The organism is Candidatus Pantoea symbiotica, assembly GCF_056491525.1.
The window spans coordinates 222971-338077 of the sequence record NZ_JBSZHR010000003.1; the positions used below are offsets into that span (position 1 = coordinate 222971).

The 115107-nt window shown below is 54.0% G+C and carries 108 protein-coding genes (2 of these 108 only partly in view); 49 read left to right on the forward strand and 59 right to left on the reverse strand.

Annotation, left to right across the window (positions count from 1 at the left end; genetic code table 11):
- Positions 1-9, reverse strand: partial view of a hypothetical protein gene (locus ACXIZX_RS21820; RefSeq protein WP_179453046.1) — the beginning only. Its footprint begins 213 nt before the window's first position; 9 of the gene's 222 nt are visible here — the first part of the coding sequence; it begins with the start codon at positions 7-9; its stop codon lies beyond the left edge, outside the window.
- A gap of 313 nt (positions 10-322) precedes the next feature.
- Here ACXIZX_RS21820 and ACXIZX_RS21825 point away from each other — a divergent pair, with 313 nt between their 5' ends.
- Positions 323-580 (forward strand): hypothetical protein, encoded by a 258-nt coding sequence (locus ACXIZX_RS21825; RefSeq protein ID WP_479405002.1) that lies wholly within the window; start codon positions 323-325, stop codon positions 578-580.
- A 12-nt stretch (positions 581-592) separates the two neighbouring features.
- Here the strand turns inward: ACXIZX_RS21825 and ACXIZX_RS21830 are convergent, their stop codons facing one another.
- A complete protein-coding gene (locus tag ACXIZX_RS21830; protein ID WP_061719283.1) occupies positions 593-799 on the reverse strand; it encodes a hypothetical protein in 207 nt (68 codons plus the stop codon).
- A gap of 68 nt (positions 800-867) precedes the next feature.
- Positions 868-1350: a MarR family winged helix-turn-helix transcriptional regulator gene (locus tag ACXIZX_RS21835; RefSeq protein ID WP_179453049.1), complete on the reverse strand. Its 483-nt coding sequence runs from the start codon at positions 1348-1350 to the stop codon at positions 868-870.
- Between the two features lie 183 nt (positions 1351-1533).
- Here ACXIZX_RS21835 and ACXIZX_RS21840 point away from each other — a divergent pair, with 183 nt between their 5' ends.
- Complete coding sequence (locus ACXIZX_RS21840; protein WP_479405003.1) at positions 1534-2109, forward strand: nucleotidyltransferase family protein; 576 nt, start codon at positions 1534-1536, stop codon at positions 2107-2109.
- Here the strand turns inward: ACXIZX_RS21840 and ACXIZX_RS21845 are convergent.
- The 7 genes from ACXIZX_RS21845 to ACXIZX_RS21875 all read right to left on the reverse strand — a co-directional run bounded on the left by ACXIZX_RS21845 (position 2096) and on the right by ACXIZX_RS21875 (position 9460).
- A complete protein-coding gene (locus ACXIZX_RS21845) occupies positions 2096-3019 on the reverse strand; it encodes an XdhC family protein (RefSeq protein WP_479405004.1) in 924 nt (307 codons plus the stop codon). The two genes, ACXIZX_RS21840 and ACXIZX_RS21845, sit on opposite strands and share 14 nt — an antisense overlap.
- A 17-nt stretch (positions 3020-3036) precedes the next feature.
- Positions 3037-5235, reverse strand: coding sequence for an aldehyde oxidoreductase molybdenum-binding subunit PaoC (paoC, locus tag ACXIZX_RS21850; RefSeq protein ID WP_479405005.1), 2199 nt, complete (start codon positions 5233-5235; stop codon positions 3037-3039).
- A gap of 3 nt (positions 5236-5238) precedes the next feature.
- Positions 5239-6189: an FAD binding domain-containing protein gene (locus tag ACXIZX_RS21855; protein WP_479405006.1), complete on the reverse strand. Its 951-nt coding sequence runs from the start codon at positions 6187-6189 to the stop codon at positions 5239-5241.
- The gene (paoA, locus tag ACXIZX_RS21860; RefSeq protein WP_479405007.1) at positions 6186-6734 is read right to left on the reverse strand and encodes an aldehyde dehydrogenase iron-sulfur subunit PaoA; all 549 of its coding nucleotides are present in this window, start codon (positions 6732-6734) and stop codon (positions 6186-6188) included. Before paoA ends, ACXIZX_RS21855 begins: the two co-directional genes overlap by 4 nt.
- Positions 6735-6918: 184 nt before the next feature.
- On the reverse strand, positions 6919-8184 hold the full coding sequence (locus ACXIZX_RS21865) for a type II toxin-antitoxin system HipA family toxin (RefSeq protein ID WP_479405008.1): 1266 nt from the start codon (positions 8182-8184) through the stop codon (positions 6919-6921).
- Positions 8174-8494, reverse strand: coding sequence for a helix-turn-helix domain-containing protein (locus tag ACXIZX_RS21870; protein WP_479405009.1), 321 nt, complete (start codon positions 8492-8494; stop codon positions 8174-8176). The genes ACXIZX_RS21865 and ACXIZX_RS21870 overlap by 11 nt, the downstream gene beginning before the upstream one ends.
- 57 nt (positions 8495-8551) lie before the next feature.
- Complete coding sequence (locus ACXIZX_RS21875; RefSeq protein ID WP_479405010.1) at positions 8552-9460, reverse strand: LysR family transcriptional regulator; 909 nt, start codon at positions 9458-9460, stop codon at positions 8552-8554.
- A gap of 128 nt (positions 9461-9588) precedes the next feature.
- On the opposite strand from ACXIZX_RS21875, the gene ACXIZX_RS21880 reads away from it, so the two are divergent.
- On the forward strand, positions 9589-9852 hold the full coding sequence (locus ACXIZX_RS21880; RefSeq protein WP_479405011.1) for a DUF2798 domain-containing protein: 264 nt from the start codon (positions 9589-9591) through the stop codon (positions 9850-9852).
- Between the two features lie 28 nt (positions 9853-9880).
- On the opposite strand, the gene ACXIZX_RS21885 is transcribed toward ACXIZX_RS21880, so the two are convergent.
- Positions 9881-10786 carry a LysR family transcriptional regulator gene (locus ACXIZX_RS21885; RefSeq protein WP_479405012.1) on the reverse strand — a complete coding sequence of 302 codons (906 nt, stop codon included), beginning with the start codon at positions 10784-10786 and terminating at the stop codon, positions 9881-9883.
- 125 nt (positions 10787-10911) lie between these two features.
- Between ACXIZX_RS21885 and ACXIZX_RS21890 the strand changes: the two genes are divergently transcribed.
- The 4 genes from ACXIZX_RS21890 to ACXIZX_RS21905 all read left to right on the forward strand — a co-directional run bounded on the left by ACXIZX_RS21890 (position 10912) and on the right by ACXIZX_RS21905 (position 13767).
- Positions 10912-12291, forward strand: coding sequence for an MFS transporter (locus tag ACXIZX_RS21890; protein ID WP_479405013.1), 1380 nt, complete (start codon positions 10912-10914; stop codon positions 12289-12291).
- Complete coding sequence (locus ACXIZX_RS21895; protein ID WP_179453060.1) at positions 12288-12683, forward strand: DUF4440 domain-containing protein; 396 nt, start codon at positions 12288-12290, stop codon at positions 12681-12683. Before ACXIZX_RS21890 ends, ACXIZX_RS21895 begins: the two co-directional genes overlap by 4 nt.
- A 117-nt stretch (positions 12684-12800) precedes the next feature.
- Positions 12801-13322 (forward strand): VOC family protein, encoded by a 522-nt coding sequence (locus ACXIZX_RS21900; protein ID WP_353621012.1) that lies wholly within the window; start codon positions 12801-12803, stop codon positions 13320-13322.
- Complete coding sequence (locus ACXIZX_RS21905) at positions 13309-13767, forward strand: NUDIX hydrolase (protein ID WP_179453062.1); 459 nt, start codon at positions 13309-13311, stop codon at positions 13765-13767. Before ACXIZX_RS21900 ends, ACXIZX_RS21905 begins: the two co-directional genes overlap by 14 nt.
- A gap of 177 nt (positions 13768-13944) precedes the next feature.
- Here ACXIZX_RS21905 and ACXIZX_RS21910 read toward each other — a convergent pair whose 3' ends face one another.
- The 16 genes from ACXIZX_RS21910 to ACXIZX_RS21985 form a co-directional block, all read right to left on the reverse strand.
- Positions 13945-15285 (reverse strand): ISNCY family transposase, encoded by a 1341-nt coding sequence (locus tag ACXIZX_RS21910; protein ID WP_479404860.1) that lies wholly within the window; start codon positions 15283-15285, stop codon positions 13945-13947.
- Between the two features lie 356 nt (positions 15286-15641).
- Positions 15642-15998: a helix-turn-helix domain-containing protein gene (locus ACXIZX_RS21915; protein WP_479405014.1), complete on the reverse strand. Its 357-nt coding sequence runs from the start codon at positions 15996-15998 to the stop codon at positions 15642-15644.
- A 1-nt stretch (position 15999) separates the two neighbouring features.
- Positions 16000-16305 (reverse strand): type II toxin-antitoxin system HigB family toxin, encoded by a 306-nt coding sequence (locus tag ACXIZX_RS21920; RefSeq protein WP_479405015.1) that lies wholly within the window; start codon positions 16303-16305, stop codon positions 16000-16002.
- An 86-nt stretch (positions 16306-16391) separates the two neighbouring features.
- Positions 16392-16835 carry a VOC family protein gene (locus ACXIZX_RS21925; protein ID WP_312181978.1) on the reverse strand — a complete coding sequence of 148 codons (444 nt, stop codon included), beginning with the start codon at positions 16833-16835 and terminating at the stop codon, positions 16392-16394.
- A 70-nt stretch (positions 16836-16905) separates the two neighbouring features.
- The gene (locus tag ACXIZX_RS21930; protein WP_008106186.1) at positions 16906-17409 is read right to left on the reverse strand and encodes a GNAT family N-acetyltransferase; all 504 of its coding nucleotides are present in this window, start codon (positions 17407-17409) and stop codon (positions 16906-16908) included.
- Positions 17409-18107 (reverse strand): GntR family transcriptional regulator, encoded by a 699-nt coding sequence (locus ACXIZX_RS21935; protein WP_008106189.1) that lies wholly within the window; start codon positions 18105-18107, stop codon positions 17409-17411. The genes ACXIZX_RS21930 and ACXIZX_RS21935 overlap by 1 nt, the downstream gene beginning before the upstream one ends.
- Before the next feature lie 46 nt (positions 18108-18153).
- Positions 18154-19377 (reverse strand): amidohydrolase, encoded by a 1224-nt coding sequence (locus ACXIZX_RS21940; protein WP_479405016.1) that lies wholly within the window; start codon positions 19375-19377, stop codon positions 18154-18156.
- A complete protein-coding gene (locus tag ACXIZX_RS21945; protein WP_479405017.1) occupies positions 19370-20860 on the reverse strand; it encodes a chlorohydrolase family protein in 1491 nt (496 codons plus the stop codon). Before ACXIZX_RS21945 ends, ACXIZX_RS21940 begins: the two co-directional genes overlap by 8 nt.
- Positions 20860-22050 carry an amidohydrolase family protein gene (locus ACXIZX_RS21950; RefSeq protein ID WP_479405018.1) on the reverse strand — a complete coding sequence of 397 codons (1191 nt, stop codon included), beginning with the start codon at positions 22048-22050 and terminating at the stop codon, positions 20860-20862. The genes ACXIZX_RS21945 and ACXIZX_RS21950 overlap by 1 nt, the downstream gene beginning before the upstream one ends.
- A 20-nt stretch (positions 22051-22070) precedes the next feature.
- Entirely contained in the window at positions 22071-23075 is a 1005-nt protein-coding gene (locus tag ACXIZX_RS21955) for an ABC transporter ATP-binding protein (protein WP_479405019.1), read from the reverse strand.
- Positions 23072-24055 carry an ABC transporter ATP-binding protein gene (locus ACXIZX_RS21960; RefSeq protein WP_479405020.1) on the reverse strand — a complete coding sequence of 328 codons (984 nt, stop codon included), beginning with the start codon at positions 24053-24055 and terminating at the stop codon, positions 23072-23074. The genes ACXIZX_RS21955 and ACXIZX_RS21960 overlap by 4 nt, the downstream gene beginning before the upstream one ends.
- Before the next feature lie 10 nt (positions 24056-24065).
- Positions 24066-25019 carry an ABC transporter permease gene (locus ACXIZX_RS21965; RefSeq protein WP_312666586.1) on the reverse strand — a complete coding sequence of 318 codons (954 nt, stop codon included), beginning with the start codon at positions 25017-25019 and terminating at the stop codon, positions 24066-24068.
- Positions 25020-25028: 9 nt separating this feature from the next.
- Entirely contained in the window at positions 25029-25991 is a 963-nt protein-coding gene (locus ACXIZX_RS21970) for an ABC transporter permease (RefSeq protein WP_479405021.1), read from the reverse strand.
- A 71-nt stretch (positions 25992-26062) separates the two neighbouring features.
- On the reverse strand, positions 26063-27649 hold the full coding sequence (locus ACXIZX_RS21975) for an ABC transporter substrate-binding protein (protein WP_479405385.1): 1587 nt from the start codon (positions 27647-27649) through the stop codon (positions 26063-26065).
- Positions 27650-27725: 76 nt separating this feature from the next.
- Positions 27726-28133 (reverse strand): nuclear transport factor 2 family protein, encoded by a 408-nt coding sequence (locus ACXIZX_RS21980; RefSeq protein ID WP_154183526.1) that lies wholly within the window; start codon positions 28131-28133, stop codon positions 27726-27728.
- A 17-nt stretch (positions 28134-28150) separates the two neighbouring features.
- Positions 28151-29059, reverse strand: coding sequence for a polysaccharide deacetylase family protein (locus ACXIZX_RS21985; protein ID WP_479405022.1), 909 nt, complete (start codon positions 29057-29059; stop codon positions 28151-28153).
- Positions 29060-29376: 317 nt separating this feature from the next.
- On the opposite strand from ACXIZX_RS21985, the gene ACXIZX_RS21990 reads away from it, so the two are divergent.
- Complete coding sequence (locus ACXIZX_RS21990; RefSeq protein ID WP_479405023.1) at positions 29377-29979, forward strand: helix-turn-helix transcriptional regulator; 603 nt, start codon at positions 29377-29379, stop codon at positions 29977-29979.
- A 135-nt stretch (positions 29980-30114) separates the two neighbouring features.
- Positions 30115-31302, forward strand: coding sequence for an IS4 family transposase (locus ACXIZX_RS21995; RefSeq protein WP_479403451.1), 1188 nt, complete (start codon positions 30115-30117; stop codon positions 31300-31302).
- A gap of 38 nt (positions 31303-31340) precedes the next feature.
- Here the strand turns inward: ACXIZX_RS21995 and ACXIZX_RS22000 are convergent, their stop codons facing one another.
- The 3 genes from ACXIZX_RS22000 to ACXIZX_RS22010 form a co-directional block, all read right to left on the reverse strand.
- A complete protein-coding gene (locus ACXIZX_RS22000) occupies positions 31341-34946 on the reverse strand; it encodes a transporter substrate-binding domain-containing protein (RefSeq protein ID WP_479405024.1) in 3606 nt (1201 codons plus the stop codon).
- 9 nt (positions 34947-34955) lie between these two features.
- Positions 34956-35606, reverse strand: a complete 651-nt coding sequence (locus tag ACXIZX_RS22005; RefSeq protein ID WP_479405025.1) for a response regulator — start codon at positions 35604-35606, stop codon at positions 34956-34958.
- Positions 35607-35760: 154 nt separating this feature from the next.
- A complete protein-coding gene (locus ACXIZX_RS22010) occupies positions 35761-38949 on the reverse strand; it encodes an autotransporter outer membrane beta-barrel domain-containing protein (RefSeq protein WP_479405026.1) in 3189 nt (1062 codons plus the stop codon).
- Between the two features lie 176 nt (positions 38950-39125).
- Between ACXIZX_RS22010 and ACXIZX_RS22015 the strand changes: the two genes are divergently transcribed.
- Both ACXIZX_RS22015 and ACXIZX_RS22020 read left to right on the forward strand, forming a co-directional pair.
- Positions 39126-39626, forward strand: a complete 501-nt coding sequence (locus ACXIZX_RS22015) for an N-acetyltransferase family protein (RefSeq protein ID WP_479405027.1) — start codon at positions 39126-39128, stop codon at positions 39624-39626.
- Between the two features lie 215 nt (positions 39627-39841).
- Complete coding sequence (locus ACXIZX_RS22020; protein ID WP_179452610.1) at positions 39842-40834, forward strand: sugar phosphate isomerase/epimerase family protein; 993 nt, start codon at positions 39842-39844, stop codon at positions 40832-40834.
- 45 nt (positions 40835-40879) lie between these two features.
- Here ACXIZX_RS22020 and ACXIZX_RS22025 read toward each other — a convergent pair whose 3' ends face one another.
- Positions 40880-41263, reverse strand: a complete 384-nt coding sequence (locus tag ACXIZX_RS22025; protein WP_008106220.1) for a VOC family protein — start codon at positions 41261-41263, stop codon at positions 40880-40882.
- Positions 41260-42423, reverse strand: a complete 1164-nt coding sequence (locus tag ACXIZX_RS22030) for an MFS transporter (protein WP_479405028.1) — start codon at positions 42421-42423, stop codon at positions 41260-41262. Before ACXIZX_RS22030 ends, ACXIZX_RS22025 begins: the two co-directional genes overlap by 4 nt.
- A gap of 124 nt (positions 42424-42547) precedes the next feature.
- Here ACXIZX_RS22030 and ACXIZX_RS22035 point away from each other — a divergent pair, with 124 nt between their 5' ends.
- The gene (locus tag ACXIZX_RS22035; protein ID WP_479405029.1) at positions 42548-43318 is read left to right on the forward strand and encodes a DeoR/GlpR family DNA-binding transcription regulator; all 771 of its coding nucleotides are present in this window, start codon (positions 42548-42550) and stop codon (positions 43316-43318) included.
- Positions 43319-43327: 9 nt separating this feature from the next.
- Here ACXIZX_RS22035 and ACXIZX_RS22040 read toward each other — a convergent pair whose 3' ends face one another.
- Positions 43328-44326, reverse strand: a complete 999-nt coding sequence (locus tag ACXIZX_RS22040) for a LacI family DNA-binding transcriptional regulator (RefSeq protein WP_479405030.1) — start codon at positions 44324-44326, stop codon at positions 43328-43330.
- A 310-nt stretch (positions 44327-44636) separates the two neighbouring features.
- On the opposite strand from ACXIZX_RS22040, the gene ACXIZX_RS22045 reads away from it, so the two are divergent.
- Both ACXIZX_RS22045 and ACXIZX_RS22050 read left to right on the forward strand, forming a co-directional pair.
- Positions 44637-45560 (forward strand): substrate-binding domain-containing protein, encoded by a 924-nt coding sequence (locus ACXIZX_RS22045; protein WP_258145844.1) that lies wholly within the window; start codon positions 44637-44639, stop codon positions 45558-45560.
- Between the two features lie 133 nt (positions 45561-45693).
- The gene (locus ACXIZX_RS22050; protein WP_479405031.1) at positions 45694-46509 is read left to right on the forward strand and encodes a creatininase family protein; all 816 of its coding nucleotides are present in this window, start codon (positions 45694-45696) and stop codon (positions 46507-46509) included.
- A 151-nt stretch (positions 46510-46660) separates the two neighbouring features.
- Here ACXIZX_RS22050 and ACXIZX_RS22055 read toward each other — a convergent pair whose 3' ends face one another.
- Positions 46661-47560: a LysR family transcriptional regulator gene (locus ACXIZX_RS22055; protein ID WP_479405032.1), complete on the reverse strand. Its 900-nt coding sequence runs from the start codon at positions 47558-47560 to the stop codon at positions 46661-46663.
- Positions 47561-47665: 105 nt separating this feature from the next.
- Between ACXIZX_RS22055 and ACXIZX_RS22060 the strand changes: the two genes are divergently transcribed.
- From ACXIZX_RS22060 to ACXIZX_RS22100, 9 genes are all read left to right on the forward strand, one after another.
- Positions 47666-48676, forward strand: coding sequence for a BMP family protein (locus ACXIZX_RS22060; RefSeq protein WP_479405033.1), 1011 nt, complete (start codon positions 47666-47668; stop codon positions 48674-48676).
- A gap of 5 nt (positions 48677-48681) precedes the next feature.
- Positions 48682-50235 (forward strand): ABC transporter ATP-binding protein, encoded by a 1554-nt coding sequence (locus ACXIZX_RS22065; protein WP_479405034.1) that lies wholly within the window; start codon positions 48682-48684, stop codon positions 50233-50235.
- Entirely contained in the window at positions 50219-51334 is a 1116-nt protein-coding gene (locus ACXIZX_RS22070) for an ABC transporter permease (RefSeq protein ID WP_479405035.1), read from the forward strand. Before ACXIZX_RS22065 ends, ACXIZX_RS22070 begins: the two co-directional genes overlap by 17 nt.
- On the forward strand, positions 51331-52269 hold the full coding sequence (locus tag ACXIZX_RS22075; protein WP_008106238.1) for an ABC transporter permease: 939 nt from the start codon (positions 51331-51333) through the stop codon (positions 52267-52269). Before ACXIZX_RS22070 ends, ACXIZX_RS22075 begins: the two co-directional genes overlap by 4 nt.
- Before the next feature lie 3 nt (positions 52270-52272).
- Entirely contained in the window at positions 52273-52695 is a 423-nt protein-coding gene (locus ACXIZX_RS22080; protein ID WP_154191349.1) for a cupin domain-containing protein, read from the forward strand.
- Position 52696: 1 nt separating this feature from the next.
- Positions 52697-53470, forward strand: coding sequence for a cysteine hydrolase family protein (locus tag ACXIZX_RS22085; RefSeq protein WP_479405036.1), 774 nt, complete (start codon positions 52697-52699; stop codon positions 53468-53470).
- Complete coding sequence (locus tag ACXIZX_RS22090; RefSeq protein ID WP_479405037.1) at positions 53467-54852, forward strand: amidohydrolase family protein; 1386 nt, start codon at positions 53467-53469, stop codon at positions 54850-54852. The genes ACXIZX_RS22085 and ACXIZX_RS22090 overlap by 4 nt, the downstream gene beginning before the upstream one ends.
- 127 nt (positions 54853-54979) lie before the next feature.
- A complete protein-coding gene (locus ACXIZX_RS22095) occupies positions 54980-55819 on the forward strand; it encodes a glycosyltransferase family 17 protein (protein WP_479405038.1) in 840 nt (279 codons plus the stop codon).
- Between the two features lie 141 nt (positions 55820-55960).
- Complete coding sequence (locus tag ACXIZX_RS22100; protein ID WP_479405039.1) at positions 55961-57064, forward strand: NADH:flavin oxidoreductase/NADH oxidase; 1104 nt, start codon at positions 55961-55963, stop codon at positions 57062-57064.
- 68 nt (positions 57065-57132) lie between these two features.
- Here ACXIZX_RS22100 and ACXIZX_RS22105 read toward each other — a convergent pair whose 3' ends face one another.
- The 4 genes from ACXIZX_RS22105 to ACXIZX_RS22120 form a co-directional block, all read right to left on the reverse strand.
- Positions 57133-58350, reverse strand: coding sequence for an aromatic amino acid transporter (locus ACXIZX_RS22105; protein ID WP_479405040.1), 1218 nt, complete (start codon positions 58348-58350; stop codon positions 57133-57135).
- Between the two features lie 228 nt (positions 58351-58578).
- Entirely contained in the window at positions 58579-59589 is a 1011-nt protein-coding gene (gene iolG / locus ACXIZX_RS22110) for a bifunctional inositol 2-dehydrogenase/D-chiro-inositol 1-dehydrogenase (RefSeq protein WP_479405041.1), read from the reverse strand.
- A 10-nt stretch (positions 59590-59599) separates the two neighbouring features.
- A complete protein-coding gene (locus ACXIZX_RS22115) occupies positions 59600-60421 on the reverse strand; it encodes a TIM barrel protein (RefSeq protein WP_479405042.1) in 822 nt (273 codons plus the stop codon).
- A gap of 131 nt (positions 60422-60552) precedes the next feature.
- On the reverse strand, positions 60553-61989 hold the full coding sequence (locus ACXIZX_RS22120) for a sugar porter family MFS transporter (RefSeq protein ID WP_479405043.1): 1437 nt from the start codon (positions 61987-61989) through the stop codon (positions 60553-60555).
- Between the two features lie 391 nt (positions 61990-62380).
- On the opposite strand from ACXIZX_RS22120, the gene ACXIZX_RS22125 reads away from it, so the two are divergent.
- Positions 62381-63538 (forward strand): alpha-hydroxy acid oxidase, encoded by a 1158-nt coding sequence (locus ACXIZX_RS22125; protein ID WP_479405044.1) that lies wholly within the window; start codon positions 62381-62383, stop codon positions 63536-63538.
- A 31-nt stretch (positions 63539-63569) separates the two neighbouring features.
- Here ACXIZX_RS22125 and arnF read toward each other — a convergent pair whose 3' ends face one another.
- From arnF to arnB, 7 genes are read right to left on the reverse strand one after another with little or no spacing between them, the layout of a single operon-like run.
- Positions 63570-63935, reverse strand: coding sequence for a 4-amino-4-deoxy-L-arabinose-phosphoundecaprenol flippase subunit ArnF (arnF, locus tag ACXIZX_RS22130; RefSeq protein WP_479405046.1), 366 nt, complete (start codon positions 63933-63935; stop codon positions 63570-63572).
- Positions 63932-64252: a 4-amino-4-deoxy-L-arabinose-phosphoundecaprenol flippase subunit ArnE gene (gene arnE / locus ACXIZX_RS22135; RefSeq protein WP_008107425.1), complete on the reverse strand. Its 321-nt coding sequence runs from the start codon at positions 64250-64252 to the stop codon at positions 63932-63934. The genes arnF and arnE overlap by 4 nt, the downstream gene beginning before the upstream one ends.
- A complete protein-coding gene (gene arnT, locus ACXIZX_RS22140) occupies positions 64249-65910 on the reverse strand; it encodes a lipid IV(A) 4-amino-4-deoxy-L-arabinosyltransferase (protein WP_479405047.1) in 1662 nt (553 codons plus the stop codon). Before arnT ends, arnE begins: the two co-directional genes overlap by 4 nt.
- An 18-nt stretch (positions 65911-65928) precedes the next feature.
- Positions 65929-66813, reverse strand: a complete 885-nt coding sequence (arnD, locus tag ACXIZX_RS22145) for a 4-deoxy-4-formamido-L-arabinose-phosphoundecaprenol deformylase (RefSeq protein ID WP_479405048.1) — start codon at positions 66811-66813, stop codon at positions 65929-65931.
- Entirely contained in the window at positions 66810-68789 is a 1980-nt protein-coding gene (gene arnA, locus ACXIZX_RS22150; RefSeq protein WP_479405049.1) for a bifunctional UDP-4-amino-4-deoxy-L-arabinose formyltransferase/UDP-glucuronic acid oxidase ArnA, read from the reverse strand. The genes arnD and arnA overlap by 4 nt, the downstream gene beginning before the upstream one ends.
- Positions 68786-69772 carry an undecaprenyl-phosphate 4-deoxy-4-formamido-L-arabinose transferase gene (gene arnC / locus ACXIZX_RS22155; protein WP_008107434.1) on the reverse strand — a complete coding sequence of 329 codons (987 nt, stop codon included), beginning with the start codon at positions 69770-69772 and terminating at the stop codon, positions 68786-68788. Before arnC ends, arnA begins: the two co-directional genes overlap by 4 nt.
- A gap of 1 nt (position 69773) precedes the next feature.
- Positions 69774-70910 carry a UDP-4-amino-4-deoxy-L-arabinose aminotransferase gene (gene arnB / locus ACXIZX_RS22160; RefSeq protein WP_179452641.1) on the reverse strand — a complete coding sequence of 379 codons (1137 nt, stop codon included), beginning with the start codon at positions 70908-70910 and terminating at the stop codon, positions 69774-69776.
- 403 nt (positions 70911-71313) lie between these two features.
- On the opposite strand from arnB, the gene ACXIZX_RS22165 reads away from it, so the two are divergent.
- The 4 genes from ACXIZX_RS22165 (at position 71314) to ACXIZX_RS22180 (ending at position 75500) form a co-directional block, all read left to right on the forward strand.
- Positions 71314-71523: a hypothetical protein gene (locus tag ACXIZX_RS22165; RefSeq protein WP_008107438.1), complete on the forward strand. Its 210-nt coding sequence runs from the start codon at positions 71314-71316 to the stop codon at positions 71521-71523.
- 138 nt (positions 71524-71661) lie between these two features.
- Positions 71662-72429: a prepilin peptidase gene (locus ACXIZX_RS22170; protein WP_479405050.1), complete on the forward strand. Its 768-nt coding sequence runs from the start codon at positions 71662-71664 to the stop codon at positions 72427-72429.
- 206 nt (positions 72430-72635) lie between these two features.
- Positions 72636-74021 (forward strand): diaminobutyrate--2-oxoglutarate transaminase, encoded by a 1386-nt coding sequence (locus tag ACXIZX_RS22175; protein ID WP_036649212.1) that lies wholly within the window; start codon positions 72636-72638, stop codon positions 74019-74021.
- A 12-nt stretch (positions 74022-74033) separates the two neighbouring features.
- Positions 74034-75500: a pyridoxal phosphate-dependent decarboxylase family protein gene (locus tag ACXIZX_RS22180; protein WP_479405051.1), complete on the forward strand. Its 1467-nt coding sequence runs from the start codon at positions 74034-74036 to the stop codon at positions 75498-75500.
- Positions 75501-75568: 68 nt separating this feature from the next.
- Here ACXIZX_RS22180 and ACXIZX_RS22185 read toward each other — a convergent pair whose 3' ends face one another.
- The 4 genes from ACXIZX_RS22185 to ACXIZX_RS22200 all read right to left on the reverse strand — a co-directional run bounded on the left by ACXIZX_RS22185 (position 75569) and on the right by ACXIZX_RS22200 (position 79972).
- Positions 75569-76579 carry an HAD family hydrolase gene (locus ACXIZX_RS22185; protein ID WP_479405386.1) on the reverse strand — a complete coding sequence of 337 codons (1011 nt, stop codon included), beginning with the start codon at positions 76577-76579 and terminating at the stop codon, positions 75569-75571.
- Entirely contained in the window at positions 76579-77871 is a 1293-nt protein-coding gene (locus ACXIZX_RS22190; RefSeq protein ID WP_479405052.1) for an anaerobic sulfatase maturase, read from the reverse strand. The genes ACXIZX_RS22185 and ACXIZX_RS22190 overlap by 1 nt, the downstream gene beginning before the upstream one ends.
- A 54-nt stretch (positions 77872-77925) precedes the next feature.
- Positions 77926-79512 (reverse strand): arylsulfatase, encoded by a 1587-nt coding sequence (locus tag ACXIZX_RS22195; protein ID WP_479405053.1) that lies wholly within the window; start codon positions 79510-79512, stop codon positions 77926-77928.
- Positions 79513-79675: 163 nt separating this feature from the next.
- The gene (locus tag ACXIZX_RS22200) at positions 79676-79972 is read right to left on the reverse strand and encodes a YicS family protein (protein ID WP_179452644.1); all 297 of its coding nucleotides are present in this window, start codon (positions 79970-79972) and stop codon (positions 79676-79678) included.
- 618 nt (positions 79973-80590) lie between these two features.
- Here ACXIZX_RS22200 and ACXIZX_RS22205 point away from each other — a divergent pair.
- The 4 genes from ACXIZX_RS22205 (at position 80591) to ACXIZX_RS22220 (ending at position 85655) form a co-directional block, all read left to right on the forward strand.
- Entirely contained in the window at positions 80591-82084 is a 1494-nt protein-coding gene (locus ACXIZX_RS22205) for a purine-cytosine permease family protein (RefSeq protein WP_479405054.1), read from the forward strand.
- Positions 82084-83787: a nitrilase-related carbon-nitrogen hydrolase gene (locus ACXIZX_RS22210; RefSeq protein ID WP_479405055.1), complete on the forward strand. Its 1704-nt coding sequence runs from the start codon at positions 82084-82086 to the stop codon at positions 83785-83787. Before ACXIZX_RS22205 ends, ACXIZX_RS22210 begins: the two co-directional genes overlap by 1 nt.
- A gap of 96 nt (positions 83788-83883) precedes the next feature.
- Positions 83884-85035 (forward strand): transporter substrate-binding domain-containing protein, encoded by a 1152-nt coding sequence (locus tag ACXIZX_RS22215; RefSeq protein ID WP_479405056.1) that lies wholly within the window; start codon positions 83884-83886, stop codon positions 85033-85035.
- Positions 85032-85655 (forward strand): ANTAR domain-containing response regulator, encoded by a 624-nt coding sequence (locus ACXIZX_RS22220; protein WP_479405057.1) that lies wholly within the window; start codon positions 85032-85034, stop codon positions 85653-85655. The genes ACXIZX_RS22215 and ACXIZX_RS22220 overlap by 4 nt, the downstream gene beginning before the upstream one ends.
- Before the next feature lie 24 nt (positions 85656-85679).
- Here ACXIZX_RS22220 and ACXIZX_RS22225 read toward each other — a convergent pair whose 3' ends face one another.
- A complete protein-coding gene (locus tag ACXIZX_RS22225; RefSeq protein ID WP_479405058.1) occupies positions 85680-86594 on the reverse strand; it encodes a LysR family transcriptional regulator in 915 nt (304 codons plus the stop codon).
- A 97-nt stretch (positions 86595-86691) separates the two neighbouring features.
- Here ACXIZX_RS22225 and ACXIZX_RS22230 point away from each other — a divergent pair, with 97 nt between their 5' ends.
- Complete coding sequence (locus ACXIZX_RS22230) at positions 86692-87555, forward strand: aldo/keto reductase family oxidoreductase (protein WP_479405059.1); 864 nt, start codon at positions 86692-86694, stop codon at positions 87553-87555.
- 79 nt (positions 87556-87634) lie between these two features.
- Here the strand turns inward: ACXIZX_RS22230 and ACXIZX_RS22235 are convergent, their stop codons facing one another.
- A complete protein-coding gene (locus ACXIZX_RS22235; RefSeq protein WP_479403451.1) occupies positions 87635-88822 on the reverse strand; it encodes an IS4 family transposase in 1188 nt (395 codons plus the stop codon).
- A 115-nt stretch (positions 88823-88937) separates the two neighbouring features.
- Positions 88938-90422 (reverse strand): MocR-like pyridoxine biosynthesis transcription factor PdxR, encoded by a 1485-nt coding sequence (gene pdxR / locus ACXIZX_RS22240; RefSeq protein ID WP_479405060.1) that lies wholly within the window; start codon positions 90420-90422, stop codon positions 88938-88940.
- Positions 90423-90531: 109 nt separating this feature from the next.
- On the opposite strand from pdxR, the gene gabT reads away from it, so the two are divergent.
- Both gabT and gabP read left to right on the forward strand, forming a co-directional pair.
- Positions 90532-91794: a 4-aminobutyrate--2-oxoglutarate transaminase gene (gene gabT / locus ACXIZX_RS22245; protein WP_479405061.1), complete on the forward strand. Its 1263-nt coding sequence runs from the start codon at positions 90532-90534 to the stop codon at positions 91792-91794.
- Between the two features lie 94 nt (positions 91795-91888).
- Positions 91889-93283 (forward strand): GABA permease, encoded by a 1395-nt coding sequence (gene gabP / locus ACXIZX_RS22250; protein ID WP_479405062.1) that lies wholly within the window; start codon positions 91889-91891, stop codon positions 93281-93283.
- Positions 93284-93315: 32 nt separating this feature from the next.
- Here gabP and ACXIZX_RS22255 read toward each other — a convergent pair whose 3' ends face one another.
- On the reverse strand, positions 93316-93642 hold the full coding sequence (locus ACXIZX_RS22255) for a hypothetical protein (RefSeq protein ID WP_265298415.1): 327 nt from the start codon (positions 93640-93642) through the stop codon (positions 93316-93318).
- Between the two features lie 165 nt (positions 93643-93807).
- On the opposite strand from ACXIZX_RS22255, the gene ACXIZX_RS22260 reads away from it, so the two are divergent.
- Complete coding sequence (locus tag ACXIZX_RS22260; protein WP_323271799.1) at positions 93808-95142, forward strand: glycoside hydrolase family 10-like protein; 1335 nt, start codon at positions 93808-93810, stop codon at positions 95140-95142.
- Between the two features lie 33 nt (positions 95143-95175).
- Here ACXIZX_RS22260 and ACXIZX_RS22265 read toward each other — a convergent pair whose 3' ends face one another.
- Positions 95176-96096 (reverse strand): LysR family transcriptional regulator, encoded by a 921-nt coding sequence (locus ACXIZX_RS22265; protein WP_008109635.1) that lies wholly within the window; start codon positions 96094-96096, stop codon positions 95176-95178.
- Positions 96097-96239: 143 nt separating this feature from the next.
- Between ACXIZX_RS22265 and ACXIZX_RS22270 the strand changes: the two genes are divergently transcribed.
- The 8 genes from ACXIZX_RS22270 (at position 96240) to ACXIZX_RS22305 (ending at position 103808) form a co-directional block, all read left to right on the forward strand.
- The gene (locus ACXIZX_RS22270) at positions 96240-97187 is read left to right on the forward strand and encodes a PDR/VanB family oxidoreductase (RefSeq protein WP_479405063.1); all 948 of its coding nucleotides are present in this window, start codon (positions 96240-96242) and stop codon (positions 97185-97187) included.
- Positions 97184-98383: an amidohydrolase family protein gene (locus tag ACXIZX_RS22275; RefSeq protein WP_179452655.1), complete on the forward strand. Its 1200-nt coding sequence runs from the start codon at positions 97184-97186 to the stop codon at positions 98381-98383. Before ACXIZX_RS22270 ends, ACXIZX_RS22275 begins: the two co-directional genes overlap by 4 nt.
- Positions 98373-98828, forward strand: a complete 456-nt coding sequence (locus tag ACXIZX_RS22280) for a RidA family protein (protein ID WP_061719502.1) — start codon at positions 98373-98375, stop codon at positions 98826-98828. The genes ACXIZX_RS22275 and ACXIZX_RS22280 overlap by 11 nt, the downstream gene beginning before the upstream one ends.
- A gap of 14 nt (positions 98829-98842) precedes the next feature.
- Positions 98843-99721, forward strand: coding sequence for a creatininase family protein (locus ACXIZX_RS22285; RefSeq protein ID WP_179452656.1), 879 nt, complete (start codon positions 98843-98845; stop codon positions 99719-99721).
- Positions 99722-99730: 9 nt separating this feature from the next.
- Positions 99731-100702 carry an ABC transporter substrate-binding protein gene (locus tag ACXIZX_RS22290; RefSeq protein WP_479405064.1) on the forward strand — a complete coding sequence of 324 codons (972 nt, stop codon included), beginning with the start codon at positions 99731-99733 and terminating at the stop codon, positions 100700-100702.
- Entirely contained in the window at positions 100699-101532 is an 834-nt protein-coding gene (locus tag ACXIZX_RS22295) for an ABC transporter ATP-binding protein (RefSeq protein ID WP_479405065.1), read from the forward strand. Before ACXIZX_RS22290 ends, ACXIZX_RS22295 begins: the two co-directional genes overlap by 4 nt.
- Entirely contained in the window at positions 101529-102329 is an 801-nt protein-coding gene (locus ACXIZX_RS22300; protein ID WP_479405066.1) for an ABC transporter permease, read from the forward strand. Before ACXIZX_RS22295 ends, ACXIZX_RS22300 begins: the two co-directional genes overlap by 4 nt.
- A 90-nt stretch (positions 102330-102419) precedes the next feature.
- Positions 102420-103808, forward strand: a complete 1389-nt coding sequence (locus tag ACXIZX_RS22305; protein WP_479405067.1) for an FAD-binding oxidoreductase — start codon at positions 102420-102422, stop codon at positions 103806-103808.
- A 39-nt stretch (positions 103809-103847) separates the two neighbouring features.
- On the opposite strand, the gene ACXIZX_RS22310 is transcribed toward ACXIZX_RS22305, so the two are convergent.
- Together ACXIZX_RS22310 and ACXIZX_RS22315 are read right to left on the reverse strand one after the other, a co-directional pair.
- Entirely contained in the window at positions 103848-105701 is a 1854-nt protein-coding gene (locus ACXIZX_RS22310; protein ID WP_479405068.1) for a hypothetical protein, read from the reverse strand.
- Between the two features lie 308 nt (positions 105702-106009).
- Entirely contained in the window at positions 106010-107989 is a 1980-nt protein-coding gene (locus ACXIZX_RS22315; RefSeq protein ID WP_479405387.1) for an autotransporter outer membrane beta-barrel domain-containing protein, read from the reverse strand.
- Positions 107990-108439: 450 nt separating this feature from the next.
- Here ACXIZX_RS22315 and ACXIZX_RS22320 point away from each other — a divergent pair, with 450 nt between their 5' ends.
- Entirely contained in the window at positions 108440-109726 is a 1287-nt protein-coding gene (locus ACXIZX_RS22320; RefSeq protein ID WP_061719508.1) for a methyl-accepting chemotaxis protein, read from the forward strand.
- A gap of 96 nt (positions 109727-109822) precedes the next feature.
- Here the strand turns inward: ACXIZX_RS22320 and ACXIZX_RS22325 are convergent, their stop codons facing one another.
- The 3 genes from ACXIZX_RS22325 to ACXIZX_RS22335 all read right to left on the reverse strand — a co-directional run bounded on the left by ACXIZX_RS22325 (position 109823) and on the right by ACXIZX_RS22335 (position 112670).
- Positions 109823-111151 (reverse strand): NAD(P)/FAD-dependent oxidoreductase, encoded by a 1329-nt coding sequence (locus ACXIZX_RS22325; protein ID WP_179452664.1) that lies wholly within the window; start codon positions 111149-111151, stop codon positions 109823-109825.
- Positions 111152-111186: 35 nt separating this feature from the next.
- On the reverse strand, positions 111187-111792 hold the full coding sequence (locus tag ACXIZX_RS22330) for a cupin domain-containing protein (RefSeq protein ID WP_061719510.1): 606 nt from the start codon (positions 111790-111792) through the stop codon (positions 111187-111189).
- A 128-nt stretch (positions 111793-111920) separates the two neighbouring features.
- Entirely contained in the window at positions 111921-112670 is a 750-nt protein-coding gene (locus tag ACXIZX_RS22335) for an ABC transporter substrate-binding protein (RefSeq protein WP_061719511.1), read from the reverse strand.
- 264 nt (positions 112671-112934) lie between these two features.
- Between ACXIZX_RS22335 and ACXIZX_RS22340 the strand changes: the two genes are divergently transcribed.
- The 4 genes from ACXIZX_RS22340 to ACXIZX_RS22355 form a co-directional block, all read left to right on the forward strand.
- Positions 112935-113585 (forward strand): amino acid ABC transporter permease, encoded by a 651-nt coding sequence (locus ACXIZX_RS22340; RefSeq protein WP_479405069.1) that lies wholly within the window; start codon positions 112935-112937, stop codon positions 113583-113585.
- Between the two features lies 1 nt (position 113586).
- Positions 113587-114372: an amino acid ABC transporter ATP-binding protein gene (locus ACXIZX_RS22345; RefSeq protein WP_479405070.1), complete on the forward strand. Its 786-nt coding sequence runs from the start codon at positions 113587-113589 to the stop codon at positions 114370-114372.
- Positions 114373-114405: 33 nt separating this feature from the next.
- A complete protein-coding gene (locus ACXIZX_RS22350; RefSeq protein WP_479405071.1) occupies positions 114406-114762 on the forward strand; it encodes a cupin domain-containing protein in 357 nt (118 codons plus the stop codon).
- A 193-nt stretch (positions 114763-114955) separates the two neighbouring features.
- Positions 114956-115107: the 5' portion of a metal ABC transporter substrate-binding protein gene (locus ACXIZX_RS22355; protein WP_479405072.1), read on the forward strand. The gene runs 751 nt beyond the window's last position; 152 of the gene's 903 nt are visible here — the first part of the coding sequence; its start codon is at positions 114956-114958; its stop codon lies off the right edge, out of view.

The following is a 115107-nucleotide window of genomic DNA, read 5'->3' on the forward strand; positions in this document are numbered from 1 at the left end:
TTTACGCACTGGAGTTTTTCCTTTTAAAGTTAATAAAGTGCAACTAACACGTTTCCAGTGTAGTGAGCTGAATAAAATTAGCCGTTATAAACTGTAAAGAAAGATGTCTTATGCGAATGAAATAAAAGGATTTTTTAGGTGGATTCCTAAAGCATCAATTATCTAAGAGGATTTTTCAAGCGACAAGGCGTGATGACTTTGAGATGGATTCAGTTTTACAAAACTACCGTTTTCTCTTAACCTGACCAACGCTTTTTATTTCGCGCTACACCATTTTTAAGCGCTTTTATGCCCAGGTAACAATCATCACACAGAGAGTTAGATGAATAGCAGTCACGACGAACAAATGAAGGACAGAATGATAGGTGAGGCGCTGCTTGCTCTTTTAGAGGATCAAGTTGCGGTATCCGCTGCGGCGCTGATTGCCAGGCTCGAAGAGATGGCGGAAACAGAAGAAGAAACTTACAGAAAAATAGCCTGCCAACGCGCGCTGGCGGATGTCAAGAGCCATAGCATCCGGACAAACAGTTCTGCGAATTACAAACAACCGCGTTTAGTCCCGGATGAACAAAAGCACTGATTCACGTTGTGGCTAAGAAGCTAAACACTTCTCCTCAATTTTGCTAAGAGCGTCGACATAATCCTTCTTTATCTCTGGCGGCGCGATTTCTTTATGCTGTTTCAGTAGCGCGGTAATCAGATCCAGTTGCAAAGGTTGATCGGATTTAAGCAGGCATGACACGGCATGGCCGATCACTGCATGAATGTCATCCATATTTTCCGCTTTATCAACTGACATGACCCTTTCCTTAATTCCGTTGCTAATCAACATTTTTCCAGTAGGTTCCTAAACATCCCCGCATGCTTTCAGGGCAGGGCCTTGATCAGTTTCTGGCGCAGCGTGGCAACGCGTGCAGTGAGATCAGCCAATTCTTCATAAGGCGTATCCATCACTGAAACCATGTCAGCGGGAACGCCGGCAGCCGCTATCTTTAATGTTTGTCCCTGCTCAGTGACGGAGATCAGCACTCTGCGCTCATCGCCACCGACATCTCGTTTTCGACTGATAATGCCAGCCTGCTCCAGTCGCTTTAAAAGTTGGCTCAGCGTGCCTGAATCCAGCTGCACGCGCGCGCCCAATTCTGAAACAGTGACATTGTCTTTTTCCCACAGCGCCAGCAGCACCAGATACTGCGGATAGGTCAAACCCAGTGGTTTCAATCGTGACTGATAAAGTTTGGTCATCGCAAGGGACGCCGAATAGAGCGCAAAGCAGAGAAACTGATCAACAGTCACCGGCGCTTCACTCTCTGGACCTAAACAGCAAACTTCATCGTCTAACTCTTTCATATCACCACTATTTTTAAGACAGAGTTGCAGTCGTTAAGACTGAAAAACGCGAGTATATTGACATAAATTAGATTGAAGTCAATTTAATTAAGATGGGCTGTTTTGACACAATATTCATTGTAAATCATAGGATTAACTATAATTTCATTAACAATTGATGGTAACGCAAGGTTTAAAACATCTATGGATTCAGCAACGCCCGGCATTCTCATCCTCGCGGCAGGTAAAGGTTCGCGCTATATCGCCAGCGGCGGCAGCGGTAATAAATTGCTTGCCAGCATAGGCGATGAGGCGAAGTCGGTGATTGAAACCGTCATCGAACAGGCGAAGCTGAGCGAGTTGCCGGTGGCGCTGGTGACGCGTCCAGAGTATCTGGCGGTACGCGAGCATGCTGAACGCGCGGGCGTGCAACTGGTGCTGTGTGAAAGCGGCGGCAGCGGTGAATCCATTGCGGCGGGCGTGGCGATGACCGATCGCTGGAATGGATGGATCATTACGCTGGGAGATATGCCGTGGCTAACGGCGGCGCATTATCGGCGAGTCAATGAGGCGCTGGAGCAGGGTGCGGCGCAGGCACGTCTTACTCATCAAGGAAAACCCGGCCATCCGGTCGGGTTTGAACGGCGCTACGCTGAGGCGTTACGTAATTTGCACGGCGACGAAGGCGCCAGAGCGCTGCTGGATACGCGCTTACTGATCACCCTTGAAGCGGATGCCAATGTGCATCGTGATATTGATGTGGTGGCTAAACCACGTTGAGCCGGGCCGCAGCGACATCGGCAACAATTGATAATGCCAGCGTACGAGCATCGCGCGCCTGCGCAAAGATGCCAATCGGCGCTTTGATGCGCGCAATCTCACCTTCACTAAATCCTAGCGACAGCAGTTTCTCAACGCGCGTTGCATGCGTGCGTTGGCTGCCTAATGCACCGATATAGAAGGGCGCAGAACGCAGCGCTGCCAGCAGCACCGGCAGTTCACGATCCAGATCGTGATACAGCAGGATCACCGCCGTGAAGGGATCGATAGTCTGCGCCTGCACATCCTCACCGGATAGCACCTCGTAACCGGCGGCCTGCGCAATTGATGCGGTCGCCAGCGCTTCGACCGAACGTCCATATACCGCGACACGCGTTTTTGGCAGATAGCCGATGATAAAGGCATCATCCTGCCAGCCGATTATCTCAGCGCAAGCGGTGCTAGCCAGCCGCTGAAACTTCGGCAAATAGCGCAACGCAGCGGGTTGTCGCTTTGCCAGCAGATCCAGCACGTTTTTCAACGGCTGTGCATCACGTAACCGATGGAAAGCCAGCGCAATCCCGCCGCCACAGGGCAGTACGATGTCCAGATAAGGCGATCCTTCTCCATAGCGCACAACGCGATCTTTTCCGCTGGCGATAACCTGCAACGCTTCGTAAGCCGCCGCCGCTTCCACACAGCCGCCGGAGACATAGCCGCAATAGCGGCCATCTTCCCGCACCACCATTTGCGCACCTAATGCGCGCGCCGCGCCACCGCGGATTTCTACCAGCGTGATCAACACGGCAGCGAAATCCGCCTTCATTGCTTCTAATGCGAAGCGCAAAATAGTTTCGCTGTCATCGGTCTGCAAAGCCTGCTGCGGCTTGATCTGCGGTTGCAGATCTTCATCAATCAGTAGCTGCTGCACTGCTCTTCTCCTCAGCGTTAGACAAGGGCGGGCAAGCCTTTGAGTAACTTATCCAGTGTGACCGGATAGTCACGCACGCGCACGCCGGTAGCGTTATAAATGGCATTGACGATTGCCGCACTGACGCCGCACAAGCCCAGTTCACCGACGCCTTTTGCTTTCATCGGTGAAGAGATGGGATCGGTGTCATCGAGGAAAATCACTTCCTGCTGCGGGATATCAGCGTGAACCGGCACTTCGTAGCCCGCCATATCGTGATTGACGAAATACCCGAGACGCTCATCGACGAACAGTTCCTCCATCAACGCGCCACCAAGGCCCATCGTCATGGCGCCAATCACCTGACTGCGCGCAGTTTTGGGATTGAGAATGCGTCCTGCGGCACAAACCGCCAGCATGCGACGCACGCGCACTTCGCCGGTGGCGACATCCACGCCGACTTCGATGAAGTGTCCGGCGAAGGTGGATTGCTGATATTGCTCATCAAGGTCGCCAAACTCGATGGTGTCTTCCACGGTGAGGGTGGCTTCGGCTGCGGCCTGGGCGAGCGGTGCGCTCTGGCTTCCGTCATGCACCTGACCCTCGCTGAAGGTTGCGCGTTGCGCCTCAAAGCCCAGTTTGCTGGCTACCGCTTCACGTAGTTTGACGCAGGCGGCGTAAACGCCGGAGGTTGAAGTGTTCGCGCCCCATTGGCCGCCGGAACCGGCAGAAACGGGGAAGTCTGAATCGCCTAAGCGAACCACCACACGCTCAATCGGCACGCCCATCATCTCTGCAGCGGTTTGCGCGAGGATGGTGTAGCTGCCGGTGCCGATGTCGGTCATATCGGTTTCAACGGTGATGATGCCTTTGCTGTCCAGATGCACGCGTGCGCCGGAGGGCGTCACCATGTTGTTACGAAATCCCGCCGCAACGCCCATACCGACCAACCAGCGTCCATCCTTAACCATCGCCGGTTTGGCGTTGCGGCGTGACCAGCCAAAACGTTCGGCACCGGTATTCAGACACTCAACCAGCTGACGACGGGAGAAAGGGCGCTCGGGTTTGGCCGGATCGACCTGCGTATCATTGAGGATGCGAAAGGCGATGGGATCAATACCCACTTTTTCTGCGATTTCATCGATGGCAATCTCCAGCGCCATCAATCCCGGCGCTTCGCCCGGTGCGCGCATGGCATTACCTTCAGGCAGATCCAGCGTGGCCAGTCGTAATCCGGTAAAACGGTTGGCACCGGCGTAAAGCAGTTCCGTCTGCTGCACGGCAGTTTCCGGTGTGCCATCCGGCAAATTACCGGACCAGCTTTCATGCGCGATAGCCTGAATCTTGCCGGCTTTATCTGTGCCGATGCGGATGTGCTGAATGGTGGCCGGTCGATGCGTGGTGTTATTGGCGATAAGTGGTCGAGGCAGCATCACTTTGACAGGACGCTGAACGGCGCGCGCGCCCAACGCGGCTAACACCGCATCGCTGCGCAGGAACAACTTGCCGCCAAATCCGCCGCCGATATAGGGCGACACGATGCGGATCTTTTCCATCGGCATGTTGAGGGTGGCGGCCAGATCGGTGCGGCACCAGTCAATCATCTGATTCGAGGTCCAGACGGTAAGTTTGTCACCTTGCCATGTAGCCATCGAGGCGTGCGGTTCCATCGCGGTATGACTTTGGTCCGGCGTGGTGTAGTGCGCATCCAGCTTGACCTCAGACGCAGCAAACGCACCGGCGAAATCACCTACGGCTTTATCGGGCGTGTCTTCGGGTGCGGAAGTGACGCCCGGCTTTTGCTGCGCGAGATCATAAGCACCGCGCTCGCGCTGATAATCGACTTTCACTAAACTCGCCGCTGCACGCGCCTGCTCAAACGTATCGGCTACGACCAATGCGACGGCCTGGTGATAGTGTTCGATGGTGTCGCCAGCCAACAGATTGGCAGTATTTTTATCGCCTTTGCCCAGTGCTCCTGCGTTTTTAGCCGTGACCACCGCTAACACGCCCGGCGCATTTTGCGCGGCCTGCACATCAATGGCGGTGATTTTCCCTTTGGCGATCGGCGCGCCGACCACATAGCCGTATGCCGCATCGGGCGCTTCGCCATGCCATTCGTAGGCGTAAGGCGCCAGGCCGGAGGTTTTCAGCGGTCCGTCGATACGATTAAGTGGCTGACCGACCACTTTGAGCTGATCAATCGGGTTATTGCCTGCAGGTTTTTCGAATTTCATCTGTTATCCCCTCGCTTCTGCCAATACGGAAGCGAGCGTTCGCTGCGCCAGAATGATCTTGAACTCGTTTTCAGCGGTGGGTTGCGCCGTGGCAAACAAACGATCGCTCACCGCCTTAGCGCCCTGAATCACCGCGTTATCCGCTTCTTCCAGCCGCCACGGCTGATGCGCCACGCCACCGAGCGCCACGCGACCGGAGTTATCCGGCTGAATGATGGCAGCGACCGAGACCAGCGCAAAGGCATAGGACGCGCGATCGCGCACCTTGCGGTAAATGTGCGTGCCGCCCAGCGGGGCCGGCAGTGAAACCGCAACAATCAACTCGCCGGGATCGAGCACGGTTTCCAGATGTGGCGTGTTGCCGGGCGCGCGATAGAATTCAGCAATCGGGATGTTGCGCTGACTGCCATCCGGGCTAACTGTTTCTACCACCGCATCCAGCAAACGCATTGCTACTGCCATATCGCTCGGATGGGTGGCGATACAGTCTTGACTAGTGCCGACCACCGCATGCTGACGACTAAAGCCATCCAGCGCCGCGCAGCCGCTGCCGGGTAGACGTTTGTTGCACGGTTGGTTGGTGTCGTAGAAGTAGGGACAACGCGTACGCTGCAGCAAATTTCCTGCGGTGGTCGCCTGATTACGCAGCTGGCCGGAAGCGCCAGCCACTAACGCGCGCGACAGCACGCCATAATCACGGCGAACGCGCGCATCGGCCGCCAGGTCGGTGTTACGCACCAACGCTCCGATGCGTAATCCGCCATCCGCCATGGCTTCGATTTTGTCCAGCTCAAGGCCATTCACATCAATAAGATGCGCGGGCGTTTCAATCTCCAGCTTCATCAGGTCGAGCAAATTGGTGCCGCCAGCGATGAATTTGGCATTGGTATGTTGCAGGGCGCTGGCAGCCGCTTCAGCCGGAGTTTTTACCCGCTGGTATGTGAAGGCTTTCATGATTCCAGGCCCTCCGCGTACTCTTCAATCGCCGCAAGAATGTTGGAATAGGCACCGCAACGACAGATATTGCCGCTCATGCGCTCGCGGATTTCATCCGCAGTGAGTTGCGGTGCGGAGACCAAGTCGTGCGTAACGTGGCTGGGAATGCCCGCTTTGATCTCTTCCAGCACCGCCATCGAGGAACAGATTTGCCCTGGCGTGCAGTAGCCGCACTGATAGCCATCATGTTTGATGAACGCCGCCTGCAAGGGATGCAGTTGGTCAGGATTTCCTAAGCCTTCAATGGTGGTGATTTCCGCATCCTGCTGCATCACGGCGAGCGTCAGGCACGAATTAATACGACGTCCGTTGACCATTACCGTACAGGCGCCGCATTGGCCGTGATCGCAGCCTTTTTTGGTGCCGTTCAGATGCAGATGCTCACGCAATGCATCCAGCAGCGTGGTGCGGGTATCAACCTCTAATTGCTGCTGTATGCCGTTGACTTTGAAGCTGATTGGCATCATTGCAGGCGCGGGTGTTGTTAAGTGTTGGCTGCTCATGCCAAACCTCCAGTAAAAGGGTGAAATGTTGAGGTACAACTTATTTTTGTATGGTTTTAGAAGGGTAAGCATAGTCGGCATCTGCAAAAGCATTATCCGCAATCACTGAATGGGTTTATGAGCGAGAGTAATAAAAGCAGGTTAGGGCGGTGATTGGCCCCTTTTCTGGGGCCACAATTAATAACTATTTCGTCAGGTTTTTGATGTTTTCATCAATGCGCGCCTGCAGAAAGCGCAGCGTTTCCGCAGTGATTTGCTCCGGGAATATATCGGCCGCTTTGCTGGCAAAGCCAGACGCAACAGAACAATAGTGATCGATGATGTCGCCTGCCTGTGAGGGCGTGAGATTGGTTTCCTGTTGTCCCAGAGCTAAAAGATGTGTGCGTTTAATATCCAGCGCTTCACCCATCACATCCATTTGATGATAGCCACCCGGACCTTCGCAATAGGTGACGTCATAGGCCGGTGCTAACTGCCATTGCCCGCTGGCTGACATGATCCAGGCAAAGTTTTTAGGATGATCGTCTCGATTATTGAAAACAACGTTGAACACCACTCTTTCAAATGCGCGCGCTTTTTCCCTGACATCATTGGTGCAGAGCTGGGTGGCGCGCAGAAAGTTGGTGCAATCCAGTGCGCCGGGTGACTGGTAGTTTGCGCCGGTAAACGCCGCCAGACTCTGCATGGGAACGCGCATCCCGTCTTTTCGATCAAAACGCCGTGAAGCGAAAGCCGCCTGACCATTGGGCAAGGCAAAATAAGCGGTATCTGGCGTGCTGATGTTGCATTCATGCAGACACTGCGCATAAGCAGCCTCAATGGCACATACCTCAGGATGTTCCTGCCGCGCCGGAAACTTTATCAACCAGGCTTCTAACTCTGCTGAAGCCGCCGTGGTGAAACCACCGCTGATAGGATCGCGATAAAGCAGGGCTTTAGGTCTTGCACCCTGTGGCGAGCCGCCCATTTGTAGCAATCGCTGCAGAAATTCTCCGCCTTCGCCGTCCAACACCTGCTGTACTTCAGCCGAGAGTTGGTCCAGCGCAATGTCATCAGCTCGTTCATCAGCTTCAGGTTGCGACGGTTCAAATGACATCGCGCCCATCGCGTTGTTGCCTACATAAGTTAACCGCTCTAACGGGCCGATACGTGCGGCATTAAGCCCACGCTGGCGGAACAGGCGATCCATCAGCAACATACCCCAACCATCGGGTAATGCATCATAGACCGGGCCGGGCAGGCCCAACTGATGAGCAGGAAAGTCTCTGCGCAATCGCGGACCTTTCAGAGGCAAAGTAAAGGAAGCGAGTTCCAGACCGCGACGAGCTGCCGCTTCACTGTATTCAAACATAATCACCGGACGACCGGTAAGGGCGGTCGAAGAGACCAGCGTTCCCCAGTGAAAGTGTTCGCCCCAGCCGTCGTACCAGACATCGACTTTACTCACCATCAGCGTTGCTCCTTTTCACCCGCTTGCGGCCGGTGTTTTTTTCGTAGCGAAGCAGGTCATCGAGGCTATCGATCTGCGGGGCAAACAGCGCTTCCAGCTCGTTAACGCGACCGAGCACCATCGCCACTTTCACCAGGTTTTCAAAGCCGACGTTACGACCCGCTTCCAGATTGGAGACCGTATTCACGCCAATTCCCGCTCTGGCCGCGACATCCGCTTGGGTCATCCGCTGTGCGAGACGATCTTTACGTAACCGTCCACATAACAGCTTGACGATTTCTTCGGGTTTAGTGAGGGTTAAATCCAGCATATTGTGGCTTATCGTCCAAAAATGACTTTAACACCCAATATTATAGAGTTAATAATCTCAATGGGCGAGCTGTTGTTCCAAAAAGGCGATGAACGCTCTTACCTTTGAATTTAGCGCCGAACGCTCGTTAACACAGGCATAAATATTCATTGGCAAGGCCGCAACCTCGCTTTTCTCTCCTTGATCTGAGTGGAACAAAGCTATGAGTTGGCCACGCTCAATCAACGGTTGAGCGATAAAACTGGCCAGCCGGGCGATGCCTCCACCGTTTTCGGCGATTTTCGCAATGATATCAATATCATCACTGACGAACTCTGGGTTTAGCTTTGCGCTCACCGGCTGGCCGTTAACCATAAACGTCCACGGAAGAAAGCGTCCGTCGGTCGGATAGCGGAAAACCAAACAAGCGTGCTGGCTCAGCTCTTCAGGCGTTTTAGGAATACCCGCGCGCGCCAGATAAGCGGGTGCCGCACAGAAGATAAAGGGTAGCGAGGCAATTTTGCGGGCGATCAGTTGATCGTTTAGTTGCGCCTCAATACGAATACTGACGTCGACGCCTTCTAAACGGTGATCAACATTGCGGTCGGTACTGATCAGTTCGATATCAATATCCGGGTAAGTTTGTTTAAAAGCGGGCATCAGCGGGGCAAGAACGTGTCTGCCAAAAGCAGCTGTAGTGGCGATGCAAAGTGAGCCCTGCGGTTTGGTTTCAATCGCCGCAGCCTGCGAGGCAAGGTCAATGTCCTGGGGAATATGTCGGACTTTTTCAAAGTAGCGTTTACCGCTCTCGGTTAACGTCATACTGCGGGTGGTGCGTGATAACAACCGCACTCCTAGATGTGTCTCCAGACGTGAAACGCTCTGGCTGACCGCCGCTGGACTCATTCCTTTCGCGCGCGCGGCGGCGGCAATGCTTCCGTTCTCCACTACGCGGATAAAAGTGTTAATCAGTCCCAATAAGTCCATATATCCCTCAATGCATGATTCGTAATCTTTATTTAATAATGATTAAAGCAACAGTGTTCTACCCGCATCATGATTCGCTTGATAAGTTAGCGGCTGTTTTGCTTAAACTTACTGAATAGGATAGCGCTATGACAGCAGAAACCGGTAAGAATACCGCACGTATACGCCTGCCAAAGCACGTTTCACCTTATATCTTTGCGCTTTACATGGCGACCATCATGGCGTTTTTAATGAGCTTAGTCATCACCTTCGCCGAATTTGGTATCGGCCCGCATTATATGGAAAATGTGATGAATGCATATCAAGTTGCAATGCCAGCAGCTTTTGTTTGCATACTGGTAGTGCGCCCGATTGTGGTCCGGTTAGTTGGGTTGACGGTGCATGGTCATTGAGGGGGTTGTAGCTCGCTCGCGTCACTCCTCATTGAGCGCATACAACTCTGTTTTGCAAAAAGTCGATGAACGCTCGTACTTTTTCCGGCACATGGCGAGTGTTGGGGTAGATCGCATAAATCCCCTGGCGGGGAAAATGATGATCTGGCAGTAATTGGATTAAATTCCCCTGGCGCAACTCTTCCTTAACAAGCCAGTCAGGTAAGAGGGCAACTCCAGCCCCTCCAAGAGCAAAAGCCAGGAGTGATGCAGCATTGTCGGCCATGATTGTGGCAGGACTATGCACGTTGAAAATCACGCTTTTACCTGATGGAGTTGTAACTTGCCAGCTCAACGGTGCTGACAGACGGCTATGTGCAATCCATTTCGCATCAGCAAGTTGCTCCAGAGTGGTAATGGGATGTACTTCCATCGTGTTGAGATAGTCTGGGGAAGCCACGGGATAAATATCGAAGCGATCGATGAGCCGTGCATGGTGACTTGAATCGGCAAGTTGGCCAAGCCGGATTGCCACATCAAAACGTCCAGAAATAAGGTCGTCATTCTTTGATGACGAGACTTGTTGAATACGCAGTTGTGGATGTCTGGATGAAAATTCTGCCAGTGCGGGCACAACCACTCGCGGTCCATACTCGGGTGTGGTGGTGATGCGTAGTAGACCAATTAATCCGGAATGATCGCTGCGGACTTCATCAAGGACGCGCTCAGCATCCTGCAGGAGTTGCCGGCAACGCTGATAAAATCGTTCTCCGCTATCCGTAACAGACACTCGTCGCGTGCTACGAGTCAGCAATGAGACACCCAGCTCTCCTTCAAGCTGTTTTATATTGAAGCTGACCACCGCTTTAGTCAGCCCCAGCGTATCTGCTGCTCTGGTGAAACTACCGGCTTCTGCCACTGCAACAAACATCTCAAGACGCTGCAGATTAATCATCAATTACTCCCATTAGAGAATCTGACTGTCAAAATATCTTTGACAGTGTAACAACGGAATACGCATTTATCCTGATAATTAATGCTCCTATAATTCGCGCATTATGCTGTTTTGATGAGAAAAAGATGACTTATCGTGTGCGTGTGGGCTGTGTGTATTTGCTAGGGTTTTTTATCGACCTGGTAAACATGTTTATCGCCAATGTTGCTTATCCTGAAATTGGTCGTGAGTTTGACTCGCCGGTGAATCAACTGGCGTGGATAAGTAACAGCTATATTCTGGCGATTACGCTGGTAATACCGCTCAGCAGTTGGCTGTCTAAACGTTTTGGCACTAAGCGCCTGTTTATGGTTTCCCTGATGATTTTCATTATTGGGAGTTGTGGCGTGGGGTCGTCTTCATCGCTAGTACAGTTGATTACCTGGCGAGGGATACAGGGAATGGGCGGTGGAATGTTGATTCCTCTGGGGCAGACAATGACCTATGCGTTGTTTAAAAGTCATGAACGCGCACGATTATCTTCTGCTGTGATGTTAGTAGCATTACTTGCGCCAGCACTTTCGCCAGCTATCGGAGGGATATTGGTTGAAAGCATCAGCTGGCGCTGGGTATTTTTTGCAAGTGTACCGCTGTCAGTGATCGCACTTGCATTAGCCGCATGCTGGCTTAAATCAGAACAACGTAGCGAAAATCATGAGAGCCTGGATGTAGGAGGTTTGATCGGCGGTTGTACAGGATTGACCTTGATACTACTTGGACTGACGTATCTTGGTGAATCTCAGCATTTCCAGCAAGGTGGTCTACTGCTACTGATGGGCACATTCATCATGGCGGGATACGTATGGAATGCCATGCATAAAACCCATCCTCTCCTAAACCTGCGTCTGGTAAAAGATCCTCTCTTACAGACAGCGATCCTGATTTATCAGTTCATACCGGGTTTATTCATGGGAGTGAGTATGATCGCCATGCTCTACCTGCAAAACCAGCTTGGCATGCATGCCTCATTAGTCGGAGCCATGATGCTACCATGGTCACTGGCATCGTTTGCGGCGATCTCGTTGACCGGCAAAAAATTCAATACATTGGGGCCACGCCCGTTATTTATTTCGGGTTGTCTGGTTCAGGCGACAGGCATTGGGCTGCTGGCCATGTCAGGGCATGATGCTGATGTCGTGATATGTATATCGGCCTTCACACTGATGGGATTCGGTGGGAGTTTATGCAGTAGCACGGCTCAAAGTTCTGCTTTCATTCAAATAGCAGAGAATGAACTTGCTGATGCAAGTGCCATTTGGAATATCAATCGTCAGCTCAGCTTCTGTCTGGGTGTTACCCTCATTAGTCTGTTATTTAACGTTATAGCCGACACCGGGGTACCAATATACCAAGCCTATCATCTGTGTTTTGTCATAGCAGCATGCAGTGTAGTTGTACCCATAGTATGTTGTTTTCGCATAGCTAACCAGGACGTTATATTTATTTTAAAACAGGAGCATAAATGAATCGTTATTTTAAGGAAGTAATGGATGCGCATGAACTGATCCGCAATTGGCTGGGGAATTCAGCAGCGGATGATAAGGTTTGCGAGAATTTACTCGCTCGATTTAGTCCAGCGTATTCGATGATGACGACGGGTGGGGCATTACTCAACATCAACCAATTGAATAGTTTCTTTCGCACTCAGCGTGGCGCACGACCGGGCCTTAATATTGAAATCACTGATTTGCAGATTGTTGCTGAGAGTGAAGGTGGGGCAATCGTAACCTATAAAGAACGGCAGAAAATTTGCGAGCAGGCAGCCACACTTCGTTTTTCGACAGTAATATTTGAACTAAATCAGGATGGCTCGGTTATCTGGCGGCATCTACACGAAACATCGATGCATCTCGATTAAGTCCTATTTTCATTAGGTTAGTGCTGTCATTTTAGATGATGGATTCAAGAGTCTGTGATGGCCTGTTTTCCTTAAAAACTTCTCGCTCGAAATTTATGTTAAATGATGTGCTAGTCAGTGCTGAGTTATTTGCAAGATGAAAGGGCATATCCGATTCTTATTGCCTGTAATGATGCCAACGAGGTAATCGTGTCTATATTAAGAATCGATCATGTGCATATCTATGTAAATGACATCGCGGAGGCAGAGGTCTGGTATAAGGATGTACTGGGATTCATACGCGATGAGTCATTGCTTTTCTGGTTTACTCAGGGCGGTCCGTTAGTACTCAAAAATAACGAAGCAGCGCTTTCACTTTTTGAGAAAAAGGATCGTTCACCGGGCCACACCGTGGCCTTCAGCATAAAACCGAGCTATTTTTCTGAGCTGATGAAATTACTTTCATTACGGTTGATCCCTTTCACCGTTAGCGATCATCAGATCTCAATGTCTGTTTATTTTGAAGATGTCGACGGAAATAAAATTGAAATGACCTCCTATGAATATCTTGAAGCTAAAGAGAATATACAGTCCTATTCGGCTACCTTATGCTTACTTACCGTGAAAATGAAAAAGGAATTATCCAGTGCGTACCCGTGATTCGGCTCGTTTGCTTATTATCAATTCTCTCAATCAGGTTTTATTATTCAGATTCAGGCATGAAAATGATGCGCTGGTAGGTAAAGCATACTGGGCCACCCCCGGTGGAGGCGTGAAATCAGGAGAGACTTTTGAGCAGGCAGCAATCAGGGAGCTTAGTGAAGAAACAGGTATCTATGTTGATGATGTGGGGCGGCCGTTAACGGAGAGAACTTTTGAAATGGCTCTACCCAGCGGTGAGGTGGTTCTGGCAAATGAGCGATTTTATTTAATTAAAGTCGCTGATGAAGAAATCAGTACCAGCGGATGGACTGAAAATGAAAAAACAGTCATTGATGATTATCACTGGTGGAATCTGGTTGAACTGCGGAATACTGAAGACGTAGTTTACCCCTCAAATATTCCTGATATCTGCTCAATGCCGGATCAGCTAGCTATCAAGTGACATTATCAAATAATACCAAATATCGGGTTTAGGTTGGTTTTAAACATCCGCATCTCCCAGGCGGACAACTATTGGGGTTCTACATATTGTCTATCCATATTGATAATGTCACCCTGATTTCCCATTTTTAAATGTCACTTTTTGTTGTTTGCCAATGAAGAGAAAAGGGCAGCGAGCTCATTTTTTCAGGCTGGATTTGAAAAGTGACGGATCAGCCAGAACCGGATTGATTGCCCTAAGTTGTTCCTGAACCTGCGCCCGTCTTTTAGGCATATGACGGCTGCGTTTTCTTTTTCCTGCTGCTTCCAGTTCATCCTGCTTTTCCTGCGCCAGCTTCAGCACTGCGCCGAGCCTTTTATTGTCAACGATGCGCCCCTGGCTGATGCACTCCAGCTTATCGAACATCTGATATTCCAGAATTCTGCTGCCGTGGCGGAATGCGAGCGTACCGTCCGGGTAATCAAAAGCAATGATTTTTTCCCCGGCAATACGTGAGTTTTCCTCCGTAGGTTCAACCAGATATAAAATTTTATCGTACTGAAAAGTCAGTGATTTTGAGAGCGTACGCAGCGTCTGCCAGGCGAAGATATCGTCCAGCTCCTGACCGCTCTCCGAGACGGTGCGGTGCAGGTTTTTCGGATATGTTGCCGGCCTGCCGAAGCGGCGGTTGAAGTCACTGATGAATGTCTCAAGCCAGGCATTCGCGTTATCAATGCCGGAAATGTTCTCGAGCCGCATCTCCTTAACAAGCCGATCCTGAAGCGTAAGATTGGCGCGTTCGACGCGGCCTTTAGCCTGCGAGCTGTTGGCACAGATAAGGTCGATGTTCAGGTCGTGCAAAGCACGTCCGAACTGCGTCATGCCGGTACGGCGTGTTTCTGCCTGGCTAACGCGAAATACCGCGTGCTTATCACTGTAAAACGCCACCGGCTTGCCGTGCTTGTCGATGTAATTGCGCGTGGCCATCATGTAATCAAAGGCCGATTCACTCTGGCAGAAGCGCAGGTGCATCAGACGACCGGTCGCGTCATCGATGTAAACCAGCAGACAGCATTTTGGTGCGCGGCCTTCGAACCAGTCATGGTGAGAGCCGTCGATCTGGATAAGTTCGCCAAGACAATCCCGCCGCTGGCGTGGCTGATAAATCCGGGGCTGACGGCGAGCGTGCGGGATCCAGAGTCCGTCAGCAATCATCCAGCATCGCAGCGTCTCAACGGAGACAGCGATCCCGTGACGCTCCTGAAGCTTTTCTACGGCAAGTGTGGGCCCGAAACCTACGTAATTTTCACGTAGCAGCGTCAGTATCTGGCAGTGCAATGCATCATCAATCCGGTGAGTGCCTGGTTGACCGCGACGCGCGTTAGTCAGCCCGACAGCGCCGGACTCGCGATAGCGGTTCATGAGCCGCTGAACCTGACGCTCGGTAAGATCAAGCTGGGAGGCCGCATCACGACGGCGCAGACGCTTTTCGATGACAGCCTGAATGACGGGAAGGCGGTGAAGTTCTTTGTTCGACATGGTCACCAGCATCAGCAGAGATCTCCCAGAAAAGGTGGCAAAAGCGCCATATCTGGGTGACATTATGAACTAGCTAAAAAGTGACATTATCAAATAGCACTCACATAAGTAGTACGCATAATCATGATTATGTTAAATGAAGTATTTAAGCGCGCACTCAAATCACTATCAGCCCATCACCTGCCTTCAAACACCTCATTCACCAACAATCCGTAACCAGCGATAATTCTGGCAACGGACTGTTGAACTAATTCCCTGCCGGTTTTGCAGCTTCGCCGATGGCGGCGCTACATGAATTCTTAGCAATTTGCAGCACTGCGACTGCGGTAACCGGTTTTCTGTCATTGCCTGCCGATTCAGCCAACAAGGCTCTCTAACGGAATATGGAACTGTTTATGCAGATTACGAATCATAGGTAGCGTTAGCTCGCGTTTACGGTTTAACACTTCATAGACGCGATTCTGACGACCAATTGCCGGAGCCAAATCTTTTGCTGTCAGCCCCATCTGATCCATACGGAATTTAATAGCTTCAATTGGGTCAGGTGGTGCAATTGAGTAATGCTTTGATTCATAGTTTTCAATAAGCAGACACATTACCTCAAAGAGATCGCTTTCAGGTGAGCCCAGCACGGGCTCATTATCAAACATAGGCTCTACGATGCGGAGCGCCTCTTGATAATCCTGCTCGGTTTTAATCGGTTTAATATTCATGTCAGGGCTCCAGTGTTACTGTATTGGCGTCTATCCTGTCGTATTCTTTATGCGTACCGATAAACTTAACGAACAACCTTTTATGAGCATAAGCAACGGCAACAATTAAACGGTAGTCGTTACCTTTTATGTTAAATACAACGCGACTGTTTTTTAATATACTCGCTGTTCCGTACTGCGTCTTTATATCTGCCGGGGTATGCCAGTCGGCCTTTTTAACTTCATCTACCCAAGCGCGTAACGGTTGTTCTGAATCAGGATGAACCGTCCAAAAATCCTTTAATGGTGCGAGTGCAATGATGTTCATGCAAACATAGTAGTCCCAGCGCGGGATATTTGCAACAAAAAAATCCCGCACTGGGACTACCATCACCCTTTCAAGTGACGCTCTGATCAAACACCCGCATTAAGGCGGCTGGTAATAATCTCAAGGCCAATCTGCTGGCCGTATGAAAGCTCAAGCGTATTGCCATCAGGATCGGCGAAGAATGCCCAATAACCCACAGGTGCAGATGATTGCTGCGCGGGTCGGCGTAACACGCCTTCGCGTTCTGCCAAAATAACTTTGGCATCAATCTCTTCTTTGCTGTCACACGCAACGCCAATGTGACCAAACGGCCCCAAAGGCGTATCCACCGTGGTTTGAGATTGCACCAGCACCAGTGCAAACGGACGTGTTAAATCAGAAAGCCATGCGACTTTTTGCGCTTCTGCAATGCCTGGTTCACGCTCATGGATCACCTGCATCCCTGCGTAACGTTGATAGAAGTCGATGCTGCGTTCTAAATCTCTGACTTGCAGCGCTATGTGGCTAAAACCAATATCGTGCTGTTCCATATTCCATTCCTGTGAAATCATCAGAACTGGAATATGTCATAAATTGTTGATGGCACTTGTTCATGAATGCCTAAATATGCAGCTCATACACCACGCAAGGCACATCGTAGTGTTGCTCAATCGCTTTGTAGGTCATGCCCAGCCGCTGCATCACCTTTTGCGATGCGGCATTTTCAGGATCGGCTACCGCGACCAGATATTTAACGCCGACATGTTCAACCGCAAACTTAACCATCGCCTGCGCTGCTTCTGTGGCAAAACCTTTACCGTGATAATTAGCATTAAGACGCCAGCCAATTTCCAAAGGCGCACCATCCTGATTAGCTAAATGTTGCAGGCAACACGCACCAACGATTTCGCCAGACTCTTTTTCCCGCATCGCCCACCAGGAAAAACCATATTGCTGCCAGCGCGATTGAACGCGTTCAATACTCGCCAGGGTTTCTTCTGGCGTTTTAACCACGCCATTACTGATATAACGCATAATTTCCGGGTCGTTTTCCATCGCCCGCAGTCCGTCAAAATGCGCGAGTTCAAAGGGTTCCAGCCGCAGTCGGGTTGTTTCTAATTCCATTATTCCTCCGCTTTATGAAGAGCTTGCACTAGCGTCATGGCATACGGTGACGCTTCAGAAATATCCAGCTGCTGCTCCAGCTCAATAAGATGATCGCGCATCAGTTGCTGCGCCTTAGCGGTATTTCCGGCGATCAGTTCATCAATGATGTGCTGATGCTCGTCACACTGACAAACCGGCATCTCGTTACGCTGATACAGCATCACAATCAACGAACTTAACACCATCAAATTGTTGAGAATATCTTCCAGTACTTTGTTATCAGCGATTTTGCCTAACAGCAGATGAAACGCGCCAAGCTGATACACCACGCGTTGACGCTCCTGGCTGTGAATCGCTTCATGTTCTTCTTTTTGTTGCTGCTGCAATTGCACGGCAAACGCCGTCATTTTTTGCGGTGTAATGCAGGCAATTATGGCCGATTCAATGGCATGGCGGGCGGTGAAGATCTCACGCGCGGTGGTGGCTGACGGCTGCGCGACAATCGCGCCGACATTAGGTTCGATGGTGACGATGTGCTGCAACGCCATGCGCTGCAGTGCCGCCTGCACATGGTTGCGATTGGCTTTCAGCGCATCGACAATCTGCGCCTCAATTAAACGCGTGCCGGGGCGCAGCTTGTGCTGGGCAATCGCCATGGTAAGCGACTCATAGATGCGAGCGATCTCTTTTTGTCTGGGGGTTTGCTTCGCGCCCATACTCAATCCTGTATCGGTCATATTAGTCCCCCGAAATATACATCATTTATGCGCGATAAACCTGCTGGCCACGGAAGTAACTGGCTGAAATTGCTGGCTGACGCGCCACCACTTCAGCGGAACAACTGGCGCTGATCAGGATAAAATCAGCCTCGTCGCCAGCCAGCGGCCAGATACGCGCGCCCTGCTCATCCAGCGGCAAAATATCGCCGGTGGCAATCGCCAACGCTCGATTGAGTGAAAATTCGCTGCCGCGTCCATACAGCTGCGCCCATAAATTGGCTTTCTCCAGCATGCTACCGGTGCCGAAGGGTGACCAGTGATCGATGACGCTGTCGGTGCCGGTCATTAGTTTTACGCCACACTGTTTTAGCCGCGGAAGCGGCATCACATTTTTGCCCAGCGGCAAACCAGACGCCAGGCTCACGCCCAGCGCGGCCATGCGTTCACCCAGCGCCTGCACCTCAATATCACTGATTTGCGCCAGACAATAAGCGTGGCTGAGTGTCACTCGGCCTTGCAGTTCAGGCGCATGTTCCAGCGCGTTCAACAGATAATCAATACACGGAATGCCAGTGCTGGCGTCTTCATGCAGATGAATATCCACGCCGGTGCCGCTCTCATGCGCCAGACTCAGCATGGTGTCGAGTGAACGCGCCATATCGCCATCCACCTTCGAAGGATCGAGTCCGCCGGTCCACTGGCAGCCGAGCGCCAGCGCCTCGCGCATCAGTGAAGTCACGCCAGAACGCAGTAAACCGTGTTGCGGAAACGCCACGATTTCGCACGCAATCTGCCCGTTAAACGTGTTTAACGCCTGCAACAGATGCTCCAGGCTGCGCAGCCCGCTGACCGGATCGATATTGCAGTGGCTGCGAATCACCGTGGTGCCTTTACTCATCAGCAAGGCGATTAACTGCTGCGCATGCTCGACCGAATCGGCAAGCAGCGTCGGCAGCAGCTGTTGTTCCAGCGCGATCATCTGGAAAATATCCTGCTCGTTATTCGGTTTTGCCGCTCGCCATGCGCGGCCGTAGAAGGTTTTATCGAGATGGATATGCATATCGCGCAGAGTTGGCAGCATCAGCATGCCGCCAGCATCACGCTGTGGCAGCGCGCTTTGCACCTCGCTCTGCCCGTGAATCGCCATTATCTGCCCGCGTTTGATTTCTATGGTGAAGAGATCGCATTGGGTGCCCTGAATATGGCCGTTAATTTCGATAAACCCGGTTTCAAGCCTGACGTTGGTGAGCAAATAGTGATCAGTCATGGTTTACCCCTCTGTTCACGCGAGGAAATGAGGAGCTAACGATTTCTTCAACCGGTGGGTGCCCAACGGTTCGTTCGGGATAAGTTGAGATAATGTGCGAAAACACCTGTTGCGATGCGGCGTGTAACGCTTCCGCACCCTGCCCGCTGTTGTCCAGTTCGCGATCCCACACCACTTTGCGTCCAGCCACAATCACGCCGGTGACATCGCGGCCATTGCCATTTAATACCAGCGTGGTAATCGGATCGAACACTTGTCCCAGCGCGGGTTGATCAAGATTGACCATCATCATATCGGCCTGACATCCAGCCGCCAGTCGGCCAAGATCATCGCGTCCCAACGCTTGTGCGCCACCCAAGGTTGCCATGCGGTAATAATCGGCGGCGCTGGCCGCTGAGATATCGCCGGTGACCACGCGCGTCAATACCACGCCCATCTGCATATTGGTGAACATATCGGCGGGAAACGTATCGGTGCCAAGCGCCAAATTAACGCCAGCGGCTTTAAGCGCCGGATAATGTTCGAGATATTTGCCGTGGCGACCGGATACCAGCGGACAAGCCACGATTGAAGCACCTGACTGCGCCAGCCGCGCGATGTCCTCTGCTACACGCGCTGCGTCGGCGTTCAATCCACCGAGAAACTGGCCGTGTGGCAAAAACATGTGGCGGTTGAGTAAACCATTGTCAGCCAGTACTTGCAGCGAACTGCGCCCCTGATAGCGACGGGCGATTTCCCGCACTTCCAGCTCGCTTTGACAACAATGCAGCCGCGTTGGACACGCGAGTGATGTGACAATGTCACCTAAATCTTTCAGCCAAACGGCATCGCCGCCCTCAATACGGTCGGGAGCCAGCATGCCGCTTAAGGTTGAAACGCCGCGCTGCTGTAGGCGCTGATAGAACTTCACCGCATCGTCCAGCCCCTTTTTCGCGCGATCGCGGTTGCCTATCCACGAAAATTGTCCCTGCTCATCACTGGCGTAGTAGCCCGCCATAAAAGCCGGTCCCAGCCATGCTCGCGCGCCTAATGATTCGGCCACATCTGCGGCATACAGGTATTCATCAACATCTTCGGCCCATTCACGATAGAGAATCGAGGTGATGGGCGCAAAGCTGGTGATGCCGTTAAGCAGCAAATGGCTGTAGGCATAATGCTTGGCGAAGTTAAGCTGCTCGCGGCTGTAGAGGTCGCGGCGCTGCCAGTCGGCGGCGACAATGCGCCCTTTTTTCCAGCCAGGCTGGTTGTCGAAGGCCAGCACGGTGGTATCGAGATCGCCGAGTGCATCAAGGTCAATAAATCCCGGCCCCACCAGACAATTCCCGGCATTGATCTCTTCATTCACCTCGCCGGGATAATCAAAACCCACAAACAGAATGCGTTCGCCCTGCCACACCACTTCGCCATCCGCCAGCAGGCAATGATCGCCATCGCGATAGCCCACCACCCACGCGGCGCGCAGTCGGATTACTTTTTCGCTCATCAGAACAGGCACTCCCCGTCAGCAGCGATCAGTTTGCCGCCTTTGATCACCTTACGGTCGCGCGGCAACTCTACCAGCGCTTCCACCATACTGCGGCCGGGAATCAACACTAAATCGGCGCGATTACCAGGCTGCAAACCATAATTGTCCAGCGCCATCACGCGTGCGCCGCCAAAAGTAATGGTGTGCGCCGCGCGCATAATCTCCCGATCCTGACGCCAGCGATAGCGCAGTCCCATGGTGACCGCGCGTTGCAGCATATCGCCGCTGCCGTACGGGCTCCAGGTATCGCGCACGCCGTCATTACCAGCGCAAAACGCCACGCCAGCATCGGTGAGCAATTCATAAGGCGGAACCGCGATATCCGCCGGTGCGGTTGTTGCAACCGACATTCCCAGCTCCGCCATCTCTTCGGCAAACTGCTGTTGGCGCGCCGGTTCGACCATGCCGAGACAGAAGCCGTGGCTGAGTGTGACGCGATTATGCATCTGATAGCGGCGGGTAAAATCAATCAGCAGCTCAAGGCTAAACGCCCCCAGTTCACCGCGTTCGTGCAGATGAATATCCACTTTTTTGCCGTGACGAACCGCCAGCTCGAAGATGATCTCCAGATGGCGTACCGGATCTTTATCGTATGAACAGGGATCTAAGCCGCCCACCAGCTCAGCGCCCATCTGCAGCGCGCGATCCAGCAGCGCTTCGGTGCCGGGACTTTGCAGGATGCCGCTTTGCGGAAACGCCACTATCTCAATATCCACCTGTTCGGCCAGACGACGACGTGTCTCCAGCACGCCTTCCAGATTCGCCAGACCGATTTCGTTATCAATATCGACATGGGTGCGAATAAATGAGGTACCTGCCGCGATAGCGCGACGCGTGATACGTTCTGATTGCACTTGCGGATCGGGCTGCTGCTTGCGGCGATAGTCGCGCTCATTAGCGATGATCGCCGCCAGATTGCGCGGCACTTCGTTGCGATACCAGTCACGTCCCAGCAAGGTTTTATCGAGATGAGCATGGCCATCAACCAGGCCAGGAAATGCCTGCATACCGCTGGCATCGATCACTTTAGCGCCTGCTGGCTCAGGCAAATGGTGGCCACGCGCCGCGATAACGCCATTTTCGAGCAATAGATCAACGGGCTGGCTCTCATCAAACGGCATGACATTTTGAATTAACACACTTTCCATCTGCGATCTCCTTGTGATGATTAAGCTGCGGCGACGGCCGCAGGGAAATGACACTCAATATGATGCTCATCAGACAGATCATGCACCGGCGGCATCGCTTGCTGACACAGCGGCTGGGCGTGGCTGCAGCGGGCGGCAAAGGCACAACCGAGCGGCGGCGACATCGGATTAGGCGCTTCGCCGACGATCGGTTCACGTTCAGTCGAGGGATTATCGAACTGTGGAATCGCGGCAATCAGCAGACGCGTGTACGGGTGCGCGGGACGAGAAAAAATCTCCTCCACCGTGCCTTGCTCGACGATCCGGCCAAGGTACATCACGCCAACTCGGTCGGAGATGTGGGAAATCACCGCCATGTTATGGCTGATGAAAAAGTAGGTCAGCACGTGCTGTTGCTGCAAACGGCGCATCAGATTTAACACCTGCGCCTGCACCGAAACGTCGAGCGCCGACGTCGGTTCGTCACAAATTAGGAAGCCTGGCTGCGTGGCCAGCGCACGGGCAATCGAGATGCGTTGGCGCTGCCCGCCGGAGAACTCATGCGGAAACTTATCCAGATCGTTAGCAGAAAGCCCAACCTGCTCCAGCAGTTGTCCACAATAGCTTCTTGCCTGCCGCGTGCTGCCGACCCTTTTACTCAGCACTAACGGCTCGGCCAGCGAACGTCCGATACGCCAGCGCGGATTGAGGCTGGCATAGGGATCCTGAAAGATCATCTGGGTGCCATTTTGCGCGCTGTGGCTATCACTCACCTCGCCTTGCCAGGCAAATTTTATCGAGCCTTCCGAAGGCGTATAAAGCCCGGCCAGCGCCCGCGCAATGGTGGATTTGCCGCAGCCGGATTCGCCGACGATGCTAAAGGTTTCGCCCTGGCGGATAGAGATATTGATGCCGCGCACCGCATGCAGTTCACGCTTCGCTCCGCGCCGAAACAGCGAAGTCCGCTTTTCGCGTCCGAGCTGAAAACGAATGTGCAGATCGCGCACGCTTAATACTTCCGGCGGCAGCGCTTTTTCACTTTTCATGGCGTCTCTCCATACGGATAAAAGCAGGCGATTTGTGACAAATGGCTGAACTGCATCTCCGGTTGTTGTCGTTGGCAGCGCTCAGTGACATGCGGACAGCGAGGATGAAAGGCGCAGCCGCCCGGCAGCGTATTAAGGCGCGGCATTGCGCCGTCGATCTGAGCCAGAAACTCATGGCGTTCGCGCATGGAAGGAATCGAGCTAATCAGGCCGCGCGTATACGGATGTTTGGGCGAACGAATTACCTCTTCCACTGGCCCCATCTCGACGATGCGACCGGCATAAAGTACCGCCACTCGCGAGCACACTTCCGCTACCACGCCCATATCATGGGTGATAAACATTACTGCGGTGCCATGTTGCTGACATAGACGCTTGAGCACGCGTAATACCTGCGCCTGGACCGACACATCCAGCGCGGTGGTTGGCTCATCGGCGATCACCAACTGCGGATCAACGCACAGTGCCAGCGCAATCACCACACGTTGCCGCATGCCGCCGGAAAGCTGATGCGGATATTGATGCATACGCTGCGCCGGGCTGCTCATCCCCACTTCGGTGAGCAGGTTGATGGCGCGTTCGCTGGCTTGCGCCGCCGAGAGCGGTAAATGAGTGCGGATGGTTTCAGTCAGTTGCTGGCCGATGGTCAGCACCGGATTGAGGCTGGTGAGCGGATCCTGAAAAATACAGCTGATGGCTTTGCCGCGCAGCTGGCGACGCGCATCGTCATCCAGGTTATCAATCCGCTGGCCCTGAAACCAAATCTCACCGTTCTTAACGCGGCCGGGCTCCTGCAACAGGCCGCTGATAGCCGCGCCGGTCAGCGATTTCCCCGCGCCGGATTCGCCGACCATGCCGAGCACTTCTCCCGGCTGCATGCTGAGCGACAGATGGTGTATCGCCTGCAAATTGCCCTTGCGATGGAGAAACTCAATGCTGAGATCTCTGACGTCCAGTAACGTCTCGTTGGCTGGCTGCATCCTGAGGCTCCTAACGTAATTTCGGGTTAAGGGCGTCCAGCAACCAATCGCCCAGCATGTTGAATGAGAGAGACAGGATCACCAGCAGCGCGGCAGGGAAAGCCACAATCCACCACTGTCCGGAGAACAGATACTGATTGCCTTCATTGATTAAGGTGCCTAGCGAAGGTTGATCCGGCGGCATGCCAACGCCGAGAAATGAGAGCGTCGCTTCGGTCAGAATCGCCACGCCCAGATGCAGCGTTGCCATCACCAGCACCGGACGCAGCACGTTCGGCACGATGTGGCGCAGCATAATGTGCAGATGATTGGCGCCGCTGATGCGGGAAGCCATCACGTATTCGCGCCCTTTCTCCAGCATGGTCAAGCCGCGCACCGTGCGGGCGTATTGCATCCAGCCGGTTAGCGCAATCGCGCCGGTGAGAATAGCCGGTGCAAAGTGCCCCATCAGCTCTTTTGGGATCACCACGCGCGCCACACCGCTGACCAGCAGCGTGAACATAATGGTGGGAATGCTCAGCATCGCATCGGCAAAACGCATGATCAGCGTGTCCACTAAGCCGCCGAAATAGCCGCTTAACACGCCCAGCGCCACGCCGAGCACCACCGATAACAGCACGCTGATCCCGCCAATAATCAGCGAGATATTCAGGCCGTAGAGCATCAGCGACAGAATATCGCGCCCCTGCACATCGGTTCCCAGCCAGAAACGCGCGTCTCCACCGCTCATCCACGATGGCGGCAATTCCGAATCCATCAGGTCAAACGTGGTGGTATCGAACACGTTGTGTGGCGCAATCCAGTGGCTGGTCAGCGAACAGAGCAAAATCAGCAGGCAGCAAGTGAAGGCCACCACCGTGCTTTTGCTGCGCCAGAACAGCCACAGCAGATCGCTATCGGTAAAGGCGCGCCACTGCTGAGCCAGGCGGGTACGACGGCGTAACGGGACATTATCGTTAATCATGGCAACTCCTTACTGAGCCCGCATGCGCGGGTCGATCAGGTAATACAACAGATCAACCAGCGTGTTGATCACGATAAAAATCAGGGCGGTAAACAGCAGATAGCCGGAAAGAACCGGTACATCGACGAAATTGATCGACTGAATCAGCAGCAAGCCCATGCCCGGCCACTGGAAGACGGTTTCAATCACAATGGCGAAGGCAATCAAACCGCCAATCTGTAAACCAATTACCGTTACCACCGGCAGCAGCGCGTTCTTCAGCGCATGACGAAACCAGATGCGATAGTTTTCAATGCCGCGCGCGCGGGCAAATTTGACGTAATCGGACTTCATCACTTCCAGCATCTCGGTGCGAATCAGACGCATGATGATGGTTACCATCGACAAACCGAGCGAAAGCGCCGGCAGCACGATCGAGTGCCAACCAGATGCGGTGAGAAAGCCGGTGCTCCAGAAGCCGATTTTCACCACTTCACCGCGACCGCTGGAGGGAAACCAGCCGAGCCACACCGAAAACACGATAATCAGGATGATGCCTGTGAGGAACCACGGCAGCGAAACGCCAATTAGTGAAAGGATTTGCACGCCCTCTTTCAGCAGTTTGTTGCGGCTGATGGCCGACCAAACCCCGAGCGGAAAGCCGATGACCATCGCCATCACCACCGACACAAACACCAGTTCCAGCGTGGCCGGCAGGCGCTCCATGATCAGCTGAAACACCGAAACCTGGTTGTAATAGGAGATGCCAAAGTTGCCGTGCAGCAGGCGCGTGATGTAGTGCCAGAACTGCACAATCACCGGATCGTTGAGGCCAAGACTGGTGCGTAGCGCGGCACGCTCCACCTCTGTGGCGCTCTCCGGCAGCATGCTGGCCACCGGATCGCCAAGATACTGAAACAGAATAAAAGAGAGCAGCGCCACACCCGCCAGCAACATAAATGCCTGCAGTAACTTGCGCACAAAAAACACCATAACGGCCTCCGGAAGGGTCGCCATTTATGGCGACCGATTTACGCTTAACTGAGGTGCATGACCAGGCAGATTTAGTTGCTGACCTTGCCGTACCACAGGCGCTGAACATTATCTGGCGTCTGTTTCAGCGTCAGTTTTTTGCTCATCGCCCAAACGGTGGGTTCAAAGTGCATCGGCAGATAAGGCAGATCTTTATTCGCCAGCGCGACGGCCTGGCTCAGCATGGCAATGCGCTTGGTGTTATCCAGCTCGCCGACCGAGTCGTCGATCAGCTTATCCGCCGCCGGATTGCTGTAGCGCGGGATGTTAAAGGTGCCGAGGCTTTTCCCGTTACTGGTGTGCAGCAGCTGTACCGCCACGCTATAAGGATCCATGATCGGCAGGTTGGCCCAGCCGAGCACGCCGACATCCGTGCGGCCATTGACCAGAATCGGGTCATAGACGCTGGCCGGATGCACATTCAGCGCGGCTTTCACGCCAATCTTCGACCAGTAACTCTGCACCGCCTGGCACCATTGCGCGGCGTTAATGTAAGTGCCTTCCGGGCAATCAAAGTTGAGGTTGAAGCCTTGCGGATAACCGGCTTCCGTCAGCAGCGCTTTGGCCTTAGCCGGATCGTACGGAAAATCCACGCCCGCCTTAGCGTCATAACCCGGAATATCCGGCGCCAGATAGTTGTTGGTCGGTTTAGTCAGACCGCGCATCACTTTTTGCGTGATCGCCTCGCGATTGATCGCCATGTATAGCGCCTGACGCACACGAATATCTTTCAGCGGGTTCTCCGCTTTGGCGTTTTTGGCATTCAGGGTGTCGCGCATATTAAGCGCCAGATAATCAACGCGTAATGACGGGCTCACCTGCAGCTGCACGGCAGGATTGTTTTGCAGACGCTGAATATCCTGCAACGGCACCGAGGTCACCAAATCGTATTCACCCGCCAGCAGGCCAGAGAGGCGCGTGGCATCGGATGAGATTGGTTTGAAAATGATTTTGTCGATATTGGTGGTGCCGGCAGCGGCATTCCACCAGTTGGGATTGCGAACCAGCACCATCTGCGTATCACGCTGGCGGCTCTGCAAAATAAACGGCCCGGTACCGTTGGTATTGTTGGTGGCGTAACCTTCCGTGCCCTGGCTGATATCGGTAGGCTTCAGCGCGTTATGCTCGCTGAGCCACTTCTTATCCATGATCATCACGCCGGTCAGCTCGTTGATGGCGATGCCGGTTTTCTTCACCAGATGAATATCCACGGTGTATTTGTCGACCGCCACCGCGTCTTTAATGGTTGAGGCGTTGGCGCGAATACCCGAAGCCGGATCCGTAACCCTCGCTACCGACGCCACCACATCTTCTGACGTCAGCTCGTCGCCATTATGAAATTTCACCCCTTCGCGCAGTTTGAAGCGCAGCGTGGTGTCATCGATCTGCTGCCAGCTCAGCGCCAGCCACGGCTGGATTTTCAGATCGTTATCGCGCTGCACCAGCGATTCATAAATGTGATTCTGAAAGGTCAGCGCTTTGGTGGATGCGTAGGCATCCGGATCCAGCGTCGGGATATCGGCATCGGTTGCCCAGCGCACCACGTTCTCCGCCAGCGCCGCGTGACTGACCACACCTAACGAACCTGCTACTAACAACGACAGAAAAAGTTGCTTCATCATTGATCTCTCATTAGTTTGCTAAGGTTATTGCTAGCAATGCATGCAAAGCCAATGCCAGTTGATTTGTTTGTTATTAACGTGGTGACTGATTCAGCTCTGGCGTCAGAATCCACTCGGCGCTATCGTTCCACACATCCATTTTTGTAATGCGCCCTGCAATCACTTCATAACGATCGAGATAGCGATTACCGGCGAATTCACGTCCATCCGGCCAAACGCCATAAAGAAAGCCGGTGCAGTACACCACCACATGACCGGGACTTTTCTCCATCCAGTCAAACTCGCCCAACTGCTTTTTCACCCATTGATAGCGCCCGGCGTTAAACGCGGTGACGCCATGCACGGTGGGCATTACGCGCTTGCCGGTAAAAGTGATGACCACATCCGCTGCCATCAGCGCTGCGGCTCGGTCTGGATCCGGCGCCATCGACGCCGCCAGAAACTCTTTCACGATCTCTACTGCTGTTAGTGCTGCGGTCATGCTGTTCTCCAGTGATATCAGGCGACTTTGTTGGTTACGTTCAGTGAATGCGCGGCGATCTCGCCTGGCGTGGTAATCCATACGTCTTCGCACTGCGCGATAATGTTCTTTAGCGTCTGGCGTAAATGATGAAGCCGGAACGGCTGACCGACGATGTAAGGATGCAACGCGATGCCCATCACCTGCGGGCGCTGTTCGGCGCGCAGTTTCATCTCGGCGAACTGGCTTTCGATCATGCTGCAGAAGTTTTCAATCGAGGTGCCGTTAGGAATGATGGTGGGAATGTCGTTGATCTCCTGTGGATACGGCACCGACAGCAGATCGCCGTGCGAAGTTTGCAATGCAACCGGACGATCGTCATGCGCCCAGTTCAGCGTGTAGCTGAAGCCGTTTTGGCGCAGTAAGTCGGGCGTGTCGTGGCTTTCGGAGATCCACGGCGACAGCCAACCCGCTACCGGACGTTGCTGGTATTCGGTGAGTCGCTGCTGGCAGCGGGCGATCAGCGCAAACTCATCTTCACGACTCAGTTCGCCCTGACGCTGCGAGTTGGTATGACCGTGACCGATCAGTTCGCTACCGGGCAGGCTTATCCAGCGATCCAGCAACTGTGGGCAATAATCGATGATCGCTGTGTTGGCGATCACCGCTGGCGGAATAGCCAGTTCGGCAAACAGATCGGCCAGATACCAACCGCCCACCCGATTTCCATAGTCGCGCCACGCATAGTTCAGCACGTCGAGGCGATTCGCCCCTTGCGACAGCTTGGCGCCTTCCGGCAAGCCAAACGCGAAATGCTCCAGATTCATGGCGATATACAGCGCCAGACCTTTGCCTTTGGGCCAGACGGGCAATACCTGATGTTCGATTGAGCTGTAGGCGTAACGCTGGTGGCTGGCGATATCCCACAAAACCTGCGGCGATGACATAACGGCCTCCTGAATGAACACATCTTGCGATGTCAGAAGTAAAGCAAGGGATATGCCACTCTAGCTTTATTGCTAGCAATATTTCTTAACGCGAGGAATTCGTGGGTTTTTCATCGGAATTTTCTTTCTTTGGTTTGAGACTTGCGGGGTCAGGTACGTAGGAAAAAGAGTAAAAGGTGAGCTGTTGGTGCAGCATCTGCCCTAAAAATGCGCAAAAAAGAATTTAGGAAATTTCATACAAACCTCCCTTCCCCTGTCCGATATTTATCGCGCCGCCATCGCGCTTTAATAGCAGCATAATAAGGATGGGGATAACTATGTTGTCATTAACGCTGATAGACAATAACAGATGGATTACCGAAGGGATTTCACGTTACTTTGCCGGGAAATTCATTCAGATTAAAAATATTGATAGTGACGATGTGGACGTAGCGTTAAGCAAAGTGACAGGAACCGATGTGCTTATTAGCGAATTAACCGCTTATGGCCGCGATGTGCAGTACTTCACCGAGCTGCTACTCAAAGTGCAGCGTTCATCTCCGGCAACGCGAATTATCGTGCTGACCGATCTGCATGAGAAAGCGGTAATCAGCTATGTGGTTGGCGTGCTGCCTGGCGTTACCTTTCTGCCGAAAAAGTGCAGCCTCAAGCAACTTTCAGATGCTGTATTAGGTTTGCCGTCGTCTGCGGAATTTGCGGTGGGAGTTCGCCGCACCAAACAAACCCTTTCACCGCGTGAATTTGGCTTATTGCGCATGCTAGGACAAACCAGCAATCTCACCGATATCGGGCATAAACTGCATCTCAGCTGTAAAACCATTAGCCATCACCGGCAAAGTATTATTCGCAAGCTCAATTGCGCCAATAATAAAGAGTTATTCAGCCGGTTAAGCCGTATGGGTTATCAAGCGAAATTATAATTTCATGTGTATGAAGGTGCGCATGAATGCGCACCCTACGAAAACCTGTAGGGCTGATGAATCCCCACAAAAACGAAGCAGGCACAGTGGAAAAATGATCTAATTATTGCGCCAACAAAAAATAAGATCGCCACTATGCCTGCTTCCGCATTTTGCCATAAATTTTTACGGGAATCTTTAGCCAGCACCCATCAGTATCGTCGTAACGCCCTCACTGATATGACGATTTCCCTGACCCGCGGTGCTTCCCTCAATCTGACCAGCATTGGTCGCTCTCTTGCGGGCGATGCCCGCGTTAAGCACAAAATCAAACGCGTTGACCGCCTTATGGGGAATGCTGCCCTCCACCGGGAGGTGCCCGCGCTGTCACGCGACATTATCTGCTGGCTTATCCGGGACATGAAGGAGTGCGTCATTGCCGTGGACTGGAGCGCCTGGCCGACTCAGTCCTTCAGCCTTTTGCGTGCCAGCCTGCTGGCGGACGGACGCGCTATCCCGCTGCTGAGCCTCATCGCAGAAGGCGATAAGCTGGGAAATCCCGACCTTCAGAACCGCTTTCTGGACGAACTGGCCGGGTGTATGGGAGACAGGAAAGTGACCATCGTCACCGATGCCGGGTTCCGCCGCGAGTGGTTTAACCGCGTTCAGTCGCACGGATGGCACTTCATCGGCCGGCTCAGGGGCAACGGCGTTCTGAAGCTGGCCGGAACGGATGAGTGGGTAACGCCGGGTCAGCTAAAAGCCGGCACAACGCCGCGCTGTGCTGGTGCGGCCCGGCTGACGCGATATAAAAAATCACCGGCTTACGGCTTCGTGCACGTTCATAAGAGAGCGCCCAAAAATCGTCACGGAAAGAAAAGCCGGGATCGTTTTTTTTACACGCGCGAAGAGGCAAACCAGAGTCGCCTGGCCCGTGAGCCGTGGGTGCTGTTTACCAGCGATGCGGAGCTGAAGCCACGGACGGTAATGAAGCTTTACAGCCGGAGAATGCAGATAGAACAGAACTTCCGGGATGAAAAGAGTGAACGTTACGGTATGGGGCTGAGAAGCAGCTTCAGCCGGAGTGTGGAAAGGATGTCAGTGCTGAACCTGCTGTCGACGCTGTGCAGCATCTTACTGTGGCTGATGGGCTACGCGCTTGAAAGCAAAGGCGAGCACCGGTTTTATCAGGCGAACACGGTGCAACACCGGCGAGTACTGTCATACCTTACGCTGGCAAGAAATGCGATAAGGCACAACCCGGCAGGGATCAGTCAGCTGGATATAGAAACGGTGCGAGCCGAACTATCAGCGAGTTACAGGAATATCGTATATGTGTATTAACGATATTCCTGGGGATCCCTCAGCCTGTAGGGTCGCCATTAATGGCGACCACCGTTCTTCGCGATCTCCAGCCGAATTTCCGCTAGCAGTTCGCGCCCTGATGCGGACAAAACGGCACGCGAAATCGATTCATCCTCGCAGTTCTCTTCTAGCGCAACGCATTTCGCTACCAGCGCGCTCGCACCGGTAATGCCAGCGCTGCCTTTAATCTTATGCGCCAGTTCACGCAGTTGCTCGCGATCGTCGCTACTCAGCGCGACCGTCAATGCCACGATATCCTGCTGATAGCTTTCGATTAATTCCGCCCGTAATTGCGCGCTCCACTGTTCATCGCCCGCCGCCAGCTGTAATACTCCCTCATTCGCGCTTTGCAGCACGCCCTTACCGAGCCAGTTTTGCAGATCCTGCAAGGTGCTGGGTTTAAACAGGCAGCCATCCATGCCGGCTTCACGGCAGCGATCGCGCTCTTCCGGCAAGGCGTTGGCGGTAAAACCTAAAACCATGCAACGTGACCGATCCCGCTGCTGCTCTTCACGACGAATCGCCTGTGCGAGTCGATAACCATCCATCACCGGCATGCGGCAATCGGTGATCACCACGTCAAAGGGTTGCTGGTGCCATGCCGCCAGCGCCTGCGCGCCCTCTTCCGCTTCAATCACCTGATGACCGAGGAAATGCAGCTGACGAGTTAACAGCAGACGGTTAACGCTGGAATCATCAACAATAAGGATGCGTAGCGGAACGCTGCTATGCTCGGCGGGCAGCTCAGCAATCGGCGTGGCCTCAGCGATGTCATCCGGTAGCGCATCCGCCATCACGCGCACCACAATTTCGCTGCCTTTACCCAGTTCGCTGTGCAGCTGAATATCGCCATCCATCTTTTCACAGAGTGTCTTACAGATGGTCAAACCCAAACCGGTGCCACGTTTTACCTGCTCACCGTTTTGTCCCACCTGACTAAACGGCGTAAACAGTTTTTGCTGATCGGCCAGAGAAATGCCTTTTCCGGTGTCGCGTACGGTGGCGGTAATCTGCCAACGTTCATGATGTGTCAGCCTGACATCCACACTCACGCTGCCGCTGGCGGTGAACTTGATCGCGTTGCCAATCAGATTGGAGAGGATCTGCTTAAAACGCAGCGGATCGAGCCACAGCGCAGGCCCGGTTTGCGGATCGACAGATAGGTGCAGATCGAGGTTTTTCTGCGCCGCCATGCCGGAAAACACGCGCACCACCGACTGACAAAGTGCCTGCACGTTGCAACGCTCTGGCTGCAGCGTTAATTTGCCGGCTTCAATGCGCGCGATGTCGAGAATATCGCCGAGCAGCTCCACCAGCTCATTCGCCGAACTAAAAGCGACGTCTAACGCCTGATGATCAACCCGATTTTTATCTGCTGATTTCCGCGCCATTTCCAGCATGCCGATTACCGCATTGAGCGGCGTACGAATCTCATGACTCATGGTTGAGAGGAACTGAGTTTTGGCGCGGTTAGCGTCCTCGGCTTGCTCTTTGGCCTCGTTCAGCGCTTCAAGTAATACGCGACGCTCACTGACATCCAGCCAGCCGCCAATAACGCCCTTCACATTTCCGCTGGCATCGCGGTAAGGCAGCAGCCAGTGAAAAATCGTTTTCTCCGCACCGGAAGCATGCACAAAGGTACGATCTTTAAAGATGGGCGTGCCGCTGCTCAGCACCTGATAAAAGTCCTGAATATATTGGGTGTTCTGCTGCTTATCGTGAAAAACATCGCGTTTAAATAGCGACTGATTAATCACCTGTTCACGCGTGGCATTGAGAAATTGCAGATAACTTTCATTACATTGGGTTAATGTGCCGCTGGCATCGCGGATATAGGTCGCATTCGGCGTGCCGTTAATCATGTCGTTCATGAATTCCAGCTGATCGTTCAACTCGCGTTGCACGCGTATTTTGATACGAATCTGCCGGCGCAGCCAAATAGCCCAAAGCAATGACACTAAGATCAGCGCCGTGGCGAATGCCGCAGCGCTGTAAATAAAGATGCGATTCTCGCGCCAGAAATTATCTGACGACACCATGTTATTCGGACGCCACAGATTGCCGATGACATCCATTTCATCTGGCGGAATGCTGAGCATTACTTTATCGATAATGCTCAGCAGTTCTGGTGATTGCGGCGGCACGGCAAACGAGAGAAACGCCGGCGATTCATTCAGCGTGGCGCTGATGCGCATGCGATTACGATAATAACGCGCGATTTGATATTCCGAATTAGCGAGCGTATTGGCTGCGGCATCGACATCGCCACGATTCAACATCGCCAGCGCATCACTGGCACTGGCGGCATCGACCAGTTTTACCAACGGATAGCGACTGCGAATATAGGTCGCCATGCCGGTGCCATTGATTACTGCCAGCTTTTTACCATTGAGCTCATTCAGGTTACGCGCGGCATTGGGCTGCTGACGCACCACCATCACGAAGGCGCTGGTAAAATAGGCGCGACTGAACATCAGGTCATTTTTGCGAGTTGTGCTTGGCGTTAATGCACCAATCATATCGGCCTGATTATTTTTCAACATGGCCTGCATTTCGCTGACATCACGCGCGCTCACCATTTCGAAATCGAGTCCGGTGCGCAGACGAATTTGCGCCAGCATATCGACGGTGATGCCGCGATAATTACCCTCGTCATCGGTGAAGGTCAGCGGCGCAAAACCATCAATGGCGACGACACGCACTTTGTTGTGTTGTTTTATCCACTGTTTTTCTGCATCACTCAGTTGGAATATCTGCTGATTTAATACACTGGCGCTGCGGCCTACATGCCATCGCTGCAGGATATTTAATCGCTCTTCATTGTTAATCTCCTGCAGCGCAATATTAACGATTTGCTGCAAAAGCGGATGAGTCGATCGCACGCCAAACGCGAGATCTTTGGCCGGGAAATCGGCGAAGTTAACCACGCGAATATTATTAATAAAATTTCGGCTGATCGGATAAAGATCGCCAAGGAATACGTCGGCATCACCAAACGCCACCGCGCCAATGGCTTGCTGATAACTAGGATAGGTTTGGATACTGGCCAGCGGATATTGTCGCTGAACCCATTCCAGTGGCAGATAACCGCTGGCCATCGCGATATGTTCGCCTGCCAAATCACTGCTTAGGGTGCGGCTGTTATTGCTGCGCATCGCCAGAATCGCCTGTTCGCTTGCGTAAGGTTCAGTGCGCACGACCTTGTTGCCATCATTATCAAATTGGGTGACGGAACCCAGCAAATCCACCGTGCCAGCGTTCAGGGCTTCTTCCGCCGCTTTTTGACTGGAAAACAGACGGATTTTTACCGGTTTATTGATGATGGCCGCCAGAAGTCCCACATAGTCTGCCGTGATCCCTTCCAGTTCCGCATGATTGTTGATGATGGTAAAAGGTGGATATGAAGGCCTGGCTATGCCAACGGTGAGTTGCGGTTTGGTCGCCAGCCACTGCTGCTGTTCTGCATTAAAACCTTGTGACGGAAGATGATTGAGCTGGGGAGAACGGCTCAGCAGTTTGAGGTTCAAAACCTGCTCGGCGGCGGAGACCATCGCTTCATTCAGCACATAGCATGAAGTAAACAGCAGCAGAGCAAGACCGATTTTTTTCAGGGAGTTAGCCATAACGCGCGATTAGCCCACCAGATTATTGCGGTTGGCGATAACAATCAGATCTACCAGAGTTTTGACACCGAGTTTCGTCAGCAATCGGGTTTTGTAGGTACTGATGGTTTTATTGCTCAACGTCAGTTCATTGGCGATTTCGATGTTGCTATAACCTTTGGCGAGGTAGATCAGCACCATCATTTCGCGATCGGTAAGCGTGGCGAGTTTTTCACTCTCCGTATGCGATGAAGCTTGCAACGTCTCAACCTGCAGGAAATCTTCAGCCGGGAAAAAGGTGTATCCCGCTCGCACGGCGCGAATGGCATCCAGTAAGTCTTCTAAGGTTTCCGTTTTTTCCACAAAACCCGACGCGCCGGCTCGGCGACAGCGGCCAGCAAACGAAGCGGCACTCTGAGAAGTAAACACCAGGATTTTAACTGCCATACTGGCGGCCCGAGCACGGGTAATCACTTCAAGTCCATTGATGGTAGGAATAGCTATATCAAGAATCACCAGATCCGGCTGTAAATTTCGCATCATCTGCAGTGCTTCAGCGCCATCTGCAACTTTGCCAACCACCTCAATGTTCTCTCGCGTGAGTAACATTTCCACCGCTGTTCGTACCACCGGATGATCGTCGACAATGAGCGCCGTCACTATTTTGCTGGTTCCCGACATGCCCAGCCTATCCTGTACGGCCATCATTAGCCCCTTTGCAATCAAACATTAACCGCATCTATTACCGTTAAGATTAACCTGGATTTCACAACTATTGCTGTCAGCGAAAAAACCGGGTGAAATTCACCCGGTACGTTGCTGAGCATTATTGCGATTAAAAGCTCAATTTCACACCAATCGCCGCGCTGGTATCACGATAGTGATTATTACCTGCCTGCTGGCCAACGCTGCCCCACAAATTGAGGTTAGAACGCAGTTGGCTATCAACACCGACACGCAGCTCAGCAATATTCTTCTCGCCTTGCGCACTTACTTTCACGCCGTCCAGCGAGGTGGCAAAGGTTTTGCTGTTATTGATCCAGTTGGCTTCCAGATAAGGTTTGAACACCGTCTGACCGTTTTCGCCCGCTGTTTTCATTGAGGCGCGAACACCTAAACGTGACTGCACGTTGCCATCGCCCTGACTAGTGACGCGCGTACCGTTGGCTTCAGTCACATCATCAGCTTTCACGCCCATCCAGATAAACTGCGCGTTAGGCTCGATAAAGTAGCTGTTGTTATAGCTGTCCTGCCCCAGTTTCCAGCTATAACCGCTTTCCAGCGAGGCGGTGAAACCACGTGACTGATAGCGCTCGGCGCTTAAATGATCGCCATTGACGCTGTTATTAAACCAGCTGTACTGCAACCAGCTATCCACATAGGCGCCGGTTTGCTGTTCAGGCTGCTGATACCAGGTGCCGTAAACGCCAAGGTTATAACCGGTGGTATGGCCCTGAGAACGATAACCGGTCACGTTCGAATCGGTGTTGCTGCGCGCGTTGCCATATCCCGCCATAGCGCCAATGTGCAGATTGTCCGTGGTTAACAGATCGCCGCCCAGTTGCAGGACATAACGATTGGTTTCGGTTTTCAGCTGCCCGGAGCTGTCACGCACCTGCTGATGGCCGCCCAGATTACGCATCCACAGACTGGTGACTTTTTTCTCGCCGCTAACGGTATCAACATACTGTGTTTCACCGCCGCGATCGTGCAGGCGCAGGTTGAACAGCGTATTGGAGGCTGCGATGTTAGCAATATAGTTACCGGCCTCAGGACGTAGCGTCATTTTCCCTGCTGGCGGAGGCGTGATTACTGGGCCGCCAATGTCGCCATCGCCGCCTACCGGATCGGGATCGGGTGCAGTAACCGGCGTTTCGCCGCTCACTAGATACCAGTTCTTACTGTTGCTGTCGATTCCACGTTGCAGATGGTAATCATAGGCACCTGCGACGATACGCCCTTGCTGGTTAAATTCGCCATTTGATTCACCGGCAACAGAAATCAGTTCGATACCTTGCAAGGTCTGCGCACCGTTGCCGCCCGCTTTGTTAATCACAACCTGCGTGTTGCCAGATGTATTGCCGTTTACCACCAACTGGTCGTGCGGCGAGTCATCGCCAGCCAGCACGTTGTTCATTACCAGCGTACCGTTGTCACTATTAAAATCACCGTCTACGGTTAGCTCCCTGAAACCGCTATCGTTGTGCATAAAGACGATTTGGCTGTTCTTCAGGTTGATGCTGCCGACATCAGAATCCTCAGTCATTGCCCATTGGCTGCCGTTATCCAGCGTCAGTTGATGCAAGCCTTTTGCCGCACCTTGCCATGCTGAGGCATTGTCCAGCGCAATCAGGCTATCGCGGGTGTAAAGCTTGTCGATTGCCGCATCGCCCAACAGTTGTGAACCATTGGTGGCATTCAGCCGAATAAAACCAACAACAGCATTGGTGCTGTTGGCTGTGCCGCCTTGAATCAGCGTTTTGCCCGTAAGTGTCGAAGCATCGGCGTTGATGAGCAGCGCGGAGCTCGCATCGGCTTTGGCTGCCACGTTATCTGAGGCAATCAAGGTGTTGGTGAGATTCACCGTTTGCACCGCGCCAACGTCAGAGCGAATACCAGCCGCATTGCTTCCGTTTACGACTACTTTAGAGTTGCTAACATTTGCAGTGGTCTGGCTTGAACCACGGCTGAGATAAAGTCCTGCAGCATAGTCGTTGTCGGCGTTATTGATGGCGATATCAAGATTGTTGGCATGCAAGGTGCCATTGTAACGGGTGGTAATGCCGGTGCCGCCGCTGTTACCGGTGATAGTTACACCGTCAAGGTTTGCCGTGCCAGCATCAACATAGATACCCTGCGACTTTGACATACCTTCACCCAGCGTTAACACGCTATTCGTCAGATTCAGTTGCGAGCTCGCCAGGCCCCAAATCATCGGACCGTATGCGTCATATTTCTGCGTGATGTGCAGATTGTTAGCATCGACGCGCGCGTTGTTAATCCAGATGGCATTGCCTGCGCTGGTTAGATTGAGGGAATCGGCTTTTACAGAAGCACCGCGATCGGCATAAATAGCTGCAGCGCCATTGTCGCCAGCCTGTCGCATTGCGGTTGTCGTAAGATCCATATTGCTGACATCAACGGACGCGCCCAGAGTTGCCTGAATAGCATGAGCATTGGCACCCTGCGTGTTGATGGAACCCCCGTTCAACGTAACGTGAGTCTCATTACCTGTTGCCAGTACGCCACGTGCGCTGGCATTGGTCGTCGTAATATCAATATTGGTGGCACTAATATCGCTAGCACTGGCATAGATGCCATGCCCGCCAACACCTTCAGTCAACAACGTCGCCGTATTAAGATCGATGTTGCTGCCGTTGGTGGCCGTGATTGCTGTGTTTGTACCGCCGCCGGTACCCGTTGCGTGAATATTAAGTCCACTGATTTTCACACTGGCATTGTCAACTAACATGCCATCTTTGCTACTGGTGATGCGCACGTCATTGCCAGTTACCGTACTATTTTCTCCGACAATTAAAGCCGCAGATCCTGAGATAGTTGATAGCTCACTATTGGCTATTTTCGCTGTTGAGCCACCCAAAACCGTCATCGTAGGCGTCTGGAACGTTTGCATGGTGCTGTTACGAACATCAAAAGTCGCGCCATCCTGCACTTGCACAGCGTTCGCCGTAGGCGCAGATGCGCTGATAAATCCATTATCAAAAATAGCGTTAGCGGCTGAGCCCTTAACGATCATCGCCGACTCGGCTCGCGCAGTCATGACGGTTTCACCTTCGAAAGTTGCCGTTGTGTTATCAACAACCTGTGGATTGGATGCATAGCCTGCGGTGCTGACTGCCAATAATCCGCCAGCCGTTATCAGCTGCAGCATTTTTGGGCATCGAACGACTGCGGGAATAATACCGGCAGTATTGTTGCTTTTGCCGCGACTATTCGCGAGTTCAGAAACCACCACCATGCAACGCTGTGAACTATTCCAGATAACGCGATAAACTTTATTCATTCCAGTTTCTCTTCTCTATTTTCTAGCGCCTCGCAACGGTATGAGGCATGCAGGATTTTGTTGAAGAGGACTATAAGGAAGTCGCACTGGAAGGATTAGTCTGACGCGTCCTATAGGTTTGTAGGACATTTCCGATCGGACGATTCTTAAAAAATGAACGCCATTAAAGGATTGATATGAACACTAATGCAATTGAAATAAGTGTCGGGACAAGCCGAGATATCCAGGGAATTTCGTACTTACAGGAACAGAATCTCGCTGCCAATAACGGCACGCTCTCCGCTGCTCTTCCAGAATCGATAATTGCTGAGATGATGGCTGAAATGCCGGTGATCGTTGCACGTTCTGGCGATAAGGTGCTGGGATTTTTAATGACCTCGACATTAACCAAAAACGCTGACATGCCGATTATTAAAGCTATGCTCGCCAGTTATTCCGGCAGCGATAACGCATTTTTATATGGCCCTATTTGCGTCAGTAGTGAGGCACGAAATCAGGGATTAGCTAAACAGATGTTCGCTGCACTACGTCCACGTGTGGCAGGAAAAGAAGGTGTGTTGTTTATTCGCAATGATAATGTCGCCTCACTTAAAGCGCATGAGAATATGGGCATGAGCGTGGTTGCTGAGTTTGATTTCTCGGGAAAGAGTTATTCGGTATTTTCGTTTATTGGTTAGTCCTTTCTTTTTTGATTTCCCCTTTGCTTTCAAATTGCGCACAAATCCAGGTCGTCATTAATGGCGACCCTACGGTTGCGAGCAAATTTTGTGTGATTGTGGTTGCATTTTCTCCATTGATTGCTGGTTAAGTGCGCATATCGAGGCGCAGAATGGAATATATAATCCAATGTGAATATATATTCACGAATGCAATCATCTGAGGAGAAGGTCGAATGAGTTCCTATACGTATCCGAAATTCGGTGCCGGCTTGTGGCACTTTGCCAACTATATCGATCGTTACGCCGTAGACGGTTACGGACCGGCGCTCAGCACCCTTGATCAGATCAAACTCGCTGGCAGCGTTGAAGACCTTTCCTACGTTGATGTGCCCTATCCGTTTACCGAAGGCGTAACGGTCGCGCAGGTGAAACAAGCGCTAGCGGATGCCGGACTGAAAGCGATTGGCGTGACCCCGGAAATCTATCTGCGCCGCTTCTCACGCGGTGCCTTCACCAATCCAGATGCCGCCATTCGTAAACAGGCGTTTGATTTGATGCATGAAGCGGCCACCGTGGTGCGTGAGTTGGGCGCTAACTACGTGAAAGTCTGGCCAGGTCAGGACGGTTGGGATTATCCGTTCCAGGTCGATCATAAAAACTTGTGGAAGATGGCGGTGGATGGCATGCGCGAACTGGCGAGCGCCAATCCGGACGTCAAATTTGCTATTGAGTACAAGCCGCGTGAACCGCGCGTGAAAATGACCTGGGATTCGGCCGCGCGTACTCTGCTTGGCATCGAGGATATTGGCCTGGATAACGTCGGCGTATTACTGGATTTCGGTCATGCGCTGTTTGCTGGGGAGTCGCCAGCGGATTCCGCCCAGCTGATTATCGATCGCGGCCGCCTGTTTGGCATGGACGTCAACGACAACCTGCGCGGCTGGGATGATGATCTGGTGGTGGGCACAGTGCACATGACCGAGATTTTTGAGTTCTTCTATGTACTGAAGATCAACAACTGGGACGGCGTATGGCAACTCGATCAATTCCCGTTCCGCGAAGATCATGTAGAAGCTGCCAATCTCTCAATTCGTTTCCTCAAGCATATCTATCGCGCGCTGGATAAGCTGGATATCGCCGCATTACAGGAAGCACAGCGCGAGCAAAACCCACTGAAAGCGCAAAGAATTATCCAGAATGCGCTGCTGACCAGCATAGAACAATAAGCATCTAAACGCGCAGCCTGATAGGTTCTGGCTGCGCGTTTAGATTCATCCGACAATCTCGATCAGATTACCATCCGGATCGCGAATGATGGCTTCGTAAAAGCCATCGCCGGTGGTTCGGGCCGGGCTGACTAAAATCCCCTGCTCGCTTGCTTTGGCAACCATCGAATCCACCTCTTGCCTGGAACCGACATGAATCGCGATATGCGCCCATCCCGTCAGCTCTTTCCCATGAGGTCCTGCTGCTAAATCGTCAAGACTCATCAATTCTAAGGTTGGACCTTCGAGCAAACTGATGAAATGAGAGCGAAAACCTGGACGGTTTTTGCTGATGTAAAGTTCATTGGATGTCCCGGCAAAAAAATCCTGCCAGAAGGATTTTTGGGCACTTAAGTTGCGCGTCCACAATGCCACATGTGCGATTTTCATGCGTTATCCCTCGCGGTTGTTTTCTCGCCCAGATTTAGCGTGAGTGACAATGCCGCAACCACCAGCATCAGCGCCATGATCAGTGAAAATGCAAAAGTCAGAGAACTAAAGTGCGCAACATAGCCAATCACTGCGGGTCCACTGAGTACGCCGAGATAACCTAAGGTAGTCATTGCTGGCACCGCGACAGCCTGCGGCATGACTTTTTGCTGCCCAACGGCAGAAAACATCACCGGCACAATGTTGGCGCAGCCTGCGCCAATCAAAACGTAGCCCACCAAAGAGAGCGGCCACGATGGCACATAAGTGACCAATGCCAAGCCAATTGCTGCAGTGATTGCACCCGTCAACACTATAGGTAAACGCCCAAACGTGGAGATAATGCGATCGCCGGTCAACCTGGCCGCAGTCATCGCAATGGCAAAGCAGGTGTAACCCAGTCCACCCAGCGTCTCAGGCATATTTCGCGCCTGGGTCAAATAGACGGCGCTCCAGTCCAGTACCGTTCCTTCGGTCAGGAATACCGCGAAGCAAACGAGTCCTAGCAGCAGTACGCTTCCGCGCGGCACGGCGAAGGCCGGTCCTTCTTTAGGATTGGCATAGGTCAGAAGTCCCGGATAGCTGAGCACGGCGAGGATAATCACCGCAAAAGTCACCAGCAGCGTTCCGGCTAAAACGGTCATTCCCAGCGACAGCAGCAATGTCATTACGCCGGCACCGGCAATACCGCCGAAGCTATACATGCCGTGAAAACCAGACATCAGTGGAACTGAGGATTGTTTCTCCACCAGAATAGCCTGAATGTTCATCGCGCAATCTGTCACGCCGACACCAACGCCAAAAATCAGCAAAGCCAGGCCAAGCAGTAAAGGATCTGCAATCACAGCGAGCAGTGGCGTGCTGAGGATGATTAACCCCATTGCAACGATGATCACCCTACGGCAACCAAAGCGGCTGGTGAGCAATCCGGTAACGGGCATGGCGATTAGCGCACCAAAGCCCAGACATAATAGCAATGTGCCAAGCATCGCCTCGTTAACGCCGGTGTTATTGCGCGCGAATGGCACAATCACTGCCCAGGTCGCAGTCACAAATCCGGCGATAAAGAACGTCAGTCGTGTGGCGTGACTTGGGGTGATGCTTTGGGGTTTATAAACCATTTCATTCCTCGTTTGAGCGGTTAATAAGCATGATTTCTGCAGAGGTACATTGCGATTGACATTGTGTTTGCCATTGCGCGATTATGCTCGTTATAGATTGGTTGTGTTTTTTTAAGGAACTTACATGCTCGATTATGCAGCTTTCCCAGAACAGCGACAAGAGCTGATACGACAAATTTTGCGCGACCAGGGCCGTGTTGTTTGCGTCGATCTGGCCGCCCAGATGCAGGTTTCAGAGCACACCATTCGGCGCGATCTGCATGAGTTGAGTAAAGAAGGCGTGTGCAAAAAGGTGTATGGCGGTGCGGTATTACTGATACCTGAAGCGGGTTCTTTCCAAAGCCGAAAAGAGCACAATCACGCAGCAAAAGACATAATCGCGCAGCAGTGTGCCAGCCTGGTAAAAAACGACACCTGCATTTTCATTGATGCGAGCACCACTAATCTGGCAATGGCGCTGGCGCTACCGGAAAATCTCTCTTTAACCGTCGCAACCAATGCTCCCGATATCGCTGCAGCGCTGTTAAAACACCCGAAAATAGACGTCATCATGCTCGGCGGCCACATTCAGAAAAACAGTGGCGGCAGCGTGGGTCACACGGCGATTGAGCAACTGCGAAATATTATTTTCGACCAGGCGTTTATTGGTGGCTGTGCGATGAGCCCTGAATCCGGGCTGACGGGTTTTGATTTTGCCGACTGCGAATTCAAAAAAGCCGCCATCAAGCAAAGCAATCAAACCATCGTTGGGCTGACAGCGGATAAAATTCCCGGCGTGGCCCGGTTCTCGGTAGCCGGTTGCGAGGATATCGACATTCTTGTGGTAGAAGAGAAACTTAACAAAGAATTTTATAATGCGTTTCGCGCCGAGGATATCACGCTGATTAGCGTATAGAGCGCGGCCTTAGTTGCGTAAATGCGAACGGCGCACACGCATTTCACCGTGGCGCCAACGCTCATCCGCACTCTCGCGACCATCAATCAAGCGGTTTAACGCTTCGGCGATCAGCAAATCAATACGCTGACTAAAGGTGGTGAGCTGGCAGCCTGGCGCGCTGGCTTCTTCGATATCATCGAATCCCACCACCGCAATCTTGGGCATATTCGATGCGGCGCGCATTGCTTCCAACGCGCCTAACGCCAGCACATCGTTTTCACAGAACAGCGCATCGATCACAGGGTCCGGCCGTTGCAGATAATCGCTCATTGCTTGCCAGCTGCGCGCGCGATCGTAACTGCCCGCTTTGAGCAGTACATCAATCTGGAATCCCGCTTGTTGAATCGTCGCTTCAAATCCCTCTTTGCGCAGCAGATGAGAAGTCGGTGTATCCGGACCTTGCATAAAGCCAAAACGCTGCGCGCCCTGCGCCAGCAAAAGTTCGGCGATTTGTTTCCCTGCGGCATAACCATCAATCGCCACCACATCAATGCCCTGCGCATGCGTATTGCGACACAGCTGCACCAGCGGAATGTTGTACATATCCTCCACCAGCGTAATCAGCTGCGCCGATAGCACCGTGCCGAGAAACAGAACGCCGTCGATCTGCAATTGATCCGCCTGCGTCATCACCGATCGATACGGTTCGCCATCGGTGATGTTAAGGATCAGCGCCATGTAACCACGGCGTTGCAGCTGCTGCGTGGCTTCATTCAGAATCATCAGCGTATGCGGATTCTTCAGTTCATCGATCACCACGCCAATGATATGCGTCTTCTTCTTCGCCAGGCTGCGCGCCAGCAAATTGGGGCGATATCCCAGCTCTTTAGCGATGCGCATCACCTTCTCGCGCGCCTTCTCGGAAATCGAAGCGCCAGGCATAAACGCACGCGATACCGTCCATTTCGACACGCCCGCAAGAATGGCCACATCGCTGGCCGTGGCCTTTTTCACTGTTCTCCTCATCGGCTCCCTTCCGCTAGATACCTGGCAAAAAGTGAGCATAGAGTGATTCCCCATGTTAGCAAGAGGCGACTTTTGCAAACTTTGCACCCGGTTGCATTTTTGTAATGCACTCGGGTGCAAATGGTGATGATTTTGTGATCGTGGTGATGAAATCGACTTTTGCTGCGTTGACTATTTTTCAACCGTACCAGAGAGTGAAGACAGCACATCGCGTTGTCCGTCCGAACATGATGTCAATCAGTGGCAGCAATCCCGTTGATTTTGCACCCGGATGCAAAATAATAGAAACCTCCCCTACAGAGATAAAAAAATGAAATTATTCAAGGTAGTAATGCTTATTTGCGGTTTGCTCAGTGTGTTCACTGCCCAGGCGAAAACCTATATGGTTGGCGTCGCTCTGGCTAATCTCGATCTCAATTTCGTTTCCATCCTGCGTAGTCAGATGGAAAAGCAGCTGAAAGACAAAGGGCTCAACAGCCAGTTTGCCGATGCCAAAGGTGATGTGTCCCTGCAAATTCAGCAGGTGGATGATTTCATCAATCAGGGTGCAGACGCGATCATCATCAATCCGGTGGATACGCAAGGCGTGATGCCAGTGATCGCCGCTGCGCAGAAAGCCAATATCCCGCTGATCTTCGTGAACCGTAAACCCGAAGTGAAACTGACCGGCAAAATGGCCTACGTCGGTTCCGACTCGGCGTTGAGCGGCAAGATGGAGATCGAAGCGTTAGCCAAGCGGATGGATAACAAAGGCAATATCGCGATTTTGATGGGCGCCCTTTCCACTGAAGAAGCGCGTCAGCGCACCAAAGCGGTTGAGGATTATGTGAAGGATCATCCCGGCTTGAAAGTGATCCAGAAACAGAGCGCCAACTGGCAGCGCAACGAAGCGGTCGATAAAACCTTGTCATGGTTGCAGGATGGTAATGACATCAATGCCATCATCGCCAATAACGATGAAATGGCGATTGGCGCGATTATGGCGCTCGATCAGTTGAAGAAAAGCAATGTGTTAGTTGCCGGTATCGACGGCACGCCGGATGGTTTGCAGTTTATTAAGAACGGCAAAATGGCGGTGACGATTTTCCAGGATGCGAAAGGTCAGGCAACCGGCGCAGTCGATGTGGCTTACGACATGTTGAGCGGTAAAAAGACCGAAGCCTATAACTGGGTGCCTTATCAAACGGTGACCAAAGAGAATTACCAGGAATTCACCAGTAAAAATCAGAAGTAACACCGCTTCGTAGGGTCGCCATTGATGGCGACCTTGATCCAAATGAATGCCTAAAAAGCAACGCAAAGCGCGAATTTTGTTGCTTCCATTGCACTGCCAAGCCGCTATGTTGGGGTAAAAAATGGAGGTAAACATGCTCAAACCGTCTTCGCCCTGGTGGTGGGATCTCTCAACCCGGGAATTCAGTGAATTGGATATGGCGAACATCGTCGCCGTGCTGCCGATTGGCGCAGTAGAACAACATGGCCCGCATCTGCCGGTGCGTGTGGATGCCGCCATCAACGCCGGGATTATTCAACGTGCGGTGGAATTATTGCCCGACGATCTCCCGCTGCTGGTGTTACCCGCGCTGCCGATTGGTAAATCGGACGAACATCTCGCCTATCCCGGCACCCTTTCACTGCCGTATGACGTGTTAGGCAAAGTGTGGTTCGAGGTGGCGAAAAGCGCCTGGCGCGCCGGAATTCGTAAGCTGATTTTCTGGAACTCGCACGGCGGACAGCCGCAGCTGATGGAAATCGTTTGTCGTCAACTGCGCATCGAACTGGGCATGTTTGCCGTTAGCGCCAGCTGGTTCCGCACCATTGATGCGTCAGACCTTTACAGCGCGCATGAACTCAATCACGGCATTCACGGCGGTGAATCGGAAACCAGCATGATGCTGCATTTGCATCATGAATTGGTCCAGATGCAGCACGCCGCTGATTTCGTTTCTACTTCGGTGGCGCTCGAAGCGACCGGCGGAATTTTAACGCCGGAAGGCGGCATTGGTTTTGGCTGGATGGCTCAGGATCTGCACCTTTCGGGCACCACCGGCAATGCCGCAGCAGCTGATGCTGAACGCGGTGCAATTGCCACCGAACGTGCCGCTCAGGCGCTACTGAAGCTGGCGCGTGAAGTGCATAACTTCGACATTAATTTCCTCACAGAACGCACCGCATTTTCGTAGGGTCGCCATTTATGGCGACCAGGTGCGCATTAATGCGCACCCTACAAAAAACGCGCTAGTCCTTAGTAGGGTCGCCATTTATGGTGACCAGGAGCGCATTAATGCGCTCCCTACAAAACCCACAACGTTGCCATTTATGGCGACCCAGCGATCAACGCAACTCCGACATCATCCCTTTAATGGTTTCGGCGAACACGCTACCAATCGCGCTGGTGCCGCGATCGTGGCCGATCAACATCAGCGTTTGCGTGTGCTGCGCCAGTTCGCGTACCGGAATATAGATCAAGCGGCCGCTGCGCTGGTCAGACTCTATATCAATCGGCGTGAGAAACGTCAGGGTTTGATCCATCATCGCCGACTGGCGCATCACCTCGATCGAGTTGGTTTCAATTACCGGCTGCAGGATGATCGAGGCGCGCGCGAACACTTCATTCAGATACGGTCGAATCACCATCGATTTGTCGGCAATCACCACCGGATACGGCAAGCAATCACTTAAACGTAGGCTGGATTTCTCCGCTAGCGGATGCCCCGCGCCTACAACCGCGCCCAATCGCACCGGCACGCTGGCAATATTGCGATGCACCGGCTGCAAGTCGAAATCAAAACCAATCCCTAAATCGGCGTCGCCGCTTGCCACCGCGTTTGTGATGTTCTCGCCGGTGGTGAGCTGTTGCAGCAGTAATTTCACGCGCGGATTGGCGCGGCGAAACTCCGAGGCCACACGCGGAATCAGGTTCGCCGCTAATCCACTCATCATCGCCACCGTGACTTCGCCGCGCCGCAGCCCTTTCAGCTCCTCGATTTTCATCTGCGCAATTTCAATCTCTTTAAAGCTTTGGCGCACATGATGAATCAGCGCTTCACCGGCGGCGGTAAGGATCATTTTGCGCGGTAAGCGCTGAAACAGCGGCGTGCCCAGCTCCTCTTCCAGCGCAATCAGCTGGCGGTTAATCGCCGAAGCCGAGATGTGCAGCCGTTCCGCCGCTTTACGAATCGAACCGCTGCGCGCTACCTGATCGATATACACAAACAAACGATGTTGCAGCATATTCCCCCTGCGTTGCCTTTTAGGCATCGGTAAGTGCTAAAAATGATGCTTTTAAGATAATGCTCTTCCGGTGATTAATACATCAAAACCACACCAGGAGAACACATGATGGCAGACGTATCCCGCAGAAAGTTTGCGAAGTTAGTGGCTGGCGCGCTGTTGTTACCCGCGCTGGCCCCGATGTTGTCGCGCATAGCGATGGCGGCGAATAACACCATAAAAATCGCCTTGCTGTTGCCCGGCTCGGTTGCCGATGGCGGCTGGAGCTCACTGGCGTATGCCGGATTGCAGAGCCTGCAGAAAGCCGGTTTCACCGTGGCGCACAGCGAAAGCGTGTCGCAGGCGCAGATGGACCAAACCATTCGTGGCTACGCCGATGATGGTTACACGCTGATCATCGGCCACAGCTTTGAATACGGCTCGGCATTTGCCGAAATTGCGCCGGAGTATCCTGACACTTACTTCTTCGCCTCCACCTTCAAACCAGGCGAAAAGTCACCGGGCAACGTGGAATACGTCAACCTCGCCTATCTGCAAGGTGCATATGCCGCCGGTGCGCTGGCGGCGCTGATCTCAGAAAAAGGCAAAGCGGTTGGCTTTGTCGGCGGCGGCGATAACCCTACGCAGCAGGCGATGATGCGTGCTTTTATTCAGGCCGCAGAGAAAACGCGTCCGGGCATTAAAGGCATGGGCGTTGTCACCGGCGATTACGACAACGCCGCCAAAGGCCGTGAAGCCGCCACCACCATGATTGGTAACGGCGCGGATGTGATTTGGCATGCAGCTGACGTCACTGGCCTCGGTGCGATGCAAGGCGCGGCAGCGGCGAAAGTCAAAGCCATCGGCTGTTATGTCGATCAACGTGATGTTGCGCCCGATTACGTAGCCTGCAGCTTCCGCCAGAACCTCGACTGGATGGTGGAACAGGTTGGCGAATCGGTAGCGAATAAAACCTTCAAAGGCGGCGACGAATGGCATCCCACCGTCGGCAAAGCCTGGTCGGTGGTCAATGGTAGCGAGCACTACAATGCCAAACTGGTCAGCGCCAGCGCGTGGGCGAGCTTCCAGCAGATCTGGCAGCAGCTTGACAGCGGCGCGCTGAAGCCAACGGTTTAATCATCATGACAGCAACCGCAAACATCCGCGTCGCGCTGAACAACATCACCAAACGCTTTGCGCGTGTAGTGGCCAATGACGACGTCTCGCTCAGCATCAAAGCCGGAGAAATCCACGCGCTGCTGGGTGAAAACGGCGCGGGAAAAAGCACGCTGATGCAAATCCTTTACGGCCTGTATCAGGCCGATGAAGGCAGCATTGTGGTGGATGGCAAAGCGCAGCGTTTTCGCGATCCCAGCGATGCCATCGCCTGCGGCATTGGCATGGTGCATCAGGAATTTATGCTGGTGCAGCCAATGAGCGTGGTGGAAAACGTGGTGCTGGGTCTGAAAGAGAGCGCCAGCGGCGTGCTCAATTTGCCCGCAGCGGCGGCGCGTTTGCAGGCGCTGTCGGATAAACATGGGTTAGCGATCGATCCCTGGGCGAAAGTGCAGCATCTGCCAATTGGCGTGCAGCAGCGCGTGGAGATCCTCAAGCTGTTGTACCGTGATGCGCAGGTGCTGATTCTCGACGAACCGACGGCGGTGCTGACGCCGCAGGAGAAAGCTGGCCTGTTCGCTACTTTGAAATCGCTGTGCGCGGAAGGTCGATCGGTGGTGATCGTCACTCACAAACTGTATGAAATCATGGCGATTGCCCATCATGTTTCTGTGATGCGCGGCGGCAAAATGGTTGATTCGGTGGACATTAAAGACACCTCGGAAGGCGATCTGGCACGCCGCATGGTTGGGCGCGATGTGGTGCTGCGTGTGGAGAAAACGCCATGTCAGCCGGGCAAAACCGTGTTGCAGGTGGATAGCATTGCGGTGCGTGATGCCAGCGGACAGCAAAAAATCTGGCGCGTTTCGCTCAACGTTGCCGCCGGAGAAATCCTTGGCATTGCAGGTGTGGAAGGTAACGGCCAATCGGAGCTGGCGGAAGCGTTGCTCAACCTGCGCGAACTGGAAGCCGGTCGCATTCTGCTGAATGGCGAAGATATCAGCGACGATTCCCCTGCTACGCGCCGCCATAAGGGCATCAGCTTTATCCCGGCAGATCGGCGTGGCGTCGGTTCGGTGACCGATTTATCGATTACTGATAACGCCATGCTCGGCCGCCAGCGCACCTTTACCCGCGCGGGCGGCTGGCTGCTGGATCGTCAGCGCATCAGCCAGCATGCGCGCGACATCATCGCCCGCTTTGCGGTTCGCACGCCAGATGCCGATTTTGAAGCCGGCAAACTCTCCGGCGGTAATCTGCAGAAGCTGATTCTGGGCCGCGAAGTCGCCAGCAATCCCTGCTTGCTGGTAGTTGAGCAGCCAACGCGCGGCCTGGATGTCGGCGCGATTGAGAGCGTGTGGCAAGGTTTGATGGCAGCGCGCGATCGCGGCTGCGCCATTCTGATGATCTCCGCCGAGCTGGAGGAAATTATCAATCTCTCCGATCGCATCGCGGTGATGTACAGCGGCCAGATTGCCGGTGAAATGGATGCCGCCGACGCCACGCCAGAACGCCTCGGCGAACTGATGGCAGGTGCGCACCTGAAAAAAACCGGAGGCGATCATGAAGAAGCTGCTTGAGCGACGTCTGGCGCCCGCCGAATCCAGCGGCGCGCTGATGCTGACCAGTTTATGCGGCATTCTGGCCGCTTTCGTTATTGCCGGTTTGCTGTTTATCCCGTTTGGCGGCAATCCGCTCTCCGCTTACGGCTTCCTGTTTGACGCTGCGTTTGGCTCGCTACGCAGCTTCGGTCTCAGCCTGGTACAAGCCACGCCATTGATGCTGATTGCGTTGGCAACCATCGTGGTGTGGCGCGCCGGGCTCGGTTACATCGGTTTTGAAGGCTGTTTTCTGCTGGGTGCCGCAGCGGCCAGTTGGATCGCCCTTTCGGGCACGCCGCAGGGTTTTCCGTGGGCGATTCCCGCGCTGCTCTACTGGCCGATGGTGCTGATCGCCGCCTTCCTCACGGGTGCCATTTGGGCCGGTTGGGTTGGCGCGTTACGCGTCAAGTTTGGCGGCAACGACGTATTGATCTCGCTGATGGCCAACTATGTTGCGCTGTTCATGGTGCAATATCTGGTTTCCGGCCCGATGCGTGCGCCGGGCGATCTGCCGCAAACACCACGTTTGCCGGTGGAGAGCTGGTTGCCGTTCGTGATGAACGGCATGCGCGCACATTGGGGCATCGCCATCGCGTTGGTCGCCACGCTGTTCGTCTTCTGGCTGATGCGTGCCACGCCCGCTGGTTTCGAAATCAAAATCGCCGGACTGAATCCGCGTGCGGCGCGCTACAGCGGCGTGGATGTCAATCGCCGTCAAATGGGTGCGGTTTTACTCGGCGGTGGATTGGCAGCGCTGGCAGGATTGTGCGCGGTATTGGGTGTGCAACATCGCCTGATGGAGGGGATTTCCGGCGGCGTCGGCTTTATCGGCGTGGTGGTGGCCTTACTGGCGCGCCTCAATCCGCTGCTGGTGTTCCCAACCGCCATTCTCTACGGCGGGCTGGAAGTCGGCGGCAACGCGATGCAGCGCCAAACCGGCTTGCCCACTTCGGTGGTGCTGATTCTGCAAAGTCTGGTGGTGTTACTGATTCTGGCCGGCGATCTGCTGCGCTATTACCGCATCAACCTTCCCGGCGGGCGTAAATCGCGTCGCCAACTGGCGGAGGAACAATCATGAATCTGTGGATGAATCTCGATACCGCCTTTTTCGTCAGCTGGCTGGCCGCTGCGGTGCGCCTTGCCGGTCCGGTATTACTGGCGGCGCTGGGCGAAATCTATGCCGAACGTTCTGGCGTGCTGAATATCGGCATTGAAGGCACCATTCTGCTCGGCGCGCTCTCCAGCTACATGATGGCGGTGGAGAGTGGATCGACCGCGCTGGGCTTTATTGCCGGAGGCGTTGGCGGGTTGCTGGTTGGCTGCGTGCTGGCGGCGCTCTACCTGCGCGCCCATGCCAGCCAGATTGTGGTGGGCATCGTCTTCAATATTTTGGCCGCCGGATTAGCCACCTGGATTTACGCGCTGGTAATGGGTAACGATTCCTCGCCCACCATCCCCATGCTCGAACCCTGGCATGTGCCGCTGCTCTCTTCGCTGCCGTTTATTGGCCCGATTCTGTTCCAGCAGCCGCTGCCGCTCTATCTCACTTTGTTGCTGGCGGTGCTGGCGCACTTTGGTCTGTTTCACACCCGCTTTGGCCTGTCGCTGCGCGCGGTAGGCGAAAACCCGCGCGCGGCGCATGCCGCCGGACTCAACGTGTTAAAGATCCGCACGTGGGGCGTGCTGTTCTCCTGCGTTGGTGCCGGTTTGGCGGGCAGCTATCTGGTCACCGCGCAGATCGGCCTGTTCCGCGACAACATCGTCAGCGGACAAGGTTTTATCGCGCTGGCGATTGTCATCTTTGGCCGCTGGAGCCCGCTCAAAGCACTGGTCGCCGCCTTTATCTTTGGCGCCGCAGATGCCCTGCAACTGTCGCTGCAGCTGTTTGAAAACACACTGCCGCCGCAAGTGCTGCTGGCGCTGCCTTACTTGCTTACCATTCTAGCGATGTCTGGCGTGGTGGGACGCACATTGCAACCTGGCGCGTTAACGCAGCCTTATCGAAAGGAATAACGTATGAAATCGTTTCGTTTCAACAATCTTGCGGATGTTAAGGCGTTCCGTATCAGTCCGGATAGCAGCAACTATTTCGCCATCTTGTTCGACAAGCCGTTAGACGGCATTGAGAACATTTTCGTGGTGGAGATCTTCAACGTCGGCGGCGCTACGCCACCGAATGAGCACGCCACCGCGCACGAGTTCTTCTATGTGCTGCACGGTGAAGGCGTAGCGCGCTGTAACGACGAAGAACTGGCGATTGGCAAAGGCGATTCGTTGCTGCTGCATCCAGGTAACGATCACGCGATTCGTAACACTGGCAACAGCAAACTCTACACGCTAACGGTGATGACGCCGAATGAAGGCTTTTCAGAACTGATTCGCAGCGGTGACCCTGTCACGCTGGATGAAGAAGATTTGCGTGTGTTAACGGGAGCCTGATATGCCGGAAAATGTTTTAGGCAGCAGTCGACATAATCAGTGGCGCGTCTCACCGCAAGTGGTTGATACGCGACGACCGACGCAGGCGTCGCGCACTGTGCAGCTCACCACGCGCGACCGCTCGGTGATTTTCGATCTGCAGCGTACGGCTATCGTGGTGATTGATATGCAGAACGACTTCTGTCATCCCGAAGGCTGGCTCGGACATATCGGCGTTGATGTCACGCCTGCGCGTGCACCGATTGCACCGCTGCAAGCGTTGCTGCCGACATTGCGCGCTGCGGAAGTGCCGGTGATTTGGCTCAACTGGGGCAACCGCGCCGATAAGCTCAATCTCAGTCCCGCCTTGCTGCACGTCTATAACCCGAACGGTGATGGCGTGGGATTAGGCGACCCGCTGCCGGTTTCCGGCGCGCCGGTGTTGCAAGCCGGCAGCTGGGCGGCGGAAGTGGTGGACGAATTGACGCCGGATGCTGAAGACATTCGCGTCAACAAATACCGCATGTCTGGTTTTCAGGACAGCGAGCTCGATAGCATCCTGCGAAATCTTAACGTCACCACCCTGCTGTTTGCTGGCGTTAACGTCGATCAATGCGTGCTTTGTACGCTGCAAGACGCCAACTTCCGTGGTTACGACTGCCTGCTGCTGGAAGATTGCAGCGCCACCACCTCGCCCGCTTACTGCCGCGATGCCACGCTGTATAACGTGCAGCAATGCTTTGGTTTTGTGGTCAATGCCGCCGAATTACAGCAGCAACTGGAGAACGCCTCATGAGTTACCTGCTGGCTGACGGCTGGATTATCACCATGAATCCGCAGCGCGAGATTCTGGAACAGGCGAGTTTGCTGATTGAGGATAAGATCATTCGCGCCATTGGCACGCGCGATGCGTTGCAGCAGCGCTATCCGGAAGCGGAAATCATTGACTGCCGCGAACGCATTATTATGCCAGGCATGGTGAACACCCATACGCATCTGTTCCAGACACTGCTGAAAGGCCTTGGCGATGACATGGTGCTGAAAAAGTGGTTCACCTGCATGACCGGACCCAGCGCCGTGGCGTTGACCGAAGAGGATGTCTTCGCCGCCGCGCTGCACGGCTGTATGGAATCATTGCGTTCGGGCGTAACCTCGCTGGTCGATTTTATGTATGCGCATCCAAGGCCAGGATTAACGGCCAAAGTGATCGAAGCGTTTGAAGTCAGCGGCATTCGCGGTCATGTGTGTCGCGGCTTCCTCACCAGCGGCGCTGAGCACGGCATTCCTGCTGAACTGATCGAAACGCCGGAACAGGCGCTGGCCGATGCACGTGAAGTGATTAATCGCTATCACAGAGTCGATGGCCGGGTAAAAGTCGGTCTGGCACCGAGCATGATTTGGGCGCTGGATGAGAAAGTGCTGCGCGGCACACGCCAGTTAGCCAACGAAACCGGCGTGCTGATCACCACGCACGTGGCGGAAACCGATTTTGAGATCGAGCAGGCGCAGCTGCGTTTTCAGGCCAGCGATACCGAATTCCTCAGCGATATCGGCTTCCTCGGCCCGGATGTGCTGGCGGTGCATTGCGTGCAGTGTAATTCGCGCGACATCCGCGCTCTCAAACATCACGACACACGCGTGTCGCACAATCCCTGCAGCAATCTCTATCTCGCCTCCGGCGTGCCGCCGATTTCGGAAATGCTGGCCGCCGGCTTAACCGTGGGTTTAGGCTCAGATGGCCCAGCCAGCAGCAACAATCACAATCTTTTCCAGGCGATGAAAGTGGCGGCGCTGCTGCAAAAAGGCGTGCACCGCGATCCCACCATTATGACGGCGGAGAAAGTGCTGGAGATGGCTACCATCGATGGTGCGCGTGCCATTGGCCTCGAACATCTGGTGGGTTCGCTGGAAGTCGACAAACGCGCTGATGTGGTAATTGTCGATACTTCGCATCCGGCGATGACGCCGATCCATCATCCGGTTTCATCGCTGGTCTACTCAGCGCTTGGCCACGAAGTCAGCGATGTGTTTGTCGATGGCGTTTATCTGCTGCGCGCCGGTGAGTTTACCCAGCTTAATCAAAAAGAGGGGATGGCGCGTTCGCAACGTGCAGCGCATTCGCTGGCGGTACGCACCGGCAATGATAAAACGCGCGGCTGGCGATCGGCGGCGTTTTAAAAGCGATAATATTTACATACAAAAGCGACAAAATTTTATCGGTTATCCGCATTAATTGTTAAAAGCATGACACAATACTTACATTAGAGGGCAAGCTATTTTGAACACAAAGTAACGCGGAAAACCTATGATTTATGATTGTTTTTTATACTATGACGAAGATATGTTGCTCGACGTTCGTTTGCATACCCTGAACAACGTTGTCGACCGCTTCGTCATCGTTGAATCCACCCATACTTTCACCGGCAAGCCAAGAAATCTGCATTTCGATATTAATAAATTTGCAGAATTCAAAAATAAGATTATTTATATCGTCTTTGACGAAACACCCTTCTTTAATAATGACATCGTCGATGCCTGGAAGAATGAAGCCCACACGCGAAATGCCATTATGAAGGGGCTGAGTTCTGCGGTTAATGACGACATTATCATCGTGTCAGACGTTGACGAAATACCTGATCCACAGGCGGTATTAAAACTGAACAAGCACAGCCTGTGTACCACGCTGCATATGAATTTCTTTAATTATCAGTTCAATCTTCAGGTATTCAACGCCGATGGTGCACCGAGAATTTGGTCATTCCCACGGGCGACATCCTTTAAGCATCTCAACGGTTTCTTTGGCGGTAAGCCGGAAGACTTCCGCAACGTTAAAAAAAGTCCGATCAAATCCAGCTTTATAAAATGGAATTTGTTCAAGCTGCGCAATAAAAATATGGCATCCGCAGGCTGGCATTTTTCGTGGATTATGCGACCAGAACGCATATCGGAAAAAATGTCGTCAATTTCCCACACCGAATATGATTTGCCGCAATTTAATAACTGCGACCATATTCTTGATGCGCTAAAAAATGGCAAAGATATCTGGGGCAGAGAGAGGAAAATGTGTAAACAAGCGCTGACCACCGAACACTTTCCCGCCTATCTGGTGAATAATCAGGCTAAGTTCAGCGAATTTATTCTGTAATTTTCGCCCAGTGGTTTTTGATCTGCTGGGCACATTCCGCTTAACTTACTTTTTGCTACAACATTCAAACTCATAGCCCTCTGCAAAATGCGCTTTTGGCCCTAAGCTTAAAGCCATTCAGCCACTGATGATGAGGTTTCAATGAGTTTACTGTTTAGTGCGACGCAACTGGGTAAGTTAACGCTCGATAATCGCATCGTGATCGCGCCGATGTGCCAATACTCCGCTGAGAATGGCAAAGCCAGCGCCTGGCACCGCATTCATCTCGGGCAACTGGCACTTTCCGGCGCCGGTTTGCTGATCATCGAAGCCACGGCCGTTGAAGCGGACGGACGTATTTCTCCCGGTGATTTAGGCCTGTGGGATGATGCAACGGAAGCGGCACTTGCCAGCGTTCTGCATGATATCCGTCAATATTCTAACATTCCGTTTGGTATTCAACTCGGTCACGCCGGACGTAAAGCGTCCTGCGCTGCGCCGTGGTTCGGTGGTAATCAGCTGTCACTGGAACAAGGCGGCTGGCAAACCGTCGCGCCTTCCGCGCAAGGCTTTAATCCTGAAGATCGCGCGCCGGTGGCGCTGACTAAACAGGATCTAGATCGCCTGAAACAGGCCTTTGTAGACAGCGCGCAGCGTGCCGCCAAACTCGGTATTCAGTTAATTGAACTGCACGCCGCGCACGGCTATTTGCTGCATCAGTTCTTGTCGCCACTGAGTAACCAGCGTGAGGATGAATACGGCGGTTCGCTGGAGAATCGTCTGCGCTTCCCGCTGGAAGTGTTCCATGCGGTGCGCAACACGCTGCCGGATTCGGTGGCAGTTGGCGTGCGCCTTTCAGCAACGGATTGGGTTGAAGGTGGCTGGGATGTTGAGCAGTCGATTGTCTTCAGCCAGCAACTCGAAGCGGCGGGCAGCGATTACGTGCACGTTTCCAGCGGCGGCCTGTCACCGCAGCAGAAAATTACCGTTGGTCCCGGCTATCAGCTGCCTTTTGCCCGCGACATCCGCAAACAGGTGAAGATTCCGGTGATTGGCGTTGGCTTGATTACGGAGCCGAAGCAGGCAGAACAAGCCTTGCAGGAAGGTGATGCTGATTTGATCGCGCTGGCGCGCGCGGTGCTTTACGACCCACGCTGGCCGTGGCATGCCGCCGCTGAATTGGGTGCGCAGGCCAAAGCACCACCGCAGTATCTGCGTTCCGAGCCGCACGGCCTGAAAGGCACACTGATTTCCAATAAAGAGTAATGGTTTTGACCCGGTGCGCATTTATGCGCACCGGTTAAACATAGGATCGCCATTTATGGCGAACAACATCACCCACCAAATTCCGGCAACACCCCAAACCAGCTCAGCAGCCAGGCCAGTATATTCATCGCGCCAAACACAAACAGTAAAACTACCGCCAATGAACAGCGTTGCTGAGATTTCCACGCCAGCATAGCCGGGATGATCACCGCCCACAAAGTGGCAAACAGTCCGGCAAAACCAATCGCCGCAACAAAGCCATTTGGCCACAAGATCGAGGCGAGTAACGGCGGCAGGAAAGTCAGGCTGGCGGTTTTCAAACGTGCGCCGGGTGAATTTCCGAATCCCAGACGATCGGCGATGAAATCAAACAGACCAGCGGTAACGCCGAGGAATGAAGCGATCACCGCGAAATGCGAGAAGATCGACATCATTAGCGCCAGCGCATTAACGTGCAGATGATCACGCAGCGCTGCCATCAGTGCCGCGATATCACCGCCCTGCTTCACAATCTCGGGAAACGCATCGCGCGGAATATTTCCCATAGTGCTGGTCAGCCAAAACAGATACAGCGCCAGCGACAGCAAGGTACCCAATACCAAAGCGCGCGTAATGTTCTGCTTATTACCTTCGTAATAACTCACCAGACCGGTGATGTTGCCGTGATAACCAAATGACGCGAGACAAAAAGGCAGCACGCCAAGTGCATAAGGCCAGTACTGTTCGCCTGCTACGGGTCCGCTCATTAACGACGGCACGTTCACCTGCGTGAGTAAGCCGCCAAACAGCACGATCAACAGCAGAATTTTTGCCAGCACACAAAAGGTCATCAAGCGACTGACGCCGGTGGTGCCGAGCCACACCACTAAAGCAACGCACAGCGTCAGCAATATTTTGGCTTCTGCGGTAGAGATCGGTAATCCCAACTGACTGATGGAGTGCTGATAAACCGGGCCGCTGGCCGAAATGTAGGCGTAAGTGAGGATGCCGAGGACAAATAAGATGCTGAGTCCATTAAGCGCCGCCCAGCCGCGCCCGAGTAAATCTTTGGTTAAGGTGTCGTAACCCGCGCCAGGCGGATACTTCAGGCTGACACGCATAAACAACAAGCCGGACAGCAACATGCCGCCCCAACTGATCAGCAGTAACACCATCGCCCAGCCAAACCACGCGCCCGCCATCACCACTGGCAGCGTAAACATCCCTGCGCCCACTACGGTGCCGCAAATAATCATCGCGCCCCACCATACAGAAGGCTGGCGGCGGGAGAATGTCATCTCCGTCATCACTTATTCCCTACAAAACTGCTTAAAGGCGGCGATGATACACGGGAAAACGCTGAGATGAGAGTGTGATACGAGATAAAACGCGCGCCATTATGCAGGTGCGCATGAATGCGCACCCTACGAAAAAAGCGCCAATCCGTTGTAGGGTCGCCATTTATGGTGACCGAAAGACGCTTAACTGACGAGCATTACGCCATCAGAACGCGCGTTTAAGGAAGGAAAAAGAACTTAGTTATAGAACGCTGGTTTCGCCGGCATGGTGATCGGCACGATGTCACCAGAGTTTTGCGCCGCAACGCAGGCATCGGCCGCGACCGCCGCCGCATAACCATCCCACGCCGATGGACCGGTCATCTCACCTGATAACACGCTGTTGATAAAATCCTGCAACTCCACGTCATAGGCATCAATGAAACGCTTTTTCCAATCGGTAAGAATACTGGTGGAGAGTTTGGCCGCGCTGCGTGTCTGTACCGACATCGGTTCAGGCAAACGTGCGATACCGCTTTCGCCCACCACTTCACACTGAATATCGTAGCCGTAAGCGCAGTTAACGAAGATTTCTACATCGATGCGCACGCCTTTGGCGGTTTCCAGCAGCACGATTTGAGGATCTTTCAGATGCGCAGCCGCTTTACTGGTTGAGCGTGGGTAGATCACCTGCGTGCTAACGTAATCATCTTTCAGCAACCAGCGCAGCACATCGAGCTCATGAATCAGCGTATCGGTGATGGCCATATCGGTGGTGTAAGAATCGCCGACTTCGGGATTGCGGTGCGCGCAGTGCAACATCAGCGGTTCGCCGATATCACCGTTCTCAATCACCGCTCTCAGCGCGCGATAGCCGCTGTCGTAAGGACGCATAAAACCAACCTGCACCAGCTTCTTACCGGCGGCGATTTCCGCCTCAACGATGTTCATGCAACCCTGCGCGGTGACCGCCAGCGGTTTTTCGCAGAACACTGCTTTACCCGCTTTAATTGCCGCCAGCACGAACTCTTCGTGAGTTGGGCCCCACGACGTGACCAGAATCGCCTGTACTTCTGGTGCGTTAATCAGGTCATGTGCGTTGTCATAGATCTCCGCCTGAATCCCCAGATCTTGAATGATCTGTTCGCAGTTGCTGCGGTTGATGTCATTCAGCGCCACTACGCGCGAATGTTGCAGCACCTGGCTACAACGACGAATGTGTTCGCGACCGATCGCGCCCGTGCCAATTACACCAATATTGAGCGTCATAGCGTGTTCCTTAATTATTCAGATAAGCAATGCTGGATTGGATTTCCTGAGCAATCTGTTCTTCGCTCCAGCCATCCATTACGGAAGAAAACGGTTCAAAGGCATAGATGCCGCGATAGCCCATCTCTTCCAGACGCTGCACTTGTTGTTTCGATTTCAGCAGATCGTCGGCGCTCAGCATGATGCGCTCTTCGTCGGTTAACTGATGCGTTGGGCGCGCATCGGTGACGCCAGAGAGATGCACCAGCCCGATGTTATTGACGTCAACGCCGCCAGCAAAGTCTTGCTCAGCGCCTTCGTACAAGTGGTGGTGAAAAGTATCCAGTACGATTTTGAACGGCGCGCCCGCTTGCTTGATCAGCTGTTGTGCCAGTGCGGCAGAACGCAGTGAGCTTTGCGGGAACCCGAGCGGCTCAACCAGACCGGCGATGCCATATTCAGCGAACAGCGGTGCCAGTGTTTTTAACGCATCGACGGTTTGCTGCTGGGAAATAACCGTGCCGTCATTCAGTGGGCAAAGTACTAACGCTTTGGCACCGGTTTCACGCGCAGCGGTTAATAAAGCGTGCGTTTTTTCCAGCACCTCATCGGTTAATTGGTTAAACGGATAAACCGCATTAATGGTTTCGATTGTGAACGCATGTTGTTTAGCCAGCTCACGAACTTGTTCACCGGATAAATGATCAGTCACGCTGCCACTTTTCATATCATTGCGGATTTCGACCTTATTTAACCCTAACTTTTCAACCAGCGAGAAAAACTGTTCGAGGCTGAGGTTGGGCGCAATTTTACGATTAACGCAGAGTCGGTCATGGCTTATTTTGTAGGTCATGGTGTGTTCTATCCTGAAAGAGTAATATTATTTACTTTCTGTTTTGTTGTGACGCGTCGATATCTTGCGATAGTAAGCGATGTCGTTTTGCAGCTCTGCCAGAACTTTGATTGATTTACATCAACGCAACATCATTTATACAACTCATGGAAGTAGTGCTCGACCTGCTCCAGGCTGCGCCCTTTGGTTTCCGGGATGGTGCGCAACACAAACATCGATCCACCAATACCAATCACCGCAAAGGTTAAGAAGGCACCCGCTAGGCCAAACGCCGCCAGCAGTAGCGGGAACGCCATCGAAATGGCGAAATTCGCCATCCACAGCGCAAACACCGCGCCGCCCATGCAAATACCGCGCATCCGCGCCGGGAAGATCTCAGAAAGTAATAGCCAGGTAACCGGCGACAGCGCGCCCTGCTGGAAGCACAGGAACATCAACATCCCCGCCAGCACCAGATAGGCGCGCAGCAGATTAACGTCGCCTGCCGAATGATATTCCGGCATAAAGAAGCACACCGCCGCGATAAAGAACAGGCACGCGGTGCAACCCATCTGTCCAACCAACACCAGCGGACGACGGCCAATTTTGCCGATCATCCAGATCCCGACCAGCGTCATCAGCACCGAAATCACGCCGTTAGCGATGGTGGCAAACAGCGCGGCATCGTTGCTTAAACCGGTTGCCGTCAGCATGGTCGGCGCGTAATACATTATGGTGTTGACGCCGGTCAGCTGCTGAATCGCCGCTATACCGATACCGAGCAGAAACACCTTGCGCAGCCACGGCGTACGCAGATCGCCCAGGCGGCCTTTGCCCTGTTGCCGGTTCTCTTCGATGGTTTCTTCGATCTCTTCCAGCTCCCAATCGACGTCATCCGCCGCGCGGGTTTTCTCCAGCACTTTGCGCGCTTCGTTGTTATTACCGCGCATCACGTGCCAACGCGGGCTTTCTGGCATAAAGATCATGCCAAACCACAGCAAAACGGCGGGTACAGTCGAGATGGCGATCATCCAGCGCCAGGTGTGCTCTCCGCCCCAGATTTCGTTGAAAGTGGCGTTGGACACGTACGCCAGCAGCTGGCCCGAAACAATCATCAGCTCCTGCAAAGTCACCAACTGGCCGCGCTTATTGGCTGGTGCGATTTCCGCGATATACACCGGCACCGTGGCCGCCGCGCCACCGACGGCGATGCCCAGGAACAAACGTGAAGCGATCATTGAAATAACATCCGGCGCGAAAGCCGAACCAATAGCGCCAAGGGCAAAAATAAAGGCGAGGGAAATGATGATTTTGCGGCGTCCCAGCGCGTCGGCGAAATGACCGGCGAGCAGCGCGCCAAAAGCGGCGCCAAACAGCAGTGAACTGGTGACTAATCCGGTGGTAAATGGCGTGAGTTGCAAATCGTCACGCATAAACAGCAAAGCGCCCGATACCACGCCGGTATCGTAGCCAAACAGTAATCCACCCAGCGTGGCAACCAGCGCGATTATTTTAACAAAGGGCTCGGTGCGCGTAGTGCTATTCGGGCCGGAAGCCGTGTTGGTGGATATATACAGTTCTCTTTCCATAATACCTCCTGGTAAAAAATACATAAGGAAATACGGCAGAACAAAACAGAGCATTCACGCTAACGGCATTTTTATTTCATGTTAATTTTTATTTGGAATTTGTTTTCCGAAGTGTGAGTTCAAGCATTCTGGTGTTTTTATTTTGATGGAATTGCATCAGGGGGGATTTTATTTAGGCTGGATTCATCATGGTAATTAAAATGGTCGCCATGAATGGCGACCCTATGTGTAAGGTGATATTAAATCCGTAGGGTCGCCATTTATGGCGACCGTCTATATGCATTTCGCGCATTAACATTGCCGAATTATAGATTTGTAAAATCCCGCTCGTGCAATAGCATTGATTTCTTTGCTTTTCCCCTGCCGTCTCGCCAACTGGATCATCACCTTCATGCGCAATATGCAGTCGCGTTGCCTATCCCTGAACGACTTCGAGAAGTATGCCAAACGTCATCTGCCGCATCCGCTGTTCGCCTATGTTTCTGGCGGCGTCGAAGACAATATCGCGCTGCGCAACACGCTGGCATCTTATGCGCGCTACAGCCTGATCCCGGAAAACATGGTGGATGTGTCGCAGCGCAACATCGGGGTTGAGCTGTTTGGGCAAAGCTACGCGGCGCCGGTTGGCATCGCGCCGATGGGCATCTCAGCGTTAACCGGTTTTGATGGCGATTGCACCATGGCACGCGCGGCGAAAGAGAAGAACGTACCGTTTATCATGAGCGGCTCCTCGCTGACGCGGCTGGAAGATGTGGCGCAAGTGAATCCCGATATGTGGTTTCAGGCCTATCTGCCGAAAACGCTGGAGGAGATTGATGCGCTGATCGATCGCGTTAAGCAGGCCGCGATTCCGGTGCTGGTGATCACCGTGGACACGCCGGTTAAGGCCAACCGGGAAAACAACGTGCGCGCCGGATTCGCCACGCCGTTCCGTCCCAGCCTGAAGTTGGCGTGGCAAGGCATCACGCATCCGCGCTGGTTAACCGGAACTTTGCTTAAGACGCTGCTGAAAAGCGGCATGCCCTATTTTGAGAACAATAATGCGCAGCGTGGCGCACCGCTGTTTTCGAAAAATGCGGTACGGGATTTCAGCGGCCGCAGCCACTTAACCTGGCAGCATATCGAACATATCCGCGCGCACTGGCCGGGCGCGATGGTGATTAAAGGCATTCTCAGCCGTAACGATGCGCTGCGCTGTAAAACCATCGGCATCGACGGCATTGTTGTATCGAATCATGGTGGACGACAGCTGGATACGGTGATTCCGCCGCTTTATGTGCTGCCGGAAATCGTTGCAGCAGCGGGTGAAATGACGGTGATGTTTGATAGCGGAATTCGACGCGGCACCGACGCCATTAAAGCTATCGCGCTGGGCGCAAAAGCCTGCTTTGTCGGGCGGCCGTTTAATTATGCTTGTGCGGTAGGCGGTTTAGCGGGCGTCAATTTAGCTATCGACTTGATTACCAGCGAGATTAGCCGCGATTTAGGCATGTTAGGCGCGGCTTCACTGGCGGATTTAGGGGAGAAGCATTTGCGGTTGGTTGGTTGAGGGTCGCCATGAATGGCGACACTACGGACAATCATTGCTTGCGCGGCAGCGAAACCAGCAGCAAGCCAAACACAATCAGCAGCACGCCGGCAAAGCTGCTCCAGCGGAAGGTTTCCCCCAATATTGGCAAGGAAATCGCCGCCAGCCACACCAGCACATAACTCAAACTGAGCAGCGGATAGAGCCGATTAAGCGGCAGATGACGCAGCGCCAGCATCCAGCACAACATCGACAGCGCGTAAGCGCCAAGGCCAATCGCCAACAGCAGCAGCGGTTTGATGTGCTGCAAACTGAGCAATGCGCTCAACGACGGGAAATCGAGCATCGCCATTCGCAAAACCAGCTGCGCCAGCGATACCAGCAATACGCTGCACAGCGCCAGCATCACGCCTTTCATAGATGACTTCCCATTAACGCCACACCGGCAACAATCGCCAGCGTGCCAATCCACTGCTGTAGGCTGTAGGTTTCGCGCCAGATCAGCCGCGCGGCGATGGCCACCAATACAAAGTTAAGACTCAGCATCGGATACGCCACGCTCACCGGTACCACGCGCAATACCGCAAGCCACAGCAGCATGCCGATACCCAGCAGCAGAATGCTGAGCGCCAGCCAAAAAATTCCCTTTTTGATGCCGAGATGAGCGGCCTGCTTCTGACACAGCTGGGCGGCACAGCTCAGTACGCTAACCAGTAAAATCAGCAGCAGATTCATGGTTTAACATCGTAGCCGTAATACACCAGGCGGCCCTGACGATAGACGTCATCCGGTTCCGGCAGGTTTTTATCCGGCGTTTTGTCGCTGGAATTCATCATCAATACCAATGAAACCTTGCCCTGACGGCGATGCACGCGCAGCCAGTCGGCAAAGTTATCCGCATCAATATAGTGTGACTGCGCATCCGGATAGCTCAGGCCATATTGCAACTCGCCTTTGGCATCATAGAAATTGATGTCGCTGCGCTGCAGTTCCCAGGCCACCGCCGATGCCACGCCAGGATTGTTGGCCAGCAGATAACGACTATCCGCCAGTTGATCGTGCACCGCGCTGACAAAACTCTGCGGCTGCTTGGAATCCCGCACTTTTTGCGGAATGGCAAAGCCCACCAGTAACGCCAGCGCCAGCGGACAAAGCGCGGCTAACTGCCAGCGGCCGTTCTCCGGTTTACGGCTCAGCCAGCCCATCACGCCCCATCCGATAAAGGAGAGTGCCGCGCAGATCACGCCAACAATCTCTTCGCTGCTGTAAACCGGACGATGCGAAATGCCCCACGGAGCTAGCACCACCAGTAACACGATTGCGGCAATCGCACCGAACAGCAGGTTGATCCAGCCATTCACTTTCAGCGCTTTGATCACCTGCGCCGAACCGCTGTGCGCATAATGCGCCATTAGCAGCGCCAGCGGCGCGAAGCACGGCAAAATGTAGGTCGGCAATTTGCCTTTAGCGATACTGAAAAACAGCAGCGGCATCAGCACCCAGCTCAGCAAATAGATCGGCCCGGCTTGCTGGCTGCGCTGACGCCACGCGCCGAGCAGCGATCCCGGCAGCAGCGCCAGCCACGGCAAACAGCCCGCCAGCAACACCGGAATGTAGTACCAGAATGGCGCTTTGTGCTGTGCATCTGACTCGGCGAAACGCTGAATATGCTCGACCCAGAAGAAGTAGTGCCAAAAATCCCCTTCCTGCTGATTAATCGCCAGCGCCCACGGCGTGCTGAGCAGCACAGCAACCACAATCGTCAGCGGCCCCCAGCGCAGCAGTTCACCGAAGCGACGTTGCCAAATGGCCCACGGCAGAATCGCCAACAACGGCACCGCCAGCGCGAGAAAGCCTTTGGTCATGAAGCCCATGGCGCAGGCCGCGCCTAGCAAAACATAGCCGCATAAGCGTTGCCGCGTAGTACTGGCCTGCGATGCCAGCCAGTAACTGCACATCGCGGCAACCAGCCACAGCATCAGGATCGGATCGAGCACCGCGTAAGTGCCCACGCCGTACACCAGAAGCGAAGTCAGGAAAATAACGCTGCCGGTGAGTGCGACTTGGCGACTGGCGAACATCTGCGTGCCGAGCCAATACACCAGCATCGCGCTCAAGGTGGTGCTGAAAATTGATCCGGCGCGCACGCCAAAGTTAGTGTGACCGAATAACCATTGGCCAATGTTATTGATCCAATATCCGGCTATCGGTTTTTCGAAGTAGCGGAGGTCAAAGAAATGCGGCACCACCCAATTGCCGCTGAACAGCATTTCACGACTGATTTCAGCGTAGCGGGTTTCGTCCGGCTGCCATAAGGCGCGAAACTCAATCGGGATCAGGTAAAAAAGCGCGAAGAGCGCGATGAGTAATGCGGTTTTAGTGCCTGTACGCATCCGTGGTTCCTGTAGATATTAACGCTGGCAGCCTAGCCAGCCTTCGCGTCCGGGAATATGCCCGCGCACGATGTTGCCCTGTGGCAGCGTAGAGTGATCGTCGGGTAACAAGGCACTGAGTGGACAAAACTCAATGTCCTGCTCTTCTGCACGTCTAAGCAGATCGGCGAACGCCTTCAGTCCGACAATCCCTTCCACTTCGGCATGAATGGTGTAGACCGGCGCACCCGTTGCAGCATGAATCTGCTCGAGAATAAAGTCGTTAAAACCTTCCGCGCTTACCGATTGTCCCACCACTTCATCCCAGGTGGGCAAGGTCACCGGAATTTGTACCGTGCCGATACTGCCATCGCTAAGAATGGGCAGAAATGGGCCCGTTCCACGGCAGTCGCTGTTGTAGCTGAAGCCAAACTGCTGTTTGGCAGCCACTACCCGACCGTCAGCCCGCCAACCCGCTACCGCTGAGCAAGTGACATTGTCACCAATAATCGCTTCCAGCGCCTGTTTCCCGCGCGCTATCTGCTCAACCAGTTTCTCGTGCGGCCATACGCCCGCCCAGGTTTGCCAGGCAAAGTGATCCCAGGCATGCAAACCGACTTCGTGATGATCGGCGGTGGCGCTGATGATCTCCTCCAAACCGCGACCAATTTCCCGTCCCGGCCACGCAGTGCCTGCCAGCAAGATATCCCAGCCGTAAAGAGATGCTGCGCGCGAACGCAGCATTTTCCACAGGAAGCGCGGTTTTAACAGGCGCCACAAGTGGCGCCCCATATTGTCCGGTCCAACACTGAAGAAAAAACTGGCCTGCAGCTGATGCAGACTGAATTGCTCCAGTAGCGCCGGCACCCCGAATTGGGTGCCGCGCCAGGTATCTACATCGACGCGCAAACCTACTTTTTTCATGGCTTATCCTGCAGCTCAACGGTGCGCAGGAAGAAGTCCAGCGTGTTATCGATGGTGGTATCCATCTCGACGGTTGGCGTCCAGTCCAGCAGACGACGCGCGTTTTTGATCGACGGCTTGCGATGTTCCACGTCCTGATAACCTTTACCGTAATAGCTGCTGCTTTCTACTTCACGGAATCCAGCAAACGGTGGGAAGTTGCTGCGCAGCGGATGACGTTCAAAACTCGCCAGCAGACGCTCGGCCAACTCTTTGATGCTGGCTTCGTTATCCGGGTTACCGATGTTGACGATCTGACCATCGCAGTTGTTCTGCTTGTTCTCGATGATGCGGAACAGCGCTTCAATGCCATCACGAATATCGGTGAAGCAACGCTTCTGTGCGCCGCCATCGATCAGCTTAATCGGTGAACCTTCCACCAGATTGAGGATCAGCTGTGTGATAGCACGCGAACTGCCGATACGTGCGGCGTTCAGGTTATCGAGGCGCGGCCCCATCCAGTTAAACGGACGGAACAAGGTAAAGCGCAACCCTTCTTTCTCACCGTATGCCCAAATCACGCGATCCAGCAGCTGCTTAGAAACGGAGTAGATCCAGCGCTGTTTATTGATCGGCCCCACCACCAGATTCGAGTGATCCTCATCGAAATGTTTGTCAGTACACATACCGTATACTTCGGAGGTCGATGGGAAGATAATGCGTTTTTTGTACTTCACGCAGTCACGAATGATTTTGAGGTTCTCTTCAAAATCGAGTTCGAACACGCGCAGTGGATTGCGGGTGTACTCAATCGGCGTGGCAATCGCCACCAATGGCAGCACCACATCGCACTTCTTAATGTGATACTCGATCCATTCTGAGTGAATGCTGATGTCGCCTTCGACAAAGTGGAAGCGCGGCTGATCGAGGAAACGGCTGATGGCATCAGAACCGATGTCTAAACCGTATACTTCAAAGTTATCATCCTGCAGCAGACGCTCAGTGAGGTGGTTACCGATAAAGCCGTTCACGCCAAGGATCAACACGCGCGTCCGACGTTTTACCGCTGCCACTGGCTGAGAATAGAGCAATGCGCCCTTCACCATGCCGAGGTTTTGCGCCAGCTGGCTGCCGTTCATAAAGACGCCGTTATCGCTTTGACCGGTCATCACTTCCAGCGCACCTTCACCGCAGGCGATGAGGAACGGCTCAACAGACAATACGGTGCCCGGTTTGGCGTGGTGATCAACGTTATGCACGCGGCTTTTCCACACCACGAATTTCACGGTGCCGGCGAAGGCAAACGCGCCCGGCCACGGATAAGTTACGGCACGCACCAGATTGTTGACCGTCTGCGCCGGGGCTTCCCATTTGATGCGACCATCTTCCGGTGTGCGACGACCAACAACCGTAGCTTCACTTTCGATTTGTGGTGTGGTGACGATATCGCCACGTTTCACTCCCGGCAACGCGTTGTTCAGGACTTCGGTGGCGCAGGCCACCAGTTTGCGATGCAGCGTTAATGCGTTGTCCTGCTCATCAATCGCGACGCGCTGTTGCGCCACGATGTCACCGGCATCTGCGCGTTTCACCATACGGTGCAAGGTTACGCCGGTTTCGGTTTCGCCATTGACCAGCACCCAATTCAGCGGTGCGCGGCCACGGTATTTTGGCAGCAGCGAACCGTGCAGGTTAAAAGCACCCAGTTTTGCGCAGCTGAGGATGCTGTCGTTCAGCAAAGCACGATAGTAGAAGGAGAAGATGTAATCCGGCGCCATGGTTTTGATGCGATCGACCCACAGCGGGTGATTCACATCTTCCGGCGCATAAACCGGAATGCCCTGCTCAGCGGCTAAACGCGCAACGGAGTCAAAAAAGTGGCTCTCAGTTCCTGTGTCTGAGTGGGTAAAAATAGCGCTGATATCATAGCCAGCGTTCAGAAGTGCAGAAATACCCGCACAGCCCATTTCGGCGTAGGCGAAGACGACAGTTTTCATTGCTCAATTTCCTGTACAGATGAGGCTTTTTGCTGTGGGTGAATCACACGTTGGATGAAGTAGCGCGGACGGGCGCGTACGTCGTTGTAAATGCGGCCGATGTATTCGCCGAGTAATCCCATACCGATAAACTGCGCACCGACAAAAATAAACAGCACGGCGAACAGCAGGAACACGCCATCGCCGGCCCAGGCGGCGCCGAGGAACAGACGTAGCACAATCAGAATCAGCGAGAAGGCAAAACCGGCCAGCGCAATCAGGCTGCCGACGATACTCAGCAGACGCAGCGGCGTGGTGGTGAGGCAAGTCACCAGGTCATACATCAGGTTAATCAGCCGCATAAAGCTGTATTTCGAATCGCCAAACTCGCGCTCGGCATGCGCCACCGGCAGCTCAATAGTGCGGCGAGCAAAGGTGTTAGCGAGGATGGGAATAAAGGTGCTGCGCTCGTGGCAGTTCAGCATCGCATCGACAATATGGCGGCGATAAGCGCGTAACATGCAGCCGTAATCGCCCATCGCTTTGCCGGTGACGCGCTGAATCAGGTGATTAATGGTGCGTGAGGCGCGACGACGGAACCAGCTGTCCTGCCGGTTTTGACGCACGGTGCCTACTACGTCATAACCCTGCTGTGCCGCTTTCACCAGGTTCGGGATCTCTTCCGGCGGGTTTTGCAGATCGGCGTCCAGCGTGATGATCAAGTCGCCGCTCACGTGGCTAAAGCCCGCCATGATCGCCGAGTGCTGGCCGTAATTACGATTGAGTAACACGCCAACCACATGGCTGCCCGGCATATCCGCAGCGTCAGCAATCATCTCACCTGAGCGATCGCTGCTACCGTCATCAACCAGCAGAATCTCGTACTCCAGACCTAATTCCGCGCAGGCCGCATCGGTACGACGTACCAATTCCGGCAGGCTCTCCTCTTCGTTGTACACCGGGATCACCACGGAGACTTTCCGAATGGCTTTTTCTTCCAACATGTCAAACTCCAGCGATCTGACGCAATGCACTAATCACGCGCGTGACATCTTCGTCGCGCATATCAGGGAACAACGGGATTGAGCAAATGCGATCGCTATTCCATTCGGTGTGCGGCAGTGAGAGCTGCGGATAGCGTTCGCGGTAATATTTGTGGGTGTGTGCAGCACGGAAATGCAGGCCGGTGCCGATATCCTGCGCTTTAAGTGTTTCCATTAATGCATCGCGGGTAGTGCCACATTGCGACTCATCAACACGAATGATGAACAGATGCCACGCGTGCTGATGCGCCCATTCTGGCTGCGTCAGCGGCAGAAACGGCGTATCCGCCAGTTCGGTGAGATAACGTTGCGCAATCGCCGCGCGGCGCTCATTGATGGCGGGCAGTTTTTTCAGCTGCACCAATGCAATGGCGGCGCTGATATCCGGCAAGTTGTATTTGAAGCCCGGCATGATCACTTCCGCCTGCGGCTTGCGGCCATGGGTGTGGCGATCGTAAGCATCGACGCCGAGGCCGTGGAATTTCAGGCTGCGCATGCGGTCGGCCAGCGCAGCATCATCGGTCACAATCAAGCCACCTTCGGCGCAGGTCATGTTTTTGATGGCGTGGAAGGAGAATATCGCCGTGCCCTGTTGACCAACGTGCTTGCCTTTGTAGTAACAGCCCGCAGCGTGGGCGGCGTCCTCAATCACCGGAATGCCATGACGCTCACCGATGGCGCGGATGGCATCCAAATCGGCGGGTGCGCCCGCGTAATGCACCGGAATGATGGCGCGCGTGCGCGGCGTGATCGCCGCTTCAATCTGCTCCGGCGTCACCATCAAGGTGTCGCGATCGATATCGATCATCACCGGCGTCGCACCGAGCAGTGTGATGATGTTAATGGTGGAAACCCAGGTCAGAGACGGCGTGATCACTTCATCGCCGGGCTGAATATTCAGTGCCAGCAGCGTGACATGCATTCCTGCCGTAGCGGAACTAACGGCAATCGCATGCTGATTACCGGTGAGCTGGCAAAAAGCCTCTTCCAGTTCAGCATTCTTTGGACCCGTCGTAATCCAGCCTGATTCAAATACTGCTTTAACCGCAGCCAACTCTTCCTCACCCAACGATGGGCGCGAAAATGGAAGGAAAGTCATAAGTTTACCTTAACGTTTAACGCCTTGAGTTTCCTGCATCAGGACCATGTAAAAATGTGCAATTGATTGATACCACAACAACATTAAGTAACTTGCTGTTTAAACGTAGGTTAAACCATACAAATTTGACAGCACAAACTGTTAACTTTTTTGGGCGCTTAAAAAAAACATAAGTAGGGCTTTTTTATCGGCTGAGGAAACAACATACGGACGAATACTTAACTCAACATTAAATGGTGCGATAACAAGTCGGCTTTTTTAATAAATGTTGAAGTTTGGTAGAAGAAAGTAGGCATGAAAAAGCTGTGGATTATTAACTATACTCTTCTTAAGGTTATGTTAAGGTTCAGACCCGAGACTATGTCCGGTTATTGGCTAATAAACGCTAAGTGGAGGAGTGGCAATGAGAACTGATAATGACCGACTGTCACAGGCTGCTTTGCGCCGTCATCACATTGGGATTAAAACCAAAGGGCTGCGCTATCGTGGCGATCTCTATGTGTTCCGATTTAATGCCGGGCAATATGATGTCTACCTCAATAATGACCACGTTATGTCACTGGCGACCAGCAATGTGCAGGAAGCGATTCAGATGTTTAAGCAGCAGTCTTAATTCCCAATCTCCTTAGTTCTGGATCCCGCTCTGCACTTTTGATGTAACCCGCTGTAATCCCCTCTTTCCTCTCGCACTGATATTCGCTTCGGCATATTGTCCCGCTATAACAAACCAGGAAGGTGCGAGGTATTGGCAATGGCATGCGTTTATTGGTTAAGCGGTGGATTAATCGGCTTGATGATGGGCAGCTTCATTAATGTGGTGATCTATCGATTGCCGCTACAGTTATTACATCCTGAATCATCCCTTAATCTGTTCTATCCCTCTTCTCACTGCCCACGATGTAAAAAAAGAGTGCTTTGGCGCGACAATATTCCCGTCCTAAGTTGGTTGTTACTTCGCGGTAAATGTCGATATTGCCAATGCGCCATCAGCAGGCGTTATCCACAGGTGGAGATAATTTCTACACTTTTCACTTTGCTGCTGATGTGGCTTATACCGGTAAATCTGCATTTGTTGGGTGCGCTTATTCTGTTCTGGGCATTAACGGCATTAGCTTTTATCGACCTCGACCATTTCCTTTTACCCGACGCGATCACATTGCCATTACTTTGGACTGGACTGTTTTTCAAAGCGATGGGGTGGCTGCCCGGTTCGTTGCATGAAGCGGTATTCGGTGCAATCGCGGGATACAGCTTATTGTGGTCACTATCTTATTTATATCAATCGATTAAAGGAGTTGAGGCGCTTGGGATGGGGGATGCAAAACTGCTGGCGGCGATGGGCGCCTGGTTGGGCTGGCCTCTTATACCATCAGTGCTTTTGCTGGCATCGGGCGGTGCTATTTTATGTGTTTTGATTTCCAGAATTGGCTGGCAGCGAGATATCAATCAAGCCATTGCCTTTGGTCCGTGGATCGCCTTAGCGGCTATAAGTCTCTTTATTCATTCGATTATTTTTTAACCACCCCGACAGCGATGCGAAATTAAGCGGCCAATTTCTGGCCAACGCCCTGATTCATATATGGAAAGAGTAAACAAATCTAAACAAAATTAATCATTGTGATGTAGGTCAAAAGGCTCTATATTGGCCGCGTTTTTTCACAGCTGTTACTTTTTTGTTCAATTAGTCAATTGGCGAGCCTAACGTGCCCCGGTTGAAGGAGAGATATGATGACGGATAAAGTCCGTATTGATAGTTTTGGTGCCAATGCATTCAACGGAAACAACGACGCATTCTTAGCCCGTCAGGCCGAGTTTGAATCTAACGTCAGGAGTTACCCGCGCAAACTGCCTTTAGCTATCGCTAAAGCCCATGGCGTGTGGATCACAGATGTTGAGAATAAACAATATCTTGACTGTCTGGCTGGCGCAGGGACGCTGGCACTGGGTCACAACCATCCTGATGTTCTCCAGAGCATACAAAATGTCATTACCAGCGGCTTGCCGTTACATACTCTTGATCTGACTACACCACTGAAAGATCAATTCTCTGAGTCTTTGCTCTCGCTGCTGCCTGGCCAGGGTAAAGATTATTGCCTGCAGTTCACCGGTCCTTCGGGTGCTGATGCAGTAGAAGCCGCGCTGAAGCTGGCGAAGAAAGCCACTGGCCGTAGCGGCGTGATCAGCTTCTCTGGCGGTTACCACGGTATGACGCACGGCGCGCTGTCCGTCACCGGCAACCTGGCACCGAAAGAAGCTGTTGATGGCATGATGCCAGAAGTGCAGTTCATGCCTTACCCGCATCAGTATCGTTGCCCGCTGGGTATCGGTGGTGAAGCTGGCGTGAAAGCGCTGACCTACTACTTCGACAACCTGATCAACGACGTGGAAAGCGGCGTGCGTAAGCCTGCTGCAGTCATCCTCGAAGCCGTTCAGGGCGAAGGCGGCGTAAACCCAGCTCCGGCTGAGTGGCTGCAACGCATCCGTAAAGTGACCCAGGAACACGGCATTCTGCTGATCCTCGACGAAGTGCAGGCTGGCTTTGCCCGTACCGGCAAATTCTTCGCCTTTGAACACGCAGGCATCGAGCCAGACATCATCGTGATGTCTAAAGCGGTGGGCGGCGGTCTGCCACTGGCCGTGCTGGGCATCAAAAAGCAGTTCGACGTTTGGTCACCGGGTCATCACACCGGCACCTTCCGTGGCAACCAGCTGGCGATGGCTACCGGCCTGACCACGCTCAAAATCCTCAAAGAGCAGGATATTGCGGGCAAAGTTGCCGCGCAGGGTGAATGGCTGAAACAGCAGCTGGCTGCGATGCAGAAACGCTTCCCGGTAATTGGCCACATTCGTGGTCTCGGCATGATGATCGGTATTGAGATCGTTAAACCGAACGAAGCGGCCGATCACATGGGCAGCTTCCCGGCTGACGGCGAGCTCTCTGCGCTGCTGCAGAAGAAGTGCTTCGAAGCAGGTCTGATTCTGGAGCGCGGTGGCCGTCATGGCGCAGTGTTGCGTCTGCTGCCTTCACTGCTGATCACCAACGATGAGCTGGCGATTTTCCTGGATAAATTTGAGCAGGCGCTGATTGGCGCTGGCGTCAAACCTGTTTGATTGGAAGAGTAAATGTCTGAAGTAAACCCGATTCTGGCCGCCTCTGCACAGAGCATTGAGGCGTACCAGCAGGCGATTGCCCAGAGCAGCGCCGCGGTTGTGCAGTGGCTGCAACAGCCTGAGATGTATCAAGGCAAAACTGTTGCCGAACTGCGCGAGCGTATCACGCTCGACTTCAATCCAAACGGCCTGGGTAACCAGGCCGCGATTGAACGCGCGATTGAATATTTCCTGAAAGACAGTCTTTCAGTGCATCACCCACAATGTGTGGCGCATCTGCACTGCCCTAGCCTGGTGGTAAGCCAGGCGGCAGAAGTGCTGATCAACGCCACCAACCAGAGTATGGATTCGTGGGATCAAAGCCCTTCTGCCACCATCATTGAGATCAAGCTGATCGAATGGCTGCGTGCGCAAGTGGGTTATCCGGCTGGCGACGCAGGTGTGTTCACCAGCGGCGGCACCCAGAGCAACCTGATGGGTCTGATGCTGGCGCGCGATGCCTTCTATCAGCGCCAGGGCCACTCGGTGCAGCAGCACGGTATCACCGGCGATCTGCGTAAGATCAAAGTGCTGTGCTCTGAAAACGCGCACTTCTCTGTACAGAAGAACATGGCGCTGCTGGGTCACGGCTATCAGTCTGTGGTGCAGGTGAAGTCTGATGAATTCGCCCGTATGGATGTGTCAGACCTGAAAGCCAAACTGGCACAGGCCGAAGCCAGCGGCGAACAGATCCTGGCGATCGTCGCGACCGCCGGTACCACCGATGCCGGTGCTATCGATCCGCTGCGTGAAATTGCCGGTATCGCTGCCGAGCACAACATCTGGGTACACGTTGATGCAGCCTGGGGCGGCGCGCTGTTGCTGTCCGAGAAGTATCGCGACTACCTTGATGGCCTGGAGCTGGTGGATTCCGTCACGTTGGACTTCCACAAGCAGTATTTCCAGACCATCAGCTGCGGTGCTTTCCTGCTGAAAGATGAGCGTCATTACGAGCTGATGCGCTATCAGGCGGCTTATCTGAACTCTGAGTTTGACGAAGAGGCCGGCATACCGAATCTGGTATCTAAATCACTGCAGACCACGCGTCGTTTCGATGCGCTGAAACTGTGGATGGGCCTGGAAGCGCTGGGTCAGAAACAGTATGCGGCGATCATCGATCATGGCGTGACGCTGGCGCAGGAAGTGGCGAAGTTTGTCACCTCTGAACCGCGTCTGGAGCTGGTGATGCAGCCTCAGCTGGCTAGCGTGCTGTTCCGCTATCGTCCAGAGCAACTGACCGATATCGCGCAGATTGCCCTGTTTAACCAGCGTATCGGCGATGCACTGCTGGATTCTGGCCGCGCCAACGTTGGCGTAACCGAGAATCAGGGCGTGACGTGCCTGAAGCTGACCTTGCTGAACCCAACCGTGACGCTGGAAGATGTTAAAGTCCTGCTGGCGCTGGTTGAGAAGACCGCCGATCAGCTGCTGAGCGCGTAATCTCGTTCAGCAACAAATGCAGTGATCGAATAAGGGTGCTTGTCAAAGCACCCTTTTTTATTCCCGCTCTATTCCCTGCTTTGCCCAACTGCGCATTGCGCGGGGTCAAATACCGTTTTCCAGTCCTGCTTCATATCGACAACCGTCCAGCCATTTTTGGCGGCCAGCGTGAGTCCGTTAACCAGTTTTCCGCTGGCCGAAGGATGCGCATCGTAAGCGTATTCACGCGCCCCATCGGTGTGATGAACCAGCAAACCAAAGGTTTTATAGGCGGGATTCGCGGAGGTGTATTGCAGCATCGGCACATCGCCATCGCTGTTACCGAAAGCACCCACCGGACGTCGTCCCATAAACAGATGGATAGCAACCGGCTTCATCGCTTCGTCATCATAAAAAGCACCGTTCAGCGTTTTGCGCAGTTGCGTACCGTTGTCCGTGAGCGAAAACTCACTCAGTGAAAATGAACCGACCACCTGCTCCGGCGGAATGCCATACATCTTCTCCGCCAGCACGCGCATAAAATCGATACCGCCGCCAGAGATGATCCAGGTTTTGAAGCCGTTGGCGCGCAGATAATCCAGCAACTGGCGCATCGGCTGATAACCCAACTGATCGTAACGACAACCAAAACGTGCATGGCGATGGGTTTCAACCCAATGGCTGACGCGCTGGGCATAATCGTCGGTGGTCATGCCGCTGTGGGTTAGCGTCATCAGCTGGATCAGCCCTTTCTTGCCCGCCTGCATCACGGTTTTCATGTCGTTGTTGATCACCGCTTGCACTAACGCATCGTTTTTCCATTCAGGATGCTCAGGCGCCAGGCGCTTTATCTCATCTAACACAAACTGTAATTGAAAGGTCAGCGGCGCTTCGGGCCACAGCGTGCCGTCATTATCAAACACCACATAACGTTGATCAACGGGAATGAAAGCCTTGCCACCCGCTTGCGTGGCGCCCTTTACCCAGCTTTCAATCGCCTGCTTTGATTGACCGTCATTCCAGCTGCTCAGCGGATCCTCAGCAGCAGTAGCCGACCCGCAATGAATTGCAATTAACAGGGCAAATAAGGTGCGTTTCATCATGCAGGTTCCACCGTCTTTCGTTGCAACAGCGTGGCGATGCCCACCAGAATCGGCTGCGCATAATCAAAGAACGCCTTGATGCCGGGACAGAGGTAATTCATGCCCAGTTCCCCTTCTTCGCTTCTGACAATGCGGTTTTTCGGGCATTCGCCATAACAGAGTTTCAGATAGGGACAGCGTTTGCAGGCCGCTGGCAAAGTATCGCGCTTGCCTAAACCAAAGGCTTTTTGTCGTTCGGAAAAGGCCATGTGCGCCAGTTTGGTGCTCTGCACATTGCCTAACTTGTATTCGGGATAGACGTAGTGATCGCAGGAGAAGATGTCGCCATTTTTCTCAATCGCCAGACCTTTGCCGCAAAACTCTGAGGTGATGCAAATCTGCGCTGGCATGCCCATGGTTTGCGCCACGGCGGTTTCAAACAGGTTGACCTGTACGCGACCCAAATCGTTGTTTACCCACTCTTCAAACACCGCAATCAGGAACCGGCCCCAGTCTTCCGGATCGACAGACCAGTCGGTGACGATGGAGTCGAGATCGCCGGGACGCGCGCGACGTGAGCCGGTAATTGGAATAGTGTCGTCTTGCCAGAACTGCGGTGCGGTTTGTTTGAAATCTACCGGCTCAACGCAGGGATTGAACTGGATATAAGTGGCACCCAATTCGCGCGTCAGAAAACGGTAAACCTCAAGCGGGAAGCGGGCATTGGTGCGGTTGACGGTGACTAAAGCATTAAACGGTACGCTATGGCGTTTCAGCGCGGCAACGCCCGCCATTACTTTCTCAAAAGTGGGTTTACCGCTGCGCGTCACGCGGTAACGATCGTGCAGTTCCGCCGGGCCATCAATTGAAATACCGACTAAAAAGTTGTGCTGACGCAGAAAGCGCGCCCAGTTGTCATTCAGCAGAATGCCGTTGGTCTGCAGATCGTTTTCAATGCGCTGTCCCGGCTTCTGATACTTCTTCTGTAACACCACAATTTTTTCGAAGTACTCCAGCCCCATCAGCGTGGGCTCGCCGCCTTGCCAGGAGAACACCACCTGCTCGCCATCCTGGCTGTCGATGTATTGCTTAATGAAGGTTTCCAGCACTTCATCGCTCATGCCGCTGTGGCGATCCTGCTCCAGCAGCTGTTCTTTGTGCAGGTAAAAGCAGTAGTTGCAGTCAATATTGCAACGCGATCCGGTGGGTTTCGCCATCACGTGAAAACGGCGCGTATAAGCCGGCCCTTTGCCACTGAATTTTTCCGCCGTAGGAAGAGGTTTAACCGGCAACGTTGTGCTGTATTTCATGAACGCCTCCTGAGTACCGGGTGAAGTCGTTCACCCGGCATTGTGGTCAGAGCATCAGTTGGTAGCCGGACTGCCTTCTTCAATGAGTTTCGACACATCAGAAACGGTGAATGAGCCCGGTTTCTGTCGTGGCGGAAACTCTTTAAAGCTTTGCAGCATTTCAGTGGCATATTTCTGCGCACCGCCGAGCAGGAACAGGCGATCATAGAACCAGTGGTTGTAATCCATGCCATCGGTGCCTTTTTCCAATGGATCGATTTTCAGATCGAACAGCAAAGGCACGCGCAGTTTGACGAACGGATATTTCCACACATCCATTCCTGAATGTTCCTGAATCATGAAGTGGGCTTTCCAACGCCCGTAACGCATCGCCAGCAGATCGCCGTCATCACTCCAGTAGAAGAACTCTTTACGCGGATCCTCCTGGGTTTTACCGGTGATGTAATCGAGTTGGTTATAACCATCAAGATGCACTTTGTAGTTAATGGCGCTGGTTTTATAACCTTTCAGCAACTGCTGTTTGATATCCGGCACGCCCGCTGCCGCCACCAGCGTTGGGAACCAGTCATTACTGCCGACTATGTCGTTGACTAAGGTGCCAGGCTTGATATGTCCCGGCCATTTAATCATCGCCGGTACGCGGAAACCGCCTTCCCAGCCGGTGTTTTTCTCGCCGCGGAACGGCGTGATACCGGCATCCGGCCAGGTCGCCGTCATTGGCCCGTTATCGGTGGTGTAAACCACAATAGTGTTGTCTTCGATGCCGAGATCTTTAATTTTCTTCAGCACTTCACCGATGATTTTGTCATGTTCCACCATGCCATCGGCGTAATCCCCCAAACCGGTCACGCCTTTGTCGGCCGGTTTGATATGGGTTTTGTTATGCATGCGCGTGGTGTTGTACCAGGTAAAGAACGGCTTGTTGGCTTTGACCTGCCGCTCCATGAAGTCGTTGTTAGCTGCCAACGTCTCTTCATCCACGGTTTCCATGCGTTTAATGTTGAGTGGACCAGTATCCTCAATTTTCCCGTCAGCAGTGGATTTGATGACGCCGCGCGGGCCGAACTGTTTCTTGTACTCTGGATCTTGCGGATAATCCGGGTTCTCTGGTTCCTCTTCGGCATTCAGGTGATAGAGGTTGCCCATGAACTCGTCAAAGCCATGCGCGGTTGGCAGAAACTCATTGCGGTCGCCAAGATGGTTTTTACCAAACTGGCCGGTGGCATAACCGAGTTGCTTGAGGATATTGGCAATGGTGGGATCTTCTTTCTGTAATCCTTGCGGTGCTCCCGGCATGCCAACTTTGCTCATCCCGGTACGGAATGGCATCTGACCGGTAATAAAGGATGATCGACCGGCGGTGGAACTTTGCTCTGCGTAATAGGAGGTGAATTTCGCGCCTTCGGCAGCGATGCTGTCGATATTCGGCGTTTGATAACCCAGCATGCCCTGATTGTACGTACTAAGGTTCCAGTAGCCGATATCATCACCAAAGATGACCACAATGTTGGGCTTGCCCTTGTTTTGCTCGGGCGCGGTAGAGGGTTGATTGCTGTCCGGCGCGGCTTGTGCACTGAACGAACAGCAGGCGACAGAGAGCATTGAGGCTAACATCGTTTTGCAAAAAGGCATTCGAGACATTTTGCACTCCACTAAATGATAGGCCCTTGAACGGCAAGACGAATGTTGTCCGCCAGTAAATGATGCTTACAGGCTCATGATCGGATCACCTCCTCGGTTACGGGTTAGACGTTACGGTTGTCGCTCAGCGCGAAGAAATAGAGCGAAGGATGTCGGTAAACATTCATTTATTCAGCTCTGGACAGCGCACCGCATTAATGGCGCGTGAATAACCCTGCGTATCTTTATGGTCGAACGCTTTAGCGGCTATAAGGATCGCGTCATGGTTATTTTTGTCATTCAGGAATGCGTTGCGGACTTTTTCATCGGAGATGTTTTTATCCACCGCGCAATGCTCACGCAGGCTTTGGATGATCTGCTGTTGTTTGAGCGCAAAAGCAAGATTTCCATACGGGGATGCTGCGAAAATTGATTCGCAGGCTAATAATAAAAATCCACTGATTACCCATTTATTGGACATAGTTCACCCTTCCGTCATTTGGCAGCAAAAAAAGTTTATGCTGTGTCGAAAACCGACTAAATTTCATCGGCTTCATTAAAAATAAATAAGATAAGAATCGTGAACTGGATGGGTAATAATTAATATTTCGCTTTAAGTATTAGTAAAGCTCCCCACATTTAACAAGATTTAAAATATGGATAATTCTGCAATTGTTTTGAAAGATTAAGTGTCAGAAAATTATATTATCCATTATTTATTAGCCGAAAAATTATATCCAACTGATATCAATGAGTATATCCACCTGGAAAATCGCAATTTAAAAAGCATTAGTACCCTTTTCCTCTTTACTTCACTAAATTTTTCCAACGCTTTTATCGTCAGCATCATTTCAGTGCATCACGCACTACCTCAAGGCATTTTGCTGTCGGAATTTTAGGGCGAATCCTCGTCATCAGTACCTTCCGCTATCTGGCACGCCAATTGCTTCTGACTGATTACCGCATCCTGCCTTGCAGGAACAGGCGCCGTAGTCTGGTAAGCGGTTTGTGGCTGCATGTCACTCCAATACATCGAATTCAGGCGAAGAAGCCCCACCGGCAATGCTGTCGGCGGGGCTTTTTTATTTGGAGTAAAACTATGAGCAAGTTGAAAACGTGGTTTCAGGGACCGCAAGACATTACCGAAGCGGAAGCGGTAGAAGATTACGCCGTGGGCCGGGTGCCCACCCATTATCGCTGGCCGATCCCCGCCATCATTCTGGTGCTGCTGGGCAACTCGACGGCGATGTTCTGGTTCAGCCTGGGCGCGGATATGAGTTATCAGGTCGGCTGGCCGCTGCTGCTGTTGCCGATTGGCTATATGGTGGTGTTCGCCACGCTGATTGGCTCCTGCATCATGAAGATGGCTAGTAAAGAAGGCTTGTCCCTCAACCTGATGACGCGCGGTTTAGGCTTTGGTTACATGGGATCTGCGTTCACCTCGTTGATCTACGCCATCAACTTTATCTTCTATTTTCTGTTTGAAGGCACCATCGTGTCGCACGCCATCGCCAACTACGCGGGTGTGCCGGTGAATTCGGTGGCGGGCATCGCGATATTTGCGCTGATGGGGCTGGCGGCCATCTGGTTTGTCTGGAAAGGCATGTCATCGATGCAGTTCCTGCAAACCTGGGGCGTGCCGATCTTCATCCTGCTGTTTGGCTTCTGCATCTGGCAGCTGACACATCACTATCCTTCGGTCGGCTTCAGCGGCTGGCAGCCAAAAGGTGAAGTGGACAGTAACGCGCTGTGGCTGGTGATGAACATGGCGAACGGGCAGATTGTGTTTCAGGGCTTGATGGCGACCGATTATGGCCGCTTCGCACGCCCCAATATCAGTCACAAAGGCACCGCGACCATTATGCTCGGTATGCTGTTGCCGATTGTGGTGGTGATGCTGTTCGGTGCCTTTATGGCCTACACGCTGATGCCGCACATTGCGGGCGCGGACGTCTGGTCGCTGGCGCTCGATCCTGGATTTGTCTTCCCCTTGATCATCGGCCTCACCGGCGTATTGTTCGCGGTGATCACCCAGATTCGCATCAACGTCCTCAACCTCTATTCTGGCTCGATTGCGCTGTCTAACACCATGGATATGGCGTTCAACTATCGTCCAGGCCGCCAATGGTGGATGTTGCTGGTATGGCTGCTCGGCGTGGTGTTCTACGTCTGCAATATTCTTCAGTACACCGGCACTTTCCTGTCGATCACCGGCATTCTCACCAATACCTGGGTCTTCATCATCCTTGCCGACTACTTTGTATGCCGCAAAGTGCTGCATCTCGCGCCGTCTGATTTCGTCGAGTTCCGCAAAGAGTACCTGCGGATGTGGAACCCTTCTGGCGTGATTGCGCTGTGCGTGGCGGTCGCCATCGGTGCGGCGGGCGTGTTGGGTATATATCCGATGGTCTACGCCTCGTTTATCGCCATGCTGGTTGGCCCGGTACTGCACGTTGCCATTAGCGCTGCGACGCGTGGCCGCTACTACTTCAAAACTTTCCCGCAAGATATGCAGACCAGCTGGAAACCTTCCGACGCCTATCAAGGCCCGAAACCGGCTTTTAACCCGCAGCTGAGCAAGGAGGCTGAATAATGAGCATCAAAGTCGCAACCATCCAGTTTGAACCGACGCTGTTTCGCAAAGAAGAGAACGTTGCCCGCCTGCTGGCGCTTGCCAGCCAGGCCGCGCGCGACGGCGCACGCCTGATTGTGATGCCGGAGATGGCCACCACCGGCTATTGCTGGCAGGATCGCGCCGAAGTCGCGCCCTTTGTGGAAACCGCCGATGGCCCAACCAGCCAGGCCTTTGCCGCGCTGGCACGCGAGTTCAACTGTTATCTGGTGTTTGGCATGCCGGAACGTGACGCGGTCACCGATATCTATTATAACAGCGCGCTGTTAGTCGGCCCGCAAGGGCTGATTGGCGTACATCGCAAAACCCATCCCTATATCTCGGAGCCTAAATGGGCGGCCAATGGCGATGCCGGCCATCAGGTATTCAACACGGAGATTGGCAATATCGCCTTGCTGATTTGTATGGATATCCACTTTATTGAAACCGCGCGATTGGCTGCGGTTGGCGGCGCGCAGATTATCTGCCACATCAGCAACTGGCTGGCTGAACGCACGCCCGCGCCTTACTGGCTGACGCGCGGTTGGGAAAATGGCTGCGCGTTAATCGAAAGTAATCGTTGGGGTTGGGAGCGCGGCGTACAGTTCAGCGGCGGCAGTTGTATCACCGATAGCCAGGGCCAGCTGCTGGCAAGCTGTGACAGCGGCGATCAGGTGCTAAGTGCAGAACTGACGTTGCCGCTGGACAATCCTGTGCTAAAAAAGCGTCGACCTGAACTGTATCAGCGCCTGATGACCAACACCTTTATGTGGAATCCGCAGGACTTCTTTGGCTTGTACGGTGCCGATCCACTGCCGCCCGCAAAAGATTCAAACATCGCCGTGGCGCAGTTCCGTCCAGAGAACGATGTGAATGCCAATCTGCAGCAGATTCGTGAGTGGGCCGAGCAGGCCAAGGCGCGTGGCGTGGAATTGCTGGTGCTGCCAGAGCGCGCGTTGACCGGCTACGCCAGTAAAATGAACGCGTTGACGCTGGATGATGCGCCGATTCAGGCGGTAATCAGGCTGGCGATGAAGCTGGATATCGCGCTGTTAGTGGGTTTTGCCGAGCGCGACGGCACGCATTGCTATAACAGTTGTTTGCTTGCGAGCAGTGCCGGAATGAATGCGCATTATCGCCAGATTCACCTCAGCGAAGCTGACCAGCAATGGGCCAGCGCCGGGGATGAATGGGTGACATGCGATCTGCCCTGCGGGCGCGTCGGTTTGCTGTTGGGAGAAGATCTGCTGGTGCCAGAAGCGGCGCGCATTCTGGCGCTGGAAGGTTGCGATATCATCGCCTGCCCGGCAGCGCTGCATACGCCTGCGCCGCTGGCGCATCAAGGCACCGCCATCCCACATGTCTGGCCGATTCCGCGCGGTGCCGATCCTTATCACTGGCTATTGCCGCGCGTGCGTGCCGGAGAAAACAATGTCTGGCTGGCGTTTGCCAACTGGCCTGAAGCGGCCGGTGAAGGTTTTGGTATCAGCGGCGTGTTTGGCCCGGATACTTTCGCCTTTCCGCGTCACGAGAGCAAAGTATTGAGCAATAACGGGTTGGCGCAACTGGCCATCACCACCGGCTCGCCAGATACAACTTATCCGAATCATGTGGTAAGACGTAAAGATCTGGTGCTGATGCGTCAGCCGCATTTTTATGTCCCGTTAGTGGCGCGTTCGAATTAAACCAGGTGCGCATGAATGCGCACCCTACGAAAATCTGTAGGGTCGCCATTTATGGCGACCGTTTCACCACCCGCACTATTTCCCACGGAGTCATTTATGCCCACATCACCCAGCAAGAACGTCATCCCGGTTGGCATTCTCTATTCGGTTTCCGGCGACTACGCGGTGATTGGCCGTGAAATGCTCAACGGCATTCTGTTGGCGATTGAAGAGATTAACGCCAACCCAAACTATGACTTTACCCTCGCGCCAGTGGTGCGCGATCCCGGCGGTTCGCTGGATAAATACCACCAATATTGCCACGACCTGCTGCATCGCCACGGCGTGCGCCATCTGATCGGCTGCTACACCTCGGCGGCGCGCAAAACCATTCTGCCATTGGTGGAAGCGGCCAACGCGCTATTGTGGCATCCGGCACGCTATGAAGGTTTCGAAAGCAGCAACAGCGTGATTTATCTCGGTGCCACGCCAAACCAGCATGTGATTCCCCTGCTGCGCTGGCTGCTGCAGGAGCACGATGCCGAGATTTACCACGTTGGTTCCAATTACGTGTGGTCGTGGGAGATGGATCGCATCACGCGTGAAGCGGTGACAGCGGCCGGCGGCAGCGTGGTGGAAAGCAAACTGCTGCCGCTCGGCGAGGAAGATGTCAGTGAGCTGATCGCCGATATTATCGCGCGACGACCAAAAGTGATCCTCAATACCATGGTCGGCAAAAGTGCCTACAGCTTTTACCGCGCATGGTATCAGGCCAGCCAACATCAGCCGTGGCTCAATCAGCCACTGAAACTGAGCTTGACGCTGTGCGAACCCGAAGTGCAGTTAATTGGCGCTGCGGCGCTGGAAGGTTATCTGGTTTCAGCCAGCTGGTTCCAGTCGATCGACAACGCCGCCAACCGCGATTTTTTGCGCTGCTATCGTCAGCGTTTTGGCGATCAGGTTTCGCCGTCCGTCGATAGCCAAAGCGCGTGGTTGGCGGGCCATTTGCTGGCGCGTGCGATTGCGCGGCATGGCAACGCCGAAGTCGACGGCGTACGCCAGGCGGTGTTACTGGATGAGATGGATTCGCCCGCCGGACCGATTCGCATCGATGCCGACAACAATCACTGCTGGCTGACGCCGCATCTGGCGCGCTGCCATGCAGGCAAGCTGGAGAGTTTCTGGCAGGCTGACGCGCCGGTGAAGCCCGATCCCTGGCTGGCATGGACCGACCTCGACCATCTCGGCAAAGGTGGAGCAAACGCATGAGTCGAAAAAACGTGCAGATGCGCGGACTGAAGGTGTGCGTGATTGGCTGCTCAGAGCGCGATAATCAGCATCTGGCGCAGCAGTTCGCGCGCATGGGCATTCAAGGTGAATTTTGCGCTGAGTTCCCCAACGAAAGCGCTTTCTCGCAGCACCAATTGCTGGTATTTGATGGCGACAATCCGGCGCTGTTTCATCCCACAGATAAATTGCCGTGGCCCGCGCTGCCCAAGGTGGTGCTCACCGCGATGGAAACACCGTCGCGTCTGCAGTGGATCACCGAGCAGAAAATTGACAGCTATATGCGCAAGCCGGTGCGCTTTGATGGCGTAATGACCGCTTTTACCCTCGCGCTCGACAGCGCGGCGCGTATCAATCATTTGGAAGCCCAATTGAAGCGTCAGGAAGAGCGCCTGCGCGCGCGCAAGTTTCTGTTTTCCGCTCAGCTACGCGTGATGCGCGAATTGCAGCTGGAGGAAGATGATGCCTACAACCTGTTGCGCCGCGCCGCAATGGCGCAGCATATGACGATTGAAAATCTCAGCTGTGAGCTGTTGAACGATAGTCAGCCGTGGTTGAATCTGTTGAAAGCCGTTGCAGCTATCCCGCCAGCATCAAATTGAATCCGGTCACCATAAATGGCGACCCTACATGACAGCGTGCGCATTCAACTCACGCACATAATCCAGAAACGCCTGCAGCGGTGCCGGAATCAACCGGCGATCGTTGTAATAGAGCCACAGGCCGGAGAAGCTTTGCCACCAATCCGGCAGAATCGGTTGCAGACTGCCATCACTCAGCGGCGTTTTGATCCAATCCTCGAAAAGATAAACCACGCCGCAGCCAGCAATCGCGGCTTCCACCGTGAGATCCATCGCCGCGCCGATACTGCAAATCAGCGGACCTTTCGGCTGCAAACGCACGGTTTCATCGCCGCAGGTGAATTCCCATTCGGCAATCACGCCTGTCGCATAGCGTCCGTGTAAACAGCGATGCTGTACTAAGTCGCGCGGATGCTGCGGCGTACCGAACTGCGCCAGATACGCGGGAGACGCGGCTAACGCAAAGCGCTGGGTGCGCGGACCAATCGGCAGCGCCACCATATCTTGCTCCAGATGATCGTCGTAACGAATGCCGGCATCACAGCTATCGCGGAACACATCCTGCACATTACTTTCCGCCACCACTTCGAGCTGGATATCGGGATAGCGCTGCAGAAATCCCGGCACAATCGCCGGTAACACGATGCGCGCGGCACTCACCGGCACGTTTAAGCGCAAGGTGCCGCCCGGCGTATCGCGGAACGTATTCAGCGCATCCAGCGCGGCATCCACTTCATTCATCGCCGGAAGCAAGCGCGACATCAGCGCCCTGCCAGCTTCGGTTAACGCCACGGTGCGCGTGGTGCGATTAAACAGCCGCACGCCGAGCTGCTCTTCGGCGCGCCGCACCGCATCACTCAGGCGCGACGGATTGCTGCCGGTGATGCGCGCCGCCTCACGAAAACCACCCGCTTTTGCCACCGCCACCACCGCATGTAGCAATGCGATATCCAATGCCATTGTTCGCCACCTCGTACAGTGTGTCCCGATTTGTACGGATAGTTGCACAGCACATTGGCGATTACAATCTAACCACACACTGACGAAGGAGCTTTCCATGTCTCATCCAGCATTGAATTACACCCTTGGCGATCGCCAGGTTGCACGACTCGGTTACGGTGCCATGCAGTTAGCCGGTCCCGGCGTGTTTGGTCCGCCGAAAGACGAAGCGCGCGCTTTGCAGGTGCTGCGGGATGCCGTCGCCGCAGGCGTAAATCACATTGATACCAGCGATTTCTATGGTCCGCACATCACCAATCAGCTGATCAAAAAAGCGTTACACCCTTACGCCGACGATCTGGTGATCGTCACCAAACTGGGCGCGCGCCGCGACGAGAAAGGCGGCTGGTTACCGGCGTTCACGCCGGAAGCGCTGACGCAAGCGGTGGAAGATAATCTGCGCAATCTTGGGCTTGATGTGATGGAAGTGGTGAATCTGCGTTCAATGTTGGACGTGCATGGACCGAAAGAAGGTTCGCTGGAGCCGCAGGTTGAAGCGATGATCAAACTGAAAGAGCGCGGGCTGATTCGTCATATTGGTCTGAGCAACGTTACCGCCAAACAGGTGGCCGATGCCCAGGCGATGACGCCGATCGCCTGCGTGCAGAACCTCTACAATCTGGCCAATCGCCAGGATGAGGCGCTGCTCGACCAGCTGGCAGCACAAGGCATTCCTTACGTACCGTTCTTCCCGCTCGGCGGCTTTTCACCGCTGCAATCGGATCAGTTGAGCGAGGTGGCAAATGAACTGGGCGCTACACCATTGCAGGTTGCGCTGGCCTGGCTGCTGCAGCGTTCGCCTAATATTCTGCTGATTCCGGGGACGTCGTCACCGGAGCACCTGAAGCAGAACCTGGCGAGTGCTGAGGTGAAACTTACGCCTGAAATTGTGCAGCGTTTGGATAGCATTGCGCAGCCATAAGTTGACCAGGTCGCCATAAATGGCGACCCTACGAAGACGATGCGGCCGTTGTAGGGCTGAGGGATCCCCAGGAATATCGTTAATACACATATACGATATTCCTGTAACTCGCTGATAGTTCGGCTCGCACCGTTTCTATATCCAGCTGACTGATCCCTGCCGGGTTGTGCCTTATCGCATTTCTTGCCAGCGTAAGGTATGACAGTACTCGCCGGTGTTGCACCGTGTTCGCCTGATAAAACCGGTGCTCGCCTTTGCTTTCAAGCGCGTAGCCCATCAGCCACAGTAAGATGCTGCACAGCGTCGACAGCAGGTTCAGCACTGACATCCTTTCCACACTCCGGCTGAAGCTGCTTCTCAGCCCCATACCGTAACGTTCACTCTTTTCATCCCGGAAGTTCTGTTCTATCTGCATTCTCCGGCTGTAAAGCTTCATTACCGTCCGTGGCTTCAGCTCCGCATCGCTGGTAAACAGCACCCACGGCTCACGGGCCAGGCGACTCTGGTTTGCCTCTTCGCGCGTGTAAAAAAAACGATCCCGGCTTTTCTTTCCGTGACGATTTTTGGGCGCTCTCTTATGAACGTGCACGAAGCCGTAAGCCGGTGATTTTTTATATCGCGTCAGCCGGGCCGCACCAGCACAGCGCGGCGTTGTGCCGGCTTTTAGCTGACCCGGCGTTACCCACTCATCCGTTCCGGCCAGCTTCAGAACGCCGTTGCCCCTGAGCCGGCCGATGAAGTGCCATCCGTGCGACTGAACGCGGTTAAACCACTCGCGGCGGAACCCGGCATCGGTGACGATGGTCACTTTCCTGTCTCCCATACACCCGGCCAGTTCGTCCAGAAAGCGGTTCTGAAGGTCGGGATTTCCCAGCTTATCGCCTTCTGCGATGAGGCTCAGCAGCGGGATAGCGCGTCCGTCCGCCAGCAGGCTGGCACGCAAAAGGCTGAAGGACTGAGTCGGCCAGGCGCTCCAGTCCACGGCAATGACGCACTCCTTCATGTCCCGGATAAGCCAGCAGATAATGTCGCGTGACAGCGCGGGCACCTCCCGGTGGAGGGCAGCATTCCCCATAAGGCGGTCAACGCGTTTGATTTTGTGCTTAACGCGGGCATCGCCCGCAAGAGAGCGACCAATGCTGGTCAGATTGAGGGAAGCACCGCGGGTCAGGGAAATCGTCATATCAGTGAGGGCGTTACGACGATACTGATGGGTGCTGGCTAAAGATTCCCGTAAAAATTTATGGCAAAATGCGGAAGCAGGCATAGTGGCGATCTTATTTTTTGTTGGCGCAATAATTAGATCATTTTTCCACTGTGCCTGCTTCGTTTTTGTGGGGATTCATCAGGTTGTAGGGTCGCCATTTATGGCGACCTCCGCTTCAAATAATCCCCATCTCCGCCAAACACCCTTTCAACGTACCAAACGCATCCTGACACTGCCGCTCATCGACGCAGGCAAAACCCAGCAGCAAACCGCGCCGCTCCTGCGGGTGCATATAATATTGCGACAGCGGCCGCACCTTCACGCCGCGCCGCAGCGCCAGTGCGGCGACCGCCACATCATCGCAGCCGGTTGGCAGATTCATCACCAGATGTAATCCCGCCTCGTGATTCACCAACGGCAAAAAAGCAGCGCCCAGATAACGCTCAATCAAGCTAACCATAAAGCGCCGCCGCTGGCTGTAGAGCTTACGCATGCGGCGAATGTGCGACATGTAATGCCCTTTCTGAATGAACTCCGCCAGCGCGCGCTGCACCAGCAAATGGCCGCCGCGATACAGTTCCGCCGCCGCCACGCGCAGCGGCTGCGCCAGCGCTTTTGGTACCACCAAATAACCGAGGCGCAGCGCCGGATAGAGCGTCTTGCTAAAAGTGCCCATGTAGATCACTGGCGCATCCGGCTCAAAGCCTTGCAGTGAGGGGAATGGCTGGCCGGAGAAGCGAAACTCGCTGTCGTAATCATCTTCCACCAGCCAGGTTTTGTGTTTGCGCGCCAGATCGAGCAGTTGCTTGCGGCGTTCCAGGCTGAGATGCACTCCCAGCGGATACTGGTGTGACGGTGTCACGAAAATCATTTTCGGTGCGCGACTGCGCGGCGGCAAATCGGGAATTAATCCCTGCTCATCCACCGCAATCGCATTGATTTTCAGCCCATTAATGCGCAGCAGATTGCGCGTCCCCCAATAACCGGGCTCTTCGATCCACACCTGATCGCCGGGATCGCACAGCACGCGTGAAACCAAATCCACCGCCTGATGAATCCCTTCGGTGATGATGATTTGATCGGCATCGGCGCGCACCGAACGCGCCACGCTGAGGTATTCTGCCAGCGCGGCGCGCAGCTGCGGACAGCCGCCGTTGCTACTGTAAATCAACCGTTCTATATCCGGTTCACGGTTCAAACGCGCCTGAATCTGGCTGAAAAGTTTATGCGGAAACTGCGTGACATCCGGCGCGCCAGGCACAAAAGCGCCCCACTGATACGGCGACGCATTGGCATGGCCGAGCAGCGACGCGCCGCGTTTAGAAATCGCCGCCGGTTTCGCGGTTAATGGTTCGATAGTCGCTATATTGCGCGGCGTGTTCAGCGATCCTTCCGGCAAGTTTTCTGCAATCCAGGTGCCGCTGCCGGTACGCGCCGTGACGTAGCCTTGCGCCATCAAATTCTCATACACGTTCAACACCGTATTGCGCGACACCGACAGCTCGCGCGCCAAATCACGCGTGGCGGGCAAGCGCGTGGCACGCGGAAAAATACCTTCTGCGATAGCGGCTTGCATGCAGCTCAGCAAACGCTGCTGCAATGTTCCTTCCGGCATAAACTGCATGCGCTCTAATACATGATCGGCGTACAAACTTCGCAATTGGCTCCCCTCTTTTCACTGAAAGTGGCTCTGGCAAGATAGCGCAGCGCAGGCATAAATAAGCGTGTTTGTCGTGATTTGTAAAGACGCTTATCGCTAAGGAAAGGTTATGGAAGGTAAAAACAGCCAGTTGCAGCAACGTAAAGATGATGCCCTGCCACGCGGCACCGGCAATCTTTGTCAGTGGTATGTAGAGCACGCGGAGAACGCCACGCTGCGCGATGGTGAAGGCAACAGCTGGATCGATTTCGCCGGCGGCATCGCGGTGCTGAACACCGGTCATCGCCATCCACGCATCGTGCAGGCGATTGCCGATCAGTTAGAGAAATTTACTCATACCGCATTCCAGGTCACGCCGTATGAGAGCTATGTGGCGCTGGCTGAACGCCTCAATCGCGTGGTGCCAATTGCCGGTAAAGCCAAAACCGCTTTCTTCTCCACCGGCGCCGAAGCGGTAGAAAACGCGGTGAAAGTGGCGCGGGCGGCGACGCGCCGTCACGGCATCATCACCTTCGGCAATTCATTCCACGGTCGTACTTTTATGACCATGGCAATGACCGGCAAAGTGGCACCTTACAAGCGCGACTTCGGCCCGATGCCCGCGTCGGTGTGGCATGCGCGCTATCCCAACAGCGTGACCGGCATCAGCGTTGATGATGCGCTGGCCAGCTTGCAGGACATCTTCACTCAGGACATCGCGCCACAGGATGTTGCCGCTATCGTGCTGGAGCCGATTCAGGGTGAAGGCGGATTCCACGTCGCGCCGCCTGAATTCTTCAACCGTCTGCGAGTGCTGGCCGATGAGCACGGCATTCTGCTGATTGCCGATGAAGTGCAAACCGGCTTTGCGCGCACCGGCAAGCTGTTTGCGATGGATCACTATGCGGTGAAACCGGATCTGATCACCATGGCGAAAAGCCTCGCGGGCGGCATGCCGTTATCGGCGGTCAGCGGCCGCGCCGAGATTATGGATGCGCCAGGTCCGGGCGGACTCGGCGGCACTTACGCCGGTAATCCGCTGGCGATTGCCTCGGCGCATGCGGTGCTGGACGTGATCGCCGACGAGAAGCTGTGTGAACGCTCTGCTCAACTCGGCGCGCAGTTAACCGACTTCCTGCAGAGCGCGCGCAGCCAGTGCTCCTCCATCACCGATATTCGCGGCCTTGGTTCGATGATCGCGGTGGAATTTGCCAGCGCGCAAACTGCGCAAACTATCCAGCAACAGGCGATGGCGCGTGGGCTGCTTCTGCTTACCTGCGGCCCGCAGGGCAACGTCATCCGCTTCCTCTATCCGCTTACCATTCCTGATGCGCAATTCGGTCAGGCGCTCGACATTCTCAGCAGCGTGCTGAGTCAACACGCCGATTCGTAACACGCTACCCAGCTCGCGCGGCGGGCTGGGCTTCTCACCTGTTGTAACCCGGTTGCGCGTGGCGCGGCCTGAGAGACGCTTTGGAGAAATATTGATGAGTTCACAGAATGCCGATGTACTGGCGCAAGGCCTGAAGCCGCGTCATGTGCGGATGTTATCGATTGGTGGCGTGATTGGTGCCGGATTGTTTGTCGGTTCAGGTCATGCGATCGCCGAAGCCGGTCCGGCGGTATTGCTGGCCTACATCGCTGCGGGCGCGTTAGTGGTGCTGATTATGCGCATGCTGGCTGAAATGGCGGTGGCGTCACCCGATTCCGGCTCCTTCTCCACTTATGCCGACAAATCGCTGGGCCGTTGGGCCGGCTTCACCATCGGCTGGCTGTATTGGTGGTTCTGGGTGTTAGTGATCCCGCTGGAAGCTAACGCCGCTGGCACCATCCTGCATTCGTGGTTTCCACAGGTTCCGGTGTGGGAATACACGCTGGCGATCACTGCATTTCTGACTATCAGCAACCTGTTCAGCGTGAAGAATTATGGCGAGTTTGAATTCTGGTTCGCCCTGCTGAAAGTGGTGGCGATTGTGGCATTCCTCTGCGCGGGTAGTTTGGCGGTGTTTGGTTTGATGCCGGGCAGCAGCACGCAGGGAATTTCACATCTCTATGATACAAAAGGCTTTATGCCGAACGGCATCGGCGCAGTACTGGCAGCGATCCTCACCACCATGTTCTCGTTTATGGGCACCGAGATCGTCACCATTGCCGCCGCCGAATCGCGCGAGCCGAAGAAGCAAATCACCCGGGCGACCAATTCGGTGATCTGGCGCATCGCGCTGTTCTATCTGCTGTCGATTTTCATTGTGGTGGCGCTGGTGCCGTGGAATACGCCGTCGCTGATGAAAGCGGGTTCTTACCAGACGGCGATGCAGATGATGAATGTGCCGTACGCGAAGCAGATTGTTGATGTGGTAGTGTTAATTGCGGTGTGTAGCTGCCTCAACTCTGCGCTGTATACCGCATCACGCATGATCTATTCACTGTCACGCCGTGAAGATGCGCCAGCCATCGCGTCGCGCACCACCCGCAGCGGCACGCCGTGGGTAGCGGTGCTGCTGTCCACGGCGGCGGCCTTCCTCGCGGTGATCGCCAACTATCTGGCGCCAAGCGCGGTGTTTGAGTTCCTGCTCGCCAGTTCCGGTGCCATCGCGCTGCTGGTGTATCTTGTGATCGCCGCGTCTCATCTGGTGCTGCGCAAAAAGCGCGAAGCGCGCGGCGAAATTCTCAGCTATCGCATGTGGCTGTTCCCTGGCCTGACGTGGGCAACGATGGTGTTCATTGTCGGCGTGTTGATTGCCATGCTGTTTAATCAACAACACCGTCCAGAAATTATCGCCACCGGCCTGTTGACGCTGGGTGTGGTTGCCGCCAGCCGCATTGTGCAGCGCAAACGCGTGGCGCGTAAAAACGAGGAGATGGTGGCGTTACGCTCGTAACGCATTGATTCCGGGCAAGGATGCCGCGGAACTCAGTCGTACTGCACGTCGATGCTAATCGCTTCTTCCAGCACGTTGAGGTTAATCGCGCATTTGCGCCACACCGGCAAACCGTTGGTCATGTTGTTATCCACGAAGTACTGCTGAAAATCCTTCAGCGCCTCCGAGAGATCGCCAATCGCGCGCGCATCGGGTTCAAACCAATCCGGTTCACCGTTTTCATCGATGTAATCGAACTGAAACTGCCCGCCATCATCGTCCGCAAACAGCTCAGCCTGAACGATCAATTCCCGCGCACCTTCGGGGCCACAGCTAAAGATGATCTGGCCGATACGGCGATAAAGGTCTTCGTATTGCATAGGTTTTGGGTTCCTCAATGGTGTTTGGTGGCGCTCGCCTGTCGTAGGGTCGCCATTTATGGCGACCTGGAAATGTTCAGCAACCGCGCGATTATATTGACTTTAGTTCGCATGATAAGAGAATGAGGCTCTTCGAACAGAAAGTTGCAAAAAAGGGAGTTTACCATAGCCTGTTCACATCGTTTTCCCTGGGTTAACACCTACAAAAAATCCGCTGCGCTGATTGCCGTTGCCGTCGCCCTCTCTCTTGCCAGTTGCTCCTCGCCGCCGCCGAAATCGCTGGTCACGCCGTTGCCGACGGTGACCAAACCGCCGATGCCCACCAAACCTGCGCTGAGCAAAGAGCCGGTGCGCGGCGTGTGGCTGACCACTGTTTCACGCCTCGACTGGCCGCCTATCAATTCAGTAAATGCCAGCCCGGCCAACCGCATCCACCAGCAGCAACAGGCATTGACCGACAAGCTGGATAAACTGAAAAGCCTCGGCATCAATACTGTGTTTTTCCAGGTGAAACCGGATGGAACCGCGCTGTGGCGCTCCAGCATCTTGCCTTGGTCAGATATGCTCACCGGCAAGATTGGCGAAGATCCTGGATACGATCCGCTGAAGTTCATGCTGGATGAGGCGCACAAACGCGGCATGAAGGTGCACGCGTGGTTCAACCCTTATCGCGTCTCGACTAACGTCAAACCGTCCACGGTTAACGCACTGAATAATACGCTTGCGCTGCAACCGGCCAGCGTGTTTGTGCTGCATCGCGACTGGATTCGCACCGCCAGCGATCGCTTTGTGCTCGATCCCGGTATTCCCGCCGCGCGTGACTGGATCACCAGCATCGTCGCGGAAGTGGTGTCGCACTATCCAATTGACGGCGTGCAGTTCGATGACTATTTCTATACCGAAACGCCCGGCTCAACCCTCAACGACAACGCCACGTTCCGCCAGTATGGTCAGGGTTTTGCCTCAAAAGCTGACTGGCGCCGCAACAATACGCTGCTGTTGATCGAGCAGGTGTCGCGCACCATCAAGCAGTTGAACCCGAACGTGGAATTTGGCGTCAGCCCGGCGGGCGTATGGCGTAATCTGTCGCATGATGCGGCAGGTTCTGACACGCGCGGCGCGGCCGCCTATGACGAAGCCTATGCCGATACGCGTCGCTGGGTGCAAATGGGTCTGTTGGATTACATCGCGCCGCAGCTTTACTGGCCGTTTGCGCGCCAGGCCGCACGCTACGACGTGTTAGCCAACTGGTGGGCGGACGTAGTGAAACCGACGCATACGCGGCTCTATATCGGTGTCGCACTGTATAAAATCGGTGAAGCCTCGAAAAGCGAACCGGACTGGACGGTGAATGGCGGCGTGCCAGAGTTGAAAAAGCAGCTCGATCTCAACGAGTCAGTACCGCAAATTAACGGCACCATTTTATTCCGCGAGAATTACCTGAATCAGCCACAAACCCAGGATGCGGTGAATTATTTGCGCAGCCGTTGGGGCGATTAACATTATCGTAGGGTCGCCATTCATGGCGACCGTTTACGCCAGCAGCTCCTCACTCTGCATCAGCGCAAAAAACGACTCCAGCTCGCGCAGCATCATGGAAGCCGCGATCGAAAGCTGGCGCTGCGGCGCCACGCAAAGTGACAAGGTAAACGGCTTCAGCACGGTATCGATCAGCGGGATAAACTTCAGTTCGCCGCGCCGATACTCATCGACGATATCCAGCCAGCACATCAGGCTAATTCCTACGTCATCTCGCACCAGCGATCGCAGCATATGAATATTATTGGTGCGCGCCACTTCGCTGATCTTAATGCCCGAACTGTTGATCAGCGCTTCAAGCGGATCCGCCAACATCAGCGGCGCGGCGGGCACGATAAACGGCCAGGATTCGCAGTGGCTGAAGCGGATCGACTCCAGATGGGCCAGCGGATGCTGGCTGCTTACCACAATACCGAGGCGTAAATCGGCAAATGACTTCACCAGCAGCTCGCGCGAACTCTGCGGATTGAGCATGATGCCGAAATCCGCATCGCCCGACGTCAACGCATTGGCGATATGGATGTTGCTCATGGTGGTCAGCGTGAAAGAGATGCCGGGATAGTCGCTGCGAATGCGCTGCAAAATCGAAGAGAAGAAACCGCGATTAATCGCATCAATAGTGGCGATATGCACATGGCCGTGGCGCAATCCGCGTAAATCATCCAGCTGCGTACAAACGCGGCCAAAATCCCGCTGCCAGTTTTTTGCCGCATTTAGCAGGATCTCACCCGCTGCCGTCATACGTAATCCTGATGGATGGCGCTCAAACAGCGGCATATCCAGCTGTTCCTCCACGCGCAGAATCTGCCGATCAATCGACGACGCCGAGACATGCAGCACCTCAGAAGCCTTGCGCAGCGAACCCTGGCGGGCCACTTCAGTGAAATAGAGCAGAAATCGGGAAAAGGCGAACATAAGGGGTGCTCTCTTTTTTGCAACGCATCATGCGAATTAAACAGATGGACGCTTACACAACGGCAAAATAATAATCGCTGCCATGATAAAAACAAGGGTTTGCGCGGCCTCGTGGCCGACGACATCCCTGCTCAGGCAGATAGATGATGAAATCCAACTCTCTCGCTGTCACCGTCATCGCAAAGCAGTTCAACGGTGCAGGCAATGTATTACTGACGCTGGCGAGTCGCAGCGGGCAGCCGTTGCCCGCCTTCACGCCCGGCGCGCATATTGATGTGCTCATTCCCGAATGCGGTAAACGCCAGTATTCACTCTGCTCTGCGGCAGCCGATCACTATGAAATCTGCGTGCGTCTGGATGAGCGTTCAACCGGCGGATCGCGCTGGCTGCATCAGCAATTAACCACCGGCGATGAATTAGAGATTTCCGCCCCACGCAACCACTTCCCGCTGCCGCATGCGCCGCGCACGCTGCTGTTTGCCGCCGGTATCGGTTTGACACCGCTGTTGGTGATGGCCGAAACGCTGGCCGCGCGTCAGGCGGATTTTACCCTGCACCTTTACCTGAAACGCGCCGACGAGTTGGCTTTCAGCGCACGCCTGAGCAATCTCGGCGCTCGTGTCGTCATTCATTACAGCAGCGAAGGCGACAGCCTGCGCCAGCGCGTTCCCGACGATCTCTCTAAGCCAGATAACGCAGCATTGGTGTTCTGCGGTCCTGCAGGTTTTATGGAACATCTGCAGCAGCTCGCTTTGCAACACGGCTGGACCGAAACACAGCTGCACAGCGAACGCTTCCAACCCACAAAGTCGGTGATTGCAGGCGGTGCGTTCGAGGTGGAGATCGCCTCCTCCGGCGCACGCTTTGCCGTGGGTGAGCAACAAACTATCGCTGAAGTGCTTGAGAATGCAGGTCTCGAATTACCGCTTTCCTGCGAGCAAGGCATGTGTGGTTCCTGTATCACCGGCCTATTGGCAGGCGAACCGGATCACCGTGATGACGTGTTAAGTCTGCAAGAACGTGCCGCCAATGATTGCATCGTATTGTGCTGCTCGCGCGCCCATTCCCCGCTGCTGGTACTGGATCTATGAGCGGCTATCCGGGTGCCACCGGCGCACGTTTACCCCGCTGGCTGCTGCCTGAGAACTGGCCTGAAACCAATAATCAACCGCAGCTGGCGACCTTACATTTCCACGCCGCTGGCCTGCAATTCGAACCCGACAGCGCAGCAGCACCCGCTGATTATCTGCCGCTGAATGGCGCACTGGTGCTGCCCGCATTTATCGAGCCGCACGCGCATCTGGACAAAACCTTCACCATCCAGCGCAGCCCGGCGCAACAGCCCGGTTTGCTGGCAGCGATTGCCGCCATGCATCAGGACCGCGCGCACTGGAACGCGGAAGATTTGCAGCAGCGCGCCAGCCAGGCGCTGCGCTGGGCGGTGGAAGCCGGTGTTGGTTTGCTGCGTACCCACATCGACTGGTTCTCCGTCGATGCACCGTTAGCGTGGCAAGTGATTGGCGATCTGCACCATCCGCTGTGCAGCATTGAACGTGTCGCCCTCGCGCCACTGACCTTTTTCGCCGATGCCAGCGATGCGCAGCATATCGCCGCGCAGGTCGCGACCAGCGGTCCCGGCGCGCTGTTAGGCGGCTTTATTCACAGCAGCAACTGGGATGCGCAGGCGTTTCAGCATCTGATGCAGGCCGCCGAACTGTGGCAGCTGGATATCGATCTGCATATTGATGAAGAACTTAACGTCGAGGCGCAGGGATTACGCTGGCTGGCGCACTATTTGCAGCAGCATCCGTTTAGCGGCGCGATTACCTGCAGCCACAGCTGCGCGCTGTCGCAGCAGGACGATGCAGAACAAATTCTGGCCGTGCTGGCGCAGCACAATGTGACATTGATTGCGCTGCCGCTCACCAACCTGCTGCTGCAGGATGCGGTGCCCGGCCGCACGCCGCGGCTGCGCGGTTTAACGCTGGTGAAAGAGGCGCAGGCACTTGGTGTCGCGCTGCTGCTCGGCGCTGATAACGTGCAAGACGCGTTCTGCCCGTTTGGCAGTTACGACCCGCTCGATACGCTGTTTAGCGCTTTGCTAAGCCTGCAACTGGGCGCGGCATTTGATGAGGCATCGGCGCTGATCTGCCAACGCCGCGCGCTGCTGGCGAATGATTTAGTGATCTTTCCGCATGCCGATGTGGCGAGCTGGCCGTTGCGGCAACGTCAGCGCTATCGGCTGAAAATGGGTGTGCGTTATGGAGAAACAACAGATGGCGCTTGATGCAGGAGCGGGACAACCGCTGGCGAAATATGCCGCGTGGCGACGCGCGGGCGACTTCATTTTCCTTTCCGGCATTATTCCGGTGAACCCGCAAACCGCCACCATTGTGCGCGGCTACGACGACATTCCCGCCGCTGCACAACAACTGCTTGGCCGCACCGGCGAGTTCTCCACCGACATTAAAGAGGGGCCGATTCTGGCACAGAGCTGGTACGTGCTGGAGAGCATTCGCACCACCATCGAAAGCGCGGGCGGCCAGATGAGCGATGTCTTCAAACTGGTGCAGTACTTCCGCAATCTGGACCATTTCCCCCATTACAGCCGGGTGCGTAAGCAATTTTTCCCCGATGCGCCGCCGGTTTCGACCGTGGTGCAGGTGAGCGAAATGCTGCCGAGTCCGGACGTCTTGATTGAAGTTGAAGCCACGGCGTGGTTGCCGCAATAACACGAGGAGTTGAAATGTTGCATGGTTATATTCCGGCAAACCGCTTTTTGCCGTACCTGAGCTGGACTGACATCGCCACGCTGGAGAATAAAGCCAACACCGTGATCGTGTTGCCGACCGGCGCGATTGAGCAGCACGGCCCGCATCTGCCGTGCGCGGTGGATAGCGTGATCTCTTCTGGCGTGGTCGGCCATGCGCTGGCGCGCTTACCAGCGGCGATCCCCGCTTACGCCATCCCGCCGATCACTTACGGCAAATCGGATGAGCACCTGCATTTTCCCGGCACGCTGACGCTGACCGGTGAAACCTTGCTGCACACCATTCTGGAGATTGGTGAATCACTCTATCGCGCCGGTTTCCGCAAATTCCTGATGGTTAACGGCCACGGCGGCCAGCCGCAGCCGTTGCAGATGGCGGCACGCGAACTACGTCTGCGTCACGGCGACATGATCATCATCATGCAAGACACCTTCAAAGTGCCGAACTGCGCGGAAAGCTTTATGGATGACAAAGAACGCCAGATGGCGATGCACGCCGGACACGCGGAAACTGCGCTGATGCTGGCGCTGGCGCCCGATACCGTGCAAATGGACAAAGCCGTCGCCAACTATCCGCCGGAATTCCCCTGCCCGACGCTTTCGACCAACAAACCGATGGCAGCGTGGGCGTCCTACGATTTCGGCCCAAGCGGCGTGATTGGCGATCCTTTGCCGTCCACGCCCGAGCAAGGCGCAGCGATCCTCGATTCGCTGGCAGAAAGCTGGGCGCAGGTGATCACCGAAGTGCATCAAATGACGTGGGTAATGCGCGCCGAACCGGCGTGGGGCACCGGCCAGTGGCAAGGCAAAGTATTAGATCACAACGACGCCGCCGCCTTTTTAACACCTCGCTAGGGAATAACGATGAAAAAAACATTGAGCACTGTTGCCGCGCTTGCGCTGGCACTCTCGGCCCCGAGCATGGCGGCTGAGAAATTCACCTTTATGACCAACTGGTATGCGCAGGCCGAACACGGCGGCTTTTATCAGGCGCAGGCGCAGAATCTCTATCGTGATGCTGGCCTCGACGTCACAATCAAGATGGGCGGTCCGCAGGTGCATACCATGCAGCTGATGGCGGCCGGCCAAGCCGACTGCATCATCAGCGATAACATGCAGGCGCTGGAAATCTGGCAGCAAGGTGTTGAAGCAATGCCGGTTGCCACCACCTTCCAGCACTCGGCGATTGCCTTTCTCACTCATCCTGATGTGAAAAATCAGGCCGATTTGCAGGGCAAAACCTTCCTGCTGGCAGCGGAAGCCTACACCTCATATTGGCCGTGGGCGCAGAGCGCGCTAAACCTTAAAAACGCGCGCGTGCGGCCTTACACCTTCAGCATTCAGCCGTTCCTCGCCGATAAAAATCTGGTGCAGCAAGGCTATATCACCTCCGAACCTTTTGCGGTGCAGAAAGCCAATGCGCAGGCCAATGTCTATCCGATCAGCGATTGGGGCTATCCGCCGTACGGCAACAGCATCGTTTGCATGAAATCGACCATTGAGAAACGTCCGGCAGCGGTGGCGGCGTTTGTGAAGGCATCGATGCAAGGCTGGAAAAACTATCTGCAGGATCCGAGCGCAGGCAACGTGCTGATCAAGAAAGAGAACCCGCAGATGAGCGATGAACAGATTGCTTTCGGCATCGCGCAGATGAAGAAATACCAAATGCTGACCGGCGGCGATGCGCAAACCGGCGGCATCGGCATCATGACCGAAGCGCGCCTCAAGCAAACCTGGCAGCTGCTGGTCGATACCAAGCTGATCGATCCCACGAAAGTGCCGTTTGAAGGCAGCTACACGCTTAAATTCATTCAAGACGTCAAGGTTCTGCCATGAATACAGCTAGCCATCTGACGCTGCTGCATCCTGATGCGCAAGCGGTGCCGCGTTCTGCCGCGCCACCGGCGATTGAGGTGCTGTCAGCGGAGAAAATCTATCCCAACGGCACGCGCGCGCTGCTGCCAGTCGATCTCACCATTCGTCAGGGCGAATTTGTCTCGCTGCTCGGCCCGTCCGGCTGCGGCAAAAGCACCTTGCTGAAAATGATCGCCGGGCTGATTGAGCCCACCGATGGCAAGTTAATGCTGTTTCGCCGCGATCGGCGGGAAAATCAACGCGATCTGCCGCTATCGTTTGTATTTCAGGAAGCGACGTTAATGCCGTGGAGCAACGTGCACAAAAACGTGCGTCTGCCGCTCGATTTGGCCGGCGTGCCGCGTGCCGAAGCGGACACTCGCGTGCGTGAGATCCTCGAACTGGTCGGTCTCGGCCAGTTTGGTCACGTGCTGCCGCGCGAGCTTTCTGGCGGCATGCAGATGCGTGTGTCGATCGCGCGCGGCCTGGTGACGCGCCCGAAAGTGCTGCTGATGGATGAGCCGTTTGGCGCGCTGGATGAAATCACCCGCAACAAGCTGGACAGCGATCTGCTGGATTTGTGGCAGGAGCAGAAGCTGACGGTGGTGTTTGTTACCCACTCGATTCAGGAAGCGGTATTTCTGTCGCAGCGCGTGATCATGATGGCGGCGCGTCCCGGCCGCGTGGTGGATGACATTCGCATTGAAACCACCTTGCCGCGCGACGATGAGTTTCGCGTCAGCCAAAACTTCACCCATTATGCGCAACAGCTGCAACGCGGCCTGCTGGCGGCGAGCAAGGAGAGTCAATGATGAAACCGTTAGCGAGCCATCGGCAATTTCAGCAGTGGCTATTCCCCGCCATCGTCGCGGTCGCCATGCTGCTGTTGTGGCAGTTTCTGGTCACCACCTTCAAGGTGCCGGTGTTTCTGGTGCCCTCGCCGTTAGTGGTGGCGCAAAGTCTGGTGCAGAACTTCCCAACGCTGTTTATGTCGTTGCTCTACACCCTGAAAATCACCGTGATTTCCTTCGCGATGGCGATTGTCATTGGCTCGATTGTGGCGTTTCTGCTGGTGCAAAATCGCTTTATTGAAACCGCCCTTTTTCCCTACATCGTGTTCCTGCAGGTGACGCCGATTGTCGCCATCGCGCCACTAATCATTATCTGGGTAAAAGACACCACGCTGTCGCTGGTGGTATGTGCCACCTTGATGGCGGTGTTTCCAATAATTTCCAATACCACACAAGGACTGCGCAGCGTGTCGCCGGGATTGCTGAGTTATTTCCGCCTCAATCACGCCTCGCGCATGCAGATTCTGTTGCGCCTGCGTATTCCTTCGGCGCTGCCGTACTTCTTTGGCGCGCTGCGCATCTCCAGCGGCTTGTCGCTGATTGGCGCGGTGGTGGCCGAGTTTGTCGCCGGCACCGGCGGCACCGATACCGGATTGGCGTACCAGATTTTGCAGGCCGGTTATCAGCTCAATATCCCGCTGATGTTCGCCGCGCTGCTGCTGATTTCACTGGCGGGCTTCCTGCTGTTCGCGCTGATGTCGTGGCTGACGCGCCGCGTGCTGGCGGCGTGGCATGAGAGTGAATTAAGCCCCAACTAACATCGTAGGGTCGCCATTCATGGCGACATGGTGAGAAGGTCGCCATGAATGGCGACCCTACGGAACCCTCTTTTACCACAGGAAATAAACATGTCTGATTCCGATCGCCAGTCTGCACTGGCGGCGCTGGTCGCGGCGTTGCCTGAACTTGACTGGATTAAAGAAGCGCCGAAGGTCAAACGTCTGTCGCGCGATTTCCATTGGTTCAGCCCGGTGCTGAAACCGCAGCTGGAAGAGAAGTTTGCTGAACTGGCGGTGCGTCCGCGTGATGAGCAGGAGCTGGCGCTGATCGTCGCGGCCTGCACTAAACAGCGCGTGCCGCTCAACCTGCGCGGCGGCGGAACTGGCAATTACGGTCAGCTGATTCCGCTGCACGGTGGCGTGATGGTCGATATGACGCGCCTCAACGCGGTGACCGCCGTCGGCCACGGCACGGTGCGCGCGCAGGCGGGCATTCGGCTCGGCGATCTGGAAGCGCATACGCGTCCACTCGGCTGGGAGCTGCGCTGCATGCCCTCCACCTGGAAACTGGCGACGCTTGGCGGCCTGTTTGGCGGCGGATTTGGCGGCGTGGGTTCCATCAATTACGGTCCGCTGGCCGCGCCGGGTAACGTGTTGTCGGTGCGGCTGATGACCATGGAAGAGACGCCGCGCATTATCACGTTGCAGGCGCCAGATGCGCTGTTACTGCATCACGCGTACGGCAGCAACGGCATTGTGCTGGAGATCGAACTGGCGCTGGCACCGCGTCACGACTGGATCGAACGCCTGGATATGTTCAACGATTTCGCGGCAGCGATGGCCTTTGCCGATGCGCTGGCGCGTTCGCCGGGCATGGTGAAACGCCAAATCGCGGTCTTCGCTGCGCCAGTGCTCGACTACTTCAGCGATCTGGCCGATGCCGATGTGGCCGGCAAACATGGCGTAATTTCAGTGGTTGGTAGCGAAAGCGATGGATTGTTACCTGCACTTCTCGCCCAACATGCGGGCCGCAACGCGCTGCATTTTGCCGAAGGGGAAAACAGCGGCCATTCGCTGATCGAATATTGCTGGAACCACACCACGCTGCAGGCGCTGAAAATCGACAAGACGCTGACATACCTGCAAACCGCCTATGCGGCGGATAACTATCAGCAGCAAGCGTTAGCGCTGGAAGCGCAATTGTCCGATGAAGTGATGTCGCACATTGAATTCTTGCGCGATATGAATGGCTCTATTACTTGTAGCGGTTTGCCGCTGATACGTTATCACGACGAAGAGCGCCTTAACGCGATTATGGATATTTACCGCGCGAACGGCGTGAAAATAAATAACCCGCATGTAATTCATATTGAAGACGGCAAACAAGGCATGGTGCGCACCGATGTGGTGTCGATGAAACGCGCCTGCGATCCGCATAATTTATTAAATCCTGGAAAATTACGCGGCTGGGAAATACGGGAGACATTGCCGGAGGTGCATATTGCGGGTGTGAATTGATCGTTAATAAAGCCAGCAACCGCAGTTGCTGGCTATTATTTAGATATAAGGTTCTGTGGCTGAATTCAATGGAATACTCCACTCTTCGCCATTTACGCGTACTTTTAAATAACGGCGTGTGCGCCACTTACCAGGCTCATACTCTTCTGGTTGGCCTAAAACTAACGTTCCCTGCAGTAACAACTCTTTATTGTTGTTATAGCCAAAGCCCACATCTTTATTGCCAATCCAATGTTGTTCAAACGCCACGGTCGGTGCCGCATCGAGCGTTGCACTCTCCTCAGCGCTGCAAGCGGTAAAGCTTTTGCGGAAGATAAAACATAATCCTGCTTGATAGCGATCTTTACCGTTGGTGGTGACCAATGCGGTGGAGAATCCAGTATAGGCAGCGATTTTTACATAGAGTTTGGTTCTCGCTCCATTGCCGGAAATATGAACTTTCACTACCGGACTGGAACCTTCGCCGTACCAACTGCCAATGGTGTTAGCACCATCACGCGCTTGCAAATAGATATTAGTTGCGCCTTCTGGCGTGCGATTGCTATGGGTTTTTTGCGTTTCGCTTTGGGAGTTATATTGCGCACTGCCCACCACACGGACGTGAATCTGCGAGGTCGCATCGGAGAAGTTAAATTCGCCAACATAAAACCATTTATTATTTTCGGTACGATTATCCATGTGGTGTTGCGAGGAAATATAATCGTAACTCAATGAGCCCTGCGCAATGATCCCCCAATCGGAAAATTCCAGCACGCCACGATCGCCCTCGCCAATTAGCGTCCAGGGTTCAATGCCTGCGGTGCTGTAATCAAAACCTGCACTTTGGTTATGAATACTTTTTTGAATAATGGTGGCGCGGCAATAGCCTAATTTCAGCGGATTGTCGGTGGATTCAATCGCCAGTCCTTCAATCACCCATTGGCCGTTGGTGAGATCGCCAGCGAACTCCGCATGTTCAATCCAGCCGTTGCGTATAAAGGATTGGGTACAGCGTGGTAAATCGAGGACCGGCTTCTTCGTATTGCCTTGTAGGTTGAAATTCGATAACTCAATTGCCGTGGAGTGATCCCATGCGCCTTGCTCACGATCGGACCAGCGCGCGTAGACAATGCTGTCCTGACAGCCACGGGAATAAAACTGGTCGATTTTACAATCCAGCGTATCGATGAGATCCAACGCCCTGCCGCCGAGATAACGGAACTCCATACTGCTCACACGCAAGAACTGACCACCGATAATGGTGTTGGCGTAAAAGCCGACGGTGTTAAATGCGGTACCACCATCACCACCGCTATCAGAACTCATCCCTTTAACAACAATCCCTGAGATTTCCGCATAGCGCGCCTGCACTTTAAAGAAGAGCTGACCACGCGGTTTAGTTTCCCAATTGAAAACCAATGTTGTGGTTGGAAAATAGCCGAAGTTGACCGCCGCGCCTGCGACTTTAAAGCGGTTGATCTCTTTGTCTGATATGTCGAACGTCGACATGCTAAAAACACCCGCCGTAAAGCGAATCCCGGCCGATGGCAGTACGCGCTGTGACCAGGTATACATGCGTTTCACCGCTTCTATGCAGTCAGTCTTGCCATCTGGCACTGCGCCAAAATCCAAAACAGTCACTGAGTTGTAATCTAACACCACGCGCTTCCAGCGCTTTTTCCCCGCAGTTACAAAAATCAGCCCGCCATCATCCACAGATGTCGTATCAGTGGCATCGTAAACAAAAACACCTCCGCCACTTTTTGTGCCACGAGTGTACTCAAGCACAGTGCCGATCGTGCCTCCGACGGTGGGTTCTGTTGCTTTTAATTCTGCAACATCCCGAAATTGATAAACGGTAGCCGCCGCTGCTACTGCATTTTGTGGATTGGTATTACTGGACGCATTCGCCATGGTGTACCCCTTAATTATTAAGAGAAAGTAACTGCACCATCGAGTATAAGTAATTGAAAATTAATGTGTTGATGCGTGCCAGTCATACTGGTGGTATTTAATTATGCGTTTTTGGAAATACCAGGCAACATGATGATTAATGAAAAAAAGCGTAACGGGAAGGAAATGATTTACAGATTAATCGCAGACAGTTTATTGATATAGCCGGTACGAAAAGCGCGGAATATGTCTTAAACACGACTTAATAAATGATGCAGATGTCATTATAAATTAACTGGCCAGTAACGATGGGTTACTGGCCTTAATACTTAGAAAGTGGCGTTCACACCGACATTCCACGTCACCTGATGGTAATCGCTATTACCGCCAACCGTTGAAACACCGGCAAAAGCATTCACCGTTTCAGCCAGCGGTACGTTGGCACCTACCGACAGATCGAGCCAGTTCTTATCACGCGCCTCAATGCTGCGTTCGAACGACGTTCGGGTCGATTTTAGCCCGGCGCGCACCGTGGAATCGGTATCGCCAAACTGATGGTTGTAACTCACCTGCGCCCACGGATTCACCACCCACTGTTTGCTGTCGATACGCCAGCCGACTGAGCCAATCTGTGAATGGGTAGTTTGATCGGAGTAGCGCATCGCGGTGCTGCTGTCGCTGTTCTCGCTATAGCCGCCGACGCGTCCATAATCCAGCGCGTAACTGGCTACCGGTCCGGTGCTGAGATTTTCGGTCAGCGGCAGCGTCCAGCCGGTTTGCACGCGCATACCGAGCAGTTTACCGCTGGTGCTGCCCTGCTCGGTTCGTTTGGCTGGGCCGATGTGGATATCACGCTCAATGCTGTCGAAATCCAGGTCGGCATAGTGCAGATCGGCGTTGATCCAGCCCTGATCAAGCACCGTCAGCTGGCTATACAGCGCCACCAGATTGCCGCGCAGTTTGTAATCGTAGTTGGAAGAAGGCTCCTGGCGCTGATTGGTGTTGGAGAACAGCACACCGGTTTGCCAGTTGTCGGTGAGCTGATAGCCGATACCGAGCGTTAAGTTGGCCGTGTTGGCACTGCCGTTGCTCCAGCTGTCGCCTTGATAATCGACGTGTTGCCCAGCGTAACCGCCAAACACCGTGAACTGTCCGGCGCTGGCAGGCTGCTGACGCTGTTGCTGCAAATGCCCATCCAACGTGTTTTGTGTATCGCGCGCCATCATCAGTGGCGATTGAGACAGCGCCGCCACTTGCGCTGGCGCATCCAGAATCGACTGAATGTAATCGGCGATCATCGCGTGCACCGCTGGGCTTGGATGAAGACGATCGGCGAACAGATAATCCTGCGCGCTGGAGAAGCCTGGCGTGCTGGATTTACATTCATCCGCTGACGTCCCAATCGGACACGCGATGCCGATGGTGTTGGTTAAGCCATATTGCGTAGGATTGGCGATCACTTCATCAAACAGCCCAGCGATATCAACGCGCACGATATTGCCATTCAATGTCGCCAGCCCCGCTTCTTCCTGCTGGTTATAGCCGTCGGAGAGCGCAGTAACCTGCTCGCTGAGTTCCTGCCATGCGGTGTAAAGCTGCTGCGCCAGCGCGTCACGCACCGCCGGAACAGAAGAGACTTCGCCTGCCGCCTGAGTAAACGCATCCTGCACCGCCTGTTGCCGCGCGGCTTTATCTGGCGTGGTGACGCTATCCAGCGACTGAAACGCCGCCACCATCGCTGGCGTGGCTGCGGTGCCCAACACGCGCAATACCGTTTGGATCATGTAAGGCGTTGAACCGAGTTGCGGAACCGTTGGCACAATCACCGCTCCCGCACCGGCATCCAGCAAAGTTTTGATCTGTGCGACCGATTGATTGGCGCTGTTGCTGATGGTTTCACTGGCGGTTAAGGGATTGGTGACGGCTGCAGCGATATCGTTGGCGCCGACCCAGTGAATATACAAACCGTTGCTGTCAGCATGACCGCCGGTTGAGGCGAGATAACCCGCCAGTTGATCCTGAGTGTTTAAATCTGGGTCAAGCTTCGGCACCGACACCGCGCCACCCTGCGCATAATTGCTGCCGCCCAACGTAGAACGCTGCAAATCCTCGCCTAAATGCGCGGCAAGAATCTCGTCATATAAAGGATGTTGTGCACCGTCGAAGGTAAAGCGGCCCACGTTGCCGCTATCACTCAGGCTATCGCCAAACACGGTCAGGCTATCCCATGCCAGCGCGGGAGCAGGCGTCAACAACGCGCTAAGTGTGGCGATGGCGACAGCGGAAAGCGCAGATTTGTGGTTGTTCATCATCAACTCCGTGATGGGCCAGAGTTACGTCGTCTGACCGGCAAAAGGTTAGGTCCGCGCATCAAGCGAACCCGCAACATCGCATCAGGAATGCGTAAGGAAAATATCAAGGACGTTTAACTGTTTAGTCAGGAAGGAGGCGTTATGCCAGTTTGCAGCGGCAAATTAACCAAAGTTTATGAACAGCTCTTTTACATGCATTTAAATTAAACCTTTAAATAAGGCCGCCGATAACTAACGATGCAGAGTTCGACTACGCTCTGATCGGTACTTTTGAAAACATCAGGTCGGTTAATTAAATACCCCCATGCGGCGCTGCGGCGCACAGAGACACTTTGAAGTGTACGGCGAAGGGGATCTGCGGGCAGCCTAAGCGACACGTCCTGAACGTGAGCAGATTGGTGCTGCACGCCTTACGTTCAACAGCACAATAATCGCCTGAGGCTTCCCATGTTTGGTGTGAAAAAGTCGAGTCTTACCTTGCCGTTTTATAAAAGTGGCGATGTGGTTAAAGATATCAATGCGATCAAACAGCATGTGGCATGGATTGAATTTACGCCCAACGGCGAGATTCTCACTGCCAATCACCTCTTCCTTGCCACCACCGGCTACCAGCTAAATGAAATTCAGGGGAAACATCACCGCATCTTCTGCAGCCCGCAACACAGCCAATCTTCCAACTACCTCGCCTTCTGGCAAACGCTGGCGTCCGGTGAATCGGTAACTGGCATTTTTGAGCGCTTCAATAAGCAAGGCCAGCGCTTCTATCTCAGCGCCACCTATTTCCCGGTGAGCGATGACAAAGGCCATGTTTACAAAGTGATCAAGGTGGCTTCGGATATTACAGAACGTCATCAGGAGCTGGAGCACAAAGAAGCGGTGATCACCGCACTGGACCTTTCCATGGCGGTAATCGAATTTACGCCGGATGGTCAAATCCTCACGGCCAACAATAACTTCCTCAAGCACATGGGATATGAGTTGGATTCGGTTGTTGGGCAACATCATCGTATTTTCTGCTTCGATAACTTCTACCGCGAAAATCCGGACTTCTGGCGCAAGATGGCCAAAGGTGAACACTTTGTTGGCCGCTTCGAACGCAAAACTGCCAGCGGCGAACGCATCTGGCTTGAAGCCAGCTATAACCCGGTTTATGACGCGGATGGCAAGGTCTATAAGGTGATTAAAATCGCCTCGGATATCACCGCGCGCGTGGAAGCGGCTAAGCGCGTAGCCGACATCGCACTGACGACCTCTGAAGAGACCTCACAAATCACCGACAACGCCAATGAGGTGCTGGATGAAACCATCCGCAACTCTGGATTGGTGGCGGTGCAGGTGAATGCGGCGACGGCGATTGGTGCGGAGCTCAACGCCTCGGCGAAGAGCATTAGCGAGGTGGTCGAGACCATCAACCTGATTGCCTCACAAACCAATATTCTGGCGCTGAATGCGGCGATTGAGTCGGCACGCGCCGGTGAAGCGGGACGCGGATTCAGCGTGGTGGCAGGCGAAGTGAGACGTTTGGCGGCATCCACCTCCAGCGCCACCAAACAGATCACGCAGGTGGTGGAACACAACGCCAGTTTGATTGCGCAGATGGAGCAGCAGCTCAATGAGGTGAAGCAGTTTGTGGTGACCGAGCAGGATAAAATCAGCGTGCTGTCACGCAGCCTGCGGGAAATTAACAGCGGCGTGCATGAGTTTGTGAACGTGATTCATCGGTTAGATGTGTGATTTGTAGGGTCGCCATTTATGGCGACCTGGAAAAAGTATCGTGCGGTCAGCGGAAAGGTCGTCATAAATGACGACCCTACGGTCGCGGGGTTGTGATTACATCATCTGCGGTTCACGGATCGCCTGACCTTTGGCGAAACGCGCCAGACTGTACGGCTTCATATCGGTGAATAACGGTTTGTTATTCACCATCTGCGCGCACAGCAAGCCTGCGCCCGGCCCGATACCAAAACCGTGACCGCTAAAGCCGGAGGCGATAAACAAGCCCGGCATGCTGGTCATCTCATCAATCACCGGCACCAAATCCGGCGTGGTATCAATCCAGCCGCCCCAAGCGTGATCCACTTTAATGCCGTTCAACTCCGGATAAAGCTGCACCAGCGCCTGCATCGCTTCCTGCACAATGCCGTTGTCCGGTGCCGGATCGAGGGTGCGGATCTTCTCAAACGGCGACACACCTTGATTAGACCACGAACCAGCGGCTTCCGGGCCATTGAAGAACGAGCCATTAATGCGCATCTTCAGCTTCTTAGCGATCTTGCTGCGATACATCGGATAGAACTTGGTGGCATAACGGATGTTTTGCGGTGCGAGGTCAATCTGCCCGCGCCCGGAGAGCGCCACGGTATAGCTGCCATCCTGACGACGACGAATACACAACCCGCCGGTGCTGAGACAACCTTTGATCACTTCAGGTGCCGCCGTGGTTTTGAACGCGGTACCCAGGATATTGGCGCTCGGCAGTTCGATGCCGTACTGCTTGCAGAAGCGCGAACTCCACGCGCCGCCGCAGCAGATCACGCGATTGGCTTTCACCAGGCCGCGCTCGGTCCAGACACCGGTCACGCGTCCGCCGGAAACATCGAGGCCGCGTACCGCGCAGTTTTGCTGGATCGATGCGCCGAGGTTTTTCGCGCCGGTCGCAATTGCCGGTGCCGCCAGTGACGGCTCCGCGCGACCATCGCTGGGCGACCACACGCCGCCAATCCACGGCGAATTGTTGCCGATGCGTTCGCGCGTCTCTTGCGCGGTCATCAGATGGCTGACGAAGCCAATTTGCTGCGCCTGTTTGCCCCACGCTTCCCAGCGCGCCAAGTCGCTTTCGCTCTGCGTGCCGTAAGTAATGCCCTGACGCGAGAAGCCGAGATCGAGGCCGATTTCGCTGCTCAGCTCGTCCCAGCGCTGCAAACTGCGCATCGCCATCGGCAGCTCGTACAGGTCGCGGTTCTGCTGGCGCACCCAGCCCCAGTTACGACCGGATTGCTCGCCGCCGATCACGCCCTTTTCAAACAGCGCCACGGAAACGCCCTGTTTTGCCAGTTCGTAACTCACCGACGTGCCAATAATGCCGCCGCCAATGACAATCACATCGACGGATTCGGGAAAGCGTTCACTGTCTGCTACTGCATTGATTTTTATGCGCATCGTCTTAAGTCCTGCACGCCACGTCGGTGACGAAATCACAAATGATGTTCAGAGGGAATGTGCATGATCCACAACACTCTGGCTTCACTCGCGCTATGGTTAAAAATGTTGTGCGGTAAATGGCTCTGGAACTGGAAGCTGTCGCCTGCGGTTAAGATGGCGCTGTCGCCATCGATCTCCAGCGTCAGCTCACCTTCCATCACCAAACCGGCCTTCTCGCCCTTGCCCATCAACATCTCATCGGAACGCACGCCCGGCGGCACATTGATGAACATAAACTGCAAATCGTGATCGCCTGACGGCGACAGCATCTCCTTGGAGATACCGCGCTTGCCGACATTAAAATGCGGCCGCTCAACGGCGCGACGCACATAATGTTCCGCGCCGCGCAGGTTAGTTTGATTCTCTTCCAGGAACGCTGAAAGCGGCACTTTCAACACTAATCTCAGCTGCTCTAACACGCGCACGGTGGGATTAGTCAGGTTGCGCTCGATCTGGCTGATGGCACCAGCAGACACATTCGCCAGCTGCGCCAAATCAGTGATGGTCATATTGCGCGCCTTACGAATCCGTTTCAGGCGCGATCCAATATCCGCGTCCTGCGCATCCGTTGCTTCGTCACTGATACTCACTTTCTTCATCGGTTTTTACCCTTCCAGCGGATAACTTTATCCAATTTCGCACAGCGCAGTCGCCGCGTTTATTTCCCTGATACTGTGTTTATCGCTGAAATTACCGGTGCGAGACAGCAAAATATGCCGCAGCGACGTTATGGCATGCCCCATTTGGTTTTAATGGTTTGCAAAGTGCCGTCTTCTTTCATCGCAGTCAGCGCGCTATTAATCTGCGCCATTAATTGGTCGTTGCCTTTTTTCACGCCAAACGCCATCGGCGAAACATGTTCGGGTTTATAACCGTCGATAACGTGCATGCCTTTCAGGCCGCCGGCTTTTTCCTGCGCTTTCAGGATCGGATAATCATTCATGCCTGCCGCAATACGTCCGAGCGATAAATCGCGCGTCATATCCGCCGGACTGTCATACACCTTCACCTCTTTGGCGATGCCGCTGGCCATCAGGCTTTGCGTGTAATCGGTGCCCGCCATGGTGCCGACGATGTCACCTTTCACATCCTGCCATGAGTTATAGGTCTTTTTGTTGTCGTCACGCACCACCAAACCCGCGCCAAACGCGGTCACCGGCTGAGAAAACGTAATGCGTTTCGCGCGCTCTTCGGTGGGCGTCATACCGGCCACAATCATGTCGATTTTGCCGGCAATCACCGATTGAATCAGCGTGGAGAATGGGATGGCGGTGTAATTAATATCGAGGTGCTGGCGCTTCGCCACTTCGGCTGCCACATCCGGCATAAAGCCTTCAATTTTGCCGCTTTGGGTATCGAGAAACGTAGTTGGCGCACTGGAAGGCGGTGAACCGGCGGTCAGCGCCGCCGCTTGAGCATTGAGGCTAAATGCAGCCGCCAGACACGTGAATAATAACCGGGAACGATTAGCAGACATAACTCACTCCTGAATCAAATGAAAAGGGCGAACGTCATTTTCACTATAATGAAATTAGTCAGGTGTCTGTCAATGTTTTATTTAATCACCCTGCGTTAATTCACAATTCAGGATTAACCCCTTTGATAACAAGCGTTATTTAACCTATAGCCTATTCGTATGACGACAATAAGTAAAAGCTATCTCTGTTCGGCGGGTAAAGATTGACAGTGATTCGCCATCGGGGATATTCATTATAATGAAATTTATCTGCAGGGGATTATCATGGATTGGAGTAGTATTCACGTTTATCTGCCCTTCCTGTTGAAAGGGGCCGAAATGACGATTTACATCACCATTTTGTCCCTGATAATCAGCACGCCATTGGGACTGATTTTAGCTGCGGCGAAGATGTGTCCGTGGAAAATAATTTCCTGGCCGATTGCGACTGTAATTAATATTACGCGCGGCCTGCCGATGATTGTGGTGCTGTTTTATATCTATTTCGTCTTCCCCGATATTGGCATCACGCTTTCGTCATTTCAGGCCAGCGTGATCGGTATCGCTTTCTGCTTTTCGACCTATATCGCTGAGATTTTCCGCGCCGGCATTGAATCGGTGGATCGCGGCCAGCTCGAAGCCGCGCGATCAATGGGCATGAGTTTCGCGAAAGCGATGCGCCGCGTGGTGCTGCCGCAGGCGTTTCATGTCGCCCTGCCGCCTTACAGCAACACGCTGGTGATGATGCTGAAAGATTCCGCGCTGGCCTCCACCATTGCCGTCACCGAGATGACGCGTCAGGGCCAGCTGATTGCCGCGTCCACCTTCGATAACACCACGGTGTATACGCTGGTGGCGCTGCTTTATCTGGTGCTGTGCCTGCCGTTGCTGGCGCTGACTAAGCAGCTGGAAAAACGCCAGATTAAAGGAGCCTGAGATGATTGAGATTCGTGATGTGCACAAAAAATTCGGTCATGTCGAAGTGCTGAAAGGCGTGAGTTTCAACGTCAGCGAAGGCGAAGTGGTGTGTTTGATCGGCCCATCGGGTTCCGGGAAATCGACCATTTTGCGCTGCATCAATGGCCTGGAAACTTATGAAGGCGGCGACATCAACGTGCTGGGCCAGCGCGTCAACAACAAACACAAAAGCATCAACGATCTGCGTCGGCAGATTGGCATGGTGTTCCAGCGCTTCAACCTGTTCCCGCATCGCAGCGTGTTAGAGAACGTGATGGAAGGCCCGATGCACGTCAATGGCGAACCGCGTCATGTGGCGGAGAAGCGCGCTAAAGATCTGCTGGCGATGGTTGGTCTGGCGGAGAAGATCAACGCCTGGCCGACGCAACTTTCCGGCGGTCAACAGCAGCGAGTAGCGATTGCCCGCACGCTGGCGCTGCAACCGAAAGCGATATTGTTTGATGAACCGACATCGGCGCTCGATCCGGAACTGGTGGGCGAAGTGCTGCAGGTGATGCGCAATCTGGCGCGTGAAGGCATGACGATGATTGTGGTGACGCATGAAATGCAGTTCGCACGCGAAGTCGCCGATCGTGTCTGTTTCCTGCACAGCGGACAGATTGTCGAACAAGGCCCCGCCGACCACATTCTGCTTAAACCGCAGGAGCCCCGCACCCAGGATTTTCTGCGCCGCGTGCTGGGCAACGTGGTCTCCACCACCTGCGACTGTTGCCGTAGGGTCGCCATTCATGGCGACCACGGATAAATAACCGCACAACACCTACTTCAGAGGAAAATAATGAAAGTCCAAAAAATCACCCAACCCGCCGCCATTGCATCGATGGAAGATTGGGGCAGCGTAGAAGGTTTGCCTGGCACCGGCAGCATTGGGTTATCCGGCATTCAGAAAGTGATTCCCGGTAAAGAAGATATCGATACGGGAATCTTCGAATGCGGCGTCGGTTCCTATCGCCGCTCGGTGAAACAGGCCGAAATCATGCACTTCCTCAACGGCAACGGCTCTTTCACGCCGGATGGCGAAGAGACGCTGCACTTCAAACCCGGCGATTCGTTGTTCTTTGAAGCTAATACCGAAGGCACCTGGTTAATTGAAAACACCATGCGCAAGTTGTATGTGATTTTTGACGCCAGCTGATTGATGCGCTGCCTATCTAAAAGTGAATTGCTGCCAGGTGCGCATGAATGCGCACCCTACAAAATCCTGCCTTTATTTACCGTTCCCCTTTCGTAAATTTTCGTCTAGATACTGGCGTTGTGAACAAAAATGACTCATATAGATAGCATCAGCTATATATTATAGCACTGGCTATATTCCTCTGGAGATGATGATGTTCACTCAACGCTTTTTGCCTGCGATCGCCATCCTGCTAACACTCAGCGCGTTTACCGCGTCAGCGGCTGAAAAACTCAAAGTGGTGACCACTTTTACGGTGATCGCTGATATGGCGAAAAACGTCGCGGGTGATGCGGCGGACGTGAC

Bases quoted from the DNA above. Each gene is read 5' to 3' on its own strand.
- ACXIZX_RS22075 (WP_008106238.1), top strand. From the start codon at position 51,331: ATGAATCTGTGGATGAATCTCGATACCGCCTTTTTCGTCAGCTGGCTG.
- ACXIZX_RS21945 (WP_479405017.1), bottom strand. From the start codon at position 20,860: ATGAGCGAAAAAGTAATCCGACTGCGCGCCGCGTGGGTGGTGGGCTAT.
- ACXIZX_RS22030 (WP_479405028.1), bottom strand. From the start codon at position 42,423: ATGGTTTATAAACCCCAAAGCATCACCCCAAGTCACGCCACACGACTG.
- ACXIZX_RS22060 (WP_479405033.1), top strand. From the start codon at position 47,666: ATGATGGCAGACGTATCCCGCAGAAAGTTTGCGAAGTTAGTGGCTGGC.
- ACXIZX_RS22000 (WP_479405024.1), bottom strand. From the start codon at position 34,946: ATGGCTAACTCCCTGAAAAAAATCGGTCTTGCTCTGCTGCTGTTTACT.
- ACXIZX_RS22035 (WP_479405029.1), top strand. From the start codon at position 42,548: ATGCTCGATTATGCAGCTTTCCCAGAACAGCGACAAGAGCTGATACGA.
- ACXIZX_RS22225 (WP_479405058.1), bottom strand. From the start codon at position 86,594: ATGGCATTGGATATCGCATTGCTACATGCGGTGGTGGCGGTGGCAAAA.
- ACXIZX_RS22220 (WP_479405057.1), top strand. From the start codon at position 85,032: ATGAGTCGAAAAAACGTGCAGATGCGCGGACTGAAGGTGTGCGTGATT.
- ACXIZX_RS21910 (WP_479404860.1), bottom strand. From the start codon at position 15,285: ATGTCGAACAAAGAACTTCACCGCCTTCCCGTCATTCAGGCTGTCATC.
- ACXIZX_RS21985 (WP_479405022.1), bottom strand. From the start codon at position 29,059: ATGTCATCGCCGCAGGTTTTGTGGGATATCGCCAGCCACCAGCGTTAC.
- ACXIZX_RS21950 (WP_479405018.1), bottom strand. From the start codon at position 22,050: ATGGAAAGTGTGTTAATTCAAAATGTCATGCCGTTTGATGAGAGCCAG.
- ACXIZX_RS22345 (WP_479405070.1), top strand. From the start codon at position 113,587: ATGATTGAGATTCGTGATGTGCACAAAAAATTCGGTCATGTCGAAGTG.
- ACXIZX_RS22200 (WP_179452644.1), bottom strand. From the start codon at position 79,972: ATGTCCAATAAATGGGTAATCAGTGGATTTTTATTATTAGCCTGCGAA.
- ACXIZX_RS22210 (WP_479405055.1), top strand. From the start codon at position 82,084: ATGAGCATCAAAGTCGCAACCATCCAGTTTGAACCGACGCTGTTTCGC.
- ACXIZX_RS21840 (WP_479405003.1), top strand. From the start codon at position 1,534: ATGGATTCAGCAACGCCCGGCATTCTCATCCTCGCGGCAGGTAAAGGT.
- ACXIZX_RS21885 (WP_479405012.1), bottom strand. From the start codon at position 10,786: ATGATTAATCTGCAGCGTCTTGAGATGTTTGTTGCAGTGGCAGAAGCC.
- ACXIZX_RS21855 (WP_479405006.1), bottom strand. From the start codon at position 6,189: ATGAAAGCCTTCACATACCAGCGGGTAAAAACTCCGGCTGAAGCGGCT.
- ACXIZX_RS22255 (WP_265298415.1), bottom strand. From the start codon at position 93,642: ATGCAATACGAAGACCTTTATCGCCGTATCGGCCAGATCATCTTTAGC.
- ACXIZX_RS22025 (WP_008106220.1), bottom strand. From the start codon at position 41,263: ATGAAAATCGCACATGTGGCATTGTGGACGCGCAACTTAAGTGCCCAA.
- ACXIZX_RS22070 (WP_479405035.1), top strand. From the start codon at position 50,219: ATGAAGAAGCTGCTTGAGCGACGTCTGGCGCCCGCCGAATCCAGCGGC.
- ACXIZX_RS22010 (WP_479405026.1), bottom strand. From the start codon at position 38,949: ATGAATAAAGTTTATCGCGTTATCTGGAATAGTTCACAGCGTTGCATG.
- ACXIZX_RS21895 (WP_179453060.1), top strand. From the start codon at position 12,288: ATGAATCGTTATTTTAAGGAAGTAATGGATGCGCATGAACTGATCCGC.
- ACXIZX_RS22105 (WP_479405040.1), bottom strand. From the start codon at position 58,350: ATGACGGAGATGACATTCTCCCGCCGCCAGCCTTCTGTATGGTGGGGC.
- ACXIZX_RS21940 (WP_479405016.1), bottom strand. From the start codon at position 19,377: ATGACTGATCACTATTTGCTCACCAACGTCAGGCTTGAAACCGGGTTT.
- ACXIZX_RS21935 (WP_008106189.1), bottom strand. From the start codon at position 18,107: ATGGGCGCGAAGCAAACCCCCAGACAAAAAGAGATCGCTCGCATCTAT.
- ACXIZX_RS22275 (WP_179452655.1), top strand. From the start codon at position 97,184: ATGAGCGGCTATCCGGGTGCCACCGGCGCACGTTTACCCCGCTGGCTG.
- iolG (WP_479405041.1), bottom strand. From the start codon at position 59,589: ATGACGCTCAATATTGGTGTAATTGGCACGGGCGCGATCGGTCGCGAA.
- ACXIZX_RS22350 (WP_479405071.1), top strand. From the start codon at position 114,406: ATGAAAGTCCAAAAAATCACCCAACCCGCCGCCATTGCATCGATGGAA.
- ACXIZX_RS22190 (WP_479405052.1), bottom strand. From the start codon at position 77,871: ATGAAATACAGCACAACGTTGCCGGTTAAACCTCTTCCTACGGCGGAA.
- ACXIZX_RS22100 (WP_479405039.1), top strand. From the start codon at position 55,961: ATGAGTTTACTGTTTAGTGCGACGCAACTGGGTAAGTTAACGCTCGAT.
- ACXIZX_RS22120 (WP_479405043.1), bottom strand. From the start codon at position 61,989: ATGGAAAGAGAACTGTATATATCCACCAACACGGCTTCCGGCCCGAAT.
- ACXIZX_RS22205 (WP_479405054.1), top strand. From the start codon at position 80,591: ATGAGCAAGTTGAAAACGTGGTTTCAGGGACCGCAAGACATTACCGAA.
- ACXIZX_RS22315 (WP_479405387.1), bottom strand. From the start codon at position 107,989: ATGAACAACCACAAATCTGCGCTTTCCGCTGTCGCCATCGCCACACTT.
- ACXIZX_RS22175 (WP_036649212.1), top strand. From the start codon at position 72,636: ATGATGACGGATAAAGTCCGTATTGATAGTTTTGGTGCCAATGCATTC.
- ACXIZX_RS22080 (WP_154191349.1), top strand. From the start codon at position 52,273: ATGAAATCGTTTCGTTTCAACAATCTTGCGGATGTTAAGGCGTTCCGT.
- ACXIZX_RS21870 (WP_479405009.1), bottom strand. From the start codon at position 8,494: ATGCTGGATTTAACCCTCACTAAACCCGAAGAAATCGTCAAGCTGTTA.
- ACXIZX_RS21960 (WP_479405020.1), bottom strand. From the start codon at position 24,055: ATGCAGCCAGCCAACGAGACGTTACTGGACGTCAGAGATCTCAGCATT.
- ACXIZX_RS21930 (WP_008106186.1), bottom strand. From the start codon at position 17,409: ATGGAATTAGAAACAACCCGACTGCGGCTGGAACCCTTTGAACTCGCG.
- ACXIZX_RS21890 (WP_479405013.1), top strand. From the start codon at position 10,912: ATGACTTATCGTGTGCGTGTGGGCTGTGTGTATTTGCTAGGGTTTTTT.
- ACXIZX_RS21955 (WP_479405019.1), bottom strand. From the start codon at position 23,075: ATGAAAAGTGAAAAAGCGCTGCCGCCGGAAGTATTAAGCGTGCGCGAT.
- ACXIZX_RS21970 (WP_479405021.1), bottom strand. From the start codon at position 25,991: ATGGTGTTTTTTGTGCGCAAGTTACTGCAGGCATTTATGTTGCTGGCG.
- ACXIZX_RS21980 (WP_154183526.1), bottom strand. From the start codon at position 28,133: ATGACCGCAGCACTAACAGCAGTAGAGATCGTGAAAGAGTTTCTGGCG.
- ACXIZX_RS22015 (WP_479405027.1), top strand. From the start codon at position 39,126: ATGAACACTAATGCAATTGAAATAAGTGTCGGGACAAGCCGAGATATC.
- ACXIZX_RS22085 (WP_479405036.1), top strand. From the start codon at position 52,697: ATGCCGGAAAATGTTTTAGGCAGCAGTCGACATAATCAGTGGCGCGTC.
- ACXIZX_RS22055 (WP_479405032.1), bottom strand. From the start codon at position 47,560: ATGCTGCAACATCGTTTGTTTGTGTATATCGATCAGGTAGCGCGCAGC.
- ACXIZX_RS22330 (WP_061719510.1), bottom strand. From the start codon at position 111,792: ATGAAGAAAGTGAGTATCAGTGACGAAGCAACGGATGCGCAGGACGCG.
- ACXIZX_RS21990 (WP_479405023.1), top strand. From the start codon at position 29,377: ATGTTGTCATTAACGCTGATAGACAATAACAGATGGATTACCGAAGGG.
- ACXIZX_RS22185 (WP_479405386.1), bottom strand. From the start codon at position 76,579: ATGAAACGCACCTTATTTGCCCTGTTAATTGCAATTCATTGCGGGTCG.
- ACXIZX_RS21915 (WP_479405014.1), bottom strand. From the start codon at position 15,998: ATGAATATTAAACCGATTAAAACCGAGCAGGATTATCAAGAGGCGCTC.
- ACXIZX_RS22305 (WP_479405067.1), top strand. From the start codon at position 102,420: ATGTCTGATTCCGATCGCCAGTCTGCACTGGCGGCGCTGGTCGCGGCG.
- ACXIZX_RS21865 (WP_479405008.1), bottom strand. From the start codon at position 8,184: ATGGTGAGTAAAGTCGATGTCTGGTACGACGGCTGGGGCGAACACTTT.
- gabT (WP_479405061.1), top strand. From the start codon at position 90,532: ATGGAAGGTAAAAACAGCCAGTTGCAGCAACGTAAAGATGATGCCCTG.
- ACXIZX_RS22235 (WP_479403451.1), bottom strand. From the start codon at position 88,822: ATGCCTGCTTCCGCATTTTGCCATAAATTTTTACGGGAATCTTTAGCC.
- ACXIZX_RS22005 (WP_479405025.1), bottom strand. From the start codon at position 35,606: ATGTCGGGAACCAGCAAAATAGTGACGGCGCTCATTGTCGACGATCAT.
- ACXIZX_RS21825 (WP_479405002.1), top strand. From the start codon at position 323: ATGAATAGCAGTCACGACGAACAAATGAAGGACAGAATGATAGGTGAG.
- ACXIZX_RS22265 (WP_008109635.1), bottom strand. From the start codon at position 96,096: ATGTTCGCCTTTTCCCGATTTCTGCTCTATTTCACTGAAGTGGCCCGC.
- ACXIZX_RS22295 (WP_479405065.1), top strand. From the start codon at position 100,699: ATGAATACAGCTAGCCATCTGACGCTGCTGCATCCTGATGCGCAAGCG.
- ACXIZX_RS22340 (WP_479405069.1), top strand. From the start codon at position 112,935: ATGGATTGGAGTAGTATTCACGTTTATCTGCCCTTCCTGTTGAAAGGG.
- ACXIZX_RS22325 (WP_179452664.1), bottom strand. From the start codon at position 111,151: ATGCGCATAAAAATCAATGCAGTAGCAGACAGTGAACGCTTTCCCGAA.
- ACXIZX_RS22215 (WP_479405056.1), top strand. From the start codon at position 83,884: ATGCCCACATCACCCAGCAAGAACGTCATCCCGGTTGGCATTCTCTAT.
- arnE (WP_008107425.1), bottom strand. From the start codon at position 64,252: ATGAATCTGCTGCTGATTTTACTGGTTAGCGTACTGAGCTGTGCCGCC.
- ACXIZX_RS22335 (WP_061719511.1), bottom strand. From the start codon at position 112,670: ATGTCTGCTAATCGTTCCCGGTTATTATTCACGTGTCTGGCGGCTGCA.
- ACXIZX_RS22115 (WP_479405042.1), bottom strand. From the start codon at position 60,421: ATGACCTACAAAATAAGCCATGACCGACTCTGCGTTAATCGTAAAATT.
- ACXIZX_RS22065 (WP_479405034.1), top strand. From the start codon at position 48,682: ATGACAGCAACCGCAAACATCCGCGTCGCGCTGAACAACATCACCAAA.
- ACXIZX_RS22170 (WP_479405050.1), top strand. From the start codon at position 71,662: ATGGCATGCGTTTATTGGTTAAGCGGTGGATTAATCGGCTTGATGATG.
- ACXIZX_RS22165 (WP_008107438.1), top strand. From the start codon at position 71,314: ATGAGAACTGATAATGACCGACTGTCACAGGCTGCTTTGCGCCGTCAT.
- ACXIZX_RS22230 (WP_479405059.1), top strand. From the start codon at position 86,692: ATGTCTCATCCAGCATTGAATTACACCCTTGGCGATCGCCAGGTTGCA.
- ACXIZX_RS22310 (WP_479405068.1), bottom strand. From the start codon at position 105,701: ATGGCGAATGCGTCCAGTAATACCAATCCACAAAATGCAGTAGCAGCG.
- arnT (WP_479405047.1), bottom strand. From the start codon at position 65,910: ATGCGTACAGGCACTAAAACCGCATTACTCATCGCGCTCTTCGCGCTT.
- ACXIZX_RS22300 (WP_479405066.1), top strand. From the start codon at position 101,529: ATGATGAAACCGTTAGCGAGCCATCGGCAATTTCAGCAGTGGCTATTC.
- ACXIZX_RS22195 (WP_479405053.1), bottom strand. From the start codon at position 79,512: ATGTCTCGAATGCCTTTTTGCAAAACGATGTTAGCCTCAATGCTCTCT.
- ACXIZX_RS21995 (WP_479403451.1), top strand. From the start codon at position 30,115: ATGCCTGCTTCCGCATTTTGCCATAAATTTTTACGGGAATCTTTAGCC.
- ACXIZX_RS21965 (WP_312666586.1), bottom strand. From the start codon at position 25,019: ATGATTAACGATAATGTCCCGTTACGCCGTCGTACCCGCCTGGCTCAG.
- arnD (WP_479405048.1), bottom strand. From the start codon at position 66,813: ATGAAAAAAGTAGGTTTGCGCGTCGATGTAGATACCTGGCGCGGCACC.
- ACXIZX_RS21920 (WP_479405015.1), bottom strand. From the start codon at position 16,305: ATGAACATCATTGCACTCGCACCATTAAAGGATTTTTGGACGGTTCAT.
- ACXIZX_RS22045 (WP_258145844.1), top strand. From the start codon at position 44,637: ATGAAATTATTCAAGGTAGTAATGCTTATTTGCGGTTTGCTCAGTGTG.
- ACXIZX_RS22290 (WP_479405064.1), top strand. From the start codon at position 99,731: ATGAAAAAAACATTGAGCACTGTTGCCGCGCTTGCGCTGGCACTCTCG.
- ACXIZX_RS21835 (WP_179453049.1), bottom strand. From the start codon at position 1,350: ATGAAAGAGTTAGACGATGAAGTTTGCTGTTTAGGTCCAGAGAGTGAA.
- ACXIZX_RS22270 (WP_479405063.1), top strand. From the start codon at position 96,240: ATGATGAAATCCAACTCTCTCGCTGTCACCGTCATCGCAAAGCAGTTC.
- ACXIZX_RS22285 (WP_179452656.1), top strand. From the start codon at position 98,843: ATGTTGCATGGTTATATTCCGGCAAACCGCTTTTTGCCGTACCTGAGC.
- arnA (WP_479405049.1), bottom strand. From the start codon at position 68,789: ATGAAAACTGTCGTCTTCGCCTACGCCGAAATGGGCTGTGCGGGTATT.
- arnF (WP_479405046.1), bottom strand. From the start codon at position 63,935: ATGAAAGGCGTGATGCTGGCGCTGTGCAGCGTATTGCTGGTATCGCTG.
- arnC (WP_008107434.1), bottom strand. From the start codon at position 69,772: ATGTTGGAAGAAAAAGCCATTCGGAAAGTCTCCGTGGTGATCCCGGTG.
- ACXIZX_RS22180 (WP_479405051.1), top strand. From the start codon at position 74,034: ATGTCTGAAGTAAACCCGATTCTGGCCGCCTCTGCACAGAGCATTGAG.
- paoA (WP_479405007.1), bottom strand. From the start codon at position 6,734: ATGAGCAGCCAACACTTAACAACACCCGCGCCTGCAATGATGCCAATC.
- ACXIZX_RS21830 (WP_061719283.1), bottom strand. From the start codon at position 799: ATGTCAGTTGATAAAGCGGAAAATATGGATGACATTCATGCAGTGATC.
- ACXIZX_RS22050 (WP_479405031.1), top strand. From the start codon at position 45,694: ATGCTCAAACCGTCTTCGCCCTGGTGGTGGGATCTCTCAACCCGGGAA.
- ACXIZX_RS21880 (WP_479405011.1), top strand. From the start codon at position 9,589: ATGACAGCAGAAACCGGTAAGAATACCGCACGTATACGCCTGCCAAAG.
- arnB (WP_179452641.1), bottom strand. From the start codon at position 70,910: ATGACTTTCCTTCCATTTTCGCGCCCATCGTTGGGTGAGGAAGAGTTG.
- ACXIZX_RS21975 (WP_479405385.1), bottom strand. From the start codon at position 27,649: ATGAAGCAACTTTTTCTGTCGTTGTTAGTAGCAGGTTCGTTAGGTGTG.
- gabP (WP_479405062.1), top strand. From the start codon at position 91,889: ATGAGTTCACAGAATGCCGATGTACTGGCGCAAGGCCTGAAGCCGCGT.
- ACXIZX_RS21875 (WP_479405010.1), bottom strand. From the start codon at position 9,460: ATGGACTTATTGGGACTGATTAACACTTTTATCCGCGTAGTGGAGAAC.
- ACXIZX_RS22020 (WP_179452610.1), top strand. From the start codon at position 39,842: ATGAGTTCCTATACGTATCCGAAATTCGGTGCCGGCTTGTGGCACTTT.
- ACXIZX_RS21925 (WP_312181978.1), bottom strand. From the start codon at position 16,835: ATGGAACAGCACGATATTGGTTTTAGCCACATAGCGCTGCAAGTCAGA.
- ACXIZX_RS22090 (WP_479405037.1), top strand. From the start codon at position 53,467: ATGAGTTACCTGCTGGCTGACGGCTGGATTATCACCATGAATCCGCAG.
- ACXIZX_RS22095 (WP_479405038.1), top strand. From the start codon at position 54,980: ATGATTTATGATTGTTTTTTATACTATGACGAAGATATGTTGCTCGAC.
- ACXIZX_RS22280 (WP_061719502.1), top strand. From the start codon at position 98,373: ATGGCGCTTGATGCAGGAGCGGGACAACCGCTGGCGAAATATGCCGCG.
- ACXIZX_RS22040 (WP_479405030.1), bottom strand. From the start codon at position 44,326: ATGAGGAGAACAGTGAAAAAGGCCACGGCCAGCGATGTGGCCATTCTT.
- paoC (WP_479405005.1), bottom strand. From the start codon at position 5,235: ATGAAATTCGAAAAACCTGCAGGCAATAACCCGATTGATCAGCTCAAA.
- ACXIZX_RS22320 (WP_061719508.1), top strand. From the start codon at position 108,440: ATGTTTGGTGTGAAAAAGTCGAGTCTTACCTTGCCGTTTTATAAAAGT.
- ACXIZX_RS22125 (WP_479405044.1), top strand. From the start codon at position 62,381: ATGCGCAATATGCAGTCGCGTTGCCTATCCCTGAACGACTTCGAGAAG.